100 protein-coding genes, 1 tRNA gene, 2 pseudogenes and 1 riboswitch (1 of these 104 running past the window's edge) are annotated in these 115343 nt (G+C 63.1%); of the genes and pseudogenes, 56 read left to right on the plus strand and 47 right to left on the minus strand.

From position 1 onward, the window contains the following. Positions 1-90 precede the first annotated feature (90 nt). From EGJ09_RS06275 to gshB, 7 genes are all read right to left on the minus strand, one after another. A complete protein-coding gene (locus tag EGJ09_RS06275; RefSeq protein WP_046785023.1) occupies positions 91-1362 on the minus strand; it encodes a dihydroorotase in 1272 nt (423 codons plus the stop codon). Next, positions 1359-2363, minus strand: coding sequence for an aspartate carbamoyltransferase catalytic subunit (locus EGJ09_RS06280; protein WP_012312408.1), 1005 nt, complete (start codon positions 2361-2363; stop codon positions 1359-1361). Before EGJ09_RS06280 ends, EGJ09_RS06275 begins: the two co-directional genes overlap by 4 nt. Positions 2364-2376: 13 nt before the next feature. Beyond that, complete coding sequence (pyrR, locus tag EGJ09_RS06285; protein WP_046785024.1) at positions 2377-2895, minus strand: bifunctional pyr operon transcriptional regulator/uracil phosphoribosyltransferase PyrR; 519 nt, start codon at positions 2893-2895, stop codon at positions 2377-2379. 49 nt (positions 2896-2944) lie between these two features. Next, the gene (gene ruvX, locus EGJ09_RS06290) at positions 2945-3370 is read right to left on the minus strand and encodes a Holliday junction resolvase RuvX (protein WP_012312410.1); all 426 of its coding nucleotides are present in this window, start codon (positions 3368-3370) and stop codon (positions 2945-2947) included. Beyond that, positions 3370-3939, minus strand: a complete 570-nt coding sequence (locus EGJ09_RS06295) for a YqgE/AlgH family protein (protein ID WP_046785025.1) — start codon at positions 3937-3939, stop codon at positions 3370-3372. The genes ruvX and EGJ09_RS06295 overlap by 1 nt, the downstream gene beginning before the upstream one ends. A gap of 61 nt (positions 3940-4000) precedes the next feature. Beyond that, complete coding sequence (locus EGJ09_RS06300) at positions 4001-4903, minus strand: energy transducer TonB (RefSeq protein ID WP_046785026.1); 903 nt, start codon at positions 4901-4903, stop codon at positions 4001-4003. 146 nt (positions 4904-5049) lie between these two features. After that, on the minus strand, positions 5050-6003 hold the full coding sequence (gshB, locus tag EGJ09_RS06305; protein ID WP_125923464.1) for a glutathione synthase: 954 nt from the start codon (positions 6001-6003) through the stop codon (positions 5050-5052). A gap of 241 nt (positions 6004-6244) precedes the next feature. On the opposite strand from gshB, the gene EGJ09_RS06310 reads away from it, so the two are divergent. From EGJ09_RS06310 to EGJ09_RS06340, 7 genes are read left to right on the plus strand one after another with little or no spacing between them, the layout of a single operon-like run. Further along, positions 6245-6646, plus strand: coding sequence for a PleD family two-component system response regulator (locus EGJ09_RS06310; RefSeq protein WP_039602038.1), 402 nt, complete (start codon positions 6245-6247; stop codon positions 6644-6646). Between the two features lie 47 nt (positions 6647-6693). Further along, positions 6694-7059, plus strand: a complete 366-nt coding sequence (gene pilH / locus EGJ09_RS06315) for a twitching motility response regulator PilH (protein WP_012312415.1) — start codon at positions 6694-6696, stop codon at positions 7057-7059. After that, positions 7056-7610, plus strand: coding sequence for a chemotaxis protein CheW (locus tag EGJ09_RS06320; protein WP_046785027.1), 555 nt, complete (start codon positions 7056-7058; stop codon positions 7608-7610). Before pilH ends, EGJ09_RS06320 begins: the two co-directional genes overlap by 4 nt. Before the next feature lie 47 nt (positions 7611-7657). Then, on the plus strand, positions 7658-9682 hold the full coding sequence (locus tag EGJ09_RS06325; RefSeq protein ID WP_218176341.1) for a methyl-accepting chemotaxis protein: 2025 nt from the start codon (positions 7658-7660) through the stop codon (positions 9680-9682). A gap of 9 nt (positions 9683-9691) precedes the next feature. Then, entirely contained in the window at positions 9692-14575 is a 4884-nt protein-coding gene (locus EGJ09_RS06330) for an Hpt domain-containing protein (protein WP_115273418.1), read from the plus strand. Then, positions 14568-15029, plus strand: coding sequence for a chemotaxis protein CheW (locus tag EGJ09_RS06335; protein WP_012312419.1), 462 nt, complete (start codon positions 14568-14570; stop codon positions 15027-15029). Before EGJ09_RS06330 ends, EGJ09_RS06335 begins: the two co-directional genes overlap by 8 nt. Before the next feature lie 57 nt (positions 15030-15086). Then, entirely contained in the window at positions 15087-15704 is a 618-nt protein-coding gene (locus EGJ09_RS06340; RefSeq protein ID WP_125923465.1) for a hemolysin III family protein, read from the plus strand. Here EGJ09_RS06340 and EGJ09_RS06345 read toward each other — a convergent pair. The 3 genes from EGJ09_RS06345 to EGJ09_RS06355 form a co-directional block, all read right to left on the minus strand. Further along, a complete protein-coding gene (locus tag EGJ09_RS06345) occupies positions 15701-16420 on the minus strand; it encodes a 16S rRNA (uracil(1498)-N(3))-methyltransferase (RefSeq protein WP_115273420.1) in 720 nt (239 codons plus the stop codon). The two genes, EGJ09_RS06340 and EGJ09_RS06345, sit on opposite strands and share 4 nt — an antisense overlap. A 171-nt stretch (positions 16421-16591) precedes the next feature. After that, positions 16592-17998 carry an adenosylmethionine--8-amino-7-oxononanoate transaminase gene (locus tag EGJ09_RS06350; RefSeq protein WP_125923466.1) on the minus strand — a complete coding sequence of 469 codons (1407 nt, stop codon included), beginning with the start codon at positions 17996-17998 and terminating at the stop codon, positions 16592-16594. Positions 17999-18076: 78 nt separating this feature from the next. Then, positions 18077-18568: a hypothetical protein gene (locus tag EGJ09_RS06355; protein WP_115273422.1), complete on the minus strand. Its 492-nt coding sequence runs from the start codon at positions 18566-18568 to the stop codon at positions 18077-18079. A gap of 209 nt (positions 18569-18777) precedes the next feature. Here EGJ09_RS06355 and EGJ09_RS06360 point away from each other — a divergent pair, with 209 nt between their 5' ends. The 3 genes from EGJ09_RS06360 (at position 18778) to EGJ09_RS06370 (ending at position 21839) form a co-directional block, all read left to right on the plus strand. Next, positions 18778-20469 carry a flavin monoamine oxidase family protein gene (locus tag EGJ09_RS06360; protein ID WP_125923467.1) on the plus strand — a complete coding sequence of 564 codons (1692 nt, stop codon included), beginning with the start codon at positions 18778-18780 and terminating at the stop codon, positions 20467-20469. A 208-nt stretch (positions 20470-20677) separates the two neighbouring features. Then, positions 20678-21229 carry a cytochrome b gene (locus EGJ09_RS06365; protein ID WP_046785034.1) on the plus strand — a complete coding sequence of 184 codons (552 nt, stop codon included), beginning with the start codon at positions 20678-20680 and terminating at the stop codon, positions 21227-21229. Between the two features lie 31 nt (positions 21230-21260). Further along, positions 21261-21839, plus strand: a complete 579-nt coding sequence (locus EGJ09_RS06370) for a YceI family protein (protein ID WP_012312426.1) — start codon at positions 21261-21263, stop codon at positions 21837-21839. Between the two features lie 60 nt (positions 21840-21899). Here EGJ09_RS06370 and EGJ09_RS06375 read toward each other — a convergent pair whose 3' ends face one another. From EGJ09_RS06375 to ahcY, 5 genes are all read right to left on the minus strand, one after another. Next, positions 21900-23810 (minus strand): DEAD/DEAH box helicase, encoded by a 1911-nt coding sequence (locus EGJ09_RS06375; protein ID WP_046785035.1) that lies wholly within the window; start codon positions 23808-23810, stop codon positions 21900-21902. Between the two features lie 216 nt (positions 23811-24026). Beyond that, positions 24027-24815 (minus strand): ABC transporter substrate-binding protein, encoded by a 789-nt coding sequence (locus tag EGJ09_RS06380; protein ID WP_119688159.1) that lies wholly within the window; start codon positions 24813-24815, stop codon positions 24027-24029. 76 nt (positions 24816-24891) lie between these two features. Then, on the minus strand, positions 24892-25968 hold the full coding sequence (locus EGJ09_RS06385; RefSeq protein WP_125923468.1) for a hypothetical protein: 1077 nt from the start codon (positions 25966-25968) through the stop codon (positions 24892-24894). 94 nt (positions 25969-26062) lie between these two features. Further along, positions 26063-26908, minus strand: a complete 846-nt coding sequence (gene metF / locus EGJ09_RS06390; protein ID WP_115273425.1) for a methylenetetrahydrofolate reductase [NAD(P)H] — start codon at positions 26906-26908, stop codon at positions 26063-26065. Between the two features lie 165 nt (positions 26909-27073). After that, entirely contained in the window at positions 27074-28483 is a 1410-nt protein-coding gene (gene ahcY / locus EGJ09_RS06395) for an adenosylhomocysteinase (RefSeq protein ID WP_046785039.1), read from the minus strand. Positions 28484-28503: 20 nt separating this feature from the next. Then, a riboswitch (S-adenosyl-L-homocysteine riboswitch) is annotated at positions 28504-28600 on the minus strand. A 179-nt stretch (positions 28601-28779) separates the two neighbouring features. Here ahcY and EGJ09_RS06400 point away from each other — a divergent pair. Next, on the plus strand, positions 28780-29181 hold the full coding sequence (locus EGJ09_RS06400; protein WP_012312432.1) for an acyl-CoA thioesterase: 402 nt from the start codon (positions 28780-28782) through the stop codon (positions 29179-29181). A 51-nt stretch (positions 29182-29232) separates the two neighbouring features. Here the strand turns inward: EGJ09_RS06400 and EGJ09_RS06405 are convergent, their stop codons facing one another. Next, positions 29233-30468: a sodium:proton antiporter gene (locus EGJ09_RS06405; protein ID WP_115273426.1), complete on the minus strand. Its 1236-nt coding sequence runs from the start codon at positions 30466-30468 to the stop codon at positions 29233-29235. Between the two features lie 202 nt (positions 30469-30670). On the opposite strand from EGJ09_RS06405, the gene EGJ09_RS06410 reads away from it, so the two are divergent. Both EGJ09_RS06410 and EGJ09_RS06415 read left to right on the plus strand, forming a co-directional pair. Continuing rightward, positions 30671-31504, plus strand: a complete 834-nt coding sequence (locus EGJ09_RS06410) for an EamA family transporter (protein WP_125923469.1) — start codon at positions 30671-30673, stop codon at positions 31502-31504. Between the two features lie 25 nt (positions 31505-31529). Further along, a complete protein-coding gene (locus EGJ09_RS06415) occupies positions 31530-31916 on the plus strand; it encodes an MAPEG family protein (RefSeq protein WP_012312435.1) in 387 nt (128 codons plus the stop codon). A 49-nt stretch (positions 31917-31965) separates the two neighbouring features. Here EGJ09_RS06415 and EGJ09_RS06420 read toward each other — a convergent pair whose 3' ends face one another. Continuing rightward, on the minus strand, positions 31966-33117 hold the full coding sequence (locus EGJ09_RS06420; protein ID WP_046785041.1) for a murein transglycosylase A: 1152 nt from the start codon (positions 33115-33117) through the stop codon (positions 31966-31968). Between the two features lie 115 nt (positions 33118-33232). Here EGJ09_RS06420 and EGJ09_RS06425 point away from each other — a divergent pair, with 115 nt between their 5' ends. Then, positions 33233-33679, plus strand: coding sequence for a cytochrome c (locus tag EGJ09_RS06425; RefSeq protein WP_115273428.1), 447 nt, complete (start codon positions 33233-33235; stop codon positions 33677-33679). Between the two features lie 56 nt (positions 33680-33735). Here EGJ09_RS06425 and EGJ09_RS06430 read toward each other — a convergent pair whose 3' ends face one another. From EGJ09_RS06430 to EGJ09_RS06450, 5 genes are all read right to left on the minus strand, one after another. Continuing rightward, on the minus strand, positions 33736-34131 hold the full coding sequence (locus EGJ09_RS06430; RefSeq protein WP_039601823.1) for a DUF1090 domain-containing protein: 396 nt from the start codon (positions 34129-34131) through the stop codon (positions 33736-33738). A gap of 126 nt (positions 34132-34257) precedes the next feature. Next, entirely contained in the window at positions 34258-34653 is a 396-nt protein-coding gene (locus tag EGJ09_RS06435) for a DUF1090 domain-containing protein (protein ID WP_125923470.1), read from the minus strand. A 132-nt stretch (positions 34654-34785) separates the two neighbouring features. Then, complete coding sequence (ligB, locus tag EGJ09_RS06440) at positions 34786-36489, minus strand: NAD-dependent DNA ligase LigB (protein ID WP_125923471.1); 1704 nt, start codon at positions 36487-36489, stop codon at positions 34786-34788. A gap of 167 nt (positions 36490-36656) precedes the next feature. Next, positions 36657-37847, minus strand: coding sequence for a methionine adenosyltransferase (metK, locus tag EGJ09_RS06445; RefSeq protein ID WP_046785045.1), 1191 nt, complete (start codon positions 37845-37847; stop codon positions 36657-36659). Positions 37848-37866: 19 nt separating this feature from the next. Further along, on the minus strand, positions 37867-38859 hold the full coding sequence (locus EGJ09_RS06450) for a metalloregulator ArsR/SmtB family transcription factor (protein ID WP_125923472.1): 993 nt from the start codon (positions 38857-38859) through the stop codon (positions 37867-37869). 226 nt (positions 38860-39085) lie between these two features. Between EGJ09_RS06450 and tkt the strand changes: the two genes are divergently transcribed. From tkt to EGJ09_RS06500, 10 genes are all read left to right on the plus strand, one after another. After that, positions 39086-41083: a transketolase gene (gene tkt / locus EGJ09_RS06455; protein ID WP_119688164.1), complete on the plus strand. Its 1998-nt coding sequence runs from the start codon at positions 39086-39088 to the stop codon at positions 41081-41083. 157 nt (positions 41084-41240) lie between these two features. Beyond that, on the plus strand, positions 41241-42302 hold the full coding sequence (epd, locus tag EGJ09_RS06460; protein ID WP_046785048.1) for an erythrose-4-phosphate dehydrogenase: 1062 nt from the start codon (positions 41241-41243) through the stop codon (positions 42300-42302). A gap of 12 nt (positions 42303-42314) precedes the next feature. Continuing rightward, on the plus strand, positions 42315-43478 hold the full coding sequence (locus tag EGJ09_RS06465; RefSeq protein ID WP_046785049.1) for a phosphoglycerate kinase: 1164 nt from the start codon (positions 42315-42317) through the stop codon (positions 43476-43478). Between the two features lie 32 nt (positions 43479-43510). Next, positions 43511-43729: a hypothetical protein gene (locus EGJ09_RS06470; protein ID WP_012312446.1), complete on the plus strand. Its 219-nt coding sequence runs from the start codon at positions 43511-43513 to the stop codon at positions 43727-43729. 73 nt (positions 43730-43802) lie between these two features. After that, the gene (locus EGJ09_RS06475; protein WP_125923569.1) at positions 43803-44132 is read left to right on the plus strand and encodes an MliC family protein; all 330 of its coding nucleotides are present in this window, start codon (positions 43803-43805) and stop codon (positions 44130-44132) included. A gap of 101 nt (positions 44133-44233) precedes the next feature. After that, a complete protein-coding gene (gene fba / locus EGJ09_RS06480) occupies positions 44234-45298 on the plus strand; it encodes a class II fructose-bisphosphate aldolase (RefSeq protein ID WP_008093958.1) in 1065 nt (354 codons plus the stop codon). Positions 45299-45495: 197 nt separating this feature from the next. Continuing rightward, positions 45496-47616 (plus strand): bifunctional diguanylate cyclase/phosphodiesterase, encoded by a 2121-nt coding sequence (locus EGJ09_RS06485; protein WP_046785051.1) that lies wholly within the window; start codon positions 45496-45498, stop codon positions 47614-47616. 39 nt (positions 47617-47655) lie between these two features. Then, entirely contained in the window at positions 47656-48156 is a 501-nt protein-coding gene (locus EGJ09_RS06490; RefSeq protein WP_125923473.1) for a M48 family metallopeptidase, read from the plus strand. Between the two features lie 12 nt (positions 48157-48168). Then, positions 48169-48465: a helix-turn-helix domain-containing protein gene (locus EGJ09_RS06495; protein ID WP_012312450.1), complete on the plus strand. Its 297-nt coding sequence runs from the start codon at positions 48169-48171 to the stop codon at positions 48463-48465. A gap of 149 nt (positions 48466-48614) precedes the next feature. Beyond that, the gene (locus tag EGJ09_RS06500) at positions 48615-49352 is read left to right on the plus strand and encodes an ABC transporter substrate-binding protein (RefSeq protein ID WP_046785053.1); all 738 of its coding nucleotides are present in this window, start codon (positions 48615-48617) and stop codon (positions 49350-49352) included. A gap of 23 nt (positions 49353-49375) precedes the next feature. Here the strand turns inward: EGJ09_RS06500 and yccS are convergent, their stop codons facing one another. The 7 genes from yccS to EGJ09_RS06535 form a co-directional block, all read right to left on the minus strand. After that, a complete protein-coding gene (gene yccS / locus EGJ09_RS06505; protein WP_046785174.1) occupies positions 49376-51559 on the minus strand; it encodes a YccS family putative transporter in 2184 nt (727 codons plus the stop codon). Between the two features lie 83 nt (positions 51560-51642). Then, the gene (locus EGJ09_RS06510; protein WP_125923474.1) at positions 51643-52824 is read right to left on the minus strand and encodes an NAD(P)/FAD-dependent oxidoreductase; all 1182 of its coding nucleotides are present in this window, start codon (positions 52822-52824) and stop codon (positions 51643-51645) included. A gap of 133 nt (positions 52825-52957) precedes the next feature. Then, positions 52958-54295 carry an ATP-dependent RNA helicase DbpA gene (dbpA, locus tag EGJ09_RS06515; RefSeq protein ID WP_237859352.1) on the minus strand — a complete coding sequence of 446 codons (1338 nt, stop codon included), beginning with the start codon at positions 54293-54295 and terminating at the stop codon, positions 52958-52960. A 112-nt stretch (positions 54296-54407) separates the two neighbouring features. Further along, on the minus strand, positions 54408-55835 hold the full coding sequence (mdtD, locus tag EGJ09_RS06520) for a multidrug transporter subunit MdtD (protein ID WP_039604767.1): 1428 nt from the start codon (positions 55833-55835) through the stop codon (positions 54408-54410). A gap of 74 nt (positions 55836-55909) precedes the next feature. Beyond that, positions 55910-57241, minus strand: a complete 1332-nt coding sequence (locus tag EGJ09_RS06525) for a TldD/PmbA family protein (RefSeq protein ID WP_115273438.1) — start codon at positions 57239-57241, stop codon at positions 55910-55912. Next, positions 57241-58683 carry a TldD/PmbA family protein gene (locus EGJ09_RS06530; RefSeq protein ID WP_125923475.1) on the minus strand — a complete coding sequence of 481 codons (1443 nt, stop codon included), beginning with the start codon at positions 58681-58683 and terminating at the stop codon, positions 57241-57243. Before EGJ09_RS06530 ends, EGJ09_RS06525 begins: the two co-directional genes overlap by 1 nt. Before the next feature lie 30 nt (positions 58684-58713). After that, positions 58714-60516, minus strand: a complete 1803-nt coding sequence (locus tag EGJ09_RS06535) for an acyl-CoA dehydrogenase (RefSeq protein WP_125923476.1) — start codon at positions 60514-60516, stop codon at positions 58714-58716. Between the two features lie 344 nt (positions 60517-60860). Between EGJ09_RS06535 and EGJ09_RS06540 the strand changes: the two genes are divergently transcribed. Next, a complete protein-coding gene (locus EGJ09_RS06540; RefSeq protein WP_125923477.1) occupies positions 60861-61589 on the plus strand; it encodes a hypothetical protein in 729 nt (242 codons plus the stop codon). Between the two features lie 61 nt (positions 61590-61650). On the opposite strand, the gene EGJ09_RS26430 is transcribed toward EGJ09_RS06540, so the two are convergent. Beyond that, positions 61651-62058 (minus strand): hypothetical protein, encoded by a 408-nt coding sequence (locus EGJ09_RS26430; protein WP_158621129.1) that lies wholly within the window; start codon positions 62056-62058, stop codon positions 61651-61653. Between the two features lie 539 nt (positions 62059-62597). On the opposite strand from EGJ09_RS26430, the pseudogene EGJ09_RS26720 reads away from it, so the two are divergent. Together EGJ09_RS26720 and EGJ09_RS06555 are read left to right on the plus strand one after the other, a co-directional pair. Beyond that, positions 62598-62838: pseudogene (locus tag EGJ09_RS26720) on the plus strand (hypothetical protein). Between the two features lie 93 nt (positions 62839-62931). After that, positions 62932-63195 (plus strand): annotated as a pseudogene (locus EGJ09_RS06555) (DUF3077 domain-containing protein). Between the two features lie 170 nt (positions 63196-63365). Here the strand turns inward: EGJ09_RS06555 and putA are convergent. Then, the gene (putA, locus tag EGJ09_RS06560) at positions 63366-67319 is read right to left on the minus strand and encodes a trifunctional transcriptional regulator/proline dehydrogenase/L-glutamate gamma-semialdehyde dehydrogenase (RefSeq protein WP_119688170.1); all 3954 of its coding nucleotides are present in this window, start codon (positions 67317-67319) and stop codon (positions 63366-63368) included. A gap of 356 nt (positions 67320-67675) precedes the next feature. Here putA and putP point away from each other — a divergent pair, with 356 nt between their 5' ends. From putP to EGJ09_RS06600, 8 genes are all read left to right on the plus strand, one after another. After that, positions 67676-69154, plus strand: coding sequence for a sodium/proline symporter PutP (gene putP, locus EGJ09_RS06565; protein ID WP_119688171.1), 1479 nt, complete (start codon positions 67676-67678; stop codon positions 69152-69154). A 129-nt stretch (positions 69155-69283) separates the two neighbouring features. Then, positions 69284-70120: a 23S rRNA (adenine(2030)-N(6))-methyltransferase RlmJ gene (locus EGJ09_RS06570; RefSeq protein ID WP_115273445.1), complete on the plus strand. Its 837-nt coding sequence runs from the start codon at positions 69284-69286 to the stop codon at positions 70118-70120. Between the two features lie 184 nt (positions 70121-70304). Then, positions 70305-72062 carry a carbamoyltransferase gene (locus tag EGJ09_RS06575; protein WP_115273446.1) on the plus strand — a complete coding sequence of 586 codons (1758 nt, stop codon included), beginning with the start codon at positions 70305-70307 and terminating at the stop codon, positions 72060-72062. Further along, positions 72046-73176, plus strand: coding sequence for a glycosyltransferase (locus EGJ09_RS06580; protein ID WP_125923478.1), 1131 nt, complete (start codon positions 72046-72048; stop codon positions 73174-73176). Before EGJ09_RS06575 ends, EGJ09_RS06580 begins: the two co-directional genes overlap by 17 nt. Further along, complete coding sequence (locus EGJ09_RS06585; RefSeq protein WP_046785064.1) at positions 73176-74072, plus strand: antimicrobial resistance protein Mig-14; 897 nt, start codon at positions 73176-73178, stop codon at positions 74070-74072. The genes EGJ09_RS06580 and EGJ09_RS06585 overlap by 1 nt, the downstream gene beginning before the upstream one ends. After that, positions 74069-75472 (plus strand): PIG-L family deacetylase, encoded by a 1404-nt coding sequence (locus EGJ09_RS06590; RefSeq protein WP_125923479.1) that lies wholly within the window; start codon positions 74069-74071, stop codon positions 75470-75472. Before EGJ09_RS06585 ends, EGJ09_RS06590 begins: the two co-directional genes overlap by 4 nt. Before the next feature lie 48 nt (positions 75473-75520). Beyond that, positions 75521-76477 carry a glycosyltransferase gene (locus tag EGJ09_RS06595; protein WP_125923480.1) on the plus strand — a complete coding sequence of 319 codons (957 nt, stop codon included), beginning with the start codon at positions 75521-75523 and terminating at the stop codon, positions 76475-76477. 67 nt (positions 76478-76544) lie between these two features. Beyond that, complete coding sequence (locus tag EGJ09_RS06600; protein ID WP_046785067.1) at positions 76545-77318, plus strand: glycosyltransferase family 2 protein; 774 nt, start codon at positions 76545-76547, stop codon at positions 77316-77318. A gap of 54 nt (positions 77319-77372) precedes the next feature. On the opposite strand, the gene EGJ09_RS06605 is transcribed toward EGJ09_RS06600, so the two are convergent. Then, positions 77373-77978, minus strand: a complete 606-nt coding sequence (locus EGJ09_RS06605) for a hypothetical protein (protein ID WP_039603331.1) — start codon at positions 77976-77978, stop codon at positions 77373-77375. Between the two features lie 228 nt (positions 77979-78206). Between EGJ09_RS06605 and msbA the strand changes: the two genes are divergently transcribed. Together msbA and hldE are read left to right on the plus strand one after the other, a co-directional pair. Continuing rightward, a complete protein-coding gene (gene msbA / locus EGJ09_RS06610; RefSeq protein WP_046785175.1) occupies positions 78207-80015 on the plus strand; it encodes a lipid A export permease/ATP-binding protein MsbA in 1809 nt (602 codons plus the stop codon). Between the two features lie 130 nt (positions 80016-80145). After that, positions 80146-81567: a bifunctional D-glycero-beta-D-manno-heptose-7-phosphate kinase/D-glycero-beta-D-manno-heptose 1-phosphate adenylyltransferase HldE gene (gene hldE / locus EGJ09_RS06615; protein WP_039602848.1), complete on the plus strand. Its 1422-nt coding sequence runs from the start codon at positions 80146-80148 to the stop codon at positions 81565-81567. A 32-nt stretch (positions 81568-81599) separates the two neighbouring features. Here hldE and EGJ09_RS06620 read toward each other — a convergent pair whose 3' ends face one another. The 4 genes from EGJ09_RS06620 to EGJ09_RS06635 all read right to left on the minus strand — a co-directional run bounded on the left by EGJ09_RS06620 (position 81600) and on the right by EGJ09_RS06635 (position 85012). Beyond that, the gene (locus tag EGJ09_RS06620) at positions 81600-82568 is read right to left on the minus strand and encodes a hypothetical protein (RefSeq protein WP_046785068.1); all 969 of its coding nucleotides are present in this window, start codon (positions 82566-82568) and stop codon (positions 81600-81602) included. 50 nt (positions 82569-82618) lie between these two features. After that, positions 82619-83431 (minus strand): aldo/keto reductase, encoded by an 813-nt coding sequence (locus EGJ09_RS06625; protein ID WP_046785069.1) that lies wholly within the window; start codon positions 83429-83431, stop codon positions 82619-82621. Then, on the minus strand, positions 83428-84603 hold the full coding sequence (locus tag EGJ09_RS06630) for an FAD-binding oxidoreductase (RefSeq protein WP_125923481.1): 1176 nt from the start codon (positions 84601-84603) through the stop codon (positions 83428-83430). Before EGJ09_RS06630 ends, EGJ09_RS06625 begins: the two co-directional genes overlap by 4 nt. A gap of 76 nt (positions 84604-84679) precedes the next feature. After that, positions 84680-85012 carry a multidrug efflux SMR transporter gene (locus EGJ09_RS06635; protein WP_046785071.1) on the minus strand — a complete coding sequence of 111 codons (333 nt, stop codon included), beginning with the start codon at positions 85010-85012 and terminating at the stop codon, positions 84680-84682. An 86-nt stretch (positions 85013-85098) separates the two neighbouring features. Between EGJ09_RS06635 and EGJ09_RS06640 the strand changes: the two genes are divergently transcribed. Next, positions 85099-85989 (plus strand): LysR family transcriptional regulator, encoded by an 891-nt coding sequence (locus EGJ09_RS06640; protein WP_125923482.1) that lies wholly within the window; start codon positions 85099-85101, stop codon positions 85987-85989. Positions 85990-86000: 11 nt separating this feature from the next. Beyond that, complete coding sequence (gene waaA, locus EGJ09_RS06645; RefSeq protein ID WP_125923483.1) at positions 86001-87272, plus strand: lipid IV(A) 3-deoxy-D-manno-octulosonic acid transferase; 1272 nt, start codon at positions 86001-86003, stop codon at positions 87270-87272. A 42-nt stretch (positions 87273-87314) separates the two neighbouring features. Here the strand turns inward: waaA and EGJ09_RS06650 are convergent, their stop codons facing one another. After that, entirely contained in the window at positions 87315-88703 is a 1389-nt protein-coding gene (locus EGJ09_RS06650) for a PLP-dependent aminotransferase family protein (RefSeq protein ID WP_046785074.1), read from the minus strand. Between the two features lie 420 nt (positions 88704-89123). Between EGJ09_RS06650 and EGJ09_RS06655 the strand changes: the two genes are divergently transcribed. The 10 genes from EGJ09_RS06655 (at position 89124) to EGJ09_RS06705 (ending at position 101085) form a co-directional block, all read left to right on the plus strand. Beyond that, entirely contained in the window at positions 89124-90149 is a 1026-nt protein-coding gene (locus EGJ09_RS06655; RefSeq protein WP_125923484.1) for a TauD/TfdA family dioxygenase, read from the plus strand. A 31-nt stretch (positions 90150-90180) separates the two neighbouring features. Continuing rightward, on the plus strand, positions 90181-90966 hold the full coding sequence (locus EGJ09_RS06660; protein ID WP_046785076.1) for a TSUP family transporter: 786 nt from the start codon (positions 90181-90183) through the stop codon (positions 90964-90966). Between the two features lie 25 nt (positions 90967-90991). Further along, positions 90992-91753, plus strand: a complete 762-nt coding sequence (locus EGJ09_RS06665; protein ID WP_125923485.1) for an SDR family NAD(P)-dependent oxidoreductase — start codon at positions 90992-90994, stop codon at positions 91751-91753. A 128-nt stretch (positions 91754-91881) separates the two neighbouring features. After that, a complete protein-coding gene (fdnG, locus tag EGJ09_RS06675; RefSeq protein ID WP_148101096.1) occupies positions 91882-94950 on the plus strand; it encodes a formate dehydrogenase-N subunit alpha in 3069 nt (1022 codons plus the stop codon). After that, positions 94950-95906, plus strand: coding sequence for a formate dehydrogenase subunit beta (gene fdxH, locus EGJ09_RS06680; RefSeq protein ID WP_046785079.1), 957 nt, complete (start codon positions 94950-94952; stop codon positions 95904-95906). Before fdnG ends, fdxH begins: the two co-directional genes overlap by 1 nt. Next, a complete protein-coding gene (locus tag EGJ09_RS06685) occupies positions 95903-96559 on the plus strand; it encodes a formate dehydrogenase subunit gamma (protein ID WP_046785080.1) in 657 nt (218 codons plus the stop codon). Before fdxH ends, EGJ09_RS06685 begins: the two co-directional genes overlap by 4 nt. Positions 96560-96563: 4 nt before the next feature. Beyond that, positions 96564-97490, plus strand: coding sequence for a formate dehydrogenase accessory protein FdhE (gene fdhE / locus EGJ09_RS06690; RefSeq protein ID WP_125923570.1), 927 nt, complete (start codon positions 96564-96566; stop codon positions 97488-97490). Between the two features lie 146 nt (positions 97491-97636). Further along, positions 97637-99064 (plus strand): L-seryl-tRNA(Sec) selenium transferase, encoded by a 1428-nt coding sequence (gene selA / locus EGJ09_RS06695; protein WP_119688183.1) that lies wholly within the window; start codon positions 97637-97639, stop codon positions 99062-99064. After that, entirely contained in the window at positions 99061-100983 is a 1923-nt protein-coding gene (gene selB, locus EGJ09_RS06700) for a selenocysteine-specific translation elongation factor (protein WP_125923571.1), read from the plus strand. Before selA ends, selB begins: the two co-directional genes overlap by 4 nt. A gap of 6 nt (positions 100984-100989) precedes the next feature. Next, positions 100990-101085 (plus strand) — tRNA-Sec (locus tag EGJ09_RS06705). A gap of 9 nt (positions 101086-101094) precedes the next feature. On the opposite strand, the gene EGJ09_RS06710 is transcribed toward EGJ09_RS06705, so the two are convergent. After that, positions 101095-102084, minus strand: coding sequence for an asparaginase (locus tag EGJ09_RS06710; protein ID WP_125923487.1), 990 nt, complete (start codon positions 102082-102084; stop codon positions 101095-101097). A gap of 72 nt (positions 102085-102156) precedes the next feature. After that, positions 102157-103599 (minus strand): sodium:alanine symporter family protein, encoded by a 1443-nt coding sequence (locus tag EGJ09_RS06715; protein WP_115273460.1) that lies wholly within the window; start codon positions 103597-103599, stop codon positions 102157-102159. Between the two features lie 178 nt (positions 103600-103777). Between EGJ09_RS06715 and EGJ09_RS06720 the strand changes: the two genes are divergently transcribed. The 3 genes from EGJ09_RS06720 to EGJ09_RS06730 all read left to right on the plus strand — a co-directional run bounded on the left by EGJ09_RS06720 (position 103778) and on the right by EGJ09_RS06730 (position 106609). Then, positions 103778-104587 (plus strand): helix-turn-helix transcriptional regulator, encoded by an 810-nt coding sequence (locus EGJ09_RS06720; RefSeq protein ID WP_046785085.1) that lies wholly within the window; start codon positions 103778-103780, stop codon positions 104585-104587. Between the two features lie 212 nt (positions 104588-104799). Beyond that, a complete protein-coding gene (locus EGJ09_RS06725) occupies positions 104800-105684 on the plus strand; it encodes a sugar nucleotide-binding protein (protein ID WP_046785086.1) in 885 nt (294 codons plus the stop codon). Further along, complete coding sequence (locus tag EGJ09_RS06730) at positions 105677-106609, plus strand: NAD-dependent epimerase/dehydratase family protein (protein WP_125923488.1); 933 nt, start codon at positions 105677-105679, stop codon at positions 106607-106609. The genes EGJ09_RS06725 and EGJ09_RS06730 overlap by 8 nt, the downstream gene beginning before the upstream one ends. Before the next feature lie 156 nt (positions 106610-106765). Here the strand turns inward: EGJ09_RS06730 and EGJ09_RS06735 are convergent, their stop codons facing one another. The 5 genes from EGJ09_RS06735 to EGJ09_RS06755 form a co-directional block, all read right to left on the minus strand. Continuing rightward, positions 106766-107449, minus strand: coding sequence for an OmpW family protein (locus EGJ09_RS06735; RefSeq protein WP_012312498.1), 684 nt, complete (start codon positions 107447-107449; stop codon positions 106766-106768). Between the two features lie 109 nt (positions 107450-107558). Then, positions 107559-108074, minus strand: a complete 516-nt coding sequence (locus EGJ09_RS06740) for a DUF3299 domain-containing protein (RefSeq protein ID WP_046785088.1) — start codon at positions 108072-108074, stop codon at positions 107559-107561. Between the two features lie 9 nt (positions 108075-108083). Then, the gene (locus EGJ09_RS06745; protein ID WP_125923489.1) at positions 108084-109349 is read right to left on the minus strand and encodes an ABC transporter permease; all 1266 of its coding nucleotides are present in this window, start codon (positions 109347-109349) and stop codon (positions 108084-108086) included. Further along, positions 109349-110059, minus strand: a complete 711-nt coding sequence (locus EGJ09_RS06750) for an ABC transporter ATP-binding protein (protein ID WP_046785090.1) — start codon at positions 110057-110059, stop codon at positions 109349-109351. Before EGJ09_RS06750 ends, EGJ09_RS06745 begins: the two co-directional genes overlap by 1 nt. Then, complete coding sequence (locus EGJ09_RS06755; protein ID WP_125923490.1) at positions 110060-110626, minus strand: DUF2796 domain-containing protein; 567 nt, start codon at positions 110624-110626, stop codon at positions 110060-110062. A 133-nt stretch (positions 110627-110759) separates the two neighbouring features. On the opposite strand from EGJ09_RS06755, the gene EGJ09_RS06760 reads away from it, so the two are divergent. Next, a complete protein-coding gene (locus EGJ09_RS06760; RefSeq protein ID WP_115273465.1) occupies positions 110760-111104 on the plus strand; it encodes a hypothetical protein in 345 nt (114 codons plus the stop codon). Between the two features lie 57 nt (positions 111105-111161). Here the strand turns inward: EGJ09_RS06760 and trxA are convergent, their stop codons facing one another. The 3 genes from trxA to EGJ09_RS06775 are packed head-to-tail and all read right to left on the minus strand — an operon-like array spanning position 111162 to position 113178. Continuing rightward, on the minus strand, positions 111162-112034 hold the full coding sequence (trxA, locus tag EGJ09_RS06765; protein ID WP_046785093.1) for a thioredoxin: 873 nt from the start codon (positions 112032-112034) through the stop codon (positions 111162-111164). 31 nt (positions 112035-112065) lie between these two features. Next, complete coding sequence (locus tag EGJ09_RS06770; protein WP_046785094.1) at positions 112066-112725, minus strand: methyltransferase; 660 nt, start codon at positions 112723-112725, stop codon at positions 112066-112068. Continuing rightward, positions 112726-113178: a YbaY family lipoprotein gene (locus EGJ09_RS06775; protein WP_125923491.1), complete on the minus strand. Its 453-nt coding sequence runs from the start codon at positions 113176-113178 to the stop codon at positions 112726-112728. It lies immediately after the preceding gene. 106 nt (positions 113179-113284) lie between these two features. Between EGJ09_RS06775 and nrdR the strand changes: the two genes are divergently transcribed. The 3 genes in view from nrdR to EGJ09_RS06790 are tightly spaced (at most 42 nt apart) and all read left to right on the plus strand, a layout consistent with a single transcriptional unit that may run on beyond the window. Beyond that, a complete protein-coding gene (nrdR, locus tag EGJ09_RS06780) occupies positions 113285-113749 on the plus strand; it encodes a transcriptional regulator NrdR (protein WP_008092351.1) in 465 nt (154 codons plus the stop codon). Between the two features lie 2 nt (positions 113750-113751). After that, complete coding sequence (gene ribD, locus EGJ09_RS06785; protein ID WP_125923492.1) at positions 113752-114882, plus strand: bifunctional diaminohydroxyphosphoribosylaminopyrimidine deaminase/5-amino-6-(5-phosphoribosylamino)uracil reductase RibD; 1131 nt, start codon at positions 113752-113754, stop codon at positions 114880-114882. A 42-nt stretch (positions 114883-114924) separates the two neighbouring features. Then, positions 114925-115343, plus strand: partial view of a riboflavin synthase gene (locus EGJ09_RS06790; protein WP_046785096.1) — the 5' portion only. 247 nt of this gene lie beyond the right edge of the window; 419 of the gene's 666 nt are visible here — the first part of the coding sequence; its start codon is at positions 114925-114927; its stop codon lies beyond the right edge, outside the window.

Below are 115343 nucleotides of genomic sequence, written 5' to 3' on the forward strand. Positions count from 1 at the left end.
CAAGATCCCGGCACTATTCGGAAATTCCCGGGGCTGCTTCGCACCCCTTTCGCGACACAAGGCCGCTCCTACAGCGAGCGGTGTGCTTACTCAGCCCTCGTGGCAAACGTGCCCGTCGACCACGGTGTAACGCACCGCGCCGGGCAGGCAGTGGCCGATGAACGGGCAGTTGTCGCCGCGCGAGTACCACTGCTCGCCGGCAACCGTCGAGGCCTTGGCATCGAACAGCACCAGGTCCGCCGAGCCACCGACCTTGAGTTCACCCGCCGGCAGGCGCATGGCGGCCGCCGGGCCGCTGGTCAGGCGGGCGAGCAGGGTCGGCAGGTCGAGCAGGCCGTCTTCCACCAGCGTCATGGCCAATGGCAGCAGCAGTTCGACGCTGCTGATACCGGGCTCGGTGGCACCGAACGGGGCCAGCTTGGCATCGCGTTCGTGCGGCTGGTGATGGCTGGAGATCGCCTGGATCACGCCCGATCTGACCGCTTCGCGCAGGCCATCGCGGTCGGCGGCGCTACGCAGTGGCGGCTGCACGTGGTAGAGGCTTGAGAACTCCCGTAGCGACTCGTCGGTGAGGATCAGCTGGTACAACGCCACATCGGCGGTCACTGGCAGGCCGAGTTGTTGGGCCTGGGCGATCAGCCGCGCGCCACGGGCGCTGGTGATCTGGGTGAAGTGCGCACGTACGCCGGCCTGCTCGACCAGCAGCAGGTTGCGCGCCAGGGCAACGGTCTCGGCGGTTTCCGGGATGCCGGGCAGGCCGAGGAAACTGGCCATCGCGCCTTCATGGGCCAGGCCGCCCTGGGCCAGGTCGCGGTCCTGGGAGTGGAAGACCACGGTCAGGTCGAAGGTGGCAGCGTATTCCAGGGCACGGGCCAGGGTACGGTTGTTGGGGATTTCTTTCAGGCCGTTGCCGAAGGCTACGCAACCGGTGTCACGCAGGGCGACCAGTTCGGCCAGTTGCTCGCCTTCCAGGCCCTTGGTCAGGGCGCCGATGGGGTAGACCTTGCTGTTGCCGGCTTCGCGGGCGCGGTCGAGGATCAGCTCGGCCACTGCCGAGGTATCGAGCACCGGCTTGGTCTGCGGTGGGCAGCACAGGCTGGTGACGCCTCCGGCCACGGCGGCGCGGGTTTCACTGGCAATGGTGCCCTTGCGGCTGTAACCCGGCTCGCGCAGCGATACACCGAGGTCGACCAGGCCGGGTGCGGCGATCAGGCCATCTGCCTGGATTGTACGGCTGGCGCTGAAGCCAGCCGGGGCCGCGCCGATGGCGGCAATGCGGCCACCGTCCAGGTGCAGGTCGGTGACGTGGTCCAGGCCACTCTTGGGGTCGATGACCCGGGCGCCAAGAATGCTGAGGGTCACTGGGCGTTCTCCTGGTCGAGTTGACGTTGCGTGTTCTGCCCGCTCATGGCCATGGACAGCACCGCCATGCGCACGGCGATGCCGTAGGTGACCTGGTTGAGGATCACCGAATGCTTACCGTCGGCCACCGCCGACTCGATCTCCACGCCGCGGTTGATCGGCCCCGGGTGCATGACGATGGCGTCCGGCTTGGCGCCGGCAAGGCGCGCGGTGGTGAGGCCGAACAGGCGGTAGAACTCACCCTCGCTGGGCAGCAGGCCGCCGGCCATGCGTTCACGCTGCAGGCGCAGCATGATCACCACATCGACGTCCTTCAGGCCTTCTGTGAGGTCGGTGTAGACCTTCACGCCGTACTGCTCGATACCGATCGGGATCAGGGTTTTCGGGCCGATCACGCGGATGTCCGGGCAGCCCAGCGCCTTGAGCGCGAGCATGTCGGAGCGGGCCACACGCGAGTGCAGGATATCGCCGACGATCGCCACGGACAGGTTCTCGAAGCTGCCTTTGTGGCGGCGGATGGTCAGCATGTCGAGCATGCCTTGGGTCGGGTGCGCATGGCGGCCGTCACCGCCGTTGATCACCGCGACATCCGGGCATACATGCTCGGCGATGAAGTGCGCGGCACCCGAGTCGGAGTGGCGCACGACGAACATGTCGGCGGCCATGGCTTCGAGGTTGCGCAGGGTGTCGAACAGGGTTTCGCCCTTGCTGGTCGAGGAGGTCGACACATTCAGGCTGATCACGTCGGCCGACAGGCGCTGGGCGGCCAGTTCGAAGGTGGTGCGGGTGCGGGTCGAGTTCTCGAAGAACACGTTGCACACGGTCTTGCCGCGCAGCAACGGGACTTTCTTGACGGCCCGTGCGCCGACTTCGAGGAACGAGTCGGCGGTGTCGAGGATCTCGGTGAGCAGTTCGCGGGGCAAACCGTCGAGCGAGAGAAAGTGGCGCAGCTGGCCCTGATCATTGAGCTGCAGCGGGCGCTTGGCGTCGATTGGCGTCATCGCGAGTGGACTCTTAAAGGGCGGAAGCGGTGGCGAGGTCCTGGCGCTCGAGTGCGAGCGGTGCGGGGCCGGTCAATTTTACCCGTTCATGGGCCGCCAGCGACAGGGTGGCACCCAGCACGTTGGGGCGGATCGGCAGTTCGCCGGCGTCCAGGTCAAGCAGGCAGACCAGGGTCACGCTGGCCGGGCGGCCGTAATCGAACAGTTCGTTGAGCGCGGCGCGAATGGTGCGGCCGCTCATCAGCACGTCGTCGATCAGCACCAGGTGCTGGCCTTCGACCTCGAACGGCAGCTCTGACGGGCGCACTTGAGGGTGCAGGCCGTTCTGGCTGAAATCGTCGCGGTAGAACGACACGTCCAGGGTGCCCAGCGGGCTGGCATCGGCCAGTTCCTGCTGCAGGGCCTGGGCTACCCAGACGCCGCCGGTGCGGATGCCGATGTAACGCGGCTCGGTGATGCCGCGGCGGGCGAGATGGGCGCGAAGGTCGACAGCCATCTGCCGGATCAGATCGGCGGGATTGGGTAGGCTCATTGCGTGTCTCCTGGAGGGCGCCGGGTTGGCCCGACGGCAAAGCGGAAAATTAGGTATTGGCCTCCAGCCAGCCTTGCAGCAGCAGGGCCGCGGCGATGGCATCGACCGGGTTGTCACGGTAACTGCCGCGCTGGCCGCCGCGGGCCATGCGCTCGCCCTTGGCCTCGAAAGTGGTCAGGCGTTCGTCGTGGGTGTGCACCGGCAGGTTGAAACGGCCGTTGAGGCGGCGGGCGAACTTTTCGGCGCGGGCGCTCATTTCGCTTGGCGTGCCGTCCATGTTCAATGGCAGGCCGACAACGATGGCATCGGGCTTCCACTCATTGATCAGTTTTTCCACCTGGGCCCAGTCCGGCACGCCATTCTGCGCTTTGAGCGTGCACAGTTCACGTGCCTGGCCGGTCACTACCTGGCCGACGGCCACACCGATCTGTTTGCTGCCGTAGTCGAAGCCCAGCAGCAGGCGCAGCTCGGCCATCAGGCGTGGCCCGCCTGGCTGGTCAGCAGGCTGAGGTTGATGCCCAGGCTGGCGGCTGCGGCCCCCAGGCGCTGTTCACTGGCCAGGCCAAAAATGATGTCCGCATCGAACGGGCAGTTCAGCCAGGCGTTATCGGCGAGTTCCGCCTCCAGTTGCCCGGCTTCCCAGCCGGCATAGCCCAGGGTGATCAGGCTCTTTTGTGGCCCTACGCCCTCGGCGATGGCGAACAGCACATCCTGCGAGGTGGACAGCGACAGGCCTTGCAGCTCGACAGTGGCCTGGTAGCTGCATTCGCTGCTGTGCAGTACGAAGCCGCGGTCGGTCTGCACCGGGCCGCCCTGGTAGATCGGCACCTGCAGGGTGCTGGCCGGCGGTTCCTCGTCCGGGCGCAACTGCTCGAGAATGTCCGCCAGGTTCAGCTCCTGAGGTCGATTGACCACCAGGCCCATGGCGCCATTGGCGTTGTGCTCGACGATGTACGTGAGGGTCTGGGCAAAGTTCGGATCGGCCATGTGCGGCATGGCGATCAGGAACTGATGCTTTAGGTAGCTCGGGGCGAGGTTTTTCATGGGGGATAGTGTGGCGCCAGGTGGCGAGGCTGACAAGGCATTCGAGCTTGCAGCTTGCAGCTCAGTTACTGGAAAGCCGATCCCCACGGGCAAACCGCCAGGTACGGATGATTTCCAGTCGGTCGTATTCCGCCAGGTCGCCGGTAAACGGCGCAAACGGCGCCGCCAGCCGCACGATGCGTTGGGCGGCCTGGTCCAGCACCGGCTGCCCGGACGACTCGAGCACCAGCACCTCATAGAGCGAGCCATCACGGTTGATCGACACCATCATCCGCAGGTTGCCGTAGATCTGCTGGCGGCGTGCTTCGTCGGGGTAATTGAGGTTGCCCACCCGCTCGACCTTCTTGCGCCACTCCTCCTTGTACCAGGCGCCCTTGTCGCGCATGGTCGAGGCGGCGTTCAGGCGGTGGATGCGCGGGCGCTTGGCGTACATCTGCTGTTCGTTGGACAGCTCGGCCTCGAGGCTGGCGATCTGGCTCGACAGCTGCGAACTGTCGAAATCTGGCGTTGCGGCCGGTTTGGGCTGCGGCTTGCTTTCCTTTGGCTTGGGCTCGACCTTCTGCGCCTTGGGGGCTTGGGTGGCCACGGCGGATTTTTGCGGCGCAGGCGGCGGTTTCACCTCAGGTTTTGCCGCCGGCGGCGGGGTGACCTTGTTGATCTTGCTGTCCTGGAACGGCGCGATCTCAGTGGTGGTGGGTACCGCCTTCTTCTCCAGTGTGCCGCTGCCTTGCTGGTTGGCCTGGGCCTGGAAATCGGCCTTCTCGGGCGGCTTCTCGCTTTTGAAGGTGGCCAGGGTGATATCCATGGTCTGGCGGATTTCAGCCGGCTTGACCACGGTAAAGCCCACGCCGAGGATCAGCGCCAGGTGCACCAGGGCAGCCAGGAACAGGGTAAAACCAAGCCGGTCCACCGGGCGAACGCGGGGTGGAAGCAGGTCGGCGGGGATGTCGGCGGGCAGCGTCATCAGGTATCCACAGTCAGCTACAAGCTACAAGCCGCAAGCTGCAAGTAAGGGCAGGTTGGTGCAGGCCGGCTTTTTTTGCGGCTTGCAGCTTGAAGCTTGCGGCTGCGCATCATACCCCACTCTGCGCTTTTGCTCCGCGTCGGCGGTCAGCGCGCCTTCAACTGGCGATCAATGGCATCCATCAGCTTGCCACCGATATCGGTGTTGTAGGCCGCGTCGATCTCGCGGATGCAGGTCGGGCTGGTGACGTTGATCTCGGTGAGGTAGTCGCCGATCACGTCAAGGCCGACGAACAGCAGGCCTTTTGCACGCAGGGACGGGCCGACCTGGGCAGCAATCCAGCGGTCACGCTCGCTCAGCGGGCGTGCTTCGCCACGCCCGCCTGCGGCCAGGTTGCCGCGTGTCTCACCGCTGGCCGGGATGCGCGCCAGGCAGTAGTCGACCGGTTCGCCGTCGATCATCAGGATCCGCTTGTCGCCGTCCTTGATGGCCGGCAGGTAGGCCTGGGCCATGATTTGCTGGGCGCCGAGTGCGGTCAGGGTTTCGAGAATGACCGACAGGTTGGGGTCACCAGCCCGGTGGCGGAAGATCGAGGTGCCGCCCATGCCGTCCAGGGGCTTGAGGATCACGTCGCCATGCTGGGCGGCGAAGGCGCGAATGATGTCCGGGCGGCGGCTCACCAGGGTAGGCGGCGTGCATTGCGGGAACAGGGTGGCGAACAGTTTTTCGTTACAGTCACGCAGGCTCTGTGGGCGGTTGACCACCAGCACGCCTTCGGCTTCGGCCTGCTCCAGCAGGTAGGTGCTGTAGACGAACTCCATGTCGAACGGCGGGTCCTTGCGCATCAGGATCACGTCCAGTTCGGCCAGCGGGCTGTCCTGCTCTTCGCCCAGCTCGAACCAGCGCGCCGGGTCGGCGAACACGTTGAGTGGGCGCATCCGCGCGCGGGCCTTGCCTTCGGCCTGGTACAGGTCGCGCTGTTCCATGTAGAACAGGCTCCAGCCACGGGCCTGAGCGGCCAGCAGCATGGCCAGCGAGCTGTCCTTCTTGTAGGAGATGGACGCGATGGGGTCCATGACAATGCCGAGGCGAACGCTCATGGGGGTGGTTCCTCTTGGCGGCGGGTAGCCGCGACGAATCGAAAGAAAAGTGGCTCAGGGTGGCGCCGCGAACGCCGCGGGTCAAGGGGCGCGGTAGATGGAATGGCCACCCGGAGTGTGCTAAAAATGAGCTGCAAGCCTTAAGCTACAAGCCTCAAGAAAAGCCAGCCATGTGCCAGTCCGCCTTTTCTTGCAGCTTGACGCTTGCATCTTGCAGCTCAATTTTTTCTGGTAGGCATCTATGGAACAACCCCTGAAGGTGATGGTGATCGACGATTCACGCACGATCCGCCGCACTGCGCAGATGTTGCTCGGTGAAGCAGGCTGCGAGGTGATCACCGCCAGCGACGGTTTCGATGCCCTGGCCAAGATCGTTGACCACCAGCCACAGATCATCTTCGTCGACGTGCTCATGCCGCGCCTGGATGGCTATCAGACCTGCGCCGTGATCAAGCACAACAGTGCCTTCAAGGACATCCCGGTCATCCTGCTGTCGTCGCGTGACGGCCTGTTCGACAAGGCGCGCGGGCGGGTAGTCGGCTCCGATCAGTTCCTGACCAAACCATTCAGCAAGGAAGAACTGCTCGACGCGATCAGGGCCCACGTGCCCGGGTTCGCCGCGCACGAACAACACGCACCCTGACCACGCCCGAGGTGGCGTGGTTTTTATTTTCCTGATGGGGAAACAGCATGGCCCGAGTTCTGATTGTCGACGATTCGCCGACAGAGATGTACAGATTGACCGAGTGGCTCGAAAAGCATGGCCACCAAGTGCTCAAGGCCAACAACGGCGCTGACGCTGTGGCCCTGGCCCGCCAGGAAAAGCCCGACGCGGTGCTGATGGACATCGTCATGCCCGGCATGAACGGCTTCCAGGCCACCCGGCAATTGAGCAAGGACCCGGAAACCAGCGCAATTCCTGTGCTCATCGTTACCACCAAGGACCAGGAAACCGACCGTATCTGGGCGCAGCGCCAGGGTGCGCGTGGCTTCGTCACCAAGCCGGTGGAAGAACACGCCCTGATCGCCAAGCTCAACGAAGTGCTGGGCGCTTGACCACCCGCCCCCAAGGCGCGTCGCTGACCGCCTTCGAGCTGTTGCTGGACATCGACCGGCGATGCCGACTGCTGGTTGCCGACCAGCCGCCGCAGGACACGCGCCTGCAGCAATGGAGCGGTATCGGTTTTCGCGTTGCCGGGCAGTGGTTCGTCGCGCCGATGGGCGAGGTGGCCGAAGTGTCGCGCGAGCCACGCAGCAGTCGGGTGCCGGGCGTACAGCCTTGGGTTTGCGGGGTAGCCAACCTGCGCGGCAGGTTGTTGCCGGTGATGGACCTGAGCAGCTTTTTCGGCCTCGGTCCCGCGGCAACGGGCAAGCAGCGGCGCGTGCTGGTGCTGGACCATGAGGACCTGTTCGTCGGCCTGCTGGTGGACGAAGTGCTCGGCCTGCAGCATTTTGCCCTGGATACCCTGGAACTTGCGCCGCCACAGCCGCTGATTCGCGCCGCTGCACGGTTCGTTCAGGGGCATTTCCCGCGTGAGCGCAACTGGGCCATCTTCAGCCCCTTCGCCCTGGCCCAGGCGCCGGGCTTTCTCGACGTGGCGCTATAGGACATTCGAACGTGAACAAGCCGGCCACCAATGTCGCCCCTACCAGCATGACCCCGCGCACGCGCAGCATCGCTCAGATCACTGTGCTGTTCGTGGTGCTGATCCTTTCGATCATCCTGCTGTTCGCCAATTTTGCGTACCTCAACACCCAGTCCAATCACGACAAACAGTACATCGGCCATGCCGGCGAGCTGCGCGTGCTGTCGCAGCGCATCGCCAAGAATGCCACCGAGGCTGCAACCGGCAAGGCGTTGGCTTTCAAGCTGCTTTCGGATGCGCGCAACGATTTCGAGCAGCGCTGGAGCTACCTGCGCGAAGGTGACAAGTCCACTGGCCTGCCAGCGGCGCCCGCCGCCGTGAAGGATGAAATGGAAGCGGTGCGCCAGGACTGGGAAAACCTGCGCAAGGACACCGATATCATCCTGGCCAGCGAGCAGACCGTGCTATCGCTGCATCAGGTGGCGGCGACCTTGGCCGAAACCGTACCGCAGCTACAGGTCGAGTACGAGAAGGTTGTGGAGGTCTTGCTGCAGAGTGGGGCTCCGGCCAGCCAGGTGGTGGTGGCCCAGCGCCAGTTGCTGCTCGCAGAACGCATTCTGGGGTCGGTCAACACGGTGCTGGCTGGCGACGACGCAGCCGCCCAGGCCGCCGATGCCTTCGGCCGCGATGCCAGCCGGTTTGGTCAGGTGCTCGAAGGCATGCTGGCGGGCAACCCGGCGATTCAGGTGACACGCGTCGAGGATGCCGACGCACGTGCGCGCCTGGCCGAAATCGCCGAACTGTTCCAGTTCGTCGCCGGTTCAGTCGATGAAATCCTCGAAACCTCGCCCGAGCTGTTCCGCGTTCGCGAAGCGGCCGGGAACATTTTCAGCCTCTCGCAAACATTGCTCGACGAAGCCTCGCACCTTGCCAACGGCTTCGAGAACCTGGCAGCCGGGCGTACCCTCGATACTGTGGGCGGGTATGTTCTGGGGCTGCTGGCGCTGGCCTCGATCATCCTGATCGGCCTGGTGATGGTGCGGGCAACCCATCGTCAACTGCAGGAAACCGCCGAGAAGAATGAGCGCAATCAGCAGGCGATCATGCGCCTGCTCGATGAGATCGAGGAGCTCGCCGACGGTGACCTGACCGTGACCGTGTCGGTGACCGAGGACTTCACCGGTGCCATCGCCGACTCGATCAACTATTCCGTCGACCAATTGCGCGACCTGGTGGCCACCATCAACCACAGCGCCGAGCAAGTGGCTGCCGCAGTGCAGGACACGCAAAACACTGCCCGCCAGCTGGCCAAAGCTTCAGAGCACCAGGCCGAACAGATCAGCGAGGCTTCCGAGGCGGTGGGTGACATGGTCGAATCGATCGACCGGGTTTCCGCGCATGCCTACGAATCGGCCAAGGTGGCCGAGCGTTCGGTGGCGATCGCCAACAAGGGCAACGAGGTGGTGCATAACACCATCAACGGCATGGACAACATCCGTGAGCAGATTCAGGACACCGCCAAGCGGATCAAGCGTCTGGGTGAGTCTTCCCAGGAAATCGGCGACATCGTCAGCCTGATCGACGACATTGCCGATCAGACCAACATTCTCGCATTGAATGCCGCCATCCAGGCCTCGCTGGCGGGAGAGGCCGGCCGAGGGTTTGCCGTGGTGGCCGATGAAGTCCAGCGCCTGGCTGAGCGTTCGTCTTCGGCGACACGGCAGATCGAGGCACTGGTGCGCACCATTCAGGCCGATACCAACGAGGCAGTGATATCCATGGAACAGACCACCGCCGAGGTGGTGCGCGGTGCACGCCTGGCGCAGGACGCCGGGGTGGCGCTGGCCGAAATCGAGGGGGTGTCGCAGAACCTCGCCGAACTTATCCACAGCATCTCCGACGCCGCCCAGTTGCAGACCTCTTCGGCAGGGCAGATCTCCCACACCATGTCGGTGATCCAGCAGATTACCGCGCAGACCTCCGCTGGCTCCGGCGCAACCGCCGACAGTATCCGCCACCTGGCGCGAATGGCCAGCGAGATGCGCCGCTCCGTGTCCGGTTTCACCCTGCCTGCACCTGCCGAGCGGCGCTGAGGAGTCATGATGGCTGCAGCAGTAAGCCCCGAGCGCCACGATACCGTCGCCCTGGCCTGGACCAAGGCGGCCATCCTCGATTGCCTGGGCCAGGCACGCCAGGCCCTTGAGCGCTTTGCCGGGGAGACGGACGATTTGTCCATGCTGGCGTTCGTGGTGGATAACCTGCACCAGGTTCACGGCTGCCTGCGCATGCTCGAACTGCGCGGTGCAACGCGCCTGGCCGAAGAGCTGGAGTTGCTGGCCAGGGCCTTGGCCGAGGGCCAGGTCAGCCCCCGCGGCGACTGCCTGGGCCCGCTGTTCCGCGGCCTTGAGCAACTGCCCTCGTACCTGGAGCGGCTGCGCGGAGCGCGGCATGACTTGCCGTTGGTCATGCTGCCGCTGCTTAACCAGTTGCGGGCTTGCAGGGGGGTAGAGCCCTTGGCTCAAGGCAGCCTGGTCAGTGGTGCGGCGCAGCGCTTTGCAGGCTCGGACGACCTGGCCAATCTAGACCTGTCGCTGGGCAATTGGCGTGAGCAGGTTCAGGCAGGGCCTGGGCGTGACGCCCTGCGTTCGGTGATCAGCGCATTGTGCGACGACCTGATGCGTATCAAGGAGCGTCTGGACCAGTTCGTACGCGGGGATCGTCAGCACAGCGAACAGCTGGACGCCCTGTTGGCCCCCTTGCGTCATGTAGCCGATACCCTTGCGGTCCTGGGCTTTCAGCAGCCTCGGCGGGTCATCATCGATCAGGTACTGGCCCTGCAGGCGTTGGCCCAGGGTGAACGCGTGGCGGATGACGCCGCACTCATGGATGTGGCGGGCGCCTTGTTGTATGTGGAGGCGAGCCTCAATGGCATGGTCGGCCCGCTGGAGCAGGGCGGGCAGGGCGGCTTGCCCGGCTCGGACCTGGCCGAGATTCGCCAACTGGTGTTGAACGAGTCGATGAACGTGTTGCAGCAGGCCAAAGACCTGATCGGAGATTGCCTGGAGTCCGGTTGGCCGCGTCAGCGCCTGCAACCACTGCCGGGGTTGCTGCAGCAAGTGCGAGGGGCGTTGGCGATGCTGATGCTGCCGGCCGCTGCCGAAGTCTTGGCCGGTTGTGCAGGTTACGTGCACGGCTGGTTGCAGCACCTGGACGTCGAGCCGCCGCCGGAGGAGCTTGACCACCTGGCCGATGCCCTCAGCGCCAGTGAGTGTTACCTGCAATGGCGGGTGGCCGACCCTCTTGCCGATGCCCAACCTTTCCTCGACAGGGCGCGCGCCAGCCTGGCGGCGCTCGGTGTGCGATGCTCGCTTGGCGTCATTGCCCAGGACGGCAGTACCGACGGGGTTGATGACGAGTTGCGCGAGGTTTTCCTTGAAGAGGCCGGCGAGCTGCTGCCACAGATCGAGCGGCACTGGTTGCGCTGGCGCGCTGATAACAGCCTGCGGGATGCCTTGCTGGAGGTGCGCCGGGACTTGCATACGCTCAAAGGCAGTGGCCGGATGGTCCATGCCCAGGCGGTTGCCGAATTGGCCTGGGGCGGTGAGCACCTGCTCAACCGGGTTCTGGAAGGGCGTATGGCGCTGGCCCCGGAGGGTGTGGTGGCCCTGCAGCAGGTCGTGGTTCATTTGCCCGACCTGCTGGCTGACTTTGCCGCCGGCCAGATGCCACAGGTGACCGAGATCGAGCAGCTGGCGAGCCATCTGCATGCGCTGGCGGAAAACGATTCGCCGGCAGGTGCCGAAATCGATGGCCTCGATCCGCTGTTGCTGGACATATTCCGCAATGAAGCGCAGGGCCATCTGGCCAGCCTGGAGGCATTTCTGCAGGGCGCCGGGGGCCATGACACCGATGTCAGCGACACCCTGCAACGCGCCTTGCATACCCTCAAGGGTAGCGCTGCGATGGCCGGCGTTTTGCCGATCGCCGAGCTGGCCACCGCGTTCGACCGGCTGGTACGCGAATACCGGGGCCACCACTTGCCTTTGCAAATGGCCGAGCTGGAATGGCTGGAAGCGGCGCGCGCACTGTTGCACCTGGGCCTCGCGCAATTGGGCAGCAGCCCGCTGGCTCCCATTCCGGGCGCGGCGCAGTTGATCGAGCAGGTCGGTGAGGCCGTGGACATGCGCTTGGCCAGCTTGCATGAGGAGCCGCAGCATGGGCGCCGGGGCAAGCGTGATCCACAGGTGATCGCCAGCTTCCTCGCCCAGTCGATGGACATTCTGCTGGATGCCGAGGCCCTGTTGTCGCGCTGGCAGGAGCAGCCTGGGCAACGCCAGTCGCTGGACAGCTTGCTCGATGAGCTGACCACCCTCTGTCACGGTGCGCACCTGGCCGACCTGAGGCAGATGGACGATGTCTGCGAAGCGTTGCTGGACCTGTATGGCGCGGTGGAAGAGGGCAGCCTTGCTGCTGATGAACGCTTCTTCGCCCAGGCACGGCAAGCCCATGGGGTACTTCTCGACATGCTCGACGAGATCGCTGCCGGCCAGGAACCGTCCGCCCGCCCAGCCTGCATCGACGGCTTGCGTGGCTTGCTGGACGACGCACTGGCACCCGATGCTACCGGCCTGGTGGCACCCGGGTCGGTCACGCGCCTTGATGGTCCCCCGGCGTTGGCCGAAGAGGCCGAAAACCCGGGCGACAAGGAGCTGCTTGAAGTCTTCCTCGAAGAAAGCTCTGACATTGTTGAAAGTGCCGCCGCCGCGCTTGCGCGTTGGCAGGCCGACCCGCGCAACAGCGCCGAGGTGGACAACCTGCTGCGTGATTTGCACACGCTCAAGGGCGGGGCGCGCATGGTGGAAATCGCCGCCATCGGCGACCTGGCCCACGAACTGGAGTTCTTGTACGAACTGCTGGCTGCCGGGCGCTTGCCGCCTGGTGCCCCGTTGTTCGCTCTGTTGCAGAACTGCCATGACCGCCTGGCGCACATGCTTGACGCTGTGCGCCTGGGGCAGCCGCTGCATGCGGCTACCGCGTTGATCGACTACATCCGCAACTTCAGCAGCGCCGCCCTGACCGACAGCGCTGCCGGGCAGGCCCCGGCCGGGGCTGCACCTGCCGACGCACCTGCCGCTACGCCGGAGCGGGCCCCCGGTGACCTGGTCAAGGTGGACGCCGAACTGCTCGATGACCTGGGCAACCTGGCGGGTGAGCACTCGGTCATCCGTGGGCGTATCGAGCAACAGGTCAATGACGCCCAGTTCGCCTTGAGCGAGATGGAAACCACCCTGGAGCGCATGCGCGACCAGTTGCTGCGCCTGGATATGGAAACCCAAGGGCGAATCAGCAGCCGTCAGCCGTTCGAAGGTGACGCCTACGAGGACTTCGACCCGCTGGAAATGGACCGCCATTCCCAGTTGCAGCAATTGTCACGGGCGTTGTTCGAATCGGCTTCTGACCTGCTTGACCTGAAAGAGACGTTGGCCCAGCGCGCGCAGGAGGCGCAGGCCCTGCTGCAGCAGCAGGCGAGGGTGAACAGCCAGTTGCAGGAAGGCCTCACCGCTACGTTGATGGTGCCGTTCGAGCGCCTGGTGCCGCGCCTGCAGAGGGTGGTGCGCCAAGTGGCCAGCGAGTTGGGCAAGCAGGTCGAACTGGTGGTCGGCAATGCCGAAGGTGAGCTTGATCGCAGTGTGCTCGAACGTATGGTTGCACCTTTGGAGCACATGCTGCGCAATGCTGTCGATCATGGCCTTGAAACCCGTGAAGCGCGCTTGGCTGCCGGCAAGCCTGAGCTGGGCACCATCCAGCTGAATTTGCTCCATGAGGGGGCCGATATCGTCATCGAGATGACCGACGACGGTGCCGGCGTGCCGCTGGAGGCTGTGCGGCGCAAGGCGATCAAGCGTGGCCTGCTGGACCCCCAGGCACACCTGAGCGACCACGAGATACTGCAGTTCATCTTGCGCCCGGGGTTTTCCACCGCAGAGAAGATCACCCAGATTTCCGGGCGTGGGCTGGGCATGGACGTGGTGCACGAAGAGGTCAAGCAACTGGGCGGCTCGATGAGTATCGAGTCGGCGCAGGGCAAAGGTGCGCGCTTTCTGATTCGCCTGCCGTTCACCGTGTCGATCAACCGTGCGGTGATGGTCCACCTGGGTGAGGAGCAATATGCCATCCCGCTCAACACCATCGAAGGTATCGTGCGCGTGCCGCCGGCCGAGCTGGCTCTCTGTTACCAGCGGGATGTGCCGCGCTATGGCTATGCTGGCCATGAATACGATTTGCGCTACCTGGGCGAGCTGCTGCAAGGCCTGCCACGGCCAAGCCTTCTGGGCCAGAGCGTGCCATTGCCGGTGTTGCTGGTGCATTCGCAGGAACAGTCGTTCGCCATTCAGGTCGATAGCCTGTCGCCGAGCCGCGAGATTGTGGTGAAGAGCCTTGGCCCGCAGTTCGCCGCCGTGCCTGGGTTGTCCGGCGCGACCCTGCTCGGTGATGGTCGGGTGGTACTGATTCTTGATCTGCTTGGCCAGTTGCGCGGCCAACAGCGTCGCCTGGCGCGGCTGCCGGGGGGGAGCGGGGTGCAGCGCACGCTGTTCGGCCCGGCGCCGCGCCGGGCGTCGCTGGTGATGGTGGTGGACGATTCGGTGACCGTGCGCAAGGTCACCAGCCGCCTGCTGGAGCGCCATGGCATGAGCGTGCTGACGGCCAAGGACGGTGTCGATGCCATGGCGTTGCTGGAGGAGCACCGCCCGGATGTGTTGCTGCTGGACATCGAAATGCCGCGCATGGATGGCTTTGAAGTGGCCACCCGCATTCGTCGCGACGAGCGCCTCAAAGACCTGCCGATCATCATGATCACCTCGCGCACCGGGCAGAAACACCGCGACCGGGCCATGGCCATCGGCGTCAACGACTACCTGGGCAAGCCGTATCAGGAGTCGGTGCTTCTGCAGAGTATCGCCCATTGGAGCCAAACCCATGCTTGAGTTGATCGCAGGCCAGCGCAGCAGCCTGACCGGCCTGCTGTTGCCCTTGGGCGACCGAACCCTGGTGTTGCCCAATGTGGCGGTGGCCGAGCTGATCGGCCAGCGCAACCTGGTGTGCCAGCGTGCCGAGCCGGCCTGGCACCTGGGGTGGATCGATTGGCGCCAGCAGCACCTGCCGCTGATCGGCTTCGAGGCAGCGTGCGGTGGTGAAACTCCGTGCGGCGAGCGGGCGCGTATCGTGGTGCTGAACGCTTTGGGCGATACCGGGCTGCGATATCTGGCGGTGTTGCTGCAGGACATTCCACGCTCGTGCAAGCTCGACAGCCAGCTCAATTATGTGGATGTGGCGCTGGGTAGCCTGGAATTGGCGGCTGTGCAGGTGGGCGAGCAGGTGGCACGGGTGCCAGACTTGGTTGGGCTGGAAAGGCTGGTGCGTGACGCGCAGCTGCAATGACTGAAGCTGTAAGCTTGCAGCTTGAACCTTGCAGGTGCTTGGGAGGTCTGTGTTTGCATGTATCACGGTGAACGCTTCAACGCTTGGACCCATCTGGTCGGTGCCGTTCTGGCCTGCATCGGCGCCATCTGGCTGATCGTCGCTGCAGGCCTGCAGGGCGACCCCTGGAAGATCGTCAGCTTCTCCATCTACGGCGGCACGCTGTTGCTGCTCTACAGCATCTCGACCCTCTACCACAGCACCCGCGGCCGGGCGAAGGTGATCATGCGCAAGCTCGATCACCTGTCCATCTACCTGCTGATCGCCGGCAGCTACACACCCTTCTGCCTGGTGAGCCTGCGCGGGCCTTGGGGCTGGAGCCTGTTCGGGGTGGTCTGGGGGCTGGCGGTGATCGGCATGCTGCAGGAAATCAAGCCACGCTCGGAGGCGCGGGTCCTATCGATCATCATCTATGCGGTGATGGGGTGGATCGTGCTGGTGGCGGTCAAGCCGCTGCTGCAAAGCCTGGGCACCGCCGGCTTTGCCTGGCTGGCGGCGGGTGGTGTGTTTTACACCGTGGGCATCATTTTCTTCGCATTTGACAGCCGATTCCGCCACTGGCACGGCATCTGGCACCTGTTCGTCATCGCTGGCAGCCTGATGCACTTCGTGGCGGTATCGCTCTACGTGCGTTAAAAATCGCCCCACAGCTGTTGCGCCACCGAAAGGGCCACCACCGGCGCTGTTTCAGTGCGCAACACGCGTGGGCCAAGACGGGCAGCTTGGAAGCCTGCCCCCTTGGCCTGTTCGACTTCGGCATCGCTCAAACCACCCTCGGGGCCAATCAGGAACGCCAGGCGTGCCGGTTTTTCATGACTGGTCAGCGGCTCTGCGACAGGGTGCAAGACCAGTTTCAGGTCAGCATCGCTGCCCTTGATCCAGTCGGCCAAGGTCACCGGTGGGTGGATGATCGGCAGCGTCGAGCGGCCGCATTGCTCGCAGGCGCTGATCGCGACCTGGCGCCAGTGGGCGAGGCGCTTGTCGGCGCGCTCGTCTTTGAGGCGCACTTCGCAGCGTTCGCTGACGATCGGGGTGATTTCATTGGCGCCCAGTTCGGTGGCCTTCTGGATGGCCCAGTCCATGCGCTCGCCGCGGGAAAGGCCTTGGCCGAGATGAATGTGCAATGGCGACTCGGCCTGGCCGGCAACAGCCTGGTCGAGGCTGACGCGCACGGTCTTCTTGCCCACTTCGAGCAATTGGCCCAGGTATTCCTGGCCGCTGCCGTCGAACAGTTGCACGGCAGCGCCGGGGGCCATGCGCAGTACGCGGCCGATATAGTGGGCCTGGGCTTCGGGCAGGTCGTGCTCGCCGAGGCTCAGGGGGGCGTCGATGAAGAAGCGGGACAGTCTCATGTTTCTGCTCAGGAAGAAGGTTGGACATCGTCCTTGTAGGCGCGGCCTTGTGTCACCAAAGGGCCGCACAGTAGCTCCGGTCATTTGGCGGCGCTGCTGATCCTTGGGGCTGCTGTGCAGCCCGTTCGCGACGCGAGGCCGCTCCTACAAGGCGTTGCGATTGCTGTGCTGTTAGCCCGGATCGCGGAAGTCGGGGTGGAAGTTTGCCGGTACCGCCACGCTGACGCTGTCTCGCGTGGCAATATCGATGCCTTCACTGGCCACCTCGGCAAGGAAGTCGATCTGCTCGGGCGTGATCACGTACGGCGGCAGGAAGTACACCACGCTGCCCAGCGGGCGCAGCAGGGCGCCGCGGGTCAGGGCATGCTCGAACACTTTCAGGCCGCGGCGCTCCTGCCACGGGTAGGCGACCTTGCCCGCCTTGTCCTGGACCATTTCGATCGCCAGGGCCATGCCGGTCTGGCGGATTTCGGCAACATGGGCATGATCGGCCAGGTGCGCAGTGGCGCTGGCCATGCGTGCGGACAACGCCTTGTTGGCCTCGATGACGTTGTCCTGTTCGAAGATGTCCAGGGTCGCCAGGGCCGCCGCGCAGGCCAGCGGGTTGCCGGTGTAGCTGTGCGAATGCAGGAACGCGCGCAGGGTCGGGTAGTCGTCGTAGAACGCCTGGTACACCGTGTCGGTGGTCAGGCACGCGGCCAGCGGCAGGTAGCCGCCGGTCAGCGCCTTGGACAGGCACAGGAAATCGGGGCGGATGCCAGCCTGCTCACAAGCGAACATCGTGCCGGTGCGCCCAAAGCCCACGGCAATCTCGTCGTGGATCAGGTGCACGCCATAGCGGTCGCAAGCCTCGCGCAGCAGCTTGAGGTAGACCGGGTGGTACATGCGCATGCCGCCTGCACCCTGGATCAACGGCTCGATTATTACCGCCGAGAGGGTCTCGTGGTGTTCGGCCAGGGTCTGTTCCATGGCTGCGAACATGTTGCGCGAATGTTCTTCCCAGCCCATGCCCTCGGGGCGCAGGTAGCAATCCGGGCTGGGGACTTTGATAGTATCGAGCAGCAGCGCCTTGTAGGTCTCGGTGAACAGTGGCACATCGCCCACCGACATGGCGGCGATGGTCTCGCCGTGGTAGCTGTTGGTCAGGGTGACGAAGCGCTTTTTTGCCGGCTTGCCGATGTTCTGCCAGTAATGGAAGCTCATTTTCAGCGCCACTTCGATGCACGACGAGCCATTGTCAGCATAGAACACCCGGTCCAGACCGGCAGGCGTCATCGCGACCAGGCGCTCGGACAGCTCGATCACCGGCTGGTGGCTGAAGCCCGCGAGGATCACATGCTCCAGCTGGTCGACCTGGTCCTTGATGCGCTGGTTGATGCGCGGGTTGGCGTGGCCAAACACATTGACCCACCAGCTACTGACCGCATCCAGGTAGCGTTTGCCTTCGAAGTCCTCGAGCCACACGCCTTCCCCGCGCTTGATCGGGATCAGCGCAAGCTGCTCGTGGTCTTTCATCTGGGTGCAGGGGTGCCACAAGACCTTCAGGTCACGCTGCATCCACTGATCATTGAGGCCCATTGGCACTTCTCCTGGCGTTACGGCATGTTTGACCGCGTAAGCCTAAGCAATGCCGGGAGGCAGGACAACCGCTGCGGGTCAATGACGACAGGTGCGGGTCCACTCGAGCTTGCGGATATGCACGGTGCCGGCTCTGGAGGTGGAGATGGTCAGGCGTCGAAACGGCCCGGGGAGGTGCTGGTAGCAGGGTTGAGTGCAGAAATGGCCAGGCATGAACTCGGTGTATCCGCTGCCCGAAAGCGTCAGCCAGTAAAAATTGTGCGGGGTCGGGGCAATCCCGTCCCAATCGAAGCCCTCGGTATCCATGAGCATTGTCACATCTTCGAAATGCTGGTCGCTGACGACGTAGCATTCCAGGCGTAGGCTTTCGACTTCCTGGCTGAAGCTGATTTCCACTTCACTCTGCTCGCCAATCACCAGCTCGGTGCCATCTTCACCTTTGAAGGCTTCATGAACACCGGCCCATGAAGTGCCATTGCTGCGGATACGCAAGCCTGAGGGCGTCAGTAACGTTTGTTTGTGCCACAGGAGCTGCCTTTTGATGTGGGCAAAATGCTCCTCATAGGTCATGCGCAGTTCCTTTTGTCGGTTTTTCCAGTCACCCGGACCAGCGTTGCGCAAGGGCAGCAGGCTCGTCTACTGACAAAAATGCCAGTTGCCAAAAGGACTTGATGGCGCTGTGGTGGCAGGGTCGGCATACCTGACGTATTCTTAACGCATCATCTCGGGGCGTCTTTGCCTCTTCCCATTTCTGTAACGTCAACTCGGAGTTCGCCATCATGGCTGCTGCTTGGGTGCGCCTGTGCGCGTTGGTATTGATCGGTGTGTCCAGCGGCGCCGCGCTGGCAAAGGACAAGGCACCTTCGGCAATCGTGGTGGGTGGCGGCCTGGCAGGCCTGACTGCAGCCTACGAGCTGCAGAGCAAGGGGTGGCAGGTGACCTTGCTGGAAGCCAAGGCGGGCATGGGCGGCCGTTCGGGCCTGGCCACCAGTGAGTGGGTCGGCAACAGCAAGGCTCAGCCGGTGCTCAACCAGTACCTCGAGCGTTTCAAGCTTGAAACACTGCCCGCGCCTGAGTTCGTACGCACTCCCGGGTATCTGATCGACGGTGAGTACTTCAGCGCCAGCGACCTGGCTACCAGGCAGCCGGCTACCGCCCAAGCCCTCAAGCGCTACGAGAAGACCCTCGATGACCTGGCCCGTTCGATCGATGACCCGCTCAAGCCACAGGCGACCAGTACGCTGTTCGCCCTCGACCAGATGAACGTTTCCACCTGGCTCGACAAGCTGCAGTTGCCCAGCACTGCACGGCAGCTGATCAACCAGCAGATCCGTACCCGCTACGATGAACCGTCGCGTCTCTCACTGCTTTACTTCGCCCAGCAGAGCCGTGTCTACCGCGGCGTCAGCGACCGTGACCTGCGTGCCGCCCGCTTGCCTGGTGGCAGCCCGGTACTGGCCCAGGCTTTCGTCAAGCAGCTGAAAACCATCAAGACCAGCTCGCCAGTCACCTCCATCGTCCAGGACCGCAGCGGGGTCACTGTCAAGGTTGGCAGCGCCAGCTACCAGGCCGATTACCTGGTCATGGCCGTACCGCTGCGTGCTCTGGCCAAGATCCAGATCACTCCGGCCCTGGACACCCAGCACGTCGCGGCGCTGAGGGGCACCAACTATGGTTGGCGCGATCAGCTGCTGCTCAAATTCAAGCAGCCAGTCTGGGAAAGCCGCGCGCGCATGTCTGGCGAAATCTTCAGCAACGCAGGCCTTGGCATGCTATGGATCGAGCCAGCACTCAAAGGTGGCGCCAACGTGGTGATCAACCTGTCGGGTGACAACGCCCGTCTGCTACAGGCCTTCGGTGACAAACAGATGGTCGACCAGGTATTGATCCGCCTGCATGCCTTCTATCCAAAGGCCCGTGGCGCGTTCACCGGTTATGAGGTCAAGCGCTACAGCGCCGACGCCGGGACTGGCGGTGCTTACCTGGCTTTTGGCCCCGGACAGATCAGCAAGTACTGGCGCCTGTGGGAGCGCCCGGTGCAACGCATTGCATTTGCCGGTGAGCACACCGACGCGCTGTACCCAGGCACCCTCGAAGGTGCCCTGCGCAGTGGCCAGCGTGCCGCCAGCCAGGTGCAGGACCTGCTGGCCGGCAAGTCGTTCGACCCTGTAAAAGCTGCCCCGGTAGCGGCAACTGCTGGGTCGCAGAAGGACAAAGGTGGGTTCTTCTCCAACATGTTTGGTGGGTCATCCGATAAAGAAGACAACGCCGAAAAGGCACCTGCCAAAGCCGAGCCGGTGAAGGCCGAGGAGGCGCGGGTGGACAAGCCTGGTTTCTTCTCGCGGCTGTTCGGCAGCGCTGGCAAGCCCGAAGCCAAGGCTGCTCCGGCGCCTGTCGAGGCAAAAAAGGCCCCAGCCAAATCGGAGCCTGAAACACAGGCCGTTACCCACTCCCAGGCCAAGGCTGGCTGATGGGTGATCGCCTGGCCCTGTCACCGTCAAGCGGACGGCAGGGCCAGGGCTGACAACCTGGAATTACCCGCTATCGTTAATGTTTCCTTAATAGCCAACTCGGACAATTACTATCGGATTTATCGATAATCCAAAGCAATTTTTTGTGCTTTTATTCGATACGTTACGCGTTAGTCTGTGCATAGCTTTCACGGGGAAACACGGCATCATGCAACTGCGCAATTCACCCTCTCGCTATGGCGTGGTCAGCATCCTCCTGCACTGGGGCGTTGCGCTGGCGGTCTTTGGCCTGTTCGGTCTTGGTCTGTGGATGGTCGGTCTCGATTATTACAGCCCTTGGCGCAAGGCAGGCCCGGACCTGCACAAGAGCATCGGCCTGGTGCTGCTGGCTGTCATGCTTGTGCGTGTGCTGTGGCGCTTCATCAGCCCACCGCCGCCGGCGCCTGCCAGCCACGGGGCATTTACCCGCCTGGCCGCCAGGTTGGGGCATTTGGCGCTGTACACAGGCCTGTTCGCGGTGATGATCGCCGGCTACCTGATCTCTACCGCCGACGGTGTCGGTATTCCGGTATTTGGCTTGTTTGAAGTACCTGCCCTTGTCAGTGACCTGCCTGATCAGGCAGACCTGGCCGGCGTTATTCATTTGTGGCTGGCGTGGGGCCTGGTGATTTTCGCCGCGCTGCATGCCCTGGCTGCCCTGAAGCACCATTACATCGACCGTGACGCGACCCTGGTTCGCATGCTGGGCCGCAAAGCTTGACTCTCAACCTCAATTGCAAGGAACTGAAAGGATGTTGAAAAAGACTTTTGCCGCTCTGGCGCTCGGTACCGCTCTGCTCAGTGCTGGTCAGGCCATGGCCGCCGAGTACAAGATCGACAAGGAAGGCCAGCACGCGTTCGTCGACTGGAAAATCAGCCACCTGGGCTACAGCTTCATTCACGGTACCTTCAAGGACTTCGACGGCAACTTCACTTGGGATAGCGCCAAGCCTGAAGCCAGCAAGATCAGCGTCGACCTGAAAACCGCCAGCCTGTGGTCGAATCACGCCGAGCGCGACAAGCATATCGCCAGCGCTGACTTCCTGGACGTGAAGAAGTACCCGGAAGCGAAATTCGTTTCCACTGCCGTCAAATCGACCGGCGAAAAGACCGCAGACGTGACCGGTGACCTGACACTGCATGGTGTGACCAAGCCTGTGACCTTCAAGGCCACCTTCAACGGTGAGGGCAAGGACCCATGGGGCGGTGAGCGTGCTGGCTTCAACGCTACCACCACGCTGAACCTGAACGACTTCGGTATCAAGGGCCCTGGCGCAACCTCGCAGACCCTGGACCTGGACATCAGCGTCGAAGGTGTGAAGCAGAAGTGATCATTGCCTGAGCAATAAAAACGCCGCCCCATGGGGCGGCGTTTTTATTTGCCGGTAGCGTTAGCCGCCTTTGCGGGTCAGTAACGCAGGCCGCTCACCACGTGGGCGGCTTGGCAGGTCTTCCAGTTGCTCAGGCGTTGGGAAACGGTCGAGCTTGGATTCCTTGCGGATGATCACAGGCTGGTTTTGCGGCTCTCGCGAGCTACGTACTGCCGGCTCCTGACGGGATGCGTCATCACGGCCGGCCGAACGGTTGCGGCCACCACCGTTGCTATCGCGGCGCGCATCACCTCCCTTGTTGTTGCGCGGCGGGCGTTTCTCGCCACTGGCGCTGCGCGGCTGGCCGCCGTTACGCCCTTGGCCACCACCACTGTTGCTGCCACCACTGTTGCTGCGCCCAGGGTTGGCCTGGCCTTGACCAGCGCCGGCATTGGCACCCGGGCGACGGTTGCGGCCCTGGTTCTTGGCATTCTGGTAGGGGCTGACGTAGTCGGCACGGTTACCGAAGTTGTCGATTTCGTCGTCCAGGAATTCATCCGGAGCACGGTCGGCCGGTGCCTTAGGTACAGTGTTCTGGCTGGCTTGCTGTTGGCGCGGCTTCTTGTCACGCGGCTTGCGCGGCTGTTGCTGCTTGTCGGCGGACTTTTCCTTGTCGGCAGGCTTGTCGGCGGCCTGCTGCTTGGCCTTGCCTTTATCCTTGCCCTTGTCCTTGCGGCCGCCACTGCCATCTTTGCCACCGTCACCACGGGCCTGCTGATTGCGGCCGCCGCGACCGTTGTTCTGCGGGCGTTCACGCACCTCAGGCTTCTCGGCCTCCACCTGGCTTGGGTCGAAGCCCATCAGGTCGCCATCGGCGATCTTCTGCCTGGTGACCCGCTCAATGCTCTTGAGCAGTTTTTCTTCGTCCGGCGCGACCAGGGAAATGGCCTCGCCCGAGCGGCCGGCACGGCCGGTGCGGCCGATACGGTGAACGTAGTCTTCTTCGACATTGGGCAGTTCGAAGTTGACCACATGCGGCAGTTGGTCGATGTCCAGGCCACGGGCGGCAATGTCGGTGGCGACCAGTACGCGTACGCTGTTGGCCTTGAAGTCGGCCAGTGCCTTGGTACGAGCGTTCTGGCTCTTGTTGCCGTGGATGGCCGCGGCGCTCAGGCCGTGCTTTTCCAGGTACTCGGCCAGACGGTTGGCACCGTGCTTGGTACGGGTGAATACCAGTACCTGCTCCCAGGCGCCGAGCGTGATCAGGTGCGCCAGCAGCGCGCGCTTGTGGCTGGCGGGCAGGCGGTAGACGCGCTGCTCGATACGCTCGACGGTGGTGTTCGGTGGGGTGACCTCGATGCGCTCAGGGTTGTGCAGGAGCTTGTCGGCCAGGTCGGTGATGTCTTTGGAGAACGTCGCCGAGAACAGCAGGTTCTGCCGTTTGGCCGGCAGGCGGGCGAGGACCTTCTTGACGTCGTGGATGAAGCCCATGTCGAGCATGCGGTCGGCTTCGTCCAGGACCAGGATTTCCACGTGGGCCAGGTCGACGCGGCCTTGCCCTGCCAGGTCGAGCAGACGGCCCGGGCAGGCCACCAGGACGTCGACACCCTTGGCAATGGCCTGGATTTGCGGGTTCATGCCAACGCCGCCGAAAATGCAGGCACTGACCAGCGGCAGGTCGCGAGCGTAAACCTTGAAGCTGTCGTGTACCTGAGCCGCCAGTTCGCGGGTCGGGGTCAGGACCAGCACGCGCGGTTGGCGCGGGCCGTGGCGCTGGGATTTGTCCGGGTGGCCTGCCGGGAACAGGCGCTCAAGGATCGGTAGGGCGAAACCGCCGGTTTTACCAGTACCTGTCTGTGCGGCGACCATCAGGTCGCGGCCTTGCAACACGGCGGGAATCGCCCGCTGTTGCACCGGAGTCGGCTGGGTATAGCCCGCAGCCTCGATAGCGCGGACAAGTGCCTCGGAGAGACCGAGGGAAGCAAAGGACATGGGCAATCCTGTTCTGTGGGGGCTGGGCCCGTAGGGATATTCTGCCTGGCGCGACGGGCATCGGTGAGATGCGATCGCGTCCGGTCCAGCTGGGCTTTCACTGCACATCCGGAAAACGGAGTTAGGACGCAAGGTGCGTCGGTGCCGATCGGGATGCCTGTTGCGAGGCCGAGCGTCCGGGCGTGAGCCGGGCGGGAAGGCCCGAGTATAACAGAGCTATCGCTGTGTGCTGCTTTCCTGCTGCTCAACGGTGTGAGGAAGGTGGTCAGTGCTGCCGATATAGCGTTCGATTATCGCTAGGTAAGCGGGCTCCTGCTTGAAAAGCCGCAGCCCTTCGGTAAACGCCAGCGCCAAGGCATCGCGGCCAGGTTTGCGTGCCAGCCCCAGGTATTGCGCTTGACGGCTGATGACCAGTGGCAGTTCCTCTACCTGTTGCTCCAGGCCGAGTTGGCGGCGCAGGTAGCGCCCGACCAGGCGGTCGGTAACCAGCAAATCGATGCGCCCGAGCACCAGCTTGCCAAAATTGGCTTCGTGGCTTGGCGCCGCTTCACGCCGAAAGCCTGATGCATCGTTGAACTGTGCTCCATAGGCATAGCCCGGTGAGGTGCCGACAGTCAGGTCGGTGAGGTCGCTCAGTCGGGTTATGGCATGGCGACGGCGGCTGGATTGATACAGCACGAACTCGACATCCGACATGGGCTCCAGCGGGTAGACCATGTATGCCTGGCGCGAGTCCACTTTGAAGATGTCCATGACCCCGTCGGCCTGGCCCTGTTCGATCATTGCCAGGCATCGCTTCCAAGGCATGAATTCCCACTCCAGCTCGACACCCAGGCGCCTGAACACCTCAGTGGTAACTTCGTAATCTATGCCCTTGGGCTGGCCGTTGTGCTGGTACACATAAGGCGCCCAGTCATCGGTAACCAGGCGCAGGCGTTCGGCCTGCGCCATGGGGCTCAGGCAGGCGAGCAGCAGGATGCAGAAGAAGCGGACGATGAACGGCATGAGGCGAGATTACGCGCTCGGCTTGGGTAAGGCCAGTTGCAGGCGCTGAGGCAGCACCTTCGCGGGAGTAGTACGCTCAACGCTGTGCGGGCTGCAGCAGATGCGCTTCGATTTCCTTGCGTTGGGCGCCGAGCGAGAGGCGCAGGCATGGGTGGCGCAGGCACTGGCGTAACTGCTCCGGCTCCATCGGGCCATAACGCTCATTGAGATTCTGCAGTGCCTTGTCCCACCAGGCGGGTGCGCAGGCACGGTCAAATTCGTTGGGGTAGGGGTAGCTGCCATACAACAGTTCGCGGGCAAACTGGCGCTCGCGGCTGGGCAGGGTCAGGCTCATGGCCTTGTAACCCAGGCGTTGCAAGGTCGGCGGGCGCGGCAACTGGTCATTCACCAACAGCACGTCGGCCAAGGCGGCGGCGCTAAGTGGCTGGTCTGCGTGCTTGCGCAGCCAGGCCTGTATCTTGGCCCGGAACTGAGCCTTGCGGCTCCAGTAGTGATGGATGACATCGGTGCATTCAGCCAGCGCCAGCTTACGGTAGGCGGCGACCGCCAGGCAGAACTCTTCCAGCGTATAGGCCGTGCGAACCAGTGGATGGAATTCGTCCATCATCGCGATCGAGTGGTCCAGTATCCCCGCATCTTCGGCGGTCAGGCCAATCACCCCGGAGTTGACCATAGGCATCTGGCCGTCTGCCAAGCCCCGCGCCTGGAGGATGTTCTGCAGGTTCTGGTAGAGCAGGCACTGCTGATTTGCGCCGTAGCGCCCGCCGATCGCGTTGCACAGCAGGCTGCCGGCTTTGACCCGCTGGAACAGGTTCAGCGGCGACTTGCGGAAGAATGTGTCGGTGTCGATCAGCACGGCCTGCGAATGCTGCTGGAGGACTTGGCGCAACACGACGTGCTTGCTGCGGAAATGGTAGCCGTGAGGTTCGTTCCAGGCCTTGCGCGTTGCCTCATCGAGCAGATGAACGGTAACCGGCAGCTTGCCGTAGGGCTCGGGGTTGTCGGTGTAGACCTGTATATCCATTGCCTCGCCCGCAGCCGTGCCCAGGTGGGCCAGGGCGCTGACGATGCTGAAGCAGGCCTCCTGATGATAGGTGGCAGGGCCGAAGGCCAGGTAAACCAGTTGAGGGCGCTGGGGTGTGAGATGTTGCATGGCTGGCAAGACCCGTCTGAACCGGAAATGAAATAAGGCCTTAGTCTATGACTAAAGCCTTAAGCATTTCTGAATAGGTTTTTACCAAATGATTTCAGCGAGGCAGCTTCAGGTTGTTCCAGATCGCCAGGCTCGCCTCTGCCTGGTTCAAGGTGTAGAAATGCAGGCCCGGTGCGCCGCCTTGCAGCAGTTGTTCGCACATGCGGGTGATGACTTCTTCACCGAAGGCCTGGATGCTGGCGGTATCGTCGGCATAAGCTTCCAGCTGCTTGCGGATCCAGCGCGGGATTTCGGCGCCGCAAGCGTCGGAGAAGCGCGCCAGCTTGCTGTAGTTGGTGATCGGCATGATGCCGGGCACTACAGGAATGTCCACGCCCAGCTTCTGTGCGCGCTCGACAAAGTAGAAATAGCTGTCGGCGTTGAAGAAGTACTGGGTGATGGCGCTGTCGGCACCGGCCTTGACCTTGTGCACGAAGTTGGCCAGGTCGGTTTCGAAGTTGCGTGCCTGCGGGTGCATTTCCGGATAGGCGGCCACTTCCAGGTGGAAGTGATCAGCGGTTTCCTGGCGGATGAACTCGACCAGGTCGCTGGCATAACGCAGTTCACCACTTGCCATGCCCATGCCCGACGGCAGGTCGCCGCGCAGGGCGACGATGCGCTTGATGCCGGCAGCCTTGTATTGGGCGAGCAGCGCGCGCAACTCGTCCTTGGTGTCGCCGACGCACGACAGGTGCGGGGCGGCAGGCACCTTCACTTCGCTTTCCAGCTGCAGCACGGTGTTCAGCGTGCGGTCGCGGGTGGAGCCACCGGCACCGTAGGTGCAGGAAAAGAAGTCCGGGTTGCAGCCAGCCAGCTGGCGGGCAACACCCATCAGCTTTTCATGACCGGCGTCGGTCTTGGTCGGGAAGAATTCGAAACTGTAGCGGCGTTCTTGTGACATCACTCGTTCCTCAAGCAGCAAGCTTCAAGCGGCAAGCTGCAAGTAAAAGCCAGATCGGTGATGGCCGATCTGGCTTGGCATCGTTCAAGATCGTGGGTGCTGAAGCTGCAAGCGGCAAGGGCACGGTCTGCCTTTTCTTGCCGCTTGCAGCTTCAAGCTTGCCGCTTAGTAGCGGTAGGCGTGCGGCTTGAACGGGCCTTCGACAGTCACGCCGATGTAGTCGGCCTGTTGCTGGGTCAGCTTGGTGACCACGCCGCCGAAGCCGCGGACCATTTCCAGGGCCACTTCTTCGTCGAGCTTCTTGGGCAGTACTTCAACGGTCAGGCGTTCGGCTTTCTTCTCGGCCGAAAGGTCAGCGAACTTCTGCTCGAACAGGAAGATCTGTGCCAGTACCTGGTTGGCGAACGAACCGTCCATGATGCGGCTTGGGTGGCCGGTGGCGTTGCCCAGGTTCACCAGGCGGCCTTCGGCCAGCAGGATCAGGTAGTCATCGTTCTGCGGATCGAAGTCGCCAGCGCCGGTACGGTGGATCTTGTGGACCTGCGGCTTGACCTCTTCCCATGCCCAGTGCTTGCGCATGAAGGCGGTGTCGATCTCGTTGTCGAAGTGGCCGATGTTGCAGACCACGGCGCGCTTCTTCAGGGCCTTGAGCATGTTGGCGTCGCAGACGTTGACGTTACCGGTGGTGGTGACGATCAGGTCGATCTTGCCCAGCAGGGCCTTGTCGATGCTGGCTTCGGTGCCGTCGTTGATACCGTCGATGAACGGCGAGACCAGCTCGAAGCCGTCCATGCACGCCTGCATGGCGCAGATCGGGTCAACTTCGGTGACCTTGACGATCATGCCTTCCTGGCGCAGCGACTGCGCAGAACCCTTGCCCACGTCACCGTAGCCGATCACCAGGGCCTGCTTGCCCGACAGCAGGTGGTCGGTACCACGCTTGATGGCGTCGTTCAGGCTGTGACGGCAGCCGTATTTGTTGTCGTTCTTGCTCTTGGTGACCGAGTCGTTGACGTTGATCGCCGGGACCTTCAGCTCGCCTTTGGCCAGCATGTCCAGCAGGCGATGCACGCCGGTGGTGGTTTCTTCGGTGACACCGTGGACGCGGTCCAGCACGGCCGGGTACTTCTTGTGCAGCAGCTCGGTCAGGTCACCGCCGTCGTCGAGGATCATGTTGGCGTCCCATGGCTGGCCATCCTTGAGGATGGTCTGCTCCAGGCACCACTCGTACTCTTCCTCGGTTTCACCTTTCCAGGCGAACACCGGGATACCGGCGGCAGCGATGGAGGCTGCGGCCTGGTCCTGAGTGGAGAAGATGTTGCAGGACGACCAGCGCACTTCGGCACCCAGGGCAACCAGGGTTTCGATCAGCACGGCAGTCTGGATGGTCATGTGGATGCAGCCCAGAATCTTCGCACCCTTGAGCGGCTGCTCAGCGAGGTACTTGCGACGCAGGCCCATCAGGGCAGGCATTTCCGATTCGGCGATGATGGTTTCGCGACGACCCCAGGCGGCCAGGGAGATGTCTGCGACTTTGAAATCGGTAAAACCTGCAGGCGTGTTTACAGCGCTCATGAGAGCCTCCATTCGTAGTGTGCGAATGGGCGCCGTTGTGCGTTGAGCGTCCGCGGGAGCGGACAACGCCCCATCCGAGCCTGACAGGATGACCCTGCTGCAGCGCCCCTCGGACAGGTGGCGGGCATGGCACCGCGGCGGGTGGCCATGTGAATCGGCGCAGATTATAGCCTTGGCGGGAGTCATCGCCCAAGGTTTTCTGTCGATTAATAGCGACGATAGTCGATGATCAATGGAGCGGCGCCGGCCGCTCTGCCATCATTACCGCACGTTAGCCAAGCAGGTCAGGAGTACAGATGAACTTTCACACCCGCAAATGGGTAAAACCCGAAGACCTCAACCCCAACGGCACACTGTTCGGCGGCAGCCTGTTGCGCTGGATCGACGAAGAGGCGGCGATCTACGCCATCGTCCAACTGGGCAACCAGCGTGTGGTGACCAAGTACATGTCGGAGATCAACTTCGTCAGTGCCTCGCGCCAGGGCGACATCATCGAGCTGGGCATCACCGCAACCGAGTTCGGCCGCACCTCGATCACCCTCAAGTGTGAAGTGCGCAACAAGATCACCCGCAAGAGCATCCTGACTGTCGACAAGATGGTCTTCGTCAACCTGGGCGAGGATGGCCAGCCGGCGGCCCACGGGCGCACCGAGATCAAATATGTTCAGGACCAGTTTCCGGACAGCGCGGTGGAATAACGTGATGGGGCTGCTTCGCAGCCCTTTCGCCGGCAAGACGGCCCTGGGTTTTCACGGTTGTGCGCTGACCTTGCGCACCACCCGCCCGATGCTCAAGCCCTGCACCAGGATCGACGACAGCACCACGATGTAGGTGATCGACAGCAGCAGGTCACGCTCCTCGCCCAATGGCAGCGACAGTGCCAGGGCTACCGAAACGCCACCGCGCAGGCCGCCCCAGGTCAGTACCCGCACGGTGCCTTTGGGCACGCTGCGCCAGCGGCGCAACAGCACGATCGCCGGGGCCACGGTCAGCAGCCGCGACAGCAGCACCGCCAGCGCCAGCACGCTGCCAGCCGCCAGGTGCAGCCAGTTGAACGGCAGCAGCAACAGCTCCAGGCCGATCAGGGCGAAGAGCAGGGCGTTGAGCATGTCGTCGATCAACTCCCAGAAACCGTCCAGGTAGCGACGGGTCATGTCGTTCATCGCCAGGTTGCGCCCCAGGTTGCCGATGATCAGCCCGGCCACGACCATCGCGATCGGTGCCGAGACATGCAGCTCGTAGCACATCGCCGAACCACCGATGACCAGCGCCAGGGTCAGCATGACCTCGACCTGATACTGCTCGACGCTTTTGATCATGCGGTAGGTGGCGTAACCGAGCAGCCCGCCAAACACCGCCCCGCCAATGGCTTCGCGGGCGAACAGGATCGCTGTGTCAGTGATGCTTGGCGTTTCACCCAGTTGAATGATGCCCAGCAGGACGGTGAACACCACCACGGCGGTGCCGTCGTTGAACAGTGACTCGCCGACGATGGTGGTCTTCAGCGGCTTGGAGGCGTTGGCGGTCCGCAGGGCCCCCAGCACAGCGATCGGGTCGGTGGGCGAGATCAGTGCACCGAACAGCAGGCAGTAGATCAGCGGCACCTGCCAGCCGAACAGCGCAAAGACCCAGTGCGACAGAAAACCGATCACCACGGTGGCGATCAGCACGCCGAGCGTTGCCAGCAGCCCGATCGGCCAGCGGTAGCTGCGCAGATCGGTGAGGTTGACGTGCAGTGCGCCGGCGAACAGCAGAAACGCCAGCATCCAGTGCATCAACAGGTCATTGAAGTCGATCTGGTTCATCAGCCCTTCGACGCGTTCTTCAAGGCCCGGGAAGCCGATCAGGCTAAGCCCCTGCAGCATCAGCGAGAACAGCAGTGCCGTGACCATCACGCCGATGGCAGGTGGCAGGCCGATAAAGCGGTAATTGACGTAGGTGAGGAGTGTTGTGAGGCAGATAAACGCAGCAACTAATTCAAGCATCCCAAATCCTGTAACAATGGCTTCCAAGTCGTAACCCGAATGGCTCGGGCAGTTCTTTGATGATCTGGCGAGGGTTTCGGGACACAGTTTTTGACCTGGCTGGCTGGTTTCGTTCCGCATTTGATGCAGAACCGCCTCGCGCCCATTGTCACTACCAAGGCTATATATTCAGTGGCTGATAACGTCACAAGGACCTGAAGGCGTGCTGGCAACTTCCCTGGTATTGATCGCGGCATTGCTGCACGCGACCTGGAACACCCTGATCAAATTCAGTGGCGAGCGCTTGCTGGTGATCGCCAGCATGGACTCGGTAGCCCTGGCCTTTGCCGTGCTCGCAGTGGCCTTCGTGGACCTGCCGCCTGCCGAGATCTGGCCTTGGCTGATCGCCTCGGCATTGGCCGAGCAATTGTACCGATTCCTGCTGATCCAGGCATATCGGGTAGGCGATCTGGGGCTGGTCTATCCTCTGATGCGTGGCTTGTCACCGCTGGTGGTGCTGGGGCTGACCCTGGCGTTCGCCGGCGAGTCGCTCAGCCAGCAGCAAATCATCGGCATATTGCTGATCCCGTGTGGCATGGCGTGCCTGCTGTGGCAGGGAGGTGGGGGTGAGCGCCTGCCCTGGTCGATGCTGCCAGTGGTGGCGCTGATCGGCCTGTGCATCGGTTGCTACACCTGGTTCGACGGGCAGGCCGTGCGGTTGTGGGGCAAGCCCTGGGACTACCTGGTATGGCTGACCCTGCTCAGCGCCTGGCCTTTTCCATTGCTTGCCGGTGTGGCACGGCGGGGGCCGTTCGTGCTGTTCTGGCGCACCCAGTGGCGCTTGGGGTTGGCAGTGGGCTTTTGCGTGTTGTTCAGCTACGCGCTGGTATTGTGGGCCATGCATCTGGGTTCGGTGGCCGAGGCGGCGGCCTTGCGCGAGCTGAGCGTCATCCTGGTGGTACTGCTGGGCATGCGCTACCTCAAAGAACCTTTTGGCGGCCCGAGACTCCTAGCTTGCGGGCTGGTACTGGCAGGCATGCTGGTGATGAAGCTCTAACCTAACGACTGAAGGAGTCCTGTCCATGACCGTTGCCCTGTGGTGCATCCTGATCGCATTGTTCCTGCCGCCGCTGTGCGCCTTGATCGCCAAGGTGAGCAGTGGCCGTTTCGGCTTGAAGGACAATCACGACCCACGCGCCTTCCTCGACACATTATCGGGCCTGCCACGGCGTGCCCATGCCGCCCAGCAGAACAGCTATGAAGCGTTTCCGGCATTTGCCGCGGCGGTGCTGGTGGCCGATATCGTGGGCAATGCCGAGCAGGTGACGCAGGACGTGCTGGGGGTCTTGTACATCACCAGTCGGCTGCTTTACATCATCTGCTATCTGGCGGACTGGGCGGCTTTGCGCTCGCTGGTGTGGTTCGCCGGGGTGGCCCTGATCGTGTCGTTCTTCGTCGTTTCGGCCTGAAGCCTGGCTGCCCTCCTCGCGTGTGAGCCGCGAGGAGGGCAGCAGCCAGTCAAAGGACTTTGGGTACTTCAGGCAGTGGCTTGCCCTTTGGCCATAGCATCCAGATCTGCCCCTGTTGCTTCATGTTCCCCGCCAGTTCGCCGGCCTCAGGCCCGGTGCCCCAGAACAGGTCCGCACGCACTTCGCCGGTAATCGCGCCACCGGTATCCTGAGCGCCCACCGGCCGAACCACCGGTGTGCCGTCCGGGCGCGTGGTGGACAGCCAAAGCAGGCTGCCCAATGGAATGACCTTGCGATCGATGGCCACGCTGTAGCCTGCGGTAAGCGGCACATTCAGCGAGCCGCGCGGGCCTTCGTTGCTGTCAGGGCGGGTGCTGAAGAATACATAGCTGGGGTTGCTCGCCAGCAATTCAGGCACACGCTGCGGATTGGCCTGAGCCCAGGCATGAATGGCGCCCATGCTCACGTCTTCCTTCTTCAACTGGCCCTGCTCGATCAGCCAGCGACCTATCGGCCGGTACGGGTGGCCGTTCTGGTCGGCGTAGCCCAAGCGCAATTGACGGCCATCTTCCAGCTTTACCCGGCCAGAGCCCTGGATCTGCAGAAACTGCAGGTCCATCGGGTCGGTCAACCACGCCAGTACCGGGGCCTTCACGCCGTCCCGGTAGATCACCTCGGCGGTGTCATAGGGCTTGAGCACGCGGCCGTCGAGGCGGCCTCGCAGGCGCTTGCCCTTCAGTTCCGGGTAAACGCTGGCCAGGTCGACCACGATCATGTCATCGGGGATGCCATACACCGGTACATTGGCCGCTTCGGTGCGTGTCAGGCTGCCGGGGTAGACCGGTTCGTAGTAGCCGGTGATCAGGCCATTGGCGTTGTTCTCGGCCGAGCGCAGGCCATAGACCTGCAATTGCGCTTGCAGGAACGTGCGCACCTGGGGCGCCTCCAGGGCAATCGGCTGTGCTGCTTCGCACGTGGCGGCCCACACCGGATCACGCTTGAGCTTTTCACAGCCAGTGCGCCAGGCGTTGAAACCCGCGACCAGGTCGCTGTCGCTGACGCTGGGCAGGTCGGCCCAAGCCGCAGGGGTGTAAGTAGCGACGGCGTGGGGTTCGGGCTTGGCGTTTTCGCCGCCGTTGCAGCCGGCCAGCAAGGCCAGGGCCGGCAGCGCCCAGGCGAGATGGCGCAGAGCAGATTTCATGGTTGAATCCTTGGAGGGCAGCAGCGGATGGCTGCCCATAGTGTTCGTAAGGGTATTGGTCTTTGCATGGCAGGCGAGGATACTGGTGGCCCTTTCCTCTGCCAATGTGACTGTGATGTTCAAATGTTTCACCGCCATACTGCTGATCAGCCTGTCCCTGGTGGCCTGCGACCGTGTCGATCCTAACTCACCCTTGGGGCAGCGCAAGGCGATCTTCAAACAGATGCTCAAGACCAGCGAGGACATGGGTGGCATGCTGCGCGGGCGGTTGCCGTTCGATGGGGCTAAGTTTTCCGAGGGTGCGGTGAAACTCGATAGCCTGGCCCATGCGCCCTGGCAGCATTTTCCGCAGGTAAAGGATGATGGCGACAGCAGTGCGCGGCCCGAGGTCTGGGAGCGTCAGGCGCGCTTTCATGACTTGGCGCAAGCGTTGGAAGGGGTGACAGGCGAGTTGCTGGCGGTGACACGCAAGCAGCCGCTGGATGCGGCGATGCTCAAGGCACCTATGGACAAGGTCGAGGCAGCCTGCAAGGCCTGCCATACAGAGTTTCGTAATCATTGATGCGCCAGCCAATAGTTTGCGGACTGCTGGCTGGCGCGCGTGACTGAAGGCTCAGATTACTTGGTCAATTCGGCTTTGGCGTCTTCGAGTTCTGCTTTGGATTCGGCCAGTTTCTTTTCGCGCTTGGCAATTTTGCTCGCTTCGCCTTTTGCCTGCGCCTGCTTCAGGTCTGCTTCCCGCTCTTGGACTTCTGCTTCGGCTTCGCGCACTTTTTGTTCACGCTCTTCTTTCAAGCCGGCATCGGTGCAGTGCTCGGTGTTCTCCTGCAGGGCCTTCTCCAGGCCGCGGATCTCACCCGAATTATTGTGCGCCCTGGCATATTGCAGCTGGTTTTCGATGGCGCTGCGTTTGGCTGCGCAACCGGTCAAGCCAGGCGTGGGCTGAGCTGCTTGGGCGGCGGATGCGCTCAAACCGAGAACAGCCAGCATGACTACGGAAGAAACAACTTTCATGGAAGCCTCCTTGTAGGGGCATATGGCAGTAGCGCTGCGATGGTGCCCCTTCCCTAAGACCAAGTGAACCCTTCAGTGGGTAACTTCAGAAAAGTCCTACAAGCCAAGAGGAGTAGGAACTTGCTGTCAACGCTCCAGGTCTTCGACAGCTTCCTGTAACTCCTTTTTCGCCTCGGCAAGTTTGTCTTTGCGCTTGTTGATGCGCTCCGGGTCGCCCTTCTTCATGGCCTTGTCCAGGTCCTTGGTGCGCTGGTTGACCTCGTGGCGTGCCTCGAGCACCTTCTGTTCGCGCTCTTTGCGCAAGCCGGCGTCGGTGCAGTTCGCATCGACCTCGCTCAGCGCTTTTTCCAGCCCGGCCTGTTGGTTGCTGTTGTTGTGGGCCTTGGCCTGTTCGATCTGTTCAACAATCGCTTGGCGCTTGGCTGCGCAGCCGGTGAGCGCGGGTTGTTCTTTGGCGGGCTGGGCGGCGTTAGCTGAAAAAGCCAGCGTTGCCAGCACGAAAAGGGTGGAAATACGTTTCATGAAAAGCCTCTTGGACGGGGCGGGGCAGCAGAAAGTGGGGAAATCCTGCCTTGGTTTTACCGATTTATAAACCCTTGGCAGGTTTTTCCAGGCTCAGATTCGGAAATCCCCTTACAGGTCGTTGCGCATTCGCTAGTGGGATTTGGCCTCTTCAGCCATGTGAAAACCGTCGACGCCATTGTTCCCCAGATGTGTTGCAATGCGCTGTACTTCTCCCTGGGCGAAGAAGTCTGCCAGCTGCCTGGCGCGTGTTTCACCTATGCCGGGCAAGGCTTGCCATTCGCTGGGGGAACGGCTGGCAAGCGCCGGCCAGTACTCATGCTCAGGCACGCTGCCGTGGGCAGGCACGCCAAGGCCCCTCAGCCAATGGGCGAAAGGCCTGGAGCGGGCGATGTCGAAACCGCGTTGCAGCTGCATGGCTTTGACTTCACTGATGCCCGGCACTTGTTGCAGTTGCTGGGCATCGAGCGCCAACCAGTCCGTCAGCGATCTGACCAGGCCCGCCTGCACCAGCCGCCGCCAGGTGCCCGGGCCGGCGCCTGGCATGGCCAGCCCTTGCTTGCCCCCGAGCCAGGCCAGGCGGGCGATGAACTGCTCTTCACACCCCTCGCCGGCTTGCCAGCAACTGTGAGGACCGTATCTTCCAGGTACAGGTACCGTCAGCGGTTGTCGCTCGACAGCGCGGTGGACCACCTTTTCGAAACGTGGAATGGTCAGCCCGGCTAGGCTGATCGCCACCCGGTCGCCTGGGCGAATGTCCAAGGTTTGCCAGCGGGCCATGGAGCCGAGGCTGACTTGGCTGATCCGGCGGTCGTCCAGGGTGACCGGCTGCAGCTTGAGCACTGGCGTCACCCTGCCGGTGCGGCCGATTAGAAAGTGTACGTCGCGCACCTCTGCCAGCGCCTGGGCGAAGGGGTATTTCCACGCGGCGATCCAATAGGGGGCGTTGGGCCGCCAGCGGGCGGCTGGCGGGCGGCTGTCCTGGCGCAGAATCACGCCGTCGGTGGCAAAGGGCAGCGGTGAGCGATACCAGTGCAGGCGCCAGTGGGTAGCTTGCGCGGGGGTGTCGATAGCTGTGCTGAAACGCTGACTGTCGGGGAACCCCCAGGCTGCAAGTTGTGTGAGGCGCTCGCCCTGGTTGTCAGGCCCATGCGGCCAGTCCCAGACGAACAGGCCGATGCTCGCGCCCAGTTTCGGGCCAAGCTGCTTGCGCGCCAGCATCCCGGCCACGCTACCGCGCGCATTGCTGCTGCCTGCCTCAGCTTGCACGTGCGCTTGCAGGCGTAGGTACAACTCGCCTTGCAATACGACGTCCAGCGGCTGAGGCAATTGCCGGGTGATGCTGTCGAGGTCCTTGATGTGGCGGCTCCAGTCATGCCCTTGGCGGCCATCACCGCGGCTGAGCAGCTGTACCAGCCGGCCTTGGCGATAGACCAGCGAGACCGCCACTCCGTCGACTTTCGGTTGCACCCACACGCCCTTCTTGCCGGTCATCCAGCGTGCAACGCCAGCTGCGTCAGGGAGTTTCTCGACGCCAGTGTGGGCAACGGGGTGGGCAATTGGGCCGCGTGCGCTGGCCAGTGGGCTTGGGCCTGTGGGTTCCAGGCCAAAGCACTGTTGCAGGTGTAGCAGGTGGTGTCGGGCCTGGTCGTAGAGCTCATCGGCTACGAGCGCTATACCCTGGCGGTGGTAATGGTCGTCCCAGTTGGCCAGGGTGGTGCGCAGTTGTGCAACTTCGGTTCTGGCTTGCTTGGCATCCCAGTCTGGACAGTGGCCGGCTTGGGCGATGGATGTGTGGAGCAGCAACAGGGCGGCGAGGCGCAGGAAAGGTGACATGGCCAGCATCCTTGCGTGGCGGAGTGGAGTGTTCAGGCTAGGCAAGCGTGGGGGAGGTTGGCGGGTTCAGTTGTCAGGTGATGTGTCGAGGGGCGATACCATGGAAACTACAAAAAAGCCCCTGCCGATCACTCGGCAAGGGCTTCGATGCACCGCTGCAGGAGAAATTACAGGCCGGCAGCATCACGCAGCGACTGGGCGCGGTCGGTGCGCTCCCAGGTGAAGGTGGTGAAGGTGTCGTCGCCGACAGTCTTCTGCTGCGGGGTACGGCCGAAGTGGCCGTAGGCAGCGGTTTCCTGGTACATCGGGTGCAGCAGGTCGAGCATCTTGGTGATGGCGTACGGACGCAGGTCGAAGCACTCACGCACCAACTGGATGATCTTGTCGTCCGAGACCTTGCCGGTACCGAAGGTGTTGATCGAGATGGAGGTCGGCTGGGCTACGCCGATGGCGTAGGACACCTGAATCTCGCAACGTTCGGCCAGGCCGGCGGCGACGATGTTCTTGGCTACGTAACGGCCGGCGTAGGCGGCGGAGCGGTCGACCTTGGACGGGTCCTTGCCGGAGAACGCGCCACCACCGTGACGGGCCATGCCGCCGTAGGAGTCGACGATGATCTTGCGGCCGGTCAGGCCACAGTCACCCACCGGGCCACCGATGATGAAGTTGCCGGTCGGGTTGATGTGGTAATGGGTGTCCTTGTGCAGCAGTTCGGCAGGCAGGGTGTGCTTGACGATCAGCTCCATCACGGCTTCCTGCAGGTCTTTTTGCGAGACTTCAGGGTTGTGCTGGGTCGACAGGACCACCGCGTCGATGCCGACTACCTTGCCGTTTTCATAGCGGCAGGTGACCTGGGACTTGGCGTCCGGGCGCAGCCAAGGCAGCAGCCCGGATTTGCGCGCTTCGGCCTGACGCTCGACCAGGCGGTGCGAGAAGCAGATCGGCGCCGGCATCAGCACGTCGGTTTCGTTGCTGGCGTAGCCGAACATCAGGCCCTGGTCACCCGCGCCCTGGTCTTCCGGCTTGGAGCGGTCGACGCCTTGGGCGATGTCCACCGACTGTTTGCCGATGATGTTCATCACGGCGCAGGTGGCGCCGTCGAAGCCGACGTCGGAGCTGTTGTAGCCGATGTCGATGATGACTTTGCGCACCAGCTCTTCCAGGTCGACCCAGGCCGACGTGGTGACTTCGCCGGCGATGATGGCGACACCGGTCTTGACCAGGGTTTCACACGCCACGCGGGCGTATTTGTCCTGGGTGATGATGGCATCCAGGACCGCATCCGAAATCTGGTCGGCGATCTTGTCCGGATGCCCTTCGGACACGGACTCGGAGGTGAAAAGGGAGTATTCGCTCATCTCGACGGGTTCCTAAAATTTACCGATGGTGTGTGTCGCCAGCCGTCCGCTGAAAATGGCGGACCTGTATCTGGAAACCGTTACGCAAGCCCACATAGAGGCTGTCCCCCGGGGCCAGCCCGGCAGCGTTGGCCCAACGGGCCAGGTCGTCCTGTTCAAAACCAAGCCAGAGATCGCCGCAGGCTTCCCGCGCCCAATCCTGATCGTGGCTGCACAGTTCGGTGACCAGCAGGCTGCCGCCTGCCTTCACCCGTTTGGCCAAAAGGCGCAGGGCCAGGGCCGGGTCGCTGAAATGGTGCAGGACCATGTTCAGCACAACGCAGTCGGCTTCCACATCCGTTGCACCCAGTGCATCGGCCAACTGCAGGTTTACATTATCCAGGCGTTCGCGTTCGCAGACCTGGCGCGCCAGCTCGAGCATGGTCGGGCTGTTGTCCAGGGCTGTGACACAGGCGAAGCGCCGGGCCAGGTCGGGCAAAAAGCCGCCGTCGCCGGGGCCGACTTCCAGCGCGCTGGCGGTCGGCTCGAAATTCAGTGTGTCGAGCAGCGCCAGCAGGCTTTCGCGGTACTGCGGCAGGCCGGCGATCAGGTCCTGCTGGGCGCGGAACTTTTCTTCCACGCGCAGGAAAAAGTCCTGGCTGGTGGCGGCGCGGCGTTGTTGCACCTGAGCGATGCGCGCCTGCACGTCCAGCGGTAGTGTCAGGTCGTCGACCTCTTCGAGCAGCGCGGTGTGCAGGCGGCCGCCCAGGCGGTGGCTGTCGGGCAGGGCCCTGCGGTAGAAAACCGCATTGCCTTCGCGGCGCGTAGCCACCAGCTCGGCCTGGGCCAAAACCTTGAGGTGATGGCTCATGCCCGACTGCCCGATGTCGAAAATCTGTGCCAGCTCCAGGACGCCGAACGAGTCGCTGGCCAGGGCGCGCAGGACATTCAGGCGCAGTTCGTCGCCACTGGCTTTGCACAGGGCTGCCAGTGTGTCGCTTCGCTGAGGGATCGGTTGCGCACGGAGGTTCATGACGCGGCAGTCTAGACAGGCATCGTTGCCCTAGCAAGACCAATATCAAAAAGTTTTGATATTGGCGATGAGCTGCAAGAAATAGAGCCTTGCGCGCACGCTTCGGCTTTCTCTTGCTGCTTAAAGCTTGCCGCTTGCCGCTTAAATGTTTGCCCCCAGCCCCCCAGTGGGGGAAAATGGTCGCCTTTTTCGTTACACCACCTATTCAAGCCCCAGGAGATAAGCGATGCCCAGCCGTCGTGAACGTGCCAACGCCATTCGTGCCCTCAGCATGGATGCCGTGCAAAAGGCCAACAGCGGCCACCCAGGTGCCCCCATGGGCATGGCGGATATCGCCGAAGTGCTTTGGCGCGACTATCTGAAGCACAACCCGAGCAACCCGAGCTTCGCCGACCGTGACCGCTTCGTGCTGTCCAACGGCCACGGCTCGATGCTGATCTACTCGTTGCTGCACCTGACCGGCTACGACGTCACCCTCGACGACCTCAAGTCGTTCCGCCAGCTGCATAGCCGTACCCCGGGCCACCCCGAGTTCGGCTACACCCCGGGTGTGGAAACCACCACCGGCCCGCTGGGCCAAGGTTTGGCCAATGCCGTGGGCTTTGCCTTGGCGGAGAAAGTGCTGGGTGCCCAGTTCAACCGCGAAGGCCACAACATCGTCGACCACAACACCTACGTGTTCCTCGGCGACGGCTGCATGATGGAAGGCATCTCCCACGAAGTCGCCTCGCTGGCCGGCACCCTGGGCCTGAACAAGCTGGTGGCCTTCTATGACGACAACGGCATTTCCATCGACGGTGAAGTGGAAGGCTGGTTCACCGACGACACCCCCAAGCGCTTCGAGGCCTACAACTGGCTGGTGATCCGCAACGTCAACGGCCACGACGCCGACGAGATCCGCACGGCTATCGAGACTGCGCGCAAGAGCGACCGTCCGACCCTGATCTGCTGCAAGACCATCATTGGTTTCGGCTCGCCCAACAAGCAGGGCAAGGAAGACTGCCACGGTGCTCCGCTGGGCAACGACGAAATCGCCCTGGCCCGCAAGGAACTGAACTGGAACCACGCTCCGTTCGAAGTTCCTGCCGACATCTACGCCGAATGGGACGCCAAAGAAGCAGGCGCCAAGGCTGAAGCCGAGTGGAACACGCGGTTCGATGCCTATGCTGCCGCCTTCCCGGAACTGGCCAGCGAACTCAAGCGCCGTCTGAGCGGTGATCTGCCAGCCGACTTCTCCGAAAAGGCCGCTGCCTACATCGCTGAAGTCGCTGCCAAGGGCGAGACCATCGCCAGCCGCAAGGCCAGCCAGAACACCCTGAATGCCTTCGGCCCACTGCTGCCGGAATTCCTTGGCGGCTCGGCCGACCTGGCCGGCTCCAACCTGACCCTGTGGAAGGGCTGCAAGGGTGTGGACGCCAACGACGCCAGCGGCAACTACGTGTTCTACGGCGTGCGCGAGTTCGGCATGACCGCGATCATGAACGGGGTTGCCCTGCACGGCGGCCTGGTGCCTTACGGCGCGACGTTCCTGATGTTCATGGAATACGCCCGTAACGCCGTGCGCATGTCCGCCCTTATGAAGCAGCGCGTCATCCATGTGTACACCCACGACTCCATCGGCCTGGGCGAAGACGGCCCGACCCACCAGCCGATCGAGCAACTGACCAGCCTGCGCAGCACGCCGAACCTGGACACCTGGCGCCCGGCCGACGCAGTCGAGTCGGCTGTGTCCTGGAAGCACGCCCTGGAGCGCAAGGACGGCCCATCGGCGCTGATCTTCTCGCGCCAGAACCTGCAGCATCAGGACCGCGACGCCCAGCAGATCGCCGATATCGCCCGCGGCGGTTACGTGCTCAAGGACTGCGCCGGCGAGCCCGAGCTGATCCTGATCGCCACCGGTTCGGAAGTGGGCCTGGCCGTTCAGGCGTTCGACAAGCTGACCGAGCAGGGCCGCAAGGTACGTGTCGTGTCGATGCCGAGCACCAGCGTGTTCGACGCACAGGATGCGGCCTACAAGCAGTCCGTACTGCCGCTGCAAGTGGGTGCCCGCATCGCCATCGAAGCGGCTCATGCCGACTTCTGGTACAAGTACGTGGGCCTCGAAGGCCGTGTCATCGGCATGACCACTTACGGTGAATCGGCTCCGGCCAGCGCACTGTTCGAGGAGTTCGGCTTCACCCTGGAGAACATCCTGGGTACTGCCGAAGAGCTGCTGGAAGACTGATGCAACCCTGGAGGGCTTGGCCCTCCATCGCGACGCAAGGCCGCTCCTGCAGTTACCGCGCAGCCTCGATGTTGGCGCGGTGCCTGTAGGAGCGGCCTTGTGTCGCGATGGGCCGCAACGCGGCCCCAACAGCCACCATGCGTTAGCGAGCCCACCAATGCCCCACCCGCGTCCCTACAAAGTTGCACTCAACGGTTACGGCCGCATCGGCCGCTGTGTCCTGCGCGCACTGTTTGAGCGTGGGGCAAAGGCTGGCTTCGAAATCGTTGCATTGAACGACCTGGCCGACCAGGCCAGTGTGGAATACCTGACACGCTTCGACTCCACTCACGGCCGATTCCCCGGCGACGTGAAGGTCGACGGCGACTGTCTGCATATCAATGGTGACTGCGTGAAGGTCATGCGCAGTGCCACCCCCGAGGGCGTCGACTGGGCCGCCCTGGACATCGACCTGGTGCTGGAGTGTTCCGGCGCCTATCACACCCGTGCCGATGGTCAGCGCTTTCTTGATGCCGGTGCGCCGCGGGTGCTGTTCTCGCAGCCCATGGCCAGCGAGGCCGATGTGGATGCGACGGTGGTCTACGGCATCAACCAGGCTTGCCTGACCGGCACCGAGCGCCTGGTGTCCAACGCCTCCTGTACCACCAACTGTGGCGTACCGCTGCTGCGGGTACTGGACCAGGCGTTCGGCATCGAGTACGTACAGATCACCACCATTCACTCGGCAATGAACGACCAGCCGGTGATCGATGCCTACCATCATGAGGATTTGCGCCGTACGCGCTCGGCTTTCCAGTCGGTGATCCCGGTGTCCACTGGCCTGGCGCGTGGTATCGAGCGCCTGCTGCCGGAACTTGCCGGGCGAATACAGGCCAAAGCGGTACGCGTGCCTACCGTCAACGTGTCGTGCCTGGACATCACCCTGCAGACCGCCCGTGACACCAGTGCGGTCGAAGTCAATCGGGTGCTGCGCGAGGCGGCGCTGGATGGCCCGCTCAAAGGCTTGCTGGCTTACACCGAATTGCCCCACGCCAGCTGTGATTTCAACCATGACCCGCATTCGGCGATCGTCGATGCCAGCCAGACACGCGTCTCGGGCCCCCGCCTGGTGAACCTGCTGGCCTGGTTCGACAACGAATGGGGTTTTGCCAACCGTATGCTCGACGTTGCCGAACATTATCTGCACGTCGTCCACCCAACCCGCACCAAACAGCCCTGAAGGACTGCATTCATGACCGTGTTGAAGATGACCGACCTCGACCTGCAAGGTAAACGCGTACTGATCCGCGAAGACCTCAACGTGCCTGTGAAGGACGGTGTGGTAACCAGCGACGCGCGTATCCTGGCTGCGCTGCCGACCATCAAGCTGGCCCTGGAGAAGGGCGCGGCGGTAATGGTCTGCTCGCACCTGGGCCGCCCGACCGAAGGTGAGTTCTCGGCCGAGAACAGCCTCAAGCCGGTTGCCGACTACCTGAGCAAGGCCCTGGGCCGCGACGTTGCACTGGTCGCCGACTACCTCGATGGCATCGAGGTCAAGGCCGGTGACCTGGTGCTGTTCGAGAACGTTCGCTTCAACAAGGGCGAGAAGAAGAACGCCGACGAGCTGGCGCACAAGTACGCGGCCCTGTGCGACGTCTTCGTCATGGACGCCTTCGGCACCGCTCACCGTGCCGAAGGCTCCACCCACGGCGTCGCCAAGTTCGCCAAGGTCGCTGCGGCAGGCCCGCTGCTGGCCGCCGAGCTGGACGCCCTGGGCAAAGCCCTGAAGGCACCGGCCAAACCAATGGCGGCCATCGTTGCCGGCTCCAAGGTTTCCACCAAGCTGGACGTGCTGAACAGCCTGAGCTCGGTTTGCGACCAGTTGATCGTTGGTGGCGGCATCGCCAACACCTTCCTGGCCGCCGCCGGCCACCCGGTGGGCAAGTCGCTGTACGAGCCTGACCTGGTGGAAACCGCCAAGGCCATCGCCGCCAAGGTCAGCGTACCGCTGCCAGTCGACGTGGTGGTTGCCAAGGAGTTTGCCGAGAGCGCCGAGGCCACCGTCAAGGCCATCGCCGACGTGGCCGCTGACGACATGATCCTGGACATCGGGCCACAGACTGCGGCCAACTTCGCCGAACTGCTGAAGTCGTCGAAAACCATCCTGTGGAACGGCCCGGTCGGTGTGTTCGAGTTCGACCAGTTCGGCAACGGCACCAAGGTACTGGCCAAGGCTATCGCCGAGAGCGCCGCATTCTCCATCGCTGGCGGTGGCGATACCCTGGCAGCCATCGACAAATATGGCGTCAGCGCCGAGATCTCCTACATTTCTACCGGTGGTGGTGCATTCCTCGAGTTCGTCGAAGGCAAGGTACTGCCGGCCGTGGCGATCCTTGAAGAGCGGGCAAAAGCCTGACAATGGCGGCGCCTGGCAAAGGGAGCGACCTGATGGTCAAGCAATTGCCTGTGATCTTGCTGGCTGGTTTGCTGAGCGCATGCTCCAGCAGCCCGTCCTCGGACAACGATCCGGCGCAGCCCCCCAAGGGCGGCTGCTACCAGTCTGAGTGGCAGGCCGAGACCGTGCCGGTAATCAGCAAGCGCGTGGGCCCGGAAGGCCTGGAAAAGTATGACGAAGACCACCAGCGCAAGGCGCCTGGCTGCCCATGAACCGATGCGCTTCGTCGGAGCAGGCAACCAAGCGACCATTGTGTGGTCATCTAGAGGATATGCAATGAAAGCGCTGATGGCCTTGATGGCCTTGATGGCCCTGGCGACACTGGCAGGATGCTCGCTGCTGCAGCCGGCGCAACCCGCCCCGGCAGCCGCCTGGACCCGTTGGGTCTGTGACAGCCAGACCGAAGTGCTCTGGCGCTTCGCCGATGTGCAACAGGATTCGGTCGACGTGCGCCTCGGCGGCGGCGACCAGGTCTACCGGCTCAAGTCCGAGCCGAGTGCGTCGGGCGCGATGTACAGCGATGGCGTGCTGGCCTTCCACACCAAGGGCGAGGAAGGCCTGGTGTACTGGGTGGCAACCAACGATCTGATTGGGCGGGGCTGCAAGGCACCGTGACTGGCCGGGCCGCACCGGTGGCCCACACTACTTGAACAGCAACCGCCCCTGCGGCAGGCTTGCACGAAACAAAACGACGCTTGTCGGGAGAGAGATACACAATGGCACTCATTAGCATGCGCCAGATGCTGGACCACGCCGCCGAGTTCGGTTACGGCGTTCCAGCTTTCAACGTCAACAACCTCGAGCAGATGCGCGCCATCATGGAAGCGGCCGACAAGACCGACTCCCCAGTGATCGTCCAGGCTTCGGCCGGTGCCCGCAAATACGCTGGCGCGCCGTTCCTGCGTCACCTGATCCTGGCCGCCATCGAAGAATTCCCGCACATCCCGGTGTGCATGCACCAGGACCACGGCACCAGCCCTGACGTGTGCCAGCGTTCGATCCAGCTGGGCTTCAGCTCGGTGATGATGGACGGCTCGCTGGGCGAAGACGGCAAGACCCCGACCGACTACGAGTACAACGTCCGCGTCACTCAGCAGACTGTCGCCATGGCGCACGCCTGTGGTGTTTCGGTCGAAGGCGAGCTGGGCTGCCTGGGTTCGCTGGAAACCGGCATGGCCGGTGAAGAAGACGGCATCGGCGCCGAAGGCGTGCTGGACCACAGCCAGATGCTCACCGACCCGGAAGAAGCCGCCGACTTCGTCAAGAAGACCCAGGTGGATGCCCTGGCCATCGCCATCGGCACCAGCCACGGTGCCTACAAGTTCACCAAGCCGCCAACCGGTGACGTGCTGGCGATCGACCGCATCAAGGAAATCCACAAGCGCATCCCCAACACCCACCTGGTGATGCACGGTTCTTCCTCGGTACCGCAGGAGTGGCTGGCGATCATCAACCAGTACGGCGGCGACATCAAAGAGACCTACGGCGTACCGGTCGAAGAAATCGTTGAAGGCATCAAGCACGGCGTGCGCAAGGTCAACATCGATACCGACCTGCGCCTGGCCTCCACCGGTGCCATGCGCCGCCTGATGGCGCAGAACCCGAGCGAGTTCGACCCGCGCAAGTTCTTCGGTGAAACCGTGAAAGCCATGCGCGATGTGTGCATCGCACGTTACGAAGCCTTCGGCACCGCCGGTAATGCCTCGAAGATCAAGCCGATCTCCCTGGAAGGCATGTTCCAGCGTTACCTGAAAGGTGAGCTGGCCGCCAAGGTCAACTGATCACAGGCCGCCTTAAAAAGACCCACAGAAATGTGGGTTTTTTTATGGCTGAATGCCCGGCAAACGACCGTTAGTCGACTACCCTTACCTTTAGTCACTGATAGCGTTCTGATTGCATTGCGTGTTACACACTCGAGTCTAGAGTGTTAAACCGGATCCAGATGCAAGTCGAAGTCGGTCATACAAGAGAAAGCAGCATGGATGGCGCTTACCCTCAACCACCGGATGGCAACTCGGTTCTCCTGGTGGTGGACGATTACCCTGAGAACCTCATTAGCATGCGAGCCTTACTGGCCCGCACAGATTGGCAGGTGCTGACAGCAGGTTCAGGGACGGAAGCCTTGAGCGCCTTGCTGGAGCACGAAGTCGACCTTGTGTTGCTCGACGTGCAGATGCCCGAAATGGACGGCTTCGAGGTTGCCCGGCTGATGCGTGGCAGCCACCGTACCCGGCTGACCCCGATCATCTTTCTCACCGCCAACGAGCAGTCCGATGCCGCCGTGCTCAAGGGCTATGCCAGTGGTGCGGTGGATTACCTGTTCAAGCCGTTCGACCCGCAGATCCTCAAGCCCAAGGTGCAGGCGCAACTGGACCAGCAGCGCAACCGGCGCATGCTGCAACGCTTGACGCGCGAACTGGAGGCGGCCAGGGCGTTCAATGCGTCCATCCTGGAGAATGCCGCCGAAGGTATTCTGGTGGTCGACGCCCACGGCAACATCAGCTTTGCCAACCCGGCGATCTCGCGCTTGCTCGATGCCCCGGTCGAGCAATTGCAGGGCGTGCAGTTACTTGAGTTGCTGCAACTGCCCAATGCCACCCTCTGGAGCGAATCGGATTTCCATCAGGCCTACCAGTCACGGCAGATCTTCCGTGTACACGACGCCCACCTGCGCACGGCAGGCGGTCATCTGGTCCCGGTGGCATTGTCCTGCGCACCGCTGCCGGCCGATCAGCAGGCGATGGTGGTGACGGTGCTGGACATGTCGGCGGTGCGCAATTTGCACCAGCAGCTCGAATACCAGGCGGTGACCGACCCGCTTACCGGCCTGCTCAACCGCCGTGGGTTCTATCAGGCCGCTGAAAGCGTGCTGCTGCGCAACGAACGCTCAGACAAGGCCCAGGCCTTGATGTACATGGATTTGGATGGTTTCAAGCGGATCAATGACTCGCTCGGCCACGAGGCCGGGGACCGGGTACTGGGTTGGGTTGCCGAGCAGCTCAAAGACTGCCTTGGTAGTGAGGCGCTGCTGGCACGCATGGGCGGCGACGAGTTCACGGCGCTGTTCGATGGCCTGCCGTATCCGGAACAAGCCGGCCGCTTTGCCGAGCAACTGCTAGAGCGTATGTCCGTCCAGCGCCAGGTGGCCGGCCTGGATGTCTGCCTGGGTGTCAGCATCGGCATTGCCACCTTCCCGGACTGCGGTGCCACTGTCGAAGGCCTGTTGCGTGCCGCCGATGCGGCGATGTATGCGGCCAAGCAGGCTGGGCGCGGGCAGTACCGCTTCTATGACCAGGAGCTCAATGGCCGGGCGCGGTCACGGCTGATGCTTGAGGACAGCGTGCGGCACGCCGTCGAGTCGCAAGGCTTCAACATGGTGTACCAGCCCCAGGTCGCTTTCGCCGATGGTCACCTGCGCGGTTTCGAAGCCCTGCTGCGCTGGCAGCACCCCAGCGTCGGCGATGTACCGCCGGGGCTGTTCATCCCTTTGCTTGAGGAGGCGCGACTGATAACGCGCCTGGCCAGCTGGATCTACCGCCAGGGGGCGGCGCAGCGTCAGGCCTGGTGTGAGCGTTTTGCCCCCGATCTGGTGCTGGGTATCAGCCTGAGCCGCGCTCAGTTCGCCATGCCTGGGCTTGTCGATGAGCTGCAGCGGGTGATACAGGATTACCGGCTCAACCCGGCGCAACTGGAAGTGGAAGTTGCCGAGACCTCACTGATGTACAACATCGACGCGGCGATCAAGCAGATCCACCGCCTGCGCGAGCTGGGAGTGCGCGTGGCGCTGGACGACTTTGGTGCTGGCGACTGCTCGCTGCGCATGCTGCGCGACTTGCCTGTCGACACCTTGAAGCTGGACCGCCATTTGGTGGCGCGCCTGCCCGATTCGGCGCCGGACGCCGCGTTGGTGCGCAGTGTCATCGGCCTGTGCGCCGAGTACAACGTCACGGTCATCGCCGAAGGCGTGGAAACTGCGGCCCAGGCTGCTTGGCTCAAGGCAAACGGTTGCGCCTACGTGCAGGGCTTCCTTGTCGCCCGGCCGATGACCGCCGCCGATGCCAGCGGCTTTCCGGCAATTTTTCCCTGGCCGCAGTCCTGATTGGCTAGAATCGGTATTCGTTACGCCGAATGTCATGCCATGACCGTATTACGCTATTTGCAAGCTTACCCGCCGCACCTGCAAGAGCAGGTGCAGCAGATGATCGACAGCGACCGCCTGGGCGACTACCTGCAACGCCGCTATCCCGATCGCCATGAAGTGCAGAGCGACAAGGCGCTGTACGGCTACGCCCAGGATATGCGCCAGCAATACCTGCGCAGTGCGCCAAGCCTGGACAAGGTACTGTTCGACAACCGCCTGGACCTCACCCACCGTGCGCTGGGGCTCAATACTGCGGTGTCGCGGGTACAGGGTGGCAAGCTCAAGGCGAAGAAGGAAATCCGCATCGCCTCGCTGTTCAAGGAGGCGGCGCCGCAGTTCCTGCGCATGATCGTGGTACATGAACTGGCGCACCTGCGCGAGCGTGACCACAGCAAAGCCTTCTACCAGCTTTGTCAGCACATGGAGCCGGACTACCACCAACTGGAATTCGACCTGCGCGTCTACCTGACCTATCGGGAGCTGCCGGGTAACCTGTAAGGATCACGCAGCATGGATGTGAGCAAGACCAAGAGCAGTTTCTATCGCCGCCTGTACGTGGCCTGGCTGATCGACAGCCAGACCGCTACCAGCGTGCCAGCCTTGATGGAAGCCACCGGGATGCCGCGCCGCACCGCGCAGGACACCATCGCTGCGTTGGCTGACCTGGACATTGTCTGCGAGTTCGAGCAGCAGGAAGGGGCGCGCAACCATGCCGGGCATTATCGCATCCATGACTGGGGTGCGATCGACAAGCAGTGGATCATCCGCCATCTGCGCCAGATCAGGGAAGTGCTCGGCTACCCGTAAATGCGGGGGGCTGCCTGCTTCGGCCAAAATAGAGGCTAATTGACACTATTGGCCGCTGCCCTGTGCGGCGGCTTTGTGTAGTCTCATGACTTGCGTTATCGAAGACCGCCATCAACAGCCTGTGCCTACCACTGCAAAAGGACTTGAGCATGCGGCCACTGCTTTGCGTTCTGGGATTGTTGGGTGTGATGCTGGCTGGGCCAGCCTTGGGCCAGGGCAAACTACGGCTGGTGGCCGATACCTGGCCGCCGTTCACTGATGCCGGCATGCCCGGTGGTGGCCTTGCCACCAGCATCGTCACCACGGCGCTGGCGCGTGCAGGTTACCCCAGCGAGTACGAGGAAGTACCGTGGGCGCGGGCGCTGCTCGGGGTTAGCGAAGGCCGTTACGACGTACTGATCAATGCCTGGTACAACGATACGCGTACCCGCATCGGCCAGTTTTCCAAGGCCTACCTGACCAACCGCATTCGTTTGCTCAAGCGCAAGGGCGACAGCTTCCGTTACAGGCGCCAGGCTGATCTGTATCCCTACAGCATTGCCGTGGTGCGTGATTATGCCTACTCACCCGAATTCGATAGCGACACCCGCTTGCACAAGGTGCCGGTACGCAACTTTTCCTCCGCCGTGCGCATGCTGGCGGCAGGGCGGGTGGATCTGGCAGTGGAAGATGAGTTCGTGGCGCGCTACAACCTGCAGCGCGAACCCGAGCAGGTGCGTGATGGGGTAGTGCTGGTCGAACCCGCGCTGGGCGAGAACACCCTGCATATTCTGGTGAGCCTCAAGCACCCTGAGCATCGGCAGATCGTCGAGCGGTTCGAACGCAGCATTGCAGCGATGAAGGCAGACGGCAGCTATGCAAGGCTTCTGCGCCAGCATGGCTTTTGATGTGCAGCGCAGGCAACGAACAATCAGGCCGGTGAGCCCTCTTTGATCAGGTGCGCGGCCAAGGTCCGCAAGGGCCCCAACTGCCGGCAGATCAGCGCCAACTGGGTCTGCACCAATCGTTGATGTTCATCCAGTTCCTCAGGCATCTGCTCCAGCGTATTGGCCAAGGCTTCTTCGGCATCGCTGTGAATCGCCACGGGTAACCGCGCGGCCAGGCCGTTGGCGATTTCGTCGAGGCTGGCGGCCAATGCCTGCCCCGCCCCCTCGATCAACTGTTCATGGACCTCTGCCGGCAGCGCCGTATCACGGTGTGCCCCCAGCCCTGAGAGGTAGCTGAGCAAGGTATGCGACAGCACCAGGAAGCGGAAGCCCACGTCGGCCTCCTTACGGAAGTGCCCCGGCTCCATGAGCATGTTGGCCAGCGTGGTGGACAGCGCCGCGTCAGCGTTGTGTGCGTTGCGCCGGGCCAGGCGGTAAGCCAGGTCATCGCGCTTGCCGTGGGCATACTGCTGCATGATCTGACGCAGGTACACACTTGCGCAGGCTAAGGTATTGGCCAGCGCCTTGTTAAGGCGGCGGCCCTGCCAGTCGGGGAGGAACAGGAACACGGCGAGAATGGCGATCAGGCTACCGACCAAGGTATCGAACAGCCGTGGCAGGAACAGGCCGTAGCCATCGCCGATCTGGTTGAAGCAGAACAGGATCATCAGCGTGATCGCCGCCGTGGCCAAGGTGTAGCGGGTGGTCCGGTTGACGAAGAACACCACCCCGGCCACCACTGCGAACGCCGACTGGATGAGCGGATTCGGGAACAGGTCGAACAGGGCCCAGCCCACGGTCAGGCCGATGGCTGTGCCGAAGATCCTCTGCACCAGTTTGCGCCGGGTGGCGCCATAGTTGGGCTGGCAGACGAACAGGGTGGTGAGGATGATCCAGTAGCCTTGGGTCGGGTGAATCAAGTGCACCATGCCGTAGCCCACCGACAGCGCCAGCGACAGGCGCAGGGCATGGCGGAACAGCAGCGAGGTAGGTGTGAGCTGGGTGCGCAACCGCTTCCATACATCCTTGAGATTGCGTGGCGAACGGTCGAGCAGGCTGCTGTCGCTGGCGTCGGCCAGGCTGTCGGGGTTGCTGGCGGCGCCAAGCAGGCGGTCCAGCGTGGCCAGGTTTGCGGCCAGGGCGCGTAGTGAGCGCAACAGGCCACGCCAGGCCGGGTTGTTCTGGTTACGCAGGTGTTCCAGCGAAGCGTTGAGGTCCTCGAGGGCCTCGGCGAAGCCGGTGGCCAGAACGAACGGCTGGCGCAGCCGGATCGAGCGTGCCAGTTCCTGGCAGGATGCCCCTTGTTTGCGCAGCAGGCGCTGGCAGCGGAACATCACGTCGCTGTGGAAGAACGCCTCGGTGAGGGCGTTGTAAGGGTAGTGCGAGGCGCTCACTCTTTCGTGGATGTCCTGGGCCAGGAAGTACAGCTTCAGGTAGCGGCTGACCTTGGAGTTGGGCTGGCTGTTGCCCACCCGGTGCAGAATGATTTCCTTGGCGGCATTCAGCGCGGCCACCACCTTGCCGTTTTGCTGGGCCAGTGCCAGGCGCTGGGCTTCGACATCGAGTGTGCGAATCGGCTCGAACAGGCTGGCCTTGAGCTTGAGGTAAGTGCCCAGTTCGAAGAACAGTTTGGCCAGGCTCTGCTGTACCGGTTGGTTGGAGAACAGCGCCTGCCACAGCACCGAGAGCAGGCCATACCAGGCGGCACCGGCCACCAGCAGCAACGGTTCATGCCAGAAGTCGCTGACTTCGCCGCCGCGCTGGTCCACGCCGATCATGGTGTACACCGACAGAATCAGCGTTGCCGATGCGATCGCGCCGTAGCGTTCACCCAATGCGCCAAGCATGGTCAGGGAGAAGGCGGCCAAGGCCATGGAGACGGCGAAGATCCAGGGGTAGGGGAACAGCAGTTCCACCGAAAGCGCGGCAATGGCGAAACACAGCAGGGTGACGAGCAACGCGCTGAGGCGGCCTTGCCAGCTATCGTCGGTCTCGGCCAGGGCGCTGGCGATGATGCCGAGGAACAGCGGGATGAGCAGGCTCATCTCGTTCTGGTACCAGCACCAGGCCATGCTGCCGGTGAGCGCGATGGTCACGCGGATGGCGTAGCTGAACTTGTCTTGACCCCACAGGCGACGCAATGACTGACGGAACGAGCTCGATGACATGATGGCCTGCTGGCAGTGATCGATTGAATGCATTGCGGCACGGACCAGCAAGAAGCGTTCCGTGCTGCTGAATGGATTCTACTCTACACGAACTGTGCTGCAGCGTTGGCCGATGCCCAGGCCCATTGGAAATTGAAACCGCCCAGGTGGCCGGTGACATCCAGCACTTCACCGATGAAATAGAGGTTGGGGCTCTTCAGCGATTCCATGGTTTTCGACGACACCTCACGGGTATCGACGCCACCCAGGGTGACTTCGGCGGTGCGATAGCCTTCGGTACCTGCCGGTACCAGCTGCCAGGCCGCCAGCTTGTCGGCGATCTGCGCCAGCTCCGCCGGGGTGTACTGCTTCATCGGCTTTGACTCGAACCACTGCTCGGCCAGCAGGTTGGCCAGTTTGCGGGTGAACACCTCGCCCAATACGGTCTTGAGTTCCGCATTGGCGCGCTCGGTCTGCTGCTGTTGCAGCCAGGTCAGGGCATCACGGTCGGGCAGCAGGTTGATTTCGACCGTGTCGCCGGCCTCCCAGAACGACGAAATCTGCAGGATCGCCGGGCCGCTGAGGCCGCGGTGGGTGAACAGCAGGTTTTCGCGGAAGCTGGTGCCGTTGCAGCTGGCTGTGCAATCGAGCGAGGTGCCCGACAGCTCGGTGCACAGTGCCTTGAGTTGAGGCTCGGTAATGGTGAACGGCACCAGACCTGCGCGGGTCGGCAGCAAGGTATGGCCGAACTGGCGCGCTACCTGATAGCCGAAGCCGGTTGCGCCCAGCGTTGGAATCGACAGGCCTCCGGTGGCGATCACCAGCGACTGGCAGGCAAACTGGCCGGCGCTGGTTTGCAGCAGATAGCCGCTTTCGGTCTTCTCGATATGCTCGATGCTGGTTTGCATGCGCAGTTCGGCACCGGCTTCGTCGCATTCGGCCAACAGCATGTTGAGGATGTCGCTGGCCTTGTTGTCACAGAACAGCTGGCCGAGCTTCTTTTCGTGGTAGGGCACGCCATACTTGGCCACCAGCTCGATGAAGTCCCACTGTGTGTAGCGGGCAAGGGCCGACTTGCAGAAGTGTGCGTTCTGGGAGAGGAAGTTGGCCGGCTCGGTGTACAGGTTGGTGAAGTTGCAGCGCCCGCCACCAGACATGAGGATCTTCTTGCCTGGCTTGTTGGCGTGGTCGAGCAGCAGCACCCGGCGGCCACGGCGGGCGCTGAGCTGGGCGCACATCAGGCCGGCGGCGCCGGCGCCGAGGATGATCACGTCGGTGGTGTGCACGGGGTACCTCATAAAGAGTGCTGGGGCTGCTGCGCAGCCCTTTCGCGACACAAGGCCGCTCCTACAGGCGTACGCAATCCATTGTAGGAGCGGCCTTGTGTCGCGAAGGGCCGCAAAGCGGCCCCCAAAGATTTCAGAGAATGCGAACTTTCAGGGCGCGGCCCTTGATCTTGCCGCTGTTCAGGCGCTGCATCGCCTGCTTGGCCAGCGCCCGCTCCACCGCCACGAAGGCTTGGAAGTCGAAGATGGCGATCTTGCCCACCTGCTTGCCCGGGATGCCGGCATCACCGGTCAGCGCACCGAGGATGTCACCCGGGCGCAGCTTGTCCTTGCGGCCAGCGGCGATGCACAGCGTGGTCATGACCGGCAGCAGCGGTTCGCCACCTTTGTTCTTCAGGCTGTCTAGCTGGTCCCAGCGCAGCGGGCTCTTCTGCAGCGCCTCGATGGCCTGGGCCCGATGGCCTTCGGCCGGAGCGACCAGGCTCACGGCAAGGCCTTTCTCGCCCGCGCGACCGGTACGGCCGACGCGGTGCACGTGGATCTCGGCATCGCGCGCCAGCTCCACGTTGATGACCATGTCCAGGCCATCGATATCCAGGCCGCGTGCGGCTACATCAGTGGCCACCAGCACCGAACTGCTGCGGTTGGCGAACATGGTCAGCACCTGGTCGCGGTCGCGCTGCTCGAGGTCGCCGTGCAGGGCCTGGGCCACGATGCCCTTGGCGGTGAGGTGGGCGACCACGTCCTCGCACTGCTGCTTGGTGAAGCAGAACGCCACGCAGGACTGCGGGCGGTAGTGGCCGAGCACGCGGGTGACAGCCTCCAGGCGCTGTTGCGGGTCGATTTCGATGAAGCGCTGTTCGATCTGGTTGTCGGTGTGCAGGCTCTCGACCTTGACCTGCTGCGGCTTGCGCATGAAGTCGGCGGCCAATTGCTCGATACCGGCGGGGTAAGTGGCCGAGAACAGCAGGGTCTGGCGGCGCGACGGGGTCTTGCCGATGATGCTGGCGATAGCGTCGAAAAAGCCCATGTCGAGCATGCGGTCGGCTTCGTCCAGCACCAGGGTATTGAGCCCGTCGAGCACCAGGGTACCTTTGTCCAGGTGCTGCTGGATGCGTCCTGGGGTGCCGACGATGATGTGCGCGCCATGTTCCAGCGAAGCGATCTGCGGGCCCAGCGAGACGCCACCGCACAGGGTGAGGATCTTGATGTTGTCTTCAGCGCGGGCCAGGCGGCGCAGCTCTTTGGCAACCTGGTCGGCAAGCTCGCGGGTGGGGCACAGTACCAGTGCCTGGCAACCGAAGTAGCGCGGGTTGATCGGGTTGAGCAGGCCGATGCCGAAGGCGGCGGTCTTGCCGCTGCCGGTCTTGGCCTGGGCAATCAGGTCCTGGCCCCTGAGGATGACGGGCAGGCTCTGGGCCTGGATCGGCGTCATCGAGGCATAGCCGAGGGCGTCCAGGTTGGCCAGCATGGCGGCGGACAGCGGCAAGGTGGCAAAAGCGGTGGATTCGGTGGTCACGAGGCGGGCCTGCGTTGCGAAGCGAAAAATGCCGCATAGTCTACCAGCCTCGTGGCCATTCGCCCTAAGACTCCATGTGCGGTTCCGGACGACGGGCACGCCTTCCGTCCGTCGGCGACAGCTGCAGGAAGATCGCCGCCGCCAGCATGGCCATGATACCGATGGTCACGAAGGTCAGCTGGAAGGCGCCCAGGGTGGTTTCCACACCATCGGCATTGCCGGCTGCAGTGAAACCGCCCAGCAGTGCGCCTGCGCAGGCCACGCCCAGGCTCAGTGACAGCTGCGCGACCACCGACAGCAGGCTGTTGCCGCTGCTGGCGCTGGCATCGTCGAGGTCGATCAGGGTTACCGTGTTCATGGCGGTGAACTGCATGGAGTTCACGGCGCCCAGCAGGGCCAGTTGCACCAGCAGTACGGCATACGGGGTCTGCCCGTCGACCAGCCCCAGGCTGGCCAGCAGCAGGCCGAGCAGCACGGTGTTGCCGGTGAGGACGATGCGGTAACCGAGGCGTTCGATCAGCGGCCGGGCAACGGACTTGGCGACCATTGCCGCCGCCGCCAGCGGGATCATGCTCATGCCGGCCTGCGCCGGCGAATAGCCCAGTGCCACCTGCAGCAGCAACGGCACCAGGAAGGGCAGGGCGCCGCTGCCCAGGCGTGCGAACAGGTTGCCCAGAATACCGATGGCGAAGGTGCGCACCCGGAACAGGCTGGGCGAGAACAGTGGTTCGGGATCGCGCCCGGCGCGCAGCCAGTAGGCCGCCAGGCAGGCCATGCCGGCGAACAACAGGAGCATCACCCGCAGGTGCGGCAGGTGCAGCTCGCCCAGGCCTTCCATGGCGATGGTGATCAGCACCATCGCCGCGCCAAACAGGATGAAGCCTGGGCCATCGAAGGTGGTGCGTTCGGCACCGCGCAGGTCGGGGATGAACTTCCACACGGCGTAACAGCCCAGCGCGCCCACGGGCAGGTTGAGCAGGAAGATCCAGTGCCAGGTGAGGATCTCGACCAACCAGCCGCCCAACGTCGGGCCTAGCAGTGGGCCCAGCAGGCCGGGGATGGTGATGAAGCTCATGATCCGCACCAGTTCGCTACGTGGATAGGCGCGCAGCACCACCAGCCGCCCGACCGGCAGCATCAGTGCGCCGCCCAGGCCCTGCACCACACGGGCGAAAATCAGAAAGCCCAGGCTGTTGGCCATGGCACACAGCAGTGAACCGAAGCTGAACAGCACGATGGCGCTGAAGAAGATACGCTTGGTGCCGAAACGGTCGGCGATCCAGCCCGAGGCGGGGATCAGCAGGGCCACGGTGAGCATGTAGGCGATGATCACACCCTGCATGCGCAGCGGGTTCTCTTCGAGCGAGCGGGCCATGGCCGGCAGTGCGGTGTTGAGGATGGTGCCGTCCAGGGACTGCATGAAGAAGGCGATCGCCACTACCCAGGGGATCCAGCGGGCGGTGACAGGGTCCAGCGGAGTGCGTTCGGGCATATGAACCTCAATGTTCAGTGTTGCCTGTCCTGGCCTCATCGCAGGCAAGCCGGCGATGAGGCCGGGATAGCCGATCACAATGTCAGGGTCAGCCCTTTGACCAGCGCCCCCGGCAAATGACTCGAACCGGTACTGCGCTGTCCATAGGTGCTGGTCGACAGGATCATCTCTCGCTCACAGGTCAGGTCTTCCAGCTGGCTGCCCAGCAGACTGTACAGGCTGTCATCGAAACGCATGGTGCTTACCGGCCCCTGAATCTGGCCGTTTTCCACCCAGAAGGTGGCGAAGCGGGTGAGCCCGGTCATGCGTGCAGCCGGCAGGTCCGAGTAATTCAGGTACCACAGGTTGCTGATGTACAAGCCAGTACCCAACCGCGCCAGGATGTCTGCGTTGGCAAGATTTCCCGCTGCAAGGCTGAGTGCGCAGGGCGATTCGTAGCTGTCCGCGCCATTGGCAAGCAGCTCGAACTCGGCGGCACTGCGGGCACTGACCAGCCTGCCCAGCGCTTGCCCTTCTCTTATCAGTGGTACGTCCTGACGCGGCGAACCCTCATCGGAAAACGCCGGGCTCAACGACCCACTGACCTGCTCGTGGAAACACACCAGCGGGCTCAGCCGGGCATCGCCGCTGTACAGGCGCTGCAACGCACTGTTGCCAGTGGCCAGAGACTGCGCAGAGAAACCGCCCCAGCACAGCATGCCGGCGATTTCGTCCATCGCGGCAGGCGCCAGATAGGCGCGGTAGCTACCAGGCTTCAGGGTAATTGCCGGGCGGCCGAGGAAGCCCAGCTGTTCGCGGGCCTGGCGCAGGCGGGCGGTGAATTCGTCTGCATTCCACGCCTGGCCGGCATAATTCGCCTTCACGGCCTGGCCGTTACTGTGGAACAGGCTCCAGTCGAAGTTGAAACTGTTGGCCTGGTGCCAGCCGAAGGCCCCGTAAGAGCTGGCAAAGCCCCTGCAGATCGGGCCGGCGGCATAGATCCCAACCAGGTCCAGGTCGCCTGCTTCGCCGTCGAGCAGCGCCAGTACTTCGCCCAGCTCAGGCAGCGCCTGATCCTGCAGGCTGTGGCTGTGCCAAGCGCTCTGGTCCAGGCGCAGGTAGGGGTCCGCAGGCAGAAGGGGCAGCGTCTGGCGCAGCTGTTCAAGGGCTTCGCCCAGGCGCTGACGGTCCACTTGCGCATCGCCGCTCAGGGTCACTTGCTGTTCAGCCTGGCGCCCGTCGCGGATCAGCCTCAGGTGCGCACTGGCCTGGCTGACCTCGCCGGCCTGGCGCACCTTGGCATGGTTGAAACGCACGAATTGCGATTGTTCAGCGCTGTAGCCCAGGGTGAACTGTTCTTCTGCATGTTTCACTTCACGCAGGGCACTGACCAGTTGTTCGAAAGCATGCTGTGGTGTTGCGCTCATCAGGCGTCCCCCCCGAATACGTCGATCTGGCGGAACACGCAGGCCGGAGCGGCATGGCCCACCCGCACCACCTGGTTGGGTTCGCCCTTGCCGCAGTTGGGCGTGCCCAGTACCTGGAAGGTGCTACGGTCACCAACCGCCGCGAGGTTGCGCCAGAACTGCGCGGAGATGCCGCGGTAGTTGGGGTTTTTGACGATGCCTTTGAGCTCGCCACCCTCGATCAGCTGCCCCCACTCGCAACCGAACTGGAATTTGTTGCGCGCATCGTCGATGGACCACGAGCGGTTGGTGCGCATCAGGATGCCGTGCTCGATTCCCTGAATCATTTGTTCAAGGGTTCGATCACCCGGCTCGACATTGAGGTTGGCCATACGGTCGATCGGTGCGCGGTTCCAGCCGCAGGCGCGGCTGTTGGCCACGCCATCGAGCCCGGAACGGAACTGCGACAGCGCGCCGCCCAGCGGGCGCAGCAACAGACCGTCACGGATCAGGAACTGCTTGCTGGCCTGGCTGCCGTCGTCGTCATGGCTGTAGCTGGCGAGTTCCTCCCCGATGGTCGGGTCGAAGGTCACGTTGAGCAGTGGCGAGCCGTATTGCAGTTGGCCGAAATCACTGGCTTTGACGAAGCTGGTGCCCGCGTAGTTGCGCTCGTCGCCGAGGATGCGGTCCATTTCCAGTGGGTGGCCGATCGACTCATGGATCTGCAGCATCATCTGGTCTGGCATCAGCAGCAGGTCACGCTGGCCGCTGGGTGTGTTGGCCGCCAGCAGCAGCTGCAGCGCCTCGTCGGCCACACGCTGAGCAGCACCGACCAGGCCGCAGCGTTCGATGATTTCGAAGCCACCCTGCTGGCCGAAGTTGTCCCGGCCCAGGCTACGGCTCTGGCTGTCCTGGCCGTCGCTGGCGGTGACACTCAGCCCCGGGAACAGGAACCGCTGAGCATGGCGCAGTTCGGCACCGGCGGAGTTCAGGTAGGTCTGCTCGACCAGGCTTTGGCTCAGGCTGGCCTGCCAGTCCACCAGGCGGCTGTCCTTGGGTACGCTGGCCGATTCGGTGGCGCGCAGGCCCAGGCAGTCGGCGAGGCTGGGCAGTGGGCGGTCGAAATTTGGCGAAACATGGTCGTGGCGCGAGCTGGGCACCGGCTGGTCGCGCAGGTCAAGCAGGCTGTGCCTGGCGATCTGCCGGGCCATGGCTTCGGCATGTTCCAATGCTCGTTGTAGCCCTTGCTGGGACAGATCGGCGGTGGCCGCGTAGGCCTCTACGCCGTTGACCCGCACCGTGACCATGGCGCCCTCGTCCTGGCTGAAAAATGGCGGCTCGGCCACGTTACGGCGTACCGAAAGCGCCTGGTGGGACTGTTTCACATGGCGCAGGGAAAACAACTCGGCCGTGCTGCGCAGCGTGGCAAAACGCTGGCGCAGCAGGGCGCTGGAATCGAACATGGAAAACCTCCGTGTGCACGGTGGCTCCCCCTAGAACCACCCGTCTTGCATGGCCAGGCAGGTATCGTCGCGTGCCTCGAGCAATGCCAGCTCATTATGGCAGCCTGGTACCTCCCAGGTCAGGAAATAACGGGCTGCCTGCAATTTGCCCAGGTAGAAGTCGCGGTCTGCGGCATTGCCCTTGCACAGGCCAAGCTCGGCATATATCGCTTGTTCCAGCCAGCGCCAGCCGATCACGCAATGGCCAAAGGCCTTGAGGTACAGGGCAGAGTTGGCAAGGGCTCCGGCAGTCTGGCCATGGGCCAGATCACCCAGCAGGCCGAGGGTCACGGCTTGCAGGCGAGTGACCAGTTGCTCAAGCGGTTGGCGCAAGGCATCAAGGTTCGGGTGGTGGCTGGCGCGCTCACCGGTACTTGCGATCAGGCGAATCAGTTGTTTGAGGCCGGCTCCGTTGTGCTGTGCCAGCTTACGGCCCAGCAGGTCGAGTGACTGGATGCCTTCGGTGCCCTCGTGGATCGGGTTCAAACGGTTGTCGCGGTAGTATTGTTCTACCGGGTATTCGCGGGTGTAACCGTGGCCACCCAGGATCTGGATGGCCAGTTCGTTGGCCTTCAGGCAGAAGGTCGAAGGCCAGGATTTGACAATTGGCGTCAGCAGGTCGAGCAACGCTTGTGCCTGCTGGCGTGCGCTTTCGCCATCAGCCGTCTGGGTGTCGTCGAACAGGCGCGCTGCGTACAGGCCCAGGTCGAAGGCGCCTTCCACGTACGCCTTCTGTGCCAGCAGCATGCGTTTCACATCGGTGTGCTCGATGATCGGCACCGCCGGGCTGAGAGGGTCCTTGCTGTCCGGCAGCCGGCCTTGAGGCCGCTGGCGGGCATACTCCAGCGAATACAGGTAGCCGGCATAGCCGAGCATCACTGCGCCCATGCCAACACCGATGCGTGCCTCGTTCATCATCTGGAACATGCAGGCAAGGCCCTGGTGTGGCTGGCCGACCAGGTAGCCGACGCACTGGTCATTGTCGCCAAAGTTCAGTGCCGTGGAGGTGGTGCCGCGCCAACCCATCTTGTGGAACAGCCCGGCCAGCAGTACGTCGTTGCGCTCGCCACGGCGGCCATCCTGATTGACCAGATACTTGGGCACGATGAACAGCGAGATGCCTTTCACACCGGGTGGCGCGTCCGGCAGCTTGGCCAGGACCATGTGCACGATGTTTTCCGACAGTTCGTGGTCACCACCGGAGATGAAGATCTTGTTGCCCTTGATCCGATAGCTGCCATCCCCGGCGGGTTCGGCACGTGTGCGGATGTCGGCCAGGGACGAACCTGCATGCGGCTCTGTCAGCGCCATGGTGCCGAAGAACCGGCCTTCGATCATTGGCTGCAGGAACAGGTGTTTTTGCTCGTCGCTGCCGAAGCTTTCGATCAGGTTGGCCGCGCCCATGGTCAGGAAGGGGTAGGCCGTGGTACCAGCGTTGGCGGCCTGGAAGTGGGCGAAGCAGGCCTGCGAGACCAGGCTGGGTAGCTGCATGCCGCCGACCTCGAAGTCGCGATTGGCGTTGAGGAAGCCGGCCTTGAGGAAAGCATCGACGGCAGGCTTGACCTCGGGGATCAGTTCAGCGCGGCCGTCCACGTAGCGCGGCTCGTTTTCGTCGGCCTTGCGGTTGTGCGGGGCGAAGTACCTTTCGGCGATGGTGCGCGCGGTGGTCAGCGCCGCGTCGAAGGTTTCGCGGCTGTGCTCGGCAAAGCGCGGGCGCTGGGTGAGGGCTTGGGCGTCGAGCACTTCGTAGAGTTCGAAGGCCAGGTTGCGGGGGCTGAGCAGGGTCTCGGGCATGGGGGCGGTCCTTGAGCGGGCTTGAGGCGAGTCTAGGATTGGCCGAATAAGACTGGCTACCATGATTGATTGAGATGATGTTCAGTCAAAAATCCTCGCATTTGGAGCCTCTGATGTTGGTTGACGGGGGAAGGGGCTGGGTTGAGTGAGCGTCAAGGCCACCCGTTCGCAGCAAATCTTGAAGCACGTGTGAGATCAAAAGGCATTCATCTGTCAGCCTTGGCACCTTTTAAGCTCTGCTATTCCACTGACTGCATGAAAAATTTGAGGCGTCAGAGGCGTGCTTGTAGAAGGCGACAGGAATATTCCTGCGCGCTGCGCCGAAATCTCCTACGACCGCAGTGATGGAAAATGAGGTAGATATTGATTCTTCACTGTGGAGGAATTCTATGGACAGGATTTGTGAGTGGCGCGACGTTTGGAAAGAAGATTTAGAGAGGGTTGAAGACCCTTTTTTTGCTTGTTCGGTAGTTCAGAGGGCTTTGCTGGAAAATACGACCCTGCGTGGATTGTGTGACTTCCAGAAAGCATGTGATTTGCCTCCGGGGCGTCCTTTGCTGCAGGATGATATCTGGCGAGCTTTGAAGCTGGTGGAAGACGGCAGGTGGTTCCTTATTCGGGAGCAGCCAATTTCTCCAATTGATGTGTCGCGTTACCCTCGTTTGAGATGGGCGGAATCAAAGCTGGATTTACTGCTGTCTGAGAGTAAATACCCAGAAGCTGATGGCCCTGGCAAGTGGAAAACATTTAGTATTGATACAGATTTATTGTGGTCTGGGGTGGCGTTGGCCGCAAACTTTTTAACATCCCGAGGTGACGAGGGACGTCTTTTTTCGAGCGAGGGGAAAGACTATGCTAATACCCGTAGATTGGTAAGTCAGAGGTGGGTGCCATTAGGCGAAAAGGAGCGGAGCTTCGCCAGACTATCGGCTACACATCGATATGGGGATGTACGACGGATAACGCAAAACTATGTACAGGCAGATGATGCCTGGGCGATCACGGGGGAGTCCTGGCACTGGCGTCCTGTGGTACCTGACGAGGAGTATGAATATAGAATAGGGGCCTATTGATGGTGTCAACTACCAATAAGCAGCGAGCTCTATATTTGCTTTGGGCAAGTATGGATGCGTTTTATATTATTTTGTACATCTTGCGTAATATCGCCCGAGGCGCAATACCTTTTTTGTCGGATTTGAATAGTGGTCTTGACGTAGTGCGGAGTTGGGGTGGTTCAGGCATTGTGATCTGGGCCGGGCTGTTTTTACAGTTTTCAGTTATTGTTACATGCGTGGGTTTTTTCAGGTGTAAAAAAATCGTGGTGTTTTTGGCGCTGGTGCAGATGCCATTCAGATTTTTTTTCATCGTTCCGTCAGTTTCGGTGGTTTTGCTCTTGCCTATGGTCGTTGCTGGCATCAATAACTGGATATGGGTTGGGTTGTTGCTTGCTTCAGAAGCGTTTAAGGGGTGGAGTATCTGGTGGCTTTGGCGTAACTCTGGGGCGCGCATGGTGGAAAGATAGCGTGGCAACTGCTCGGCCATGGTTGCCCGCTTTGTGGTTTGACGGTATTTCCCTGTTGGCGCGGCTGCCGCCCCGCATTCCTTCGCTCATGCGACAAGGCTGACAACCATGGCCTCACAGGCATGGCCACGTTGCAACAAATGTGAGCAGCCTTGTGCTGCGCAGCGCCGCGCGGGCGGCGCTCGGCCTCACAGGCGCTGAAAAGGGTGAGGCGCGAACACCTGCCAGTCTCACCGCATTCCGGCCAGTTTCGGCAGATCATTTTAGGTTTTCACCTATTCCATGTAGTCCATTTCCCAAACATACTCCCAACCCCCTCCAAGCCATTGCGGTGCTCTGGGTAGGGCCCTAGTCTCGGGTGGTCGCTGCCGAATCAGTGACCGGCTTTGACAGGCCGCTTAGGTCAAACCGAATCGCTTTGCCTTTATGGCAGCTGTGCATGGGGCACTTCGTGTGCGCCGGGTTTTGGTTTGCCTACCGGTCTGTCAACCCATGTACAGCTGCCACCCTCTTGTTTGACAGCAGGTGTGTAGTGGCCTTTATCACTAGGTGAACCATGATGCTGAAGATAGTCCCCGATCCACCCTAACGCCCATTCCCTTGAAGACACCCTGATCCAGGCCACGGATCACGCGCTGTGTGCCGCAACCGTGGTGCACCACGCCATGCAGCTGCAGCCCAGGTCGCCGGCTTCGATCCTGATGATGACCACGATGCATGAACTGGAGGCGCTGCGGGCTTTGCTTGAGTCTGCATTGGTTCAGGTGCAGATGCCCGCTGAGGCCAGACCTGTGCATTGAGGCTGCGTAATGTGTTGCCTGGGCTGGCCTCTTCGCGGGTAAACCCGCGAAAGGGCCAGGCCAGGCAGTCGAGAATTATCAGGGGATTGAACAATGACAACAGAAGACACCCAGTTCACCGTCGGCAAGACCACCTTCTACCAGGGCGAGAATGGCACACATCCACTGTTTCGCATCGAGCCGGGTATCCCGTGCCGGGATGCCTGAGAGCAGTCTTCGGAGTTGATGGGCTATGTGCGCGAACTGACCATTACCGGGTTGATGGATGAGAAAACGATGATGCTCTGGGCTGCGCATTATTTGAGTGCGATGGCCAAGGCACTGATGGATGATGCTGAGTTGGGGATGAAGCAGTGAGGGCCTGGCTTCAGGCTGCATGAAGGCCCCAATGTATTCGCCGCAGCAGTTTCAGCGCCTGTGAGATCGAGCGCCGCCCGCGCGGCGCTCGATCTCACAGGCGCCAAACATCTCAAGATATGCGCCCATAAAAAAGGAGAGCCGAAGCTCCCCTTTTTTATCAACAGCAATCAGCCAATGGTCATCAAGCTGGCATTCCCCCCCGCCGCCGCGGTGTTCACACTCACCGCCCGCTCAATCACCAGCCGCTCCAGCGCAATCTGGTGATCCCCGCTGGACAGCCCGTGCACACCGACGATCGCACCAGCACGCTTGGCCACCTGCTGGCACACGCTGCGCAGCTGGTCCGAATCGCCATGGTGAATCACGGCGTCGAACGCCACTTCATCCTTGTTCCAGTCCGCCACCAGCTTGACCTTGGCCTGCAGCTCACGCGGCAGGCGGGCACGCAGGGCTTTGCCAGGCTCGCTGTCTGCCCACACCGCCGAGCTGCCGACGGCCAGTACTGCGGCCAACTGCGCCAGCAGGTCAGCCTCGTTGTCGGCCAGGCACAGCACGTGCTCGCGTGGCAGGATGGTGTAGCTGTTGCGCTCGCCGGTCGGGCCTGGCAGCAGGCGGGCGATGCCGCTCTGCGACTGGCTGGCGAACTGGTCGCACAGCGCAGCCAAGTCGGCCAGCTGGTTGCTCTGGGCCCAGGCCTTCAGGCCGTGCAGCGGCTTGATCAGCTGATCGTGCAGGGTACGGTCCGGTTTGCCTTCGCCATCCTGTTGCTGGAAGTGACGGCCAATGGCGTCTGCCGGGCGGGTCGACAGCAGGCGGTACAGGTACAGCGGGCCACCCGCTTTCGGGCCGGTACCGGACAGGCCTTCACCACCGAACGGCTGCACGCCCACCACCGCACCAACGATGTTGCGGTTGACGTACATGTTGCCGGCGTTGGCGTTCTCCACCACCTTGGCGATGGTCTCGTCGATGCGGGTGTGCACGCCGAGGGTCAGGCCGTAGCCGGAGTTGTTGATCTGCTCGATCAACTGGTCGAGGTTGCGGCGGTTGTAACGCACCACGTGCAGTACCGGGCCGAAGATCTCGCGCTTGAGCTCATCGAAGCTCTCCAGCTCGATCAGCGTTGGCATCACGAAGGTGCCACGCTTGGTTTCAGCAGCATCGGCGATGGCGACCTGATAAACAGGGCGGCCTTTTTCGCGCATGCCCTGGATGTGCTTCTCGATACCGGCCTTGGCTTCGGCATCGATCACCGGGCCAATGTCCACGGCCAGGCGGTCCGGGTTGCCCAGGCGGCTTTCGGCCATGGCGCCTTTGAGCATCTCGATCACGCGGTCAGCCGAGTCTTCCTGCAGGCACAGTACGCGCAGGGCCGAGCAGCGCTGGCCGGCACTGTCGAAGGCCGAGGACACCACGTCGATCACCACCTGCTCGGTCAGCGCCGAGGAATCGACGATCATCGCGTTCTGGCCACCGGTTTCGGCGATCAGCGGGATCGGACGGCCCTGGTTGTCCAGGCGCCCGGCGACGTTGCGCTGCAGCAGGCGCGCCACTTCGGTGGACCCGGTGAACATCACGCCCTTGACGCGTTCGTCGCCGACCAGGCCGGCACCAACGGTTTCGCCGCGCCCTGGCAGCAGTTGCAGCACGCCTTCCGGAATGCCGGCTTCGAGCAGCAGGCGCACAGCCTGGGCTGCGATCAGTGGGGTCTGTTCGGCTGGTTTGGCCAGTACCGGGTTGCCGGCAGCCAAGGCTGCGGCCACCTGGCCGGTGAAGATGGCCAGCGGGAAGTTCCACGGGCTGATGCACACCACTGGCCCCAGTGGGCGGTGGGCGTCATTGCTGAAATCGTTGCGCGCCTGCACGGCGTAGTAGCGCAGGAAGTCAACGGCCTCGCGCACCTCGGCGATGGCGTTGGCGAAGGTCTTGCCGGCCTCGCGGATGAGCAGGCCCATCAGCGGCTGGATCTCGGCTTCCATCAGGTCAGCGGTGCGCTCCAGAATCGCTGCGCGCTCGGCGGGTGGAGTGGCCTGCCAGATGGGGGCGGCATTGAGCGCGCACTGGATGGCGTTGTCGACGTCGGCAACGGTGGCTTCCTGCACGTGGCCGACCACGTCGCGATGATCTGCCGGGTTCAGTACCGCTGTGGCAGCGCCTTCGCTGGCGGCGCAGGCCAGCAATGGGGTGGCTTTCCAGTCATTGTGGGCCGTGGCCAGCATGGCGCAGGACAGCGACGCCAGGCGGTGTTCGTTGGCCATGTCGATACCGGCCGAGTTGGCCCGCTCACTGCCATACAGGTCACGCGGCAACGGGATGCGCGGGTGCGGCAGGCCGATGCTGCCTTCCTGGGTGGCCATGCGCTCGATACTGGCGACCGGGTCGGCGACCAGTTCCTGGATGGAGATCGAGTGGTCGGCGATACGGTTGACGAACGAGGTGTTCGCGCCGTTTTCCAGCAGGCGGCGCACCAGGTAGGCCAGCAAGGTTTCGTGGGTGCCGACCGGCGCGTAGACGCGGCACGGGCGATTAAGCTTGCCTTCCGAGACCTTGCCTACAACCTGCTCGTACAGCGGTTCGCCCATGCCGTGCAGGCACTGGAACTCGTACTGCCCCGGGTAATAATTCTGACCGGCGATGTGGTAGATAGCCGACAGAGTGTGTGCGTTGTGAGTAGCAAATTGCGGATAGATGGCTTCCGGTACCGCCAGCAACTTGCGGGCGCAGGCGACGTAGGAAACGTCGGTGTACACCTTGCGGGTGTAGACCGGATAGCCTTCCAGGCCCTCGACCTGGGCGCGCTTGATTTCGCTGTCCCAGTAGGCGCCTTTCACCAGGCGGATCATCAGGCGGTGACGGCTGCGTTTGGCCAGGTCGATGACGTAGTCGATCACATACGGGCAGCGCTTCTGGTAGGCCTGGATGACGAAGCCGATCCCGTTCCAGCCGGCCAGCGAAGGCTCGAAGCACAGGCGCTCGAGCAGGTCGAGCGACAGCTCCAGGCGGTCGGCCTCTTCAGCGTCGATGTTCAGGCCGATGTCATACTGCTTGGCCAGCAGAGTCAGCGACAGCAGGCGCGGGTACAACTCTTCCATCACCCGCTCGTATTGAGCGCGGCTGTAGCGTGGGTGCAGTGCCGAGAGCTTGATCGAGATGCCCGGGCCTTCGTAGATGCCGCGGCCGTGGGAGGCCTTGCCGATCGAGTGGATCGCCTGCTCATAGGAGGCCAGGTATTTCTGCGCATCGTGCTCGGTCAGCGCGGCTTCGCCGAGCATGTCGTAGGAGTAGCGGAAGCCTTTGGACTCGAAGCGGCTGGCATTGGCCAGCGCTTCGGCGATGGTCTCGCCGGTGACAAACTGTTCGCCCATCAGGCGCATGGCCATGTCGACGCCCTTGCGGATCATCGGCTCGCCGCTCTTGCCGATGATGCGGGTGAGCGAGGTGGTGAGGCCGGCTTCGTTGTGGGTGGAAACCAGCTTGCCGGTCAGCAACAGGCCCCAGGTGGCCGCGTTGACGAACAGCGACGGGCTGTTGCCCAGGTGCGGGTGCCAGTTGCCGCTGCTGATCTTGTCGCGGATCAGCGCGTCACGGGTGCCTTTGTCGGGAATGCGCAGCAGGGCTTCGGCCAGGCACATCAGCGCCACGCCTTCCTGGGACGACAGCGAGAACTCCTGTAGCAGACCCTGGACGATGCCGGCGCGGCCACCGGCGCTCTTCTGGTTGCGCAGCTTCTCAGCGATGCCGGCGGCCATCTTGTTGGTCGCCTCGGCCAGGGGCGCGCTCAGGCGCGCCTGTTCCAGCAGCATCGGCACCACTTCCTGCTCGGGGCGGCGATAGGCGGCTGTAATGGCCGAGCGCAGCACCGACTGGGGCAGGATGCTCTCAGCGAACTCCAGGAAGCACTGGTGCGCATGGTCGGGCTGTACTTCACCGGCATCGTCGGCCGGGCTGTTGGCCTGACCGTTGAGTTCGGTCAGGGTGGCGCCACCCTCGAGCTTCTCCAGGTAGTTGAAGATTGCTTGCTTGATCAACCAGTGCGGCGTGCGGTCGATGGACTGCGCAGCTGCCTTGAGTCGCTCACGGGTAGGGTCATCGAGTTTGACCCCAAGGGTGGTCGTCGCCATTTCTTATCCTCGTTATTGCCACGGTTGTGGCCTAAGCTAACGCCAAGAGTAGCCGTAGGACATTTCGGGTGCAACCAGGTGCAACCCGATTTTTTGACGGAAAAGGTGCAACTCGTCCGATGAATGATCCTACGCTTCAAATACGTTTTTTTCTGATGCGTTTTGTTCTGAAAAACGCGGGTTTTGCTCCATAAAGGAGCAAAAAAGCGGCATTACCTGAAAATGCACGAGAAGGTGCAACTGGCGGACGAAAAGTGGTTGCACCCTATTAACGTTGTTGCATAGGATTCGCCGCCTGGGTGCAACCGTCTCGATTCGGTTGTGCATGAAATAAAAACAAACGCCAGGGCACAAGCATGGGCAATCCACTAACGATCACTTTCGTGATCTATATCGCGGTAATGGTACTGATCGGCTTTGCCGCCTATCGCTCCACCAAGAACCTTTCCGACTACATTCTGGGCGGTCGCAGCCTAGGTAGCGTTGTCACCGCGCTTTCCGCTGGTGCTTCCGACATGAGCGGCTGGCTGCTGATGGGCCTGCCGGGCGCCATCTACTTTTCAGGTCTGTCCGAGGCCTGGATCGCCATCGGCCTGACCGTCGGTGCCTACCTCAACTGGTTGTTCGTCGCTGGCCGTCTGCGCGTGCAGACAGAGCACAACGGCGATGCGCTGACCCTGCCGGACTATTTCTCCAGCCGCTTCGAAGACAGCAGCGGCCTGCTGCGGATCATTTCGGCCATCGTCATCCTGGTGTTCTTCACCATCTATTGCGCCTCCGGTATCGTCGCCGGCGCCCGTCTGTTCGAAAGTACCTTCGGCATGTCGTACGAGACTGCGCTGTGGGCCGGTGCTGCGGCAACCATCGCCTACACCTTCATCGGTGGCTTCCTGGCGGTGAGCTGGACAGACACCGTGCAGGCTTCGCTGATGATCTTCGCGCTGATCCTGACCCCGATCATCGTGCTGATCTCCACGGGCGGCTTCGACACGACCTTCCTGGCCATCGAAGCGCAGAACCCGGCGCACTTCGACATGCTCAAGGGTGCTTCTTTCATCGGCATCATTTCGCTGATGGGTTGGGGCCTGGGCTACTTCGGTCAGCCGCACATCCTGGCGCGCTTCATGGCCGCCGATTCGGTCAAATCCATCGCCAAGGCGCGCCGCATTTCCATGACCTGGATGATCCTGTGTCTGGTCGGTACCTGCGCCGTGGGCTTCTTCGGTATCGCTTATTTCTCCGCGAACCCTGACCTGGCAGGCCCGGTCACCGAGAACCACGAGCGTGTGTTCATCGAGCTGGCGAAGATCCTGTTCAACCCTTGGGTGGCCGGTGTGCTGCTGTCGGCCATTCTGGCCGCGGTGATGAGTACCTTGAGCTGCCAGTTGCTGGTGTGCTCCAGTGCGCTGACCGAGGACTTCTACAAGGCCTTCCTGCGCAAGAATGCCTCGCAGCGTGAATTGGTCTGGGTCGGTCGCCTGATGGTGCTGGCCGTGGCCCTGATCGCCATCGCCATGGCTGCCAACCCAGAAAACCGCGTGCTGGGCCTGGTGGCCTACGCCTGGGCCGGCTTCGGTGCCGCCTTCGGCCCGGTCGTGCTGATCTCGGTGCTGTGGAAAGGCATGACCCGTAACGGCGCGCTGGCCGGTATCGTGGTCGGTGCGCTGACCGTGATCCTGTGGAAACAGTTCGACACCATCGGTTTGTACGAAATCATCCCGGGCTTCCTGTTCGCCAGCATCGCCATTGTCGTGGTGAGCAAGCTGAGCAGCCCGTCGAGCAGCATGGTTTCGCGCTTTGAAACCGCTGATGCCGCGTATCACGCTGAAAAGTAATACCTGACACCTGTCGGGTCGAGGTGCCCCGGCCGCCGCTAAACCGGCGGTCGGGGCGCTGTCGATCGGCAGCCAGGCCTGACTCCGCCGGCAAGGCAAGGTAAACTTGCCGCTCGCGCAGGAGTTGCCATGAACTATCGTCACGCCTTCCACGCCGGCAACCATGCCGACGTCCTCAAGCACATCGTGCTGACCCGCCTCATCGCCCTGATGTCGCGCAAAGAACAGCCGTTCGCCTATATCGATACCCACGCCGGTTTGGGCCTGTATGACCTGCAAGGCGACCAGGCCACCCGTACCGGTGAGTACCTGGAAGGGGTCGCGCGCCTGTGGAACCGCGATGATCTGCCGGCCATGGCCGCCGATTACCTGCGCATCATCAAGCGCCTGAACAGCGATGGCGAGTTGCGCTACTACCCTGGCTCGCCGGAGCTGGCCCGCCGCCTGATGCGCCAGCAGGACCGCGCCCTGCTCAACGAGAAGCACCCCGAAGACGGGCCGCTGCTCAAAGAGAACATGAAGAAAGACCCGCGCGTGGTGGTGCACCTGGGTGAAGGCTGGCATGTGCCGCGGGCGTTGCTGCCGGTGCCGGAAAAGCGCGCGATCATGCTGATCGACCCGCCGTTCGAACAGGCCGATGAGCTCAAACGTTGCACCACCTCGATGAAAGAGGCGATCGGCCGCATGCGCCAGACCGTCGCGGCCATCTGGTACCCGATCAAGGACCAGCGCTCGCTCACCCGGTTCTACCAGGACCTGACCAGCACTGGTGCGCCCAAGCTGCTGCGGGTCGAGCTGTACGTTCACCACCAGGACAGCCCGCAGGGCCTCAATGGTTCGGGCCTGGCAATTGCCAACCCGCCATGGGGGCTGGAAGAAGAACTCAAGGAACTGCTGCCCTGGCTGGCCAGGGAGCTGGCGCAGACGGCCGGCAGCTACCGGATGGACTGGCTGATCGCTGAATAAAGCGCTTGCCCAGGCCGGCCCTGTCGCCGGCGCGGCGCCGCTCTTTGCGCGGCGCCGCGCCTGTCGGTGCCGGCTTGCCGGCGATAGGGCCAGTTGGAAGTGTTTGCGTTATAATCCCGCCTTTTAGCCGCCACCCGCCCCTGAGGCCGCTGGCGCATCTCTACCGAATGAAGAGGCTAATCCCTTGGCATTGACGATTCTTGGCCTGTCCGGCGCCCTTAGCCATGACCCTTCCGCGGCCCTGTACATCGACGGCAAATTGATTGCCGCCGCCGAAGAAGAGCGCTTCGTGCGTGACAAGCATGCGAAGAACCGCATGCCTTACGAGTCGGCGAAGTTCTGTCTGGAACAGGCCGGCATCAAGCCGTCCGATGTCGACGTGGTCGCCATCCCGTTCGCCCCGATCAGCCTGTTCGGCAAGGCTCGTTGGCACTATGCCAAGCGCTACTGGTATGCCCCGGACCGTGCCCTCGACGCGATCCTGATGGGCAACCGCCGCTACAAGCGCTACCGCAAGAAGATCGTCTGGTGCCTGGAGCAACTGGGCTTCGACCCGAAAAAAGTCAAGATCGAGCCGGTCGAGCACCACCTGGCGCATGCCTCCAGTGCCTATCACTGCTCGGGCTTCAAGGAAAAGACCGCGATCCTGGGTATCGACGGCAAGGGTGAGTACGCCACCACTTTCTTCGGCTATGGCGAAAACGGCAAGATCCACAAGATCAAGGAATTCTTCGACCCGGATTCGCTGGGCGGCCTGTACGGCGCGATCACCGAATTCCTCGGCTTCGAAATGCTCGATGGCGAATTCAAGGTCATGGGCATGGCGCCCTATGGCGATGCCAGCAAATATGACTTCTCCCGCCTGGCCAGCTTCGAGAACGGCGAACTGGTGATCAATACCGAGTATGCCAACGTCATCGGCCTGCGCCGCTATAAAGAGAAGGGCAAGGGCTTCTACTTCTCGCCGAAACTGATCGAATGGCTGGGCCCAAAGCGCGAAGGCGACATTGCCGACGAGCCCTATATCCATTACGCAGCGAGCATGCAGGCGCTGTTCGAGAAGCTGGCCTTGCAGATGATCGACCACTACCTGGGCGACACCCTGCGTGAAACCGGCAAGCTGGCCTTCGCTGGCGGCTGCGCGCTGAACGTCAAGCTCAACCAGAAGATCATCGCCCGTCCGGACGTCAAAGAGCTGTTCGTCCAGCCGGCCTCCGGTGACGCCGGTACTGCAGTCGGTGCTGCGGCCTATGTGTCGCATGCCCGTGGCGTACCGGTCGAGAAGATGGAGCACGTCTACCTCGGCCCTTCGTACTCCAACGAAGACGTGATCGCCGCCTGTGCCCGTCACCCGAACCAGCCGAAATGGCGCAAGCTCGACGACATGCCCCAGCAGATCGCCCGGATCATGGTCGACGGCAACCCGGTGGCCTGGTTCCAGGGCCGCATGGAATTCGGCCCGCGCGCGTTGGGTGGCCGTTCGATCATCGGCTGCCCGAGCGTCGAAGGGGTTGCTGACCGCATCAACCACCAGATCAAGTTCCGCGAACGCTGGAGACCTTTCTGCCCGTCGATGCTCGACACCGTCGCCCCGCAAATGATCAAGATCGATCACCCGGCGCCGTTCATGACCTTCACCTTCGAAGTGGCCGAAGAGTGGAAAACCCGTGTGCCGGAAGTGGTTCACGAGGATGGCACTTCGCGTGCCCAGGTGCTCAAGCGTGAGTACAACCCGCGTTACTACGACATGATGAAGGCACTGGAAGACCTGACCGGCAATGGCGTGTCGCTGAACACTTCGCTCAACCGCCGTGGCGAGCCGATGATCTGCTCGCCGACAGATGCGCTGAACATGTTCTTCGGTTCGGACCTGCAGTACCTGATCATGGAAGACATTCTTGTTGTGAAGGACGGCGCCGCCGCGTATGACCAGCCGCTCTGAACCGCGCATCCTGCAGTTCTGCCATGGCTACGACGGGCCGTTCCTCGACTGCGCCCGTCAGTACGCCAGCCTGTTCCAGGGCAGCGGCTACAAGGTCACCACGGTATTTCTCACCGGCGCCGCCGACCCGCAGGTTGCGGCTGGCTGCGCGTCGGACGAGGTGCTGTTCCTCCAATTCAGCTCCAAGGCCGTCCGCGGCCTTAAGCTCGGCGCCATACGCGCCCTGCGCCGTATCGCGGCCGAGCGCAATTTCAGCTTCTGCATCGCCCACCGCTTCAAGCCGATCTACGTGGCTTTGCTGGCGACGGGCCTGCCGGTGATCGGCGTGCACCATGCGTTCGGCGACTATGAGCGCAAGGGGCGGCGCCTGTTCGCCAACCTGTTCAGCAAACGGCTGAGCCTGCTTGGCGTGTCGGACGCCGTGCGTGACGACATGCGCCGTTGCCTGCCTCAGTGGCCGGCCGAACGTATCCAGACGCTGTACAACCGTATCGACATCGAGGCCCTGCAGGCCGCACTGGTACCGCGCGCTGAAGCGCGTCAGGCCCTTGGCCTGGATGCGCAGGCGTGGGTCGTCGGCAATGTCGGGCGCCTGCACCCGGACAAGGACCAGGCGACCTTGCTGCGCGGCTTTGCCCAAGCCCTGCCTGAGCTGCCGGCCGGCGCTCGTCTGGCGATCCTCGGCATGGGGCGCCTGGAAGACAAGCTCAAGGCGCTGGCTGGCGAGCTGGGCATTGCCGGGCAAGTCGACTTTCTGGGCCAGGTCCCGGATGCGCGCCGCTACTTCCAGGCATTCGACGTGTTTGCCCTGAGTTCCGACCATGAACCGTTCGGTATGGTCCTGCTCGAAGCCATGGTGGCCGGCGTACCTGTGCTGGCAACGGCCTGCGGCGGGGCTCGTGAAGTGGTCGAGGGTGTGGGTGTGTTGTTCCCGCTCGGCGATGCCTCGCAGCTGGCCCAAGGCTTGAAGCATATGGCGTTGCTGGACGAGCAGCAGCGCGATGCATGCGCCTCGCACATGCTGCAGCGCCTGCACGAGCGTTTCTCCGATCAGGCCGTGCGCGAAGCCTTCTGGCAGCTGCCGCAGGTAAGCGCGCTGGTGGTGGGCAAGTGATGCTCAATCATATTCAGGCTTGGCGAGAACGCGGATGGCAGGTGATCGACGCTGCCGCCTACGCCGAGGCGTGGGCACGCTTCGGTGGCAGCGTTGCCACGCACCCGCTGGTGATCGAGCAGTTGGCGGACCTGGCGCAGATACCCGTGCGTTACCTGGGCTGGCATCAGGCAGGCGAGCTGAAGGCTGGCGTTGCGACCTGGGGGCGTCATTTGGCGCTGTCCAAGGACGTGCTCAAGCGTGCCGGCAAGAAAGGCCTGTTTGACCTGGGCAATGCCGAGATCATTCTGCCAGGCGCTGGCGATGCCGCCGCACCCTTGCGCCATACCGCGCGCTACCTGTCCGAGCTGAACCAGGGGCGCTTCAGCGGCCTGAAGGCTCAGAAAGAGCAGTTGGCGATGGCCCGGGCGCATGAAGACCTGTCGAAGAAATTCCGCTACAACCAGCGCCGCGAGTTGCGCTTGCTGGAAGAAGCGGGTGGTGTGGTGCGCCCTATTACCGATTTCAATGCCCAGCAGATCGCGGCCATGTACTGCGACCTGTTCCAGCGCCGCTGGGGGTTCCCGGCCACCGGTGCCGAGCGTATGGCCGATGTGCTCGAGCGCCTGCGTGAGCTGCTGATCGGCTCGGTGCTGTTGCTCGACGACAAGCCCATCGCCATCCAGCTGGTCTATCGGGTCGAAGCGCCGCAGTGGATCAGTGTCGAGTACGTCAACGGCGGCGTCGACCCTGAGACCAAGGCCTTCAGCCCTGGCAGCGTGCTGAGCTTCCTCAACACCCAGGCTGCCTGGGACGATGCCCGCGCACGCAACAAACCTCTGCGCTTCTCGTTTGGCCGTGCCGACCGCGAGTACAAGGACCGTTGGTGCAACCCCGTGCCGGTGTTCCAGGCGTGAGCCGCAAACAGCAGTTGCTCAAGCGCCACCGGCGCAACAAGCGCCTGGGGCTGCTGGCCGGCCTGGCGGTGCTGGTTGCCCTGGGCGTATTCGCCTGGTGGTGGCTGCCGTTGTTGCTGCTGCCGCTGCTCTGGGCTGCCCACGAAGCTTGGTTCGCTGATCATCTGTTCTATGCACCGGCCGAAGATTACGCCTACAACTTCGGCGAGCAGACCGGCGAAGCGCCTGTCACCTTGCGTGACGGCGTGCTCAAGGTCGATACGACGCTGCAGGGTAATGAAACGCTGATCCTCGAAGTGCGGGTCAAAAGCGGATGGCTTGGGCGTTTTCTCGACCCATGTGTCGAGCTGCTGGCCGATGAGCGTGCAGACCGGCAGGCGTTCGAGCGCGGTGTCGACGGCGTTCGCTTCCTGAACCTGACCGGGCTGTCTGCACCGCTGCAGGCCGGTACGCTGCGCGTGCGCGGCCGTCACTGTCGTTTGCAGGGCCAGCCGCGTCTGTGGATAACCGCCGGCGTCGAAACGCAGCGCCGTCGCGTGATGGTGATCGCGCCGCATGCCGATGATGCCGAGCTGGCGGCCTATGGCCTTTACAGCCAGGCGGACGAAGCCTGGGTGGTGACCTTGACCGCTGGCGAAATCGAAGCAGAGCACTACCAGCAGATGGGCATGGGCAAGGCCGAGGCGGCACGGCTGAAGGGCCGTCTGCGCGCCTGGGACAGCATTGCCGTGCCGCGCTGGGCCGGGGTGCCAGAGGCGCGTTGCGTGCAATTAGGCTACTTCTGCCTGCAACTGCCCGCCATGCAGGCAGCGCCCGATGTGCCGGCCGTTTCCCGAGAAGCCGACATGGCCGATATCCGCCCGTTCCGTCGCTTCAACCCGTTGCGGTTGCCGGCCGACAGCGATGGCGCGCCAACCTGGAACAACCTGCTGGCTGACTTGCGTGCGCTGCTGGAGATGGCCCGGCCTGAAGTGCTGGTCATGCCGCACCCGCAACTGGACCCGCACCCTGATCACATCTGCGCCCATGTTGCCGTCATGCAGGCGCTGCAGGGCTTGGCGTGGCAGCCGCAGACGCTGCTGTGCTATGCCAACCATCTGCACGACAACGACCGCTGGCCCATGGGCAGCAGCGGCGATGGAGTGGCCTTGCCACCGCAATTGAGTGCCGACCAGCCGTGGGCACCCTGCAGCCTGGTGCTGGACCTGCCAACGCAGCGCGACAAGGCGATGGCCCTGGGCATGATGCACGACCTGCAACCTGGCGCACCGTTCAAGCGCCGAGTGCGTCGGCTGTTGCAGCGCTGGCTGGCCGGGCGCCGGCCATCGCCTTACGGTGAGAACGAGTTCTTCCGCAAGGCCGTGCGCCGGCATGAACTGTTCTGGCGCCGTGAGCTGTAGATAATGCCGATGGTTGACCGCGAAGGCGCAGAGCGCCCAAGGAAAGCAATGAAAGTCTTATTTCTGGTGCAGAAGGAACAGCGGGCGATCCTCGATCGCCTGTACGACGGCGTCGCGGCCAACTGTGAGTGCGACCTGCGCTGGTTGACCAGCGATGACCAGCGCAACCTGCGCCGTTATTTCAAACGTGAAGTGCAGGTCGAGCGCTATGACCGCATCGTCTTCTTCCTGCGCTTCAAGCAGGAGATACGCCAGGCGGCGTTCATCCGTACCGTGCCGAACCTGGTGATCCTCGAGCATGATGCCTACCAGAACTACATCCCCTGCAAGTACACCGGCAAGTTCAGTGCGCATTACCGCAAGCTGCCGTGGGCACGGGTGATCAGTTCCGGCTACATGGTCAGTGAGCGCCTGCGCCAGGAAGGTTTCGATGCGGTGTTCGTGCCCAAGGGTTATGACGAGCGCCTGCTCACGGACCAAGGGCTTGAGCGTGATATCGAGCTGGCGTTCGTCGGCAGTACCAACAGTGTTGCCTACAGCGGGCGCAAGGCGTTGCTGGATGAGCTGGGGCGGGTGGAAAACCTGGTGGTGACCCGCACCAAATCAGGCGAAGACTATTGCAACACCCTCAACCGGATCCGTTTCTTTGTCAGTGCCGATGTGGGCATGGGCGAGTACATGATCAAGAACTTCGAGGCCATGGCCTGCGGCTGCGTGTTGCTGGCCTTCGACCAGGGGGCAGAAGAAAATAACGCCCTGGGCCTGCAGGATATGCACAACGTGGTGTTGTACGACAGCATTCCGATGCTCCAGGCGAAGCTGAGCGCCCTGCGCGCCGATCCGGGCCTGGCGCAGCAAATTGCGGAAAATGGGCGGCACCTGGCGGTTTCCCGCTTCAGTTTCGCTGAAGTTGGCCGTAGCATCGTCGACCATATGCGCCCGGCACTCAGGCCGCACCCGCCCTTGTCCGCCTGGCAGAGGCTGCGGTTGACGCTGGGCATTTAATCTAAAGAGCTTTCGTGGCCAGGGAGTGGCTACGCAAAGTCTGTTGTCGCAACGCGGAGGGAGTCCGGTGCGCTTTTCAAATGATAGTGATGTCACGCTTGTCGTGACCAGCTGCGGTCGGTTCGATCTGCTCAAGGAAACCCTTGAGAGCTTCGATCGCTACAACACAGCGCCCATTCGCGAGGTCTTCATTACCGAGGACTCCGGTGACGACGCTGTTCACGGTGCCGTACCCGAGCACTGGAAACCCCACTGCACGGTGTTCGTCAACCGCCCCAAGCTTGGGCAGCTGGCGTCGATCGACCTGGCGTACAGCCATGTGAAGACCGCTTACATCTTCCATTGCGAGGACGACTGGCGCTTCTATCGTCAGGCCTTCGTCGAAGACTCCAAGGCGATCCTCGAGGTCAGCCCCGATGTGCTGCAAGTCTGGTTGCGCAGCCACGCCCATGATTTGTCGATCCACAGCCCTTACATTCATCTGGGGGATCGCCAGGTGATCGCCGGCGTGCCGTGCTATCCATTGCACTCCGAGAAAGCCGAATGGCAGGCCTTTTCCCTCAATCCGGGCTTGCGTCGGCTGAGCGATTATCAGCGCTGTGCGCCATTTGCCGCCTATGCCGGCGAGAAGGCGTTGTCGCGCCGTTACGCGGAGTTGAAACTGACAGCGGTGACCCTGGAGGGTGACGCGGTACTGCACACAGGCTTTGGCAGCCACGTCACCGTGCCTGAAGAAGTGCACCGCAAGGCCAAGCGGCGTAATCGCGACCGGGTCAAGCTCGCATTGACGCTGGTGATCGGTGCCTTGGCAGGCATGGGTATATCCATCTTCGTGCACTGACACCGCGCCTGGCAGGTTTTTTCAACGGCCTGCCAGGCGCTGCCGGGCTGATGTTCAACGCGCCAGCAGGGCCGCTTGGAAATCGGCGAGGGGGAAGCGGTCGCCCAGTTTCTCGCGTGCGATGTAACTCACCATATGTTGCACGTTGCGTCGAACCATACGGGCAGACAGCGGCGGGCGCAGGAAGCGCATGTCCGCAACGTCGATCAGGCCCAGCTGCTGGTCGGGCGTGACCACCACATTGCCCAGGTGCAGCGAGCGGAAGTACACGCCGCTACGGTGCAACTGGCGGATCAGGGTGATCAGGCGGGGCAGGTAGATGTCCCAGCTGAAGCCTTCGTCCCGCGACATCTGCAGCAGCGTGCGCCCCGGCAATGGCCGGTACAGCACCGCTGTTCTGCCCGGCAGGTCGAGCTTGTGCTGGCTGATTACCTCGAGCGTAGGGATGCCCAGCTGCGCAAGGCGCGCAGCGTTGTCCACGAAGCGCTGGGAGTAGGGGCGCAGTAGCGCAGATGAAATCAGACGCTTGCGCCGAAAAACCTTGAGGAAGTTACCATCCTCAAGCAGGTAGACTTTGGCGCCATGGCTGTCCGCCTCCAGTATCTGGGCGCCAAGTGTCAGCTGATCGAAGTCGACCTGGGTGAGCCGAGAGCATTGCATGAGTTGAGCCTTGTCGTCTGGCGAGCAAAATGACCGGCAATAATGCCGAAAATAATCCTCCAGCACCACGTTGGTCTCTTTTGACTGACCAGGGGGGCTCATACCGTACGAAAAAAACCGGGTGCAAGCCTCGTGGGCCGCCGGCCTGGCATGTTGTTGCCTCGCAGGCGTGCCGAAAATGACGCCTGTGGTAAAATTTCCGGTTCAACCTGAACAGCGAGCTCGATGATGGCCGAAACACCGCTACCGGCGGAGCACACCTCCAGCCTGAAGATCTACTTCCGGTTGCTGAGCTACGTGAAACCCTATATCGGCATTTTCCTGCTGAGTATTATCGGTTTCGTGATCTTTGCCTCGACCCAGCCAATGCTGGCCGGGATCCTCAAGTACTTTGTCGATGGCCTGAGCAACCCCGAAGCGGTGTTGTTCCCCAACGTGCCCTACTTGCGCGACCTGCAATTGCTGCAGGCGGTACCGCTGCTGATCATCCTGATCGCCGCATGGCAGGGCCTGGGTTCGTTCCTCGGCAACTATTTCCTGGCCAAGGTTTCCCTTTCCCTGGTGCATGACCTGCGCGTGGAGTTGTTCAACAAGCTGCTGGTACTGCCCAACCGCTATTTTGACAATCACAACTCCGGGCACCTGATTTCACGCATCACCTTCAACGTGACCATGGTAACGGGGGCCGCCACCGATGCAATCAAGGTGGTGATCCGTGAAGGCCTGACCGTGGTGTTCCTGTTTGCCTACCTGCTTTGGATGAACTGGCACCTGACCCTGGTAATGGTCGCCATCCTGCCGGTGATCGCGGTAATGGTCAGCGTCGCCAGCAAGAAATTCCGTAAACAGAGCAAGAAGATCCAGGTGGCGATGGGCGACGTGACCCACGTAGCTTCCGAAACCATCCAGGGCTACCGTGTGGTGCGCAGCTTCGGCGGCGAGGCTTACGAGCAGCAGCGCTTTGGCCGTGCCAGCCAGAGCAACACCGACAAACAGCTGCGCATGACCAAGACAGGCGCCCTGTACACGCCGATGCTGCAACTGGTGATCTACAGCGCCATGGCCGCTTTGATGTTCCTGGTGCTGTTCCTGCGGGGCGACTCGACCGCCGGTGATCTGGTGGCCTACATCACTGCTGCGGGCCTGCTGCCAAAGCCGATCCGCCAGCTTTCTGAGGTCAGCTCGACCATCCAGAAAGGCCTTGCCGGTGCTGAAAGCATCTTCGAGCAGCTCGACGAGCAGCCCGAGATCGACCGCGGTACGATCGAGAAGGAGCGGGTGGCCGGTCGCCTCGAAGTACGCAACCTGAGCTTCACCTACCCAGGTACCGATCGCGAAGTGCTGAGCGACATCAGCTTTACCGCCGAGCCTGGGCAGATGATCGCACTGGTCGGGCGCTCTGGTAGCGGCAAGTCGACCCTGGCGGCGCTGATCCCGCGCTTCTATCACCACGATCAGGGGCAGATTCTGCTCGATGGCGTGGAGATCGAAGACTACCGCCTGCGCAACCTGCGCCGGCACGTTTCGCAGGTGACCCAGCATGTGACCCTGTTCAACGACACAGTGGCCAACAACATTGCCTACGGCGACCTGGCCGGCGCGCCGCGCGCAGACATCGAAGCTGCGGCTGCCGATGCCTATGCCAAGGAGTTCGTCGACCAGCTGCCCAAGGGCTTTGACACCGACGTGGGTGAAAACGGCGTGCTGCTGTCCGGTGGCCAGCGCCAGCGCCTGGCGATTGCCCGGGCCCTGTTGAAGAACGCGCCGCTGCTGATCCTCGACGAAGCGACTTCGGCACTGGACACGGAGTCCGAGCGGCATATCCAGGCTGCCCTGGACCATGTCATGCAGGGCCGCACCACGCTGGTGATCGCGCACCGCCTGTCGACCATCGAAAAAGCCGACCAGATCCTGGTGATGGACCAGGGCCGCCTGGTGGAGCGCGGTACCCATGCCGAGCTGCTGGCAGCCAATGGCTATTATGCCCGCTTGCACGCCATGGGGCTGGACGAGCCGGCGAAGGCCGATATCACCTGAGTTGCCCTTGATCGGGGCCGTACGGCCCCGATTGTCACCGGAATTTTCCAGGGCCCGATCTGGCCGTAAAGCCGTCGCCTACCCTGTGCTAATATCCTGCCCCTGTTCATTATTTTCATATGGGTTGCCCATGAAGTTGTCCATGCCGCGTTTCGATCAAGCCCCGGTATTGGTGGTCGGCGATGTCATGCTGGACCGCTACTGGCATGGCGGTACTTCGCGTATCTCGCCTGAAGCGCCAGTGCCGGTGGTCAAGGTCGATCAGATCGAGGATCGCCCCGGCGGCGCGGCCAACGTTGCGTTGAACATCGCCGCCCTCGGTGCCCCGGCGGCACTGATCGGCGTTACCGGCCAGGATGAGGCCGCCGACAGCCTGGCCAACAGCCTGCAGGCTGCGGGGGTGCGTTCGGTGTTCCAGCGCATTGCGCACCAGCCGACCATCGTCAAGCTGCGGGTCATGAGCCGTCACCAGCAGCTGTTGCGCATCGATTTCGAAGAGCCGTTCGCCACTGACCCGCTGTCGCTGGGCGCCGAAGTCGAGAGCCTGCTCGAGGGTGTCAAGGTGCTGGTGTTGTCCGACTACGGCAAAGGCGCACTGAAAAATCATCAGAGCCTGATCGAGGCCGCACGTGCCAAGGGTATTCCGGTACTGGCCGACCCCAAGGGCAAGGACTTCTCCATCTACCGCGGTGCCAGCCTGATCACGCCGAACCTCAGCGAGTTCGAGACCATTGTCGGCCGCTGCGCCGATGAGGCCGAACTGGTCGCCAAGGGCCTGCAGCTGCTGCTGGACCTTGACCTGGGCGCGTTGCTGGTGACCCGTGGCGAGCACGGCATGACCCTGCTGCGCACCGGCCAGCCGGCGCTGCACCTGCCGGCCCGTGCCCGCGAAGTGTTCGATGTGACCGGCGCTGGCGATACCGTGATTTCCACCCTGGCTGCGGCCATCGCGGCCGGTGAAGACCTGCCCCACGCGGTCGCCCTGGCCAACCTTGCGGCTGGCATCGTGGTTGGCAAACTGGGTACTGCAGCGATCAGCGCACCTGAGCTGCGTCGCGCGATCCAGCGCGAGGAAGGTTCCGAGCGTGGCGTGCTGGGCCTGGAGCAATTGCTGCTGGCCATCGACGATGCGCGTGCGCACAACGAGAAGATCGTGTTCACCAATGGGTGTTTCGACATCCTGCATGCAGGGCATGTGACGTACCTCGAGCAGGCGCGTGCCCAGGGTGATCGTCTTATCGTCGCGGTCAACGACGATGCCTCGGTAAGCCGTCTGAAGGGCCCTGGCCGCCCGATCAACAGTGTCGATCGGCGCATGGCCGTGCTGGCTGGGCTGGGCGCGGTGGACTGGGTCATCAGCTTCCCTGAAGGTACGCCGGAGAACCTGCTGAGCCAGGTGAAACCGGATGTGCTGGTCAAGGGCGGTGACTACGGTATCGACCAGGTGGTGGGTGCCGATATCGTCAAGGGCTACGGCGGCACCGTGAAGGTGTTGGGCTTGGTCGAGAACAGCTCGACGACCGCGATAGTCGAAAAAATCCGCAAGAACTGATGTGCCCGGGGCCGTAAGGCGGCCCCGGATATTCATTTGTTCAGCGAGGTGCGCGCGCGCTCCAGCAGTGCCCGTGCCTTGTCGCCAAAGCGTCGCAGGTGTGAAGCCTTTGCGGTTTTGCGCTCCACCAGCCCCTGCTGCTTTACCCAATCCTTCCAGCGTATCCGCTCGTCCGCGACCACCCACCCGTCCTGCCGGGCAAAGCTCTCCGCCAGGTACAGCCCGCGGGTGCTGGCCGGCACCAGTTCATCTTTCCTCAATGTATACAGCTCGGCCTGCGGCTGACCGTCCTGCACCGGCATCAGGTACAGGTCGGGCCGTTTACGGTTGAGCCGGGCGACCAGCTGATCACCTTCAAGGCGTTCATCGACATGGAACAGGCTCAGCTTCTTGGCGTCCCTGGGTACTTGCAGGCGCATGTCGTAGATCAGTTGCAGCGATGCCGTAGGCAGGTGCACGTAGGCCCGTGGGCGCTCCAGCAACATCAGGTTGCCGCAATGCACCGGCCGGGCGGCACCCGATTCCGGCGTCAGCACGAACGGCAGCGCTTCCCGGTAGTGCAGGGCAGCAGCGTAAGGTGCAGGTAGCCAGGTGTCGTTGAAGCGACCACCCAGCCAGCCCTCCGGCGTTTCCAGCAGGCACTCTTCCGCCACTTCCTGGACCGCGGTGTGCAGCGGCAGGTTGAGCTCCTGAGCCGGGACATACCCTGAAATCAATTTAAGCACCACGTCGCCCCGGTCCTGGCGGCGCTGACGCACCAGTACCCAGTAGTCGCGGTTCTGCCAGTGCAGGGTCAGGCGTACCGAGACACCCAGGTTGGCCAGTTCAGCTACGAAACGCTGGTTATCGGGTAGCTGGATGGCCCGGCGCCGTTGTTGGGTCTGGGCGAAGTTCACCGGCATGCCGATGCTCTGGTAGACCAGGCTCTCGGGGGTGGCTTCGACATGCAATGGCAGTGTTTTGAAGTTGCTCGGGTTCTTGCGAATCAGCGTACGCGGCACGAGGCTCCTCCTTGCGTCGGGTCAGTCTCCAGGCCCGGGGTGGGGACAACTCAATGCTGGCCCAAAATGCGGGCGACCGTGGCCACATTGTGGGCCAGGTGCAACGGGTTGATGGTGCCGACGATAGCACTGCTGACGCCAGGGTGGGCGAACAGCAGTTCGAAGCTGGCGTGTACCGGATCGACACCAGGTGCGAGGCAGACATGCCCACTGGCCAAGGCCTTCTTCACCAGAATGGCTTTGCCGTGCTCGGCAGCGTAGTCCAGTACCGGTCGTTCTGCCTGCTCGTTGAGGTTGAAGGTGACCATGGCACAGTCGCCCTGCTCGAGTGCCTTCAGCCCGCCGGCGACAGTTTTGCCCGACAGGCCGTAGCCGAGGATCTTGCCCTCCTGCTTGAGGGCTGCGAGGGTCTGGTAGACCTCTTGCTGCTCGAGAATCTCCAGGTCGTTGCCATCGGAGTGCACCAGCACCAGTTCGATACGGTCGGTTTCCAGCCGGCGCAGGCTGCGTTCGACCGAAAGACGGGTGTGGGCTGCACTGAAGTCGAAGCGCGACAGGCCGTTTTCGAACTCTTCGCCAACCTTGCTGACGATCACCCATTCGTCGCGCTGGCCGCGCAGCAGCGGCCCCAGACGCTCTTCGCTGCGGCCATAGGCCGGTGCCGTGTCGATCAGGTTGATACCCAGTTCGCGCGCCTGGGCCAGCAGCAGGCGCGCTTCGTCATCGCCGGGGATCGTGAAGCCGGTGGGGTACTTCACGCCTTGGTCGCGGCCAAGCTTGACCGTGCCCAGGCCCAGAGGGGACACCTTCAAGCCTGTGCTGCCCAGCGGGCGGTAGAAGTCGTGCAGGGTCGGCAGGGTCATGGCAGCAGTTGCTCCCAGGCGGGCACGCCGAGTGGCGGGCGTGGCAGCCCTGCAAGCTCGGCCTGGGCGCTTGGGCGGATGCCGTCACGTTCCAGGCTGGCCAGCACACGGTCACTGAAGTCGGGCGCCAGGGCAAGTTTAGTCGGCCAGCCCACCAGTAGGCGCTGCTGGTCGGCGAGGAACGCGTTGTCGGGCCGCACCAGGCCCGATTGTGCAGGCTCTGCGCGGTCGACCCGCAGCGTGGCCCAGCGGACCAGGCGTTGATCTACCCACGGCAAGAGCTGGCTGATTTCCTTCTGGGCTGCGGCAATCTGTGCAGCCGTGTCGCGTGCTACGCCATCGGCTTCAGCCAGGTCGCCGCCCAGGTACCAGACCCATTGGCCATCGGCTGCGGGGTGGGTGGTGATGGTGACGCGCGGCTTGGGGCCGCCGCCCAGGCAGTGGGCATACAGTGGTTTGAGGTTAGGGCCTTTGGCCATGACCATATGCAGCGGCCGTGTTTGCATGGCCGGTTGCTCAAGGCCCAGGGCGTGAAGCAGGCCCTCGGTGCCCGCGCCAGCACTGAGCACGATGCGCTGGGCCCGTATTTCACGGCCGTCCACGCGCAGGCCAACCAGTGAATCACCTTCACGCAGGGGCTCGATGTGCTCACCGGCGAGCAAGGAGTCGCCAGCCAGTTCAGCCAGGTTGGCCAGCAGGCTGGGGACATCGATCACCAGTTCGGCCAAGCGATACACCTTGCCTTTGAAGGCGCGGTCCTGCAGTGCAGGAGGCAACTGGTCCCCCTTGACCTGGTCAACCCGGCCGCGCACGGCCTTGCTGGCGAAGAAGCTGGTGAGGTTGCCGGCCAGGGTGCCGGGCGACCACAGGTAGTGGGCGTCGGAAAGCAGGCGGGTGCGGCTCAGGTCCAGTTCGCCGCTGCCGGCCACGGCTTCGCGCCAGCGCCGTGGCATGTCGGCGATGGCTTCCGAGGCCCCCGTCAACGCACCGTGCAGGGCGTACTTGGTACCGCCATGGATGATGCCCTGGGACTTGATGGTCTGTTCGCCGCCAAGGCTGGCGCGCTCCACCAGCACTGTCGAATAACCCAGGCGGCGCAGGCGGGCATTGAGCCACAGGCCTGCGACCCCGGCGCCGACGATGAGCACGTCAGTGGAAATGGCGGATGGCATGGCGGTACCTCGAAGTCTGGGACAGCTGGCAAGTATACAGGCTATGCCTGGCTTGGCTCATCGCCGACAGGCCCCATCAATGCCCGGCAGTCTTGGAGAACAACTGGATCACCACCACGCCGCCAACGATCATCGCCATCCCCAGCATCGCCGGCACATCGAGTTTCTGCCCATAGATCACCAGCGCCGCCACGCTGATCAGCACAATCCCAAGCCCCGACCAGATCGCATAGGCGATACCCACCGGAATGCTGCGCACCACCAGCGTCAGCATCCAGAACGCGATGGCATAGCCGACCACCATCAGCAGCAGGGGCAATGGCGTGCTCAGGCCTTTCACAGCCTTCATGGAGGCTGTGGCGATGACTTCGGCGACAATGGCGATGGCGAGGTAGGTGTAGGCGTTCATGGTTCGTTCCTCCGGTTCTGGGCGGGCATTCTAGAGTGTCCCTGGATGCGGTAAAGTCATTACCTATCACTCTGGGAGATAGGTTGATGGCCGAACAGTGGAGCCTGGAGCAGTTGCGTACCTTTGTGCGCGTCGTCGAGCTGCGCTCGTTTTCTGCCGTCGCCCGCGAGCAGCGCAAAGCGCAGTCAGCGGTCAGCAATGCCATTGCAATGCTCGAAGCGGACCTCGGCGTCACTTTGTTCGAGCGCAGCAGCGGCCGTCAGCCCAGGCTGACCGAAAACGGTACCGCGCTGCTGGAGGATGCCCGCGAACTGCTGCGCCAGTGCGAACGGCTCGATGGCCGCGCTCTGGCCCTGATGCGTGGCCAGGAAGCCTTGTTGCGGGTGGCCCAGGATGAAGCCATGCCTTATCAACCTGTGATCGACAGCCTCGACGAACTGGCCAGTCATTACCCTTTTCTGGAAGTGCAACTGGCCAGCGGTGCCCAAGGTGATGTAGCGCGCAAGCTGGTGGAGCGACGTGCAGACCTGGGTTTGTTTTTCCACCATGAAAGCATGCCTGCCTCACTGGAGCGGCGTGCCCTGGGTAGCGTGGAGATGGTCACGGTGTGCGCGGTGGATCATCCATTGGCGCGTGAAAGCCGCGTCACACGCCAGCAGCTGGCACGTTACCGCCAGTTGCTGATCGCCCCGCAGCAAAGTGGCTACCCCGGCGGCGAAGCGATCAGCCCGCAGGTATGGCGCGCCGACAGCTTCTACGCCATGGCCGAGCTGTTGATGCGAGGGCTTGGCTGGGCGTGGTTGCCACGCCACGTGGTGCAATACCCGACCTACCAGGCGCACATGGTCGAGCTGGCCAGCGAATGGCGGCCCCCGGCCTTGGTCGTCGAACTGGCCTGGCGCCGTGACGAACCGCTGGGGCCCGCCGCGCAATGGCTGGCCGAGCGCTTTGCGGTGCACTTGCGCGCGATCGGGTAAACTTCGCCGCCATGAACAGAACTCTCTATACCCTGTTGTTCCACCTGGGCCTGCCGCTGGTCGCGCTGCGCCTTTACCTGCGTGCACGCAAGGCCCCGGCCTACGGCCAGCGTATCGGCGAACGTTTCGCCCGCAATCTGCCGGCGATGCGCCAGGGTGGCATCTGGGTACATGCCGTATCGGTAGGTGAAAGCATTGCCGCCGCGCCCCTGGTGCGAGCCTTGCTCAAGGCCTACCCGGACCTGCCGGTCACGCTCACCTGCATGACCCCCACCGGCTCAGAGCGCATTCGCGCGCTGTTCGCCGATGAACCACGCATCCAGCATTGCTACCTGCCTTATGACCTGCCGTGGGCGGCGGGGCGTTTTCTCGACCATGTGCGCCCGCGGCTGGGCATCATCATGGAAACCGAGCTGTGGCCCAACCACATTCACCAATGCGCCAAGCGTGGCATTCCGGTTGCGCTGGCCAATGCTCGGTTGTCCGAGCGTTCCGCCCGTGGCTACGCGCGTTTCGCCAAACTGACCCGGCCGATGCTCGCCGAGATGAACCTGATTGCAGTGCAGACCGAAACCGAGGCGCAACGCTTCCGCGACTTGGGTGCGCGTCCTGAGTGCGTGCAGGTCACAGGTTCGATCAAGTTCGACCTGAAGGTCGATGACCAGCTTTTGCCGCGTGCCAGGGCACTGCGTGAACAGTGGGGCGCAAGCGAGCGGCCGGTGTGGATTGCGGCCAGTACCCATGAGGGTGAGGACGCGCTGATCCTGCAGGCTCATCAGCAGTTGCTGCAGGCGCATGGCGACGCGCTGCTGATCCTGGTGCCGCGCCACCCCGAGCGTTTCGATGCAGTGCATGCCTTGTGCTGCGGGCAGTTCGCTACCGTGCGCCGTTCTGCCGGTGCGGCGGTCGATGGCCAGACCCGCGTGCTGCTCGGCGATACGATGGGCGAGCTGCTGTTCCTCTACGCACTGGCCGACATCGCTTTCGTTGGCGGTAGCCTGGTCGCCACTGGCGGCCACAACCCTCTGGAGCCGGCAGCGCTGGCACTGCCGGTGATCATGGGGCCGCATGTGTTCAACTTCCTCGAAATCAGCGCGATGTTGCGTGATGCCGGGGCGTTGCAGCAGGTGGACGATGCCCAAGGGTTGGCACAGGCAGTGCGGCAGTTGATCGAATTGCCGCAGGATGCCCGGCGCATGGGTGAGGCGGGCAGGGCGGTGATGCAGGCCAATCAGGGGGCCTTGCAGCGGTTGCTGGATGGGCTGGCGCGGTTGATCCGCTGAGCCGCATCACGGTTCGTGAGCCCCCTGCGGCCCTGTTCATCTCTAGTAGAAAAGCCGCGGCTCGGACGAATCCAGCAAGCTGGCGAGTTTGGTCAGGGCAAAGCTCAGCTCGGCGCGGCTTGGCGTCATCAGGGCGATGCGCACGCCACAGCTGGCTGGGCTGCGCTCAGGCAGGAACTGGCTGCCGCTGACCACGGTTACGCCATTGTTGCGCGCCAGGTTGGCGAACTCATCGCTGGTCCATGGCTCAGGGAGTTCCAGCCAGATATGGAAGCTGTTGGGCTGGCTGCGCACCTTGTACCTGCCAAGGATTTCCTGGGCCATCAACTGGCGTGCGGCGGCTTCTTCCTGCTGCACCCGCACCAACTGCTCGGCCATGCCGCTGTTGATCAGGTTGCTGGCCAGCTGAGCCATCAGCGGGGAGGGCATCCAGACGCTGCTGCGCACCATAGACGACAACCGTGACAGCGTTTGTGGCGGCGCGTAGAGGTAGCCGATACGCAGGGCCGGCAGCACGCTCTTGGACAGGCTGGTCAGGTACACCGAGCGCTCAGGTGCATAGGCGGCCAAGGGCTTGTAGTCAGGCGCCGGTTCGAGGAAGCCGTAGATATCGTCATCCACGATGAACAGGTCGAACTCGCGGGCAATCTGGGCGATAGCCTCGCGACGCGCGTGCGGCATTACCGAGTTGGTCGGGTTCTGGTGAGTGGTCACACATACCAGCAGCGAGGGGCGGTGCTCCAGGCAGGCGGCCCGCAAGGCCTCGGGCATCAGGCCGTGCTCGTCCATGGCTACCCCGCGCAAGCGGCGGCCCATGCTGTGGGCAAGGGAAATGATGCCGGGGTAGCAGAGCGACTCGCAGAGGATCACATCATCGCTTTTCGACAGGCTGCTGATCGCTACCAGCAGGCCATGCTGGGCGCCGGAGGTCAGCACCACCTGTTGCGCGCGAGCTTCGGGCAACCAGCGCTGAATCCATGTGGCGCCAGCCTGCTTGTGCGTCGCATGGCCACCGTCGGTAACGTAGTCGAGCACTTGGTCAAGGTCGGGGGAAGCCGCCAGCTCGGTGATCGCTCCGCGCAGCCAGTCGGCCATGTGCGCATCGTTGGGCTTGATGATCGAAAGGTCGATCTGGCCGCTTTCATGCTTGAGCGGTGCGGGCCGCGAGAATGCGGTGGGGGTAGGCGCCGGTCGTTGCTGCAGGACGAAAGTACCGCGGCCAACCTCGCCCACCACCAGGCCCCGCTTGGCGGCTTCGTCATAGGCTCGGCCAATGGTGCCAGGCGTCACGTGCAATGACTCGGCAAGATCCTTGAGTGTTGGCAGGCGGTCGCCAGGCGCCAGCCGGCCGTTGCCTATGTCCTGTTCAAGAGCATCGGCAATCATCAGGTAGACCGGCTGCGCCAGGTCGCTGTAGTGAGGAACCCACATGGAAATGGCACCAGAATCTGCAAGAACGCGGAAGCCTAGCACGAAAGGCAAGATCGGAGTAATCGCGTTTTTTGTATGTGAATTGCCTCTATTGATATGACTTGAAGGCTTGTCGCAGCGGGTCCTCCCTACACAACGGGAGCGCAAGCGTGAGCGCGATCAATCCACGTTCAGAAGAAATCTTTTGAAATCAATAAGTTGATTGATTCGATTCAATGCTGATGGCAATCGGCCAATGAAATAAATTGAATCGATTCTATTTTTGTAATTACAATGATTGAGTCGGTGCAATGTGGTGGTGCCTGGAGCAGCACCCCTCGTTCGCATCGCTTAGCTGTGAACGGTTTCAAAAAAAGACAATGACTGCCGCCTCTGCCCGGCATGGCACGACACCGAATGGCCAATGGAATAGCACTCGAAATGGAAAGCGCATACCTGCAACAAGCAGCCGAGCCTCAGACTTCACTGGAGATCCGCCTGCCCTGGGTTGTCTCCAGTGCCTGGCAAACCTTGCTGAGCAACACCCCGCTCGATTTCGAAACCAGCAAAGAGCTTTACCCGCAACTCAAGGAGCAGGCGCAGGAGGTCTTGGGCAAAGCGCTGTGCCAGCAAATCCGGGGGTTCGTTGAGGATCCGCAACTGACCAGCATGATCGTGCGTAATTGCCCGCGCGATCGCGATGTGCCTCCTACCCCTTACTCCGGTGTGCTCAGCCCACGCAGCACGCCGATTGCCTGCCTGGTCAGCCTGACCATGCAGAACCTGATGGGCATCAACCCGATTGTCTACGAGGGTGAAAATGACGGTCGGCTGTTTCGCCATGTCATCCCGGCCCGAACTTCATCCAGCCACAAGAGCTCGCATGGCTCACGGCTGCGATTTTCCTATCACGTAGACAATCCCGACCTGCCATTGTCTTCCGAGCCGCTGGGTACGGTTTCCTGCTGCCCGGAATACCTGTCGTTCTTCGGCATGCGCTGTGATCCACGTATCAGCACCACCTTGGTCAACCTTGATGCTGTGATCGCGTCGCTGCCCTTGGCTACCGTGCGCGAACTGTGCGAAGCGCAATTCGAAATCCGCCGCCCCGACTCGTTCACCGGTAACCGCCGCTGCACCGCCGAACTGCCGGTGCTGGTGCGTGGCCATTCAGGCGAGTGGTTGTGCCGCTTCGACAGCGAGAACACCCACGGGCTGAACCTGCGCGCCGAGCAGGCCCTGGCCACCCTGCGCGGCTTGCTGGAAACCCGGCGTTTCGATGAGCCACACCTGCTGCTGCCAGGCGACTTCATGATCTTCAAGAACCAGCGCGTGCTGCATGCCCGCGATGGCTTCGAGCCGCAGAACGACGGCGCTGACCGTTGGCTGCTGCGGGTGTTCGCGGTCAACGACCTGAACCGGGTGCGCTTCGCCCGGGCCGACCACCTTTACGAAGTGCTCTCCTGATTTCTTTTCATTTTTCGACGGAATTACTGCTATGGAACTGTTAGGCGCTTACTGGGCAGAACACTGGCTGCTGGCGATCCTGCTGCTGGGCGCCATTGCCTTTGTCGCAGGCTTTGTGGACAGCATTGCCGGGGGTGGCGGGTTGTTCCTGGTACCAGGGTTTCTGCTGGTGGGCATGCCGCCTCAGGTAGCCCTGGGGCAGGAAAAACTGGTCAGTACGCTGGGCACGCTGGCTGCCATCCGCAATTTCCTGGCCAACAGCAAGATGGTCTGGCAGGTGGCACTGGTCGGCGTGCCGTTCTCACTGCTCGGCGCCTACCTGGGGGCGCACCTGATCGTGTCGATCTCTCAGGAAACCGTAGGCAAGATCATTCTGGCGTTGATCCCTTTCGGCATCCTGATCTTCCTCACCCCCAAAGACCGCCCGATCGAGGAGCGAGAGCTGTCGGCGCGGATGCTCTACACCGTTGTGCCGGTGACCTGCCTGGCCATCGGTTTTTACGACGGCTTCTTCGGCCCAGGCACTGGCAGCATGTTCATCATCGCCTTCCACTACCTGCTGCGCATGGACCTGGTTTCCAGTTCGGCCAACTCCAAGACCTTCAACTTCGCCTCCAACATCGGTGCGCTGGTCGCATTCATCATGGCCGGCAAGGTGGTCTACCTGCTGGCGTTGCCGCTGGTGGCCTGCAACATCCTCGGTAATCACATGGGCAGTGCACTGGCGCTGCGCAAAGGCAACGACGTGGTGCGCAAGGCGCTGGTGTTTTCGATGTTGTGCCTGTTCACCAGCCTTGGCGTGAAGTACCTGGTCTGACATTACCTTCTGGGAGACAAACCTGATGAAAACTGCATTCGTAACCGGCGCCTCCTCAGGCTTTGGCCGGGCCATATGCCGCACCCTGGTTGCCAAGGGCTATCGCGTGATCGGTGGCGCCCGCCGTATGGACAAGTTGCAGGCCCTGGAGCATGAACTTGGCGACAACTTCATTCCACTGGCGCTGGATGTGACTGATATGCAGTCGGTCAGCGCAGCAGTGGCGCAGATCAACGAAGCTGCGCCGGGCATCGATGTGCTGGTCAACAACGCAGGGTTGGCGCTGGGTATCGAGCGGGCCCAAGCCTGCAGCGCCGAGAACTGGCAGCGCATGATCGACACCAACATCACCGGCCTGGCCATGGTCACCCATGCGGTATTGCCGCAGATGGTCCGGGCCGACAGCGGCATGATCATCAACATTGGTTCGATTGCCGGCACTTATCCCTACCCGGGCGGCAACGTTTATGGCGCGAGCAAGGCGTTCGTGCGTCAGTTCAGCCTGAACCTGCGCGCCGATCTGGCGGGGACCCGCGTGCGGGTCAGCAACATCGAACCCGGGCTGTGTTCCGGGACCGATTTTTCGGTGGTGCGCCTGAACGGCGACCTGAATGCAGTGGATGCGTTGTACCGTGATGTGCAGGCGATTTTGCCCCAGGACATTGCTGCCACGGTTGCGTGGATCGCTGAACAGCCGCCACACGTAAACATCAATACGCTCGAAATCATGCCGGTGGCGCAGAGCAGCGCGGCCTTGAATGTGGCGCGCAATCTGCCGCCTTGCTGACCGGGGTCAATCGCACTTTTGGCATTCTTGGCTAGTCTTAACGGTTGGCGGCATCGCTTTGCCGCCACCGTGATGACCCGAGGCGCCGGCAATGCCCCGAGCGCCCGAAACCTGATCAGGAGTGCACGATGGACCTCAACCGTCGGCAATTCTTCAAGGTCGCCGCTGTCGGCCTTGGAGGCTCGAGCCTGGCGGCGTTGGGCATGGCCCCGACGCCGGCCTTCGCCGAGCAGGTGCGCCACTTCAAGCTGGCGCATACCAAGGAAACCCGCAACACCTGCCCCTACTGCTCGGTCGGCTGCGGCCTGATCCTTTACAGCCAGGGCGATGCGGGCAAGAACGTCAAACAGAACATCATCCATATCGAAGGCGACGCCGACCACCCGGTCAACCGCGGCACCCTGTGCCCGAAAGGCGCCGGCCTGCTGGACTTCATCCACAGCGAGAGCCGCCTCAAATACCCTGAGGTGCGCAAGGCGGGCAGCAAGGAGTGGGTGCGGGTCAGTTGGGACGAGGCACTCGACCGCGTCGCCGGACTGATGAAGCAGGACCGCGACGCCAACTTCATCGAAAAGAACGCCCAGGGGCAAACCGTCAACCGCTGGCTTACCACCGGTTTTCTCGCTGCCTCCGCCGCCTCCAGCGAGGCCGGCTACCTGACCCACAAGGTCATCCGCGCAACCGGCATGCTGGGGTTCGATAACCAGGCACGTGTCTGACATGGCCCGACGGTGGCAAGTCTTGCCCCGACGTACGGCCGTGGCGCCATGACCAACCACTGGTCAGATATCGCCAACGCGAATCTGGTCCTGGTGATGGGTGGCAACGCAGCAGAAGCGCACCCGTGCGGCTTCAAGTGGGTGACCGAGGCCAAAGCGCACAACAAGGCGCGGCTGATCGTGGTCGACCCGCGGTTTACCCGTACCGCCTCGGTGGCGGACTACTACGCGCCAATTCGTACCGGCAGCGACATCGCCTTCATGGGCGGGTTGATCAACTACCTGCTGAGCAATGACAAGATCCAGCACGAGTACGTGCGCAACTACACCGACGTGTCGTTCATCGTCAAAGAAACCTATGGTTTCGAAGACGGGCTGTTCAGTGGTTACGACGCGGCCAAGCGTGTGTATGCCGACAAGTCCGGCTGGGGGTACGAACTGGGCGAGGACGGTTTCGCCAAGGTCGATCCGACCCTGCAGCACCCGCGTTGCGTGTTCCAGTTGATGAAGCAGCATTACAGCCGCTATACCCCGGAACTGGCGAGCATGACCTGTGGCATGCCGCAGGACGCCATGATGAAGATCTGGGAAGAGATCGCCACCTGCTCGGTACCGGGCAAGACCATGACGATCCTCTATGCACTGGGCTGGACGCAGCATTCGATCGGCGCGCAGATCATCCGCAGTGCGGCCATGGTCCAGTTGCTGCTGGGCAACGTCGGCATGCCGGGTGGCGGGGTCAATGCCCTGCGCGGGCATTCCAACATCCAGGGCCTGACCGACCTTGGCTTGCTGTCCAACTCGCTGCCGGGCTACTTGAGCCTGCCTGGCGATGCCGAGCAGGACTATGCCGCCTACATTGACAAGCGGGCCTCCAAGCCGCTGCGCCCTGGCCAGTTGTCCTACTGGCAGAACTACGGCAAGTTCCATGTCAGCCTGATGAAGGCCTGGTATGGCGCCAATGCCACGGCAGAAAACAATTGGGGTTACGACTGGTTGCCCAAGCTCGACGTGCCGGCCTATGACGTGCTGCGCATGTTCGAGATGATGAGCCAAGGCAAGGTCAACGGTTACATCTGCCAAGGCTTCAACCCGATCGCCGCGTTGCCCGACAAGAACCGCGTGACTGCTGCCCTGGGCAAGCTCAAGTGGCTGGTGGTCATGGACCCGCTGGCCACCGAGACCTCGGAGTTCTGGCGCAATGCCGGGCCCTTCAATGACGTCGACACGGCCAATATCCAGACCGAAGTGATCCGCCTGCCCACCACCTGTTTCGCCGAGGAGGATGGTTCGCTGGTCAACAGCAGCCGCTGGCTGCAGTGGCACTGGAAGGGCGCCGACGGCCCGGGCGAGACCCGCACCGACGTGCAGATCATGAGCGAGTTGTTCCTGCGCATGCGTCAGCGCTATCAGACCGAGGGTGGCACTTACCCTGATCCGATCATGAACATCAGTTGGCCCTACAAGCTGCCTGACGAGCCGTCCCCGGAGGAACTGGCCAAGGAAATGAACGGCTGGGCGGTCACTGATGTGACCGACCCCTCGGGCGCGCTCATCAAGGCCGGGCAACAGTTGGCAGGCTTCGGCCAGCTCAAGGACGACGGCAGCACTGCGTCCGGCTGCTGGATCTTCGCCGGTTGCTGGACCGAGCAGGGCAACCAGATGGCGCGGCGTGACAACAGCGACCCGTATGGCATGCACCAGGCGCAGAACTGGGCCTGGGCCTGGCCGGCCAACCGCCGCATTCTGTACAACCGTGCCTCCAGCGACCTGCAAGGCAAGCCATGGGACCCGGAGAAAAAGCGCCTGGTATGGTGGAACGGCAAGGCCTGGACCGGCACCGACGTGCCCGACTTCAAGGTCGATTCACCACCGCAAGCGGGCATGAACCCGTTCATCATGAACCCCGAGGGCGTGGCGCGGTTCTTTGCCATCGACAAGATGGCCGAAGGGCCGTTCCCCGAGCACTACGAGCCGTTCGAGACGCCGATCGGCATCAACCCGCTGCACCCGAAGAACAACAAGGCCACCAGCAACCCGGCCGGGCGGATCTTCGATTCGGTGTGGGACACCCTCGGCAAGCACGACGAATTCCCGTATGCGGCGACGACGTACCGGCTGACCGAGCACTTCCACTTCTGGAGCAAGCATTGCCGGCTCAACGCCATTGCCCAGCCCGAGCAGTTCGTCGAGATCGGTGAGGTGCTGGCCAACGAGAAAGGCATCAAGGCGGGCGACCGGGTGCGGGTGTCGAGCAAGCGCGGGCATATCGAAGCGGTGGCGGTGGTGACCAAGCGGATTCGCCCGCTGCAGGTCAACAACCAGACCGTGCACCAGATCGGCATCCCGTTGCACTGGGGCTTCACCGGCGCGACACGGCACGGTTACCTGACCAACACCTTGGTGCCCTTCCTCGGTGACGGCAACACGCAGACGCCGGAGTCCAAGTCGTTTCTCGTCAAAGTGGAGAAAATCTGATGGCCAGCCAAGACATCATTGCCCGCTCGGCCACCACCACCGTACCGCCTTCGGTACGCCTGCAGCAGGAAGTCGCCAAACTGATCGACACCACCAAATGCATCGGCTGCAAGGCCTGCCAGGTGGCGTGTTCAGAGTGGAACGAGCTGCGTGACGAGGTCGGCCACAACCACGGTACCTACGACAACCCCCAAGACCTGACGGCCGATACCTGGACCCTGATGCGCTTCACTGAACACGAGCGCGACGATGGCAACCTGGAGTGGCTGATCCGCAAGGACGGCTGCATGCATTGCGCCGAGCCGGGTTGCCTGAAGGCGTGCCCGAGCCCGGGTGCGATCATCAAGCACGCCAACGGCATCGTCGATTTCAACCAGGACCATTGCATCGGCTGTGGCTATTGCATCACTGGCTGCCCGTTCAACATTCCGCGCATCTCGCAGAAAGACCACAAGGCCTACAAGTGCTCGCTGTGTTCCGACCGCGTGAGCGTGGGCCTGGAGCCTGCCTGCGTGAAAACCTGCCCGACCGGCGCGATCGTCTTTGGCAGCAAGGACGAAATGAAGGTGCATGCTGCCGAACGCATCGTCGACCTCAAATCGCGTGGCTACGACAACGCCGGGCTCTACGACCCGGACGGCGTCGGTGGCACGCACGTGATGTATGTACTGCACCATGCCGATACGCCCCGCTTGTATGCCGGCCTGCCGGACCAGCCGGTGATCAGCCCGCTGGTGGGCTTGTGGAAGGGCATCACCAAGCCGCTGGCACTGCTGGCGATGGGCGCGGCGGTGCTGGCCGGGTTCTTCCACTATGTGCGGGTTGGCCCGCAGCGGGTCGAGGAGGACGAACACCCCAGCCCCACGCCACCTGATGACAGCGTGCACCAGGTGGACCCGGCGGTGCATGTCTATGATCCGAAGCAGCCCGGTGGGCAAGGGGAGCAGCGGCCATGAACGACGACAAACCCATCCTGCGCTACAACGCCAACGAGCGGACCAACCACTGGATCGTCGCCATCCTGTTCGTGCTGGCCGGGCTTTCGGGGCTGGCGCTGTTCCATCCGGCGCTGTTCTGGCTGAGCCATCTGTTCGGCGGCGGGCCGTGGACACGCATCCTGCACCCCTTCATCGGGGTGGCCATGTTCGTGTTCTTTCTGTTCCTGGTGGTGCGTTTCTGGCGCGCCAACTTCATCACTGCCAACGACCGCCTGTGGCTGCGCCGCATCGACCGGGTGATGCTCAACAAGGAGGAGGGCGTGCCGCCGATCGGCAAATATAACGCCGGGCAGAAGCTGCTGTTCTGGACGTTGTTGGTGTGCATGCTGGTGTTGCTGTTCAGTGGCGTGGTGATCTGGCGTGCGTACTTCAGCCATTTCTTCGGCATAGGTTCGATTCGCCTGGCGTCGTTGGCCCATGCGCTGGCGGGCTTCGTGCTGATTCTCAGCATCATCGTGCACATCTACGCCGGTATCTGGATCAAGGGCTCGATCGGCGCCATGCTGCATGGCTGGGTCAGCCGCGCCTGGGCGCGCAAACACCATCAGTTGTGGTACCGCGAGGTGACCGGCGACAAGACGCCGAGTGACCATGGACGTAAAGAAGGATGAACGCTTGAGCACGATACTCGAACCGGGGCAGATCGAAGCGTCGGCGGTGATGCCGCCGTTTCTTCACCTGCCGCCCGCCAACCTGTTCGAACTGCGCGCCATGCGCCTCGAACAGCTCGCTGCAGGGCATGCCCTTGGCGACTACCTGCGCCTGATCGCCCGGCTGTGTCGCATTCAGCAGCAGCTTGTGGATAACCCGCCTGGTGGTTTGCCAGTGGCCGATGACCGACAGCGCCTGTGCATAAGTCATGGTTTGCCACCCCTTGCGGCCGACGGCCTGGTGCGCGAGGGGCCGTGGCTGGCGTGGTTGCAGGCGCTGATCGATCATTTCGACGGCGAGGCCAATGGCCCTTTGGCGGCAGCACTGCTGGCGCTGCGTGGCAGTGATGACAGCCAGCGCAAAGGCTGGGGGAGCGCATTGCTGGCCGGGCAGTACGACGCTGTGCCCGCAGCACTGGTGCCGTTTCTGGGTGCCGCGCTGCAGGCGGCCTGGTCCAGCTGGTTGCTGGCGCTGCCGGCAGTTGAACTCAAGCCGTCGGGCAGCCAGGCCCAGTGCCCGGCCTGTGGTTCGCCGGCCATGGCGGGGGTGGTGCGTAACCGTGGCAAGCACAACGGCCTGCGTTACCTGGCGTGCTCCTTGTGTGCCTGCGAATGGCATGTGGTGCGGGTCAAGTGCGTGTATTGCGAATCGAGCAAGGGCTTGCGCTACACCAGCCTGGAGGATGACCGCCATGCGCCGGGCAAGGCGCCGCTGCGGGCGGAGTGCTGCCCGGGGTGCAATACCTACCTGAAACAGAATTACCTTGAGAACGACGCTGCTGCCGAGCCGTTGGCCGATGACCTGGCCAGCCTGGCGCTGGATATCCGGTTGGACGAGGAGGGCTTTCATCGGCTGGCACCCAACCTGATGCTGGCGCCGGGTGGTGGGTGAGTGTCTACACTGCACAATTGAGTTGCCCCCATCGCCGGCAAGCCGGCTCCCGCAGCTATTTCACCGCTCCCCAGAGCGATGCAGCCCTGTAGGAGCCGGCTTGCCGGCGATGAGGCCCGAACAGACAATGGATAAGGTAGTACCTGATGTCTTCAAGCCTTGCCAGCAATACACCGCGGCTCCCTTCCATCGACACCCTGCTACGCCACCCGGCCTGCCTCCCGCTGATCGAGCGCCATGGCCGCGACGCTGTGCTCGCCACCCTGCGCCAGCTGCTCGGCGACCTGCGCGAACCTGTTCGCAACGGCCAACTCGGCGCTGCCGAACTGGGCGCTGAAATCCTCCTGGGCCGCAGCGGCGAGCGCCTGGCCGCCCAGCAGCGCAGCCAGGTACGCCGCGTCTTCAACCTCACCGGCACGGTACTGCACACCAACCTCGGTCGTGCCCTGTTGCCGGAGGAAGCCGTTGAAGCCATGCAGACCGCCGCCCGCTATCCGCTCAACCTGGAGTTCGACCTTGCCACCGGCAAGCGTGGCGACCGAGACGATCTGATCGAAGGGCTGATCCGCGAGCTGACCGGCGCCGAAGCGGTCACCGTGGTCAACAACAATGCTGCCGCCGTGCTGCTTGCGCTCAACAGCCTGGGCGCGCGCAAGGAGGGCATCATTTCCCGCGGTGAGCTGATCGAGATCGGCGGCGCCTTTCGCATTCCCGATATCATGGCCCGTGCCGGTGTACGCCTGCACGAGGTCGGCACCACCAACCGCACCCATGCCCGCGACTATGAAGCTGCCATCGGCCCGCGTACCGGCTTGTTGATGCGGGTGCATTGCAGCAACTACAGCATCCAGGGCTTCACCACCCAGGTGCCGACCGCGGAGCTTGCGCGAATCGCCCATCAGCATGAACTGCCGCTGCTGGAAGACCTGGGCAGCGGCAGCCTGCTCGACCTGACCCGCTGGGGCCTGCCCGCCGAGCCGACCGTGCGCCAGGCCCTGGCCGATGGTGCGGATATCGTGACCTTCAGCGGTGACAAGCTGCTTGGCGGCCCGCAGGCGGGGATCATCGTCGGTCGCAAGGATTTGATCGCGAGGATCAAGAAGAACCCGCTGAAACGTGCACTGCGCGTCGACAAGATCACCCTCGCCGCCCTCGAAGCCGTGCTGGCGCTGTACCGCAACCCGGACAGGCTGGCCGAGCGCTTGCCCAGCCTGCGCCTGTTGACCCGCAGCCAGGCTGAAATCCACGCCCAGGCCGAGCGCCTGGCACCCGAGCTCAAGGCTCGCCTCGGGGGGCAATGGGCCGTCAGCGTCGAGCCGGCGCTCGGCATGATCGGCAGCGGCAGTCAGCCGGTTGCGCGCCTGCCCAGCGCCGCGCTGTGCCTGCGCCCACAGGTGTCGAAGAAACTGCGCGGGCGCAGCCTGCATGTGCTGGAGCGCGCCTTGCGCGATCTGGCGGTGCCCGTGCTCGGCCGTATCGACGATGACGCGCTGTGGCTCGACCTGCGCCAGCTGGACGATGAAGCCCAATGGCTGGCGCAGCTACCGGCCCTGCAACTGGGGCCGGTGCAGTGATCGTTGGTACCGCCGGCCACATCGACCACGGCAAGACCGCATTGCTCCAGGCCCTGACCGGGCAGGCCGGCGACCATCGCCAGGAAGAACGCGAGCGCGGCATGACCATCGACCTGGGCTATCGCTATGCCGCCTTGGCTGAAGGCGCGCCACTGACGGGGTTCATCGATGTGCCCGGCCACGAGCGTTTCATCCACAACATGCTTGCCGGCGCCCAGGGTATCGATCTGGTGTTGCTGGTGGTGGCTGCTGATGACGGCGTCATGCCGCAGACCCGTGAGCACCTGGCGATCATCGAGTTGCTGGGCATTCCCCAGGCGCTGGTGGCAATCAGCAAGTGCGACCGGGTCGCGCCGGCGCGCGTGGCCCAAGTGCAGTTGCAGATTACGCAGTTGCTGGCGCCCGGGCCTTATGCCGGGGCGGCGCAGTTCCCGCTGTCGAGTGTTACCGGCGCGGGGGTCGAGGCGCTGCGTCATGCGTTGCTGGCGGCGGGCGAGGGTTTGAAGCAGCGCAGCGTGCGTGGCGGCTTTCGGTTGGCTATCGACCGCGCCTTTGCGGTCACCGGGGCTGGCCTGGTGGTCACGGGTACGGCGCTGGCCGGGCGTGTCAGTGCGGGTGATACGTTGTTGCTGGGCAAGGCCGGTAAAGCGGTGCGGGTACGTGGCCTGCATGCGCAGAACCAGGCGGCGCTGGTGGCTGAAGCGGGGCAGCGTGTAGCGCTGAACATTGCTGCCGAGCGCCTCGCGGTGGAGCAGGTGCGCCGTGGCGATTGGCTGGTATCGCAATGGCTGCACGCGCCCAGCACACGGGTCGATATCGAACTGCAGCTGCTCGCCGGCGAGTCCCGTCCTTTCGAACATTTCAGTGCCGTGCATGTACATCTGGGGACCCAGGACGTCACCGCACGGGTCGCCCTGCTCGAAGGCGAGCGCCTGCTTGCAGGCCAGCGCATGTTCGCCCAATTGTTGCTCAATGCGCCGCTGCAAGCCGTGCATGGCGACCGCCTGGTGCTGCGTGACCAGCGTGCCCAACGCACCCTTGGCGGCGGTACGGTGCTGGACCCGTTCGCACCGAGCCGGCAGCGTCGCAGCGAGGCGCGCTTGCGCCAGTTGGAAGTGCTGCGTGATGCCGAGGGCCTGGAGCAGGCCTTGATGGCGTTGCTCGACAACGCACCAGGCGGGCTCGACCCGCAGCGGCTGGAGCGCCAGTTCAACCGCTTGCGTGAGGGCTGGCAGTTGCCAGCTGACGTGCTGGTGGTCGCAACCAGGCAAGGCCAGTTGTTGTTCGCTAAAGCCCAGTGGCAGGCGCTCAAACACCAGGTGCGCGAACAACTGGCGTTGTTCCATGAGCAGGAACCCGACCAGCTTGGCCCGGACCGTGACCGCCTGCGCCGCTTCGCCGCCCTGCCTGTCGAGCGTCCCGCATTCGTCAGCCTGCTCGAGGAGATGCTCGGCGAAGGCACTATTGCCAGCAGCGGGCCGTGGTTGCATCTGCCTGGTCACAAAGTGCAGTTGAGCGACGCCGACAGCGCGCTATGGGCGCGGCTGCAGCCAAGGTTGCTGGAAGGGCGCTTCGATCCGCCTTGGGTGCGGACGCTGGCCAGCGAAGAGAAATGTGCCGAGGCGGATGTGCGCCTGTTGTTGCGAAAGTTGGCCAGGCTCGGCGTAGTGCATCAGGTGGTACGTGACCTGTTCTACCCCGAGGCGACGCTACAGCGCATGGCAGAGCTGCTGCTTGGGCAAGCGAATGAAACACCGATAGTGCAGGTGGCCGCATTTCGCGATATGTTGGGCATCGGTCGCAAGCGCAGTGTGCAGATTCTGGAATACTTCGACCGTATCGGCCTGACCCGCAGGGTTGCCGATCAGCGTCACATCCGCGCCGACAGCGCCCTGGCCCAACAGCAGGCCAGGCACTGAGTTCAAGGAAGGCAATCGCGCCCGGTGGCGCGGCCGGGCTTCAAACCCGGTTGGGGACGGCAGCCGTTCCCGGGCAGGTTCGACTCCCGCTGCCTTCCGCCAATTTCCTGTTCAAGCGCGCTCGCCGCACAGGTCCAGCGCAAACCACTGCTCTGCAGCATCTGCATCCAGCCCCGCGCCCAGCAGCGCAAACATCTTGCCCAGCGCCGCCTCACGGGTCATGCCACCGCCACTGACCAGCCCGGCACCGCGCAGGCGGTTGCCCGCCGCATAGGTATCGAACACCACCGAACCCTCGGGGCACTGGCTGATGGCAACCAGCATCACCCCACGCTGGCGCGCCGAGCGCAGCACGTCGAGCAAGGCTTGGTCATCCGACGGCCCGGTGCCGCTGCCGTAACATTCAAGCAGTAGCCCTTGCACCCCGGTGTCGAGCACCGCACGCAGGTGTTCGGCCTGCAAACCGGGGAATACCGGCATCACGGCAATGTTCACCGGTTGGCGCTGCTGGCGATAACCCAAGGTGGCAGGTACGTCGTTCGCCCGCTCGCCTTCACGATGACGCGGCAACGCGGCGAAGGCGTCGAACGCTTCGCTGCGAAGCTTCGAGGCGCGGCAGCCCTGCAACAGCTGGCCATGGAAGTACAGCTGCACGCCAGCCTCAAGGCCTTGCTCGAACTGGCGCAGGGCACCGCACAGGTTGTCCCAGGCATCACTGCCCGGTGCACCGGCCGGCAACATTGACCCGGTCAGCAGAACTGGCACCGGCAGGCCCAGCAGCAGGAACGACAACGCCGCAGCACTGTGGGCGAGGGTGTCGGTGCCATGCAGCACCAGCACGCCATCGTGGCCGTCATTGTCCACTGCACAGACGATGGCATCGCGCATTGCCAGCCAGTTGTGCTGCTGCATGTTGGCACTGTCGAGCAGCGGGTTCATTTCCTGCAGCGTCCACTGCACCTGGGGTGCATCGCCCAGTTGGGCGAAGTGTTCGCGCATCCGCGCATCGAAGCCACCGGCCGGTGCCAGGCCTTCGGCGGTTTCGAGCATGCCGATGGTGCCGCCGGTGTAGAGGACGAGAAGATTCGTGACTGCACGCATGGAAAGCATCCGTAGCGGTGAGCTGAGAGTAGGCAGCCGCCCGCGAACGGGGCGGCTGGGCAGGCGAGGATATCAGCGCTGCGGCTGAACTTCGCCGACGGCTTTGTCAACGGCTGTTTCGGCCTGCGGATTGGCCGGCCAGGCGTTGCGGTCCAGGTCCAGGTCGGCGAACTTGCTCGAGTCGAACACGGGCTGCTTGATGCCGGCTTTGCGCTGGTCATCGTAATCGCGCATCACACGCAGGCCGACCTTGAACAGCAAGGCCAAGGCGACCAGGTTGACGAAGGCCAGGCAGGTCATGGTGATGTCGGCGAAGGCGAACACGGTGGTCAGGTCCTGTACCGAACCCCAGACCACCAGCGCCAGTACCAGGCCACGGAACACCAGCAGTACCAGGCGGTTGCGGCTGAGGAACTGCAGGCTGTTCTCGCCCAGGTAGTAGTTGTAGAGGATGCAGGTGAAGACGAACAGCGACAGCGCGACGCTGACGAACAGGCGGCCCCAGTCACCGACCACAGCAGCCAGCGAGTTCTGGGTCAGGACGATACCGTCACCTTCGAAGCCCGGGGTATAGAAGCCAGACAGCAGGATCAGCAGTGCGGTGCAGGTGCAGATCAGGAAGGTGTCGAGGAACACGCTGAAAGCCTGGACCACGCCTTGCGCGCCCGGGTGCTTCACGGCAGCCACGGCAGCGACGTTGGGCGCACTGCCCAAGCCTGCTTCGTTGGCGAACACGCCGCGTTTCACGCCCATGACGATGGCGCTGCCGAGCAGGCCGGCGAATGCAGGGTCCAGGCCGAAGGCGCTTTTGAAGATGGTTTCCAGCATTGCCGGTACGTGTTCGATCTGGGTGCCGATCACGTACAGGGTCACGCCGATGTAGGCCAGGGTCTTGACCGGTACCAGCAGGTCGGAGACTGCGGCGATACGCTTGATGCCACCCAGGAACACGATAGCCAGCAGTACCGCCAGGGCGATACCGGTGTGGCTTGGGTCGAAGCCGAAGGCGTTCTGCAGCGAATGTGTCACGGTGTACGACTGCAGGCCCATGAAGGCGAAGCCGTAGGTGACCAGCAGCAGGATCGAGAACACGATGGCCATGCTCCTGAGCTTCAGGCCGTGCAGGATGTAGTAGGCCGGGCCACCACGGTACAGGCCATCGCCATCGGCGCGCTTGTACACCTGGGCCAAGGTACATTCGAAGAAGCTGCTGGCCATGCCCACCAGTGCGGTGACCCACATCCAGAACACGGCCCCCGGGCCACCCAGGGTCACGGCGATGCCGACACCGGCGATGTTACCGGCGCCAACGCGGCCGGCCAGGCTCAGCATCAGGGCCTGGAAGGAGCTCAGCTGGCCTGCCTGGCCACGCAGCGATTCCTTGAACACACTGAACATGTGGGCGAAATGGCGGAACTGTACGAACCGCGAGCGGATGGTGAAGTAACCGCCGAGACCGACGATCAGCACGATGAGAAGCTTCCCCGAAAGGAAATCGTTGAGTGCTTCGAGCATTGGAAAATGACCTCGATTCTTATTCTTCGCGTGAAAAGACCAGCGGACGGCAGGCGCACCGCTATCGTTGGGGCGCATGGTTGGCCATGACAAGAGTGGTTACAATTTCGCGGGTTGCTCTGAATTGATGCGACTTGATGCTACACTTGCGCCATTCGCGTCACCCTGGATTCAGAACATGAGCGATCATTTCGCTACCAACCTCAAATTGGCCTGCAGCCACTACCGCTCTATCTCCGAAGTTTGCCGCCAGCTGTCGATCAACCGTGCGCAGTTCAACAAATACCTGAGCGGGCAGAGCCGCCCGACGGCGTTCAACCTCAAGCGCATCGGTGATTTCTTCGGTGTCGAGGATTACGAACTGAATTTGCCTCCCGAGCAGTTCGCCCGCCTGATCGGCGCCCGGGTATCGGCCGTGGCCGATCAGCCCAGCGACCCGATCAGCGAGCTGTTCCGCCCGCTGCACGAGCACGCCGGCAACCTGTCGCGCTACTGCGGCTATTACTTCGAGTACTCCAACTGCATGTCGGTACCCGGCACGATCCTGGTGTCACTGGTGCACCTGCGCGAGGAGCGCGGCCGCTTCCTGTTCGAGCGCCAGGAGCGTCAGGAGCGCTCTAGCGCCACCGACCTGCATGCCGAGGTGCGTTGCCGCTACCTGGGCGCGGCGTTCCAGCTGCAGGACCGGATGTTTCTCATCGACTACGAGTCGCTGACCCTGAACGAGATGAGCCAGACCATCCTCATCCCCAGCTTCAAGAGCCGCATCACCCGCTTGAATGGCCTGAAGACCGGTGTTTCCAGCGGCGACCGGCGCAACCCGGCCTGCACCCGGGTGGTGTGGGAGTACCTGGGTGAGGAGATCAACCGCATCAACGCCTACCGGCAGGTGAAGCTGTATCAGCCGGACGATCCGCGAATCGATGACGACGTGCGTGAGCGGCTGAGTGTGGGGCCACTCAGTAACGGCTTGTTCGAAATCGAATAGATTGAGCGTCTGTATGGGTATCGCCTCTTGGCGTCCGATGTCACGGGACAGGCCCAGCTGGCTTGCAGTTTATTGAATGCGAGATGGCGGATCTCGGGTCCGGCCTTAGCGTTTACCCCGGTAGTGCTGTCAGCCTCAGGGTTGGACTTCCCCGTCTGGAAACCGCAAAATGAACCCTTTCCCTCATCAACCTGTTCGGATCTGCTGACTCTATGCGTATGCGCCTGATGCTGTTGGGTGGTGGCAATGCCCTCGGGCAAGCGCTGATTCGTCTCGGGGCCGAGGAGGACATCGCATTTCTGGCGCCGCGCCCGCCGGAAGACGGCTGGACGCCAGCAAGCCTGACCCAGCTGCTTGACGATCATCGCCCCGATGCGCTGGTCAACCTGGCTTACTACTTCGACTGGTTCCAGGCCGAGTCGGTCAGCGAGCCGCGCCTGGCTCAGCAGGAGCGGGCGGTGGAGCGCTTGGCGGAGCTGTGCCAGCATCACCAGATCACCTTGGTGCAGCCTTCCAGCTACCGGGTGTTCGATGGTTCGCGTGCCACGGCCTATAGCGAAAAAGATGAGCCGGTGCCGTTGGGCCTGCGTGGCCAGGCCTTGTGGCGCATCGAACAGAGCGTGCGTGCGGCCTGCCCGCAGCATGTGCTGCTGCGCTTCGGCTGGTTGCTGGACGAGAGCATCGACGGTGCCCTGGGCCGCTTCCTGACCCGCGCCGAGCAACCGCAGGAGCTGTTGCTGGCCGATGACCGCCGCGGCAACCCGACGCCGGTCGACGATGCCGCGCGGGTGATCCTGTCGGTGCTCAAGCAGCTCGATTGCACCGCGCCGCTGTGGGGCACTTACCACTACGCCGGTAACGAGGCGACCACGCCGCTGGCGCTGGGCCAGGCGATCCTCACCGAGGCCGGGCAGCATCGCCAGCTGGCCGTGCAGGCACCGACCGCGCAGGCGCATGCCGCCCGCCCGGATGCCAGTGAAGAGCCGCAGAACGCGGTGCTGGCCTGCAAGAAAATCCTTCATACCTTCGGCATCAAGCCGCGTGCCTGGCGCGCCGGCCTGCCGCCTCTACTGGACCGTTTCTACCGCCATGGCTGACGCCCCCATCCTGATCACCGGCGGCGCCGGCTTCATTGGCTCCCACCTGTGCGATGCGTTGCTGGCTAAAGGCTACGCGGTGCGTGTGCTGGACGACCTTTCCACTGGCAAGCGCGACAACCTGCAACTGGGCAACCCGCGCCTTGAGCTGGTGGAGGGTGATGTTGCCGATGCCGCACTGGTTCAGCGCGCCGCGGCAGGTTGCAGCGCTGTGGTTCATTTGGCCGCGGTGGCTTCGGTGCAGGCTTCTGTCGAAGACCCGGTAAAGACCCACCAGAGCAATTTCATCGGCACCCTCAATGTCTGTGAGGCCATGCGCCTGCAGGGTGTGCGCCGGGTATTGTTCGCCTCCAGCGCGGCGGTGTACGGGAATAACGGCGAAGGCCAGTCGATTGCCGAGGATACGCCCAAGGCGCCGCTGACCCCCTATGCGGTGGACAAGCTGGCCAGCGAGCAGTACCTGGACTTCTACCGCCGCCAGCATGGGCTGGAGCCGGTGGTGTTTCGCTTCTTCAACATCTTCGGGCCGCGCCAGGACCCTTCGTCCCCGTATTCCGGGGTGATCAGCATTTTCAGTGAGCGGGCCACCCAAGGGTTGCCGATCACGGTGTTCGGCGACGGCGAGCAAACTCGGGATTTCCTGTATGTGGGCGACCTGGTGCAGGTGATGGTGCAGGCGCTCGAGCAGCCGCAGGTGGAAGAGGGCGCGGTGAATATCGGCCTGAACCAGGCGACTTCGCTGAACCAGTTGCTCAAGGCGCTGGAAACCGTGGTCGGCAGCTTGCCGCCTGTCAGTTATGGCGAGGCTCGTTCGGGTGACATTCGCCACTCGCGGGCGGATAACCAGCGTTTGCTGGCACGATTCGATTTTCCGCAGCCGACTTCGATGGTCGAAGGGCTGGCGCGCTTGCTCGGCAAGGCCTGACTTAGGCCGCTTTGCGGCCCATCGCCGGCAAGCCGGCCACGCTGATTGATGTACTCCGCACCTTGTGGGAGCTGGCTTGCCGGCGATGGGCTGCGTAGCAGCCCTAATGAGACTAACTGACTGGCATCAGGCCTTGGCCGCCCTGCATCGCAGTGGTCAGAACTTGTAGCCAAGGCCGACCATGTAGACCCACGGGTCGACTTCCACGTTGACCTTGGTCTTGCTGTAACCCAGCGCGCTCGGGCCGTCGACGGTGGCCTTGGTGTCGATATCGACGTACCAGACCGAAGCGTTGACCAACAGGTTGTCGGTGAGCATGTAGTCCATCCCCAACTGCCCGGCGATACCGACCGAGTCCTGCAGCTTGAGGTTGCTGAAGCCCTGTTGCTTGCGCGCGCTGCTCAGGTCTTCGTCGAAGAACAGGGTGTAGTTGATGCCGATGCCAGCGTACGGCTGGAAGCGCGAGTTCGGTGCCATCGGGTAGTACTGCAGCGACAGGGTCGGTGGCAGTTGCTTGATGTCGGCCAGCTTGCCGTCCAGGCCGCCACCCAGGCCCTTCACGCCCACGGTGTGCTGGAACGGCGTGGCCGCCAGCAGTTCAAGGCCGACGTGGTCGGTGAGCATGTAGGCGAAAGTCAGGCCCAGTTGGGTGTCGCTGTCCAGGGTCGCCTTGGTGCCCGACACCTTGTTGCCGTCGAACTTCAGGTCGCCGCTGCTTTCGTTCGGGGCGGTGGTGATCGCGCCTGCGCGCAGGATCATGTCTCCCGCCTGGTAGGCGTGGGCGGCAGGGGCGGCGAGCGCAAGGGCCACAAGTGAGGCGCCGAGCAAGGACTTGTTCATGGAAGCTCCGAAAGGACGTGAGTAATCAAGTTGTCCAATGGTACGGAGCCGTCTAAACCGAATGTTTGACCCAGCTCAAAGAACTGCGTTCACGAATTAGAAACAGTTCTCACTTCAGCTCATAAACGTATATTTTCTCGGCTTCCATCTGGTAGCCGGCGTCGGCCAGTTCGCTGCTGGAGGCTCTGACGTGCAGCTTTCCTTCAATCCAGTAGGGCTGGTACAGGTCTTCGACGCGTACGCCCATTTCGCTGAAGATATGCACGATCTGGTTGGAGGGCGGTGGCGGTACATGGATACAGGCGCCGTAGTAGGGCACTAACAGGAACTCGGTAGTGCGACCTTCTTCGCTGACTTCCAGTGGCACGATATAGCCGGGAAGTTTGATTTGCTGGCCGTCCAGGTCCTTGACCACCGGCGCATCGGGCGCTTGCTGGCGCGCCGCTGGGGCCGACTCAGCGGACAGGGCGCTGCTCAGTTGCGACATGTCGTGTAGCGGGGCGAGTTGCGGCGGGATGATCGGCGCGCCTTCCGGGATCAGTGCAGGCCAGTCGAGTTCGCGGGGTTCGGCCGCCCAGGTGGGGGCGGCGAGCATCAGCAGGGATAAAAACAGCGCGCGGAACATGGCGTTTTCTCAGAGGTGAATCGACAACCCATCGGCCAGCGACTGCCGGTAAGCGCGCCAGGCCGGCACGCTGCCCATCAGCAGCGCTGCGCCGAGGATGATAGCAAGCAGCGTCCACTCGTGCGTGCTGGGCCAGGCCAGCGGCAGGTACAGGCCGTAGTTGGCCTGAACGTAGCCTTGGGCGAGGGCGATGCCGGCATACAGCAGGCCAAGCCCGGCAACGATACCGGCACTTGCCAGTGCCAGTGCTTCAAGCACCAGCAACCCGGCAATGTGCCAAGGCCGGGCCCCCACCGAGCGCAGAATTGCCATTTCCCGGCGACGTTCGTTGAGGCTGGTGAGAATGGCCGTGAGCATGCCGATCAAACCGGTCAACACGACGAACAGCGAGACCACGAACAACGCCTGTTCGGCCGTACCCATCAGGCTCCACAACTCCTGCAGCGCTACCCCGGGCAAGATCGCCAGCAGCGGCTCGCTGCGGTATTCATTGATCTCGCGCTGCAGGCTGAAGGTGGCGATCTTGCTGTTCAGGCCCAGCATGAACGCGGTGATCGCGGCGGGCTGCAGGTCCATGCTGCGAGCCTGTTCGGCGCTGATGCGCCCGGCACCACGGGCAGGCACGCCGTTATGCCAGTCGATATGGATCGCCTCCATGCCCGCCAGGCTGATGTGCAGCGTGCGGTCGACAGGTGTGCCGGTGCGTTTGAGCACGCCGACCACGGTGAACGGCTTGTCGTCGTGTTTGACCAGGCTGATTGCCGCCACGCCATGGGCAAGCACCAGCTTGTCGCCAAGCTTGTAGTGCAGCGCCTCGGCCACCTCGGCCCCCAGCACCACCTCGAACGGGTCGCTGGCGAACTCACGGCCTTGGCTCAGCTCCAGGTGCTGCCGGCGACCGTACTGGTAATGGCTGAAGTATTCACCGGTGGTGCCCATCACCCGGTAGCCGCGGTGCGAGTCGCCGAGCGAGATGGGAATCGCCCACTTCACCCGTGGGTCCTGGGCGTAATGCTGGTAACTGTCCCAACGGATATTGTTGGTGGCGTTGCCGATACGGAATACCGAATACAGCAGCAGGTTTACCGAACCCGAGCGGGCGCCGACGATCAGGTCGGTGCCGCTGATGGTGCTGGCGAAACTGGCGCGTGCTTCGGTGCGCACACGTTCCACGGCCAGCAGCAGGCACACCGACAGGGCGATGGCGAAGGCGGTGAGAAACGCCGTGAAACGGCGATTGGCCAGGCTGGCCAGGGCAAGGCGAAGCAGGTACATCAGGCCTCCCGGGGCGTGGCTGCGCGGTTGAGTTCGGCCAGTGACAGATGACGGTCGAACAGCGGTGCCAGGCTCTGGTCATGGCTGACGAACAACAGGCTGGAGCCGGCGGCGCGACATTCATCGAACAGCAGGCGGATGAACGCCTCGCGGGTGTCGGCATCCAGTGCCGAGGTCGGTTCGTCGGCAATGACCAGCTCGGGTTGGCCGATCAATGCTCGGGCAGCGGCCACCCTTTGTTGCTGGCCGATCGACAGGCTGTCGGCGCGGCGGGCAAGCAGTGCCGGGTCGTTCAGGCCCAGATGGGCAAGCAGCTCGCGGGCAGCTTGGTCGACACTGCCGTGGCGTTGGCGGGCGCGGTCGGCCCGGCTGTGCGAAAAGCGGCAGGGCAGTTCGACGTTTTCCCGTACCGAGAGGAACGGCAGCAGGTTGAACTGCTGGAAGATATAACCGGTGTGATCGACCCGAAAGCGGTCGCGGGCGCCCTGGCCAAGGCTGCCGAGATCCTGGCCGAGCAACTGGATACGGCCCTGGGCTGGCACGTTCACCCCGCCCAGCAGGCCCAGCAAGGTGGTCTTGCCACTGCCGCTGGGGCCCTTGAGGAACAGGGCCTCGCCTGCTTCCAGGCGAAACGCGGGGATATCCAGCAATGGCGGCTGCCCTGGCCAGGCGAACACTAGGTCTTGCAGCGCGATCAACGGCAGGCTCATTCAGAACGCGACCACGGCCTTGGCAGGCGAGGTTTCCAGGCCTTTCTGGCCGTTCGGGCCGATCAACTGCACATTGATTTTCTGCGTGGCGGGGAAGGTCTTGAACAGCGGTGCGAGGTCGAGCTGAGAGAGTTTTTCCGGGGCGGAGCATTTGAGCTGATAGTGCGCACTGATGTCGCTGTGCTGGTGGCCATGCTCATGTTCATCACCGTCGTCATCTTTTGCCGCATCACCGAACAGTGGGCTCTCCAGCTCCTGAGCATCTTCCTGGCAGCCAGCAGCCGCTGCCAGGCCAAACAGCTTCAGAGGTTGCTCGAGCTGCTGGCGCACGGCGGCGACCTTGGCTTTGTCGGCATCACTGCTGGCGCTGTGTTCAAAGCCGACCAGGTTCATTGCCGGGCTGTCCAGCTCCAGCTCAAGGGTGTTGCCGTCGAGCACCACATTGAGCTTGGCCACACCGTGCTCATGCGCCCCGAGCGTGCCGTGGGCGTGATCATGGTCTTCGTGGGCATGAGCCACGGCCAGGGGCAGCAGGGCGAAGGGCAGGGCGAGCAGCAGGCGACGCATGGGTGACTCCAGAAGCGGACCGGGAAAGATTTAGTAATGTTATAACAACTTTTCTCTGTGCCGCCAGCCTGCGTGGTGAAGGTTTCATGTTGTTGTAGCATGAGGGTATTGAACGCGCCTGAAGGAATGCATCGTGAGAATTCGTGGACAGATTGGTGACTGGCCGGTGGACCTGAGCATTGAGCTGGAGCCCGAAGAGTGGGCGCAGTTGGGGCGGCAGCTTGAAATGCCTGTGGCGGCCGAAACGGTATCGCAGGCTATAGCGGCAGCGCCGCGCCAGGATGACGGGCAGTGGACGGCTGCGCGGGAGGTGCTGCGTCAGGCGGGGCAGATGAACGGGCCAGAATTGCTGGACCGGTTGGAAGGGCTGGCGGGTAGTACGGCGGCGGGCAAGCGGCTGCTGGTGCGGTTGCGACACAGCAGTGAGGTGAAGGTGGAAAGTGGCGCGGATGCGCCGGTGTATCACTGGATCGGGTAAAGCTGTAGGCCTGTGTTGCCCCACGAGCGAGGGCATGGCCCTCGCATGTTGGGCGAATCAGAACATGGCCGAAGACAGCCTGCGGCGGTAGACAGCCACCAGCGGATGGTCGCCACCGAGCAGGTCGAACACTTGCAGCATCGCCTTCTGCGGCAAGCCGTTTTCATAGGCGCGGTTACGCTGGAACAGTTTAAGCAGCCCATCCAGCGCCGCTTCATACTGCTGGCGCGCCAGTTGCTGGATGCACAGCTGGTAAGCCGCTTCATCATCCTGCGGGTTCTGCGCCAGGCGGCTTTTCAGGTCGGCGACTTCCGGCAGGCTGGCAGCCTGGCGCAGGAAGGTCAGCTGCGCTTTGGCACCGGCCAGGGCGGCCTTGTGCTCATCGGTCTTGACCGCGTCCAGCACAACCTGCGCTTCGCCCAGCTCGCCGCGCTCAGCCAGGCAGCGGGCATACAGGATCAGCGCCTCGGCATTGCTGTTGTCTTCACCCAGCAGGGCCTGCAGCAATGCCTCGGCCTCGGCGAAACGGCTCTCGGCGAACAAACCTTTGGCTTGCTCCAGGGGCGAGGCGGCCGGTGCGGCAGGCATCTGCACATGAGGCTCGAGCATGGCGCGGATCGCCGACTCCGGCTGCGCGCCGGCAAAGCCGTCGACCGGCTGGCCATCCTTGAACAGCACAACCGTGGGCAGGCTACGAATGCCGAACTGGGCAACGACTTGCTGCTCAACGTCGCAGTTGATCTTGGCCAGCAGCAGCTCGCCCTGATAACCCTCGGTGATTTTCGCCAGCAGTGGCATCAGCGCCTTGCAGGGCGCGCACCACTCTGCCCAGAAGTCCACGAGGACCGGCTTGTGGAAGGAGTTTTCGATCACCAGTTGCTGGAAGTTGGCATCGGTGGCATCGAAGATAAACGGTGTTTCCTGGCTCATCGTGACTCTCGCAAATCCGTGAATGGCACCACTATAAAGGCTCGCGGCTGGCGTGGTACAGGCTGACCCGGCGGAATTCGTGCGGCTCGGCCAGGTCCGGCAGGGTCAGTGCTTCAAGCACGCCCAACTGCTGGTAAAGCGGGTGGCTGAAATCGCGTACTCGGGAGTCTGCCACCAGCGCCTGGCGACCGCGGCCGAGGAAGGCATCGAGCAGCGGCAGATTGGCGCGGTCGTACAGCACATCGGCAACCAGAATCAGGTCGAAACGGTCTTCTTCGGCGAAGAAGTCATTGCTGTAACTGAGCTCGACCCCGTTCAGCTCGGCATTGGCGCGGCTGGCATCGAGTGCCAGCGGGTCGAGATCGCAGGCCACCACTTCCAATGCCCCGGCGCGCGCTGCAGCAATGCCGGCGATACCGGAGCCGGCGCCAAAGTCCAGCACGCGCTTGCCGGCCACCCATTCAGGGTGCTCGGCCAGGTAGCGGGCCATGGCCAGGCCGCTGGCCCAGCAAAAGCTCCAGTACGGTGGGTCGTCGAGAATGCGCCGGGTTTCTTCGCTGCTGAAGGCGCGGTCCATGTTCTGATCGTCGATCAACCAGAGTTTGAGCGCGCACCCCGGCAGTTCGCTGACGACCAGCCGCGCTTCGCCGATCAGGCCGCTGAGGGCCTGTTGCAAGGCAAGCGGCGCCACCTAAGGCGCCTTCTTGAAACGCAGCGGGCCTGTGGCTTGAGTCTGGGCCTGGGTGATGCGCACGGGCGGCAGGTGCATGATCAGTTGGCCCGACTGGCTGGCGCGGCCACGCAGTTCGACCCGAGCCCCGGCCGGGAAGACCTCCGGGTTGAAGCGCAGGCGGTAGGGCAGCGCCTGGCCGGTCCCGGTCAGGGTGCTGCTGGCCAGAAGCTGTTGCGGCCGGTCGCGCTCGTCGATGACCAGCAAGGCCAGCTCCACGTCGGCACCGCGGGGGATTTCCAGCAAGGTACCGCTCAGTTCGCGTTGATAGGCGGGCGGCGGGCCCAGCGGTTCGGCCTTTTTCGCCACCTTGGCGGGCGCAGGTGCCGGGGCTGGCTCGTTCTTCGGCCGATCGCTGCCACAGGCGGCGAGCAGGGCGGCGCAGCCCAGCACGACGAGCGCTCGATAATGCATGGGGTAGTCCTTCAGGGGCAGATTTACCCTGGATGTTAACCCCTTTGGCTTGTCTTGCCAGTGGGATGCGCTACCATGGCCCTCCCTTTTTTTGTTGCCTGCCACCATGCACTGTCCCTTTTGCGGTGCCAACGACACCAAGGTCATCGACTCGCGCCTGGTCGCCGAGGGCGAACAAGTGCGCCGCCGTCGCGAATGCGTAGCCTGCGGCGAGCGTTTCACCACCTTCGAAACCGCCGAGCTGGTATTGCCCCGGCTGATCAAGCAGGACGGCACGCGCCAGCCTTTCGACGAAGAAAAGCTGCGTGCCGGCATGCAGCGGGCGCTGGAGAAGCGCCCGGTCAGCGTCGAACGCCTCGAGGCGGCCCTGGCACATATCAAGAGCCGGCTGCGCGCTACGGGTGAGCGCGAGGTCAAGTCGCTGGTGGTGGGTGAGCTGGTGATGGCCGAGCTGCGCAAGCTCGATGAAGTGGCCTACATCCGTTTCGCTTCGGTGTACCGCCGCTTCCAGGACCTCGATGAATTCCGCGAAGAAATCGACCGCCTGGCCCGCGAGCCGGCTAAAGAGTGAGCATGCCGAGCCAGACCGCGATCCTCGACGCCCATTACATGGCCCGTGCCCTGGAGCTTGCCCGCAAGGGTATCTACACCACTCACCCCAACCCGCGCGTGGGTTGTGTGATCGTCCGTGACGGCGAAGTGGTGGGTGAGGGCTGGCATGTGCGCGCCGGTGAACCACATGCCGAAGTGCATGCCCTGCGCCAGGCCGGTGAGCGTGCCCGCGGCGCCTGTGCCTACGTGACGCTCGAGCCTTGCAGCCACCAAGGCCGCACCCCACCGTGCGCCGAAGCGCTGGTACAGGCTGGTGTGGCGCGGGTGGTGGCAGCCATGCAGGACCCCAACCCGCAGGTCGCCGGGCAGGGCCTGCGCCGCCTGGCCGAAGCAGGCATCGAAGTCGCCAGTGGTGTGCTCCAAGCCCAGGCCCGCGCCCTGAACCCCGGTTTCCTGAAGCGCATGGAGCATGGCTTGCCGTTCGTGCGGGCCAAGCTGGCCATGAGCCTGGATGGCCGCACCGCCATGGCCAGCGGCGAAAGCCAATGGATCACCGGCCCTGCCGCCCGCTCTGCGGTGCAGCGCCTGCGTGCCCGTGCCAGCGTGGTACTGACCAGCGCCGCCAGCGTATTGGCCGACAACGCACGGATGACCGTGCGCGGTGCCGAGCTGGGCCTGGACCCCGACACCACCGCGCTGGCGCTGAGCCGCACCCCCCTGCGCGTGCTGATCGATGGCCGCCTGCGCCTGCCACTGGACGCGCCGTTCTTCCAGGCTGGCCCGGCCCTGGTGGTAACCGCCATGGGGAGCGACCCGCGGTACGCCCAGGCTGGCCACGAGCTGCTCAGCCTGCCGGGCAGCAATGGCCAGGTCGATCTGCTCGCCTTGATGCAGGCACTTGCAGCGCGTGGCGTCAACGACATCCTGCTGGAAGCCGGCGCAGGCCTGGTCGGCGCTTTTGCACAATTGGGCCTGATCGACGAGTACCAGCTGTTTGTCGCCGGCACCTTCCTTGGCTCCCAGGCCCGTCCGTTGCTGGACTGGCCGCTGTCGAAGATGAGCGAAGCGCCACGGCTGAAAATTACCGAAATGCGTGCAGTGGGCGATGACTGGCGGGTCACGGCCATCCCTCTGCCGGCGCCCGGCGTATAATGCCGGGCTTGCCCTGCGCAACCCGTTTTTGAGGAAGTCCCCATGTTCACCGGCATCATCGAATCCATCGGCACCATCCGCAGCCTGACCCCCAAGGGCGGTGACGTGCGCGTCTACGTCGAGACCGGCAAGCTCGACCTGGGTGACGTCAAGCTCGGCGACAGCATCGCCGTCAACGGCGTGTGCCTGACCGCCGTCGAACTGCCGGGCGATGGCTTCTGGGCCGACGTCAGCGTCGAGACCCTCAAGCGCACCGCTTTCATCGACCTCAAGAGCGGCAGCAAGGTCAACCTGGAAAAGGCCCTGACCCCGACCACCCGCTTGGGCGGCCACCTGGTCAGCGGCCACGTCGACGGTGTCGGCGAAATCATCTCGCGCAGCGATAGCGCTCGCGCCATCCAGTTCCGCGTGCGTGCACCCAAGGAGCTGGCCAAGTACATTGCCCACAAGGGTTCGATCAC

The organism is Pseudomonas sp. p106 (assembly GCF_003936645.1).
Classification (GTDB): Bacteria; Pseudomonadota; Gammaproteobacteria; order Pseudomonadales; family Pseudomonadaceae; genus Aquipseudomonas; species Aquipseudomonas putida_E.

Coding starts and splice junctions, on each gene's coding strand:
- EGJ09_RS06425 (WP_115273428.1), top strand. CDS start 33,233: ATGTTCAAATGTTTCACCGCCATACTGCTGATCAGCCTGTCCCTGGTG.
- gshB (WP_125923464.1), bottom strand. CDS start 6,003: ATGAGCGTTCGCCTCGGCATTGTCATGGACCCCATCGCGTCCATCTCC.
- EGJ09_RS06485 (WP_046785051.1), top strand. CDS start 45,496: ATGGATGGCGCTTACCCTCAACCACCGGATGGCAACTCGGTTCTCCTG.
- pilH (WP_012312415.1), top strand. CDS start 6,694: ATGGCCCGAGTTCTGATTGTCGACGATTCGCCGACAGAGATGTACAGA.
- tkt (WP_119688164.1), top strand. CDS start 39,086: ATGCCCAGCCGTCGTGAACGTGCCAACGCCATTCGTGCCCTCAGCATG.
- EGJ09_RS06400 (WP_012312432.1), top strand. CDS start 28,780: ATGAACTTTCACACCCGCAAATGGGTAAAACCCGAAGACCTCAACCCC.
- ahcY (WP_046785039.1), bottom strand. CDS start 28,483: ATGAGCGCTGTAAACACGCCTGCAGGTTTTACCGATTTCAAAGTCGCA.
- EGJ09_RS06345 (WP_115273420.1), bottom strand. CDS start 16,420: ATGAGACTGTCCCGCTTCTTCATCGACGCCCCCCTGAGCCTCGGCGAG.
- EGJ09_RS06355 (WP_115273422.1), bottom strand. CDS start 18,568: ATGACCTATGAGGAGCATTTTGCCCACATCAAAAGGCAGCTCCTGTGG.
- nrdR (WP_008092351.1), top strand. CDS start 113,285: ATGCACTGTCCCTTTTGCGGTGCCAACGACACCAAGGTCATCGACTCG.
- EGJ09_RS06595 (WP_125923480.1), top strand. CDS start 75,521: ATGAAAGTCTTATTTCTGGTGCAGAAGGAACAGCGGGCGATCCTCGAT.
- EGJ09_RS06405 (WP_115273426.1), bottom strand. CDS start 30,468: ATGCTTGAATTAGTTGCTGCGTTTATCTGCCTCACAACACTCCTCACC.
- EGJ09_RS06625 (WP_046785069.1), bottom strand. CDS start 83,431: ATGACCCTGCCGACCCTGCACGACTTCTACCGCCCGCTGGGCAGCACA.
- fba (WP_008093958.1), top strand. CDS start 44,234: ATGGCACTCATTAGCATGCGCCAGATGCTGGACCACGCCGCCGAGTTC.
- EGJ09_RS06415 (WP_012312435.1), top strand. CDS start 31,530: ATGACCGTTGCCCTGTGGTGCATCCTGATCGCATTGTTCCTGCCGCCG.
- EGJ09_RS06640 (WP_125923482.1), top strand. CDS start 85,099: ATGGCCGAACAGTGGAGCCTGGAGCAGTTGCGTACCTTTGTGCGCGTC.
- EGJ09_RS06380 (WP_119688159.1), bottom strand. CDS start 24,815: ATGCCGTTCATCGTCCGCTTCTTCTGCATCCTGCTGCTCGCCTGCCTG.
- hldE (WP_039602848.1), top strand. CDS start 80,146: ATGAAGTTGTCCATGCCGCGTTTCGATCAAGCCCCGGTATTGGTGGTC.
- EGJ09_RS06720 (WP_046785085.1), top strand. CDS start 103,778: ATGAGCGATCATTTCGCTACCAACCTCAAATTGGCCTGCAGCCACTAC.
- msbA (WP_046785175.1), top strand. CDS start 78,207: ATGGCCGAAACACCGCTACCGGCGGAGCACACCTCCAGCCTGAAGATC.
- EGJ09_RS06375 (WP_046785035.1), bottom strand. CDS start 23,810: ATGTCCTTTGCTTCCCTCGGTCTCTCCGAGGCACTTGTCCGCGCTATC.
- EGJ09_RS06420 (WP_046785041.1), bottom strand. CDS start 33,117: ATGAAATCTGCTCTGCGCCATCTCGCCTGGGCGCTGCCGGCCCTGGCC.
- EGJ09_RS06585 (WP_046785064.1), top strand. CDS start 73,176: ATGCTCAATCATATTCAGGCTTGGCGAGAACGCGGATGGCAGGTGATC.
- waaA (WP_125923483.1), top strand. CDS start 86,001: ATGAACAGAACTCTCTATACCCTGTTGTTCCACCTGGGCCTGCCGCTG.
- EGJ09_RS06570 (WP_115273445.1), top strand. CDS start 69,284: ATGAACTATCGTCACGCCTTCCACGCCGGCAACCATGCCGACGTCCTC.
- ribD (WP_125923492.1), top strand. CDS start 113,752: ATGCCGAGCCAGACCGCGATCCTCGACGCCCATTACATGGCCCGTGCC.
- trxA (WP_046785093.1), bottom strand. CDS start 112,034: ATGAGCCAGGAAACACCGTTTATCTTCGATGCCACCGATGCCAACTTC.
- EGJ09_RS06535 (WP_125923476.1), bottom strand. CDS start 60,516: ATGCCCGAGACCCTGCTCAGCCCCCGCAACCTGGCCTTCGAACTCTAC.
- EGJ09_RS06385 (WP_125923468.1), bottom strand. CDS start 25,968: ATGCAACATCTCACACCCCAGCGCCCTCAACTGGTTTACCTGGCCTTC.
- EGJ09_RS06450 (WP_125923472.1), bottom strand. CDS start 38,859: ATGAACCTCCGTGCGCAACCGATCCCTCAGCGAAGCGACACACTGGCA.
- EGJ09_RS06470 (WP_012312446.1), top strand. CDS start 43,511: ATGGTCAAGCAATTGCCTGTGATCTTGCTGGCTGGTTTGCTGAGCGCA.
- EGJ09_RS06335 (WP_012312419.1), top strand. CDS start 14,568: ATGCTTGAGTTGATCGCAGGCCAGCGCAGCAGCCTGACCGGCCTGCTG.
- yccS (WP_046785174.1), bottom strand. CDS start 51,559: ATGTCATCGAGCTCGTTCCGTCAGTCATTGCGTCGCCTGTGGGGTCAA.
- EGJ09_RS06710 (WP_125923487.1), bottom strand. CDS start 102,084: ATGCGTGCAGTCACGAATCTTCTCGTCCTCTACACCGGCGGCACCATC.
- EGJ09_RS06360 (WP_125923467.1), top strand. CDS start 18,778: ATGGCTGCTGCTTGGGTGCGCCTGTGCGCGTTGGTATTGATCGGTGTG.
- mdtD (WP_039604767.1), bottom strand. CDS start 55,835: ATGCCCGAACGCACTCCGCTGGACCCTGTCACCGCCCGCTGGATCCCC.
- putP (WP_119688171.1), top strand. CDS start 67,676: ATGGGCAATCCACTAACGATCACTTTCGTGATCTATATCGCGGTAATG.
- EGJ09_RS06435 (WP_125923470.1), bottom strand. CDS start 34,653: ATGAAACGTATTTCCACCCTTTTCGTGCTGGCAACGCTGGCTTTTTCA.
- EGJ09_RS06495 (WP_012312450.1), top strand. CDS start 48,169: ATGGATGTGAGCAAGACCAAGAGCAGTTTCTATCGCCGCCTGTACGTG.
- EGJ09_RS06730 (WP_125923488.1), top strand. CDS start 105,677: ATGGCTGACGCCCCCATCCTGATCACCGGCGGCGCCGGCTTCATTGGC.
- EGJ09_RS06735 (WP_012312498.1), bottom strand. CDS start 107,449: ATGAACAAGTCCTTGCTCGGCGCCTCACTTGTGGCCCTTGCGCTCGCC.
- EGJ09_RS06500 (WP_046785053.1), top strand. CDS start 48,615: ATGCGGCCACTGCTTTGCGTTCTGGGATTGTTGGGTGTGATGCTGGCT.
- metK (WP_046785045.1), bottom strand. CDS start 37,847: ATGAGCGAATACTCCCTTTTCACCTCCGAGTCCGTGTCCGAAGGGCAT.
- dbpA (WP_237859352.1), bottom strand. CDS start 54,295: ATGCTGGCCAACCTGGACGCCCTCGGCTATGCCTCGATGACGCCGATC.
- EGJ09_RS06340 (WP_125923465.1), top strand. CDS start 15,087: ATGTATCACGGTGAACGCTTCAACGCTTGGACCCATCTGGTCGGTGCC.
- EGJ09_RS06530 (WP_125923475.1), bottom strand. CDS start 58,683: ATGTTCGATTCCAGCGCCCTGCTGCGCCAGCGTTTTGCCACGCTGCGC.
- EGJ09_RS06490 (WP_125923473.1), top strand. CDS start 47,656: ATGACCGTATTACGCTATTTGCAAGCTTACCCGCCGCACCTGCAAGAG.
- EGJ09_RS06330 (WP_115273418.1), top strand. CDS start 9,692: ATGGCTGCAGCAGTAAGCCCCGAGCGCCACGATACCGTCGCCCTGGCC.
- EGJ09_RS06280 (WP_012312408.1), bottom strand. CDS start 2,363: ATGACGCCAATCGACGCCAAGCGCCCGCTGCAGCTCAATGATCAGGGC.
- EGJ09_RS06740 (WP_046785088.1), bottom strand. CDS start 108,074: ATGTTCCGCGCGCTGTTTTTATCCCTGCTGATGCTCGCCGCCCCCACC.
- EGJ09_RS06660 (WP_046785076.1), top strand. CDS start 90,181: ATGGAACTGTTAGGCGCTTACTGGGCAGAACACTGGCTGCTGGCGATC.
- fdxH (WP_046785079.1), top strand. CDS start 94,950: ATGGCCAGCCAAGACATCATTGCCCGCTCGGCCACCACCACCGTACCG.
- EGJ09_RS06540 (WP_125923477.1), top strand. CDS start 60,861: ATGGAAAATGAGGTAGATATTGATTCTTCACTGTGGAGGAATTCTATG.
- EGJ09_RS06605 (WP_039603331.1), bottom strand. CDS start 77,978: ATGCAATGCTCTCGGCTCACCCAGGTCGACTTCGATCAGCTGACACTT.
- putA (WP_119688170.1), bottom strand. CDS start 67,319: ATGGCGACGACCACCCTTGGGGTCAAACTCGATGACCCTACCCGTGAG.
- EGJ09_RS06655 (WP_125923484.1), top strand. CDS start 89,124: ATGGAAAGCGCATACCTGCAACAAGCAGCCGAGCCTCAGACTTCACTG.
- EGJ09_RS06635 (WP_046785071.1), bottom strand. CDS start 85,012: ATGAACGCCTACACCTACCTCGCCATCGCCATTGTCGCCGAAGTCATC.
- EGJ09_RS06650 (WP_046785074.1), bottom strand. CDS start 88,703: ATGTGGGTTCCTCACTACAGCGACCTGGCGCAGCCGGTCTACCTGATG.
- ligB (WP_125923471.1), bottom strand. CDS start 36,489: ATGTCACCTTTCCTGCGCCTCGCCGCCCTGTTGCTGCTCCACACATCC.
- EGJ09_RS06325 (WP_218176341.1), top strand. CDS start 7,658: ATGACCCCGCGCACGCGCAGCATCGCTCAGATCACTGTGCTGTTCGTG.
- EGJ09_RS06350 (WP_125923466.1), bottom strand. CDS start 17,998: ATGGGCCTCAATGATCAGTGGATGCAGCGTGACCTGAAGGTCTTGTGG.
- EGJ09_RS06725 (WP_046785086.1), top strand. CDS start 104,800: ATGCGTATGCGCCTGATGCTGTTGGGTGGTGGCAATGCCCTCGGGCAA.
- epd (WP_046785048.1), top strand. CDS start 41,241: ATGCCCCACCCGCGTCCCTACAAAGTTGCACTCAACGGTTACGGCCGC.
- EGJ09_RS06525 (WP_115273438.1), bottom strand. CDS start 57,241: ATGAGCGCAACACCACAGCATGCTTTCGAACAACTGGTCAGTGCCCTG.
- EGJ09_RS06370 (WP_012312426.1), top strand. CDS start 21,261: ATGTTGAAAAAGACTTTTGCCGCTCTGGCGCTCGGTACCGCTCTGCTC.
- EGJ09_RS06295 (WP_046785025.1), bottom strand. CDS start 3,939: ATGAAAAACCTCGCCCCGAGCTACCTAAAGCATCAGTTCCTGATCGCC.
- EGJ09_RS06465 (WP_046785049.1), top strand. CDS start 42,315: ATGACCGTGTTGAAGATGACCGACCTCGACCTGCAAGGTAAACGCGTA.
- EGJ09_RS06310 (WP_039602038.1), top strand. CDS start 6,245: ATGGAACAACCCCTGAAGGTGATGGTGATCGACGATTCACGCACGATC.
- EGJ09_RS06300 (WP_046785026.1), bottom strand. CDS start 4,903: ATGACGCTGCCCGCCGACATCCCCGCCGACCTGCTTCCACCCCGCGTT.
- EGJ09_RS06745 (WP_125923489.1), bottom strand. CDS start 109,349: ATGTACCTGCTTCGCCTTGCCCTGGCCAGCCTGGCCAATCGCCGTTTC.
- EGJ09_RS06430 (WP_039601823.1), bottom strand. CDS start 34,131: ATGAAAGTTGTTTCTTCCGTAGTCATGCTGGCTGTTCTCGGTTTGAGC.
- EGJ09_RS06715 (WP_115273460.1), bottom strand. CDS start 103,599: ATGCTCGAAGCACTCAACGATTTCCTTTCGGGGAAGCTTCTCATCGTG.
- EGJ09_RS06580 (WP_125923478.1), top strand. CDS start 72,046: ATGACCAGCCGCTCTGAACCGCGCATCCTGCAGTTCTGCCATGGCTAC.
- pyrR (WP_046785024.1), bottom strand. CDS start 2,895: ATGAGCCTACCCAATCCCGCCGATCTGATCCGGCAGATGGCTGTCGAC.
- ruvX (WP_012312410.1), bottom strand. CDS start 3,370: ATGGCCGAGCTGCGCCTGCTGCTGGGCTTCGACTACGGCAGCAAACAG.
- EGJ09_RS06630 (WP_125923481.1), bottom strand. CDS start 84,603: ATGCCATCCGCCATTTCCACTGACGTGCTCATCGTCGGCGCCGGGGTC.
- metF (WP_115273425.1), bottom strand. CDS start 26,908: ATGTCACAAGAACGCCGCTACAGTTTCGAATTCTTCCCGACCAAGACC.
- EGJ09_RS06685 (WP_046785080.1), top strand. CDS start 95,903: ATGAACGACGACAAACCCATCCTGCGCTACAACGCCAACGAGCGGACC.
- EGJ09_RS06365 (WP_046785034.1), top strand. CDS start 20,678: ATGCAACTGCGCAATTCACCCTCTCGCTATGGCGTGGTCAGCATCCTC.
- EGJ09_RS06665 (WP_125923485.1), top strand. CDS start 90,992: ATGAAAACTGCATTCGTAACCGGCGCCTCCTCAGGCTTTGGCCGGGCC.
- selA (WP_119688183.1), top strand. CDS start 97,637: ATGTCTTCAAGCCTTGCCAGCAATACACCGCGGCTCCCTTCCATCGAC.
- EGJ09_RS06755 (WP_125923490.1), bottom strand. CDS start 110,626: ATGCGTCGCCTGCTGCTCGCCCTGCCCTTCGCCCTGCTGCCCCTGGCC.
- EGJ09_RS26430 (WP_158621129.1), bottom strand. CDS start 62,058: ATGGCCGAGCAGTTGCCACGCTATCTTTCCACCATGCGCGCCCCAGAG.
- EGJ09_RS06775 (WP_125923491.1), bottom strand. CDS start 113,178: ATGCATTATCGAGCGCTCGTCGTGCTGGGCTGCGCCGCCCTGCTCGCC.
- EGJ09_RS06750 (WP_046785090.1), bottom strand. CDS start 110,059: ATGAGCCTGCCGTTGATCGCGCTGCAAGACCTAGTGTTCGCCTGGCCA.